This is a genomic window from Filomicrobium insigne, assembly GCF_900104305.1.
GTDB lineage: Bacteria > Pseudomonadota > Alphaproteobacteria > Rhizobiales > Hyphomicrobiaceae > Filomicrobium > Filomicrobium insigne.
In genome coordinates this window covers 724,576-837,472 of the sequence record NZ_FNJC01000001.1, presented here as the reverse complement: position 1 = coordinate 837,472, position 112,897 = coordinate 724,576, and the positions used below count along the sequence as shown (strand labels likewise).

The window sequence follows — 112,897 nt, the reverse complement described above, 5'->3', positions numbered from 1 at the left end:
CTTCAGCTTCCGCCGCCATCGTCGGACTATAAATTTGTTTGTCTGCTAGCGTGCGTTTGCGCTCGGCTATGGCTCTGGCCATCTGCAGCTCAGCTTCGGATTGAGCAATTTGGCTTAACGTCTCAAGGAGCTCTCGGCTCGCCAGCGTGGCGAGTGCATCCCCTTTCTTGACGTACTGTCCTGGAAGAACGTGGTTTTGAACGACAGTTCCTGAGAACGGCGCTGTTGCTGCAATGTGCTGGTTCATGGCCGACACGATGGTGGCCGGCAGCAGCGCAAGTGCCTCGCTTGTCGCCGGCTTAGTTTCGGCAAGCTTAATTTCGAGGTTCTCGACCTGCTTCGGGCTAACGGCGATACTCTGCTCTCCAGCAGCAAACGCCGGGCCTAAAGCCAGTATTGAAGTGACCGTGGAACAAAGCAGCGCGCGCAGCATTTGCGGAGCCTCCTGAGGCGAACGAAAACCAATCTCGGGGAAGCGCATGCCATGCGAACCTGAAAGCCACCTGAATTGCGCATTTCCTGCGACGTCGGTGTTCAGCTCATTTTCAGCTTGGCGACCTATAAGCACCGGCAAACCAAGGAACTGGCATGCGGATTTTCCTGATTGAGGACGACCAAGAGATCTCCGAGCGACTGGTCTCAGGCCTCGAAGCGCTTGGATATGTCGTCGACCACGCTGACAACGGTCCCGACGCCTATGTGATCGGCAAGGACGAAAACTTTGACGCAGTAATCCTCGATCTTGGTCTTCCCGGAATGGAGGGTCTTGAGGTCTTGCGTCGCTGGCGCGCGGATGGGGTCCAGCTGCCCGTCCTTGTGTTGACGGCCAGGGGGATGTGGTCAGAGAAGGTTGAAGGCCTGAACGCCGGGGCCGACGATTACATCACCAAGCCTTTCCATATCCCAGAAGTCGATGCGCGATTGAAGGCGCTCATCAGGCGGAATTCCGGGCTTGCTACACCTGTCTTTACGAACGGAAACGTTTCTCTCGATACCGCCAACGGACGCGTCACCCTTGATGGCAAGCCAGTGGATATGACGGCGCGAGAATTGCGAATGCTCAACTATTTCATGCACCGGCTCGGGCGCATCATACCGCAGGCCGAACTGACCGAACATCTCTACACGCTGGATGAAAGCCGGGAGTCAAACACGATCGAGGTTTATGTCAGCCGGCTGCGGCGTAAGCTCGGAGCAGACATCATCAAAACCGTTCGTGGCATGGGTTACAGAATGGACGAGCGTAAATGATGTCGCTGAAAAACAGGCTGATCGGCGCTGCTGTCTTATGGATTGTCGTAGGTATGCTTTCCGCCGGTTTCGCACTCTCGGCAATTTTCCGCGAGCATGTCACCCAGCAATTCTACGATGAGCTTTATGTTCATCTCGACGAACTGCAGCGGCTTGTTAATGTCGGTAAGGGCGGACAGGCGAAAGTCGAGCGTCAGCTGAGCGACCCGCGCTATGATGTGGACAGCTCGGGGTTTTACTGGGAAGTGCAGCGTAACGATCACGTGCTTGCTCGCTCGGAATCGCTGAAGGGTGGAATTTTAAAAACACCAGTCGACGACGCTGCTGATGCCGGGGTCCACACCCACGAAATTGATGGCCCGACAGGCAGCTTGATTGTCGCAGAGCGTTCCAAATGGACCGCTCCCGATGGTCCACCCGTCCGGTACATCATCGGCACGGATCGGCGCCACCTAGAAACGGTGCTGGCGAGTTTCAACAACATGCTCATATTAGCGTTGGGCCTCCTAGGTCTGACAATGGCGCTGGCCGCCGCGGTGCTGATTACTTTTGCCATGCGGCCCTTTGCCGGAATGCGCGAAGCTTTGATGCGCGTTCGATCCGGTCAGGAAAAACGCCTTTCTGGGCAGTTCCCGCCTGAAGTTCAGCCCCTGGCTGATGATCTCAACACATTGCTGGCGTCAAGCTCGGACTTGATCCAGCGTGCGCGCACCCAGGCCGGGAACCTAGCGCACGGATTGAAAACGCCGCTCGCAATATTGACCGATGAAGCGCACAAAATTGCGGAGCAGGGCCTGGAACAATCCTCCAAGACGATTTTTGAGCAATGCAGCAGGATGCAGACGCAGATCAACTTCCAGATCACCCGCGCCCGCGCTGTCGCCATGCGCGCGGTCCCAGGCACAGTCGCTTCGGTTGCCAAGGCCGCGAGCGAGGTAACAAGTGCACTTTCACGCCTTTACCGGGATCGCATGCTCAATATCGACAATGATATTGCGGACCCTGCGAAGGTCGCGTGCGACCCTCAGGATCTGAACGAAATGCTCGCCAACCTCGTCGATAATGCGTGTAAGCACGCTAAGGAAAAGGTCAGAATCTCTGTGGCTCCGGGCTCACCTTCGGACCTGTTGCAGATCATCGTCGAGGATGATGGTCCAGGGCTTCCCCCGGAGGCCTATGACATTGTTTTCGACATCGGACAAAGATGGGATAGCCAGAAACCCGGCGGCGGACTGGGGCTTGCGATCGTGCGCGATCTTGCTCGGCTCTACGGCGGCGATATCAGCTTGCACCCCTCGAAGTTGGGTGGCCTTGCTGCGATCCTTGAACTCCCGCGGCTGCAGGATGCGTGCTAGGGCACAACCTATATCAGTTTAGACATCCGTGAGACCATCGTAGCAGATCGCGGGCCTACGGCTAACGCCGGTTCATTTCTACGGCCCGCGAGGCGATCGTATGTCTGTCATGCGGATTTTGAGGGATTGTCTAGCTGCCTTTCGCGGCGGCTTCCAGTGTAGCGATGTCGATCTTTTTCATCTTGAGCATCGCCTCCATCGCACGCTTGTTAGCCTCGGTATCATCGCTGCTTAGAAGCTCAATGAGCCGTCGGGGCACCACCTGCCAGGATAAGCCGAACCGGTCTTTGCACCACCCGCACATGCTTTCGCTGCCGCCATCGGCGGTAAGCGCACCCCAGTAGCGGTCAACTTCTGCTTGGTCTTCGCAGTCGATCGAGAACGATACGGCTTCCGTAAATTTGAATGCGGGGCCACCGTTGATACCGACGAAGCGTTGCCCGTTTAACGTGAAGTCGACGGTGATCACGTCAGCCTTCTTCACGGAGGGATTGTCGGCTGGTGAGTGAAGGACCTTCTCGATCCTGCTATTGGGAAAAAGGCGGGTGTAGAATTCGGCGGCCTCTTCGGCATTATTGTCGAACCAGAGGTTGGGCGTGATCGATTTCATGATGAATACGTTCCGCTTGTGAGTTTGTAGGATGGGCTCAGCCCGAGCCCGGCGATGCCAGAAGAGTTACTCGTCGAATTTGAGATCTTCCGCACGGAGGATTTCATCCAACTTGGGAAGGGCGGTTGGTCCGATGCCATGGAGTTTGGCGATGTCCGCGCGGCTCCACCTTGCAAGATCGTGGGGCTTAAAAATACCGTTGTTGATCAACGCCCGCTGCGCCGGCTTCGAGAGAGCGAGAAAAGATCGGCTTAGCCGGGAGTAATCAAAGTGAGCGCTCTTCTCCTTGTCACAGGGCTCCATGATCACAACTCCTTCGCATCCGTTGAACGCTCTCACGGTTTTGCCCTCGCCGAGCCGAAGTCAGTGCGCCAGTCAAAGCTGCTCACGTCGAATAATTGTCAGATGAGATACCGGCGCTACTGAGTGATTTCGGGTTCGACAAGGTTTGCCAGCTTTTGGAGACATTCCTGCCAGCCGAGATAACAACCCTCGACCGGGATCGTGTCTGGGAGCCCCTCCTGTACGACAGTCATTTCCGTGCCGACCGATACGGCGCTGAGCGTGACAGTGACTTTCATCTCGCCGGGCAAATTGGGATCGTCGAATTTGTCCGTGTAGACCAGCCGCTCATTTGGGATGAGTTCGAGATAATCGCCGCCGAAGGAATGGCTCTCACCAGTCGTGAAGTTCCGGAACGACATTCTGTGGCTGCCACCCACCTTGGCGTCCAATGCATGGACGGTACAGGTGAACCCAAAGGGTGGGAGCCAACTGGCGATCGCATCCGGTTCAAGAAACGCCCGATAGACCTTTTCTGGCTTGGCAGCGATGACGCGATGCAAGCGGACGGTGTTAGGCATGACAACTCTCCTGCCGTTTCGAGTTCAAGATGTACGTTTGGATGTGTCTGATCTGAACAGGAGTTCCAGATACCGGCGAAGATGGCCGATGCTGTCGGCGGCGACTGCTGCTCCGCCCTTTGCTTTGGCGAGGACGAACGACCCCTGGATCACCGCCTGCATGTGCAGAGCGAGGCTTTCAGTGGTCCAATCGCCGCGGACGCCATATTTCTTCATCGCTTCACCGATGTCGGCTTCGAGCGTCTTGGCATGGCCGCTGATATTGCGCGCGCAAGCCTCTACGATGTCCGGACGCGTCTGATAGGCTTCCTGAGTGATCATGCCGGCGAAGCAGGTGAAATCTGGCAGATCTCCAGCGAGAAGTTCCTTGCGGAAATCGACATAGGCGAGCAGGCGGTCGAGCGGATCGGCGTGGTCGTGATATTTCGCCTGCGCGAAAAGTCCGCCGGTCATTGCGTCCCAATGGGCAACCGCGGCGAGCGCCAGGTCATCTTTGCTTTTGAAGTGATGGAAGAAGCTGCCCTTGGTGACACCGGCTTCGGCGCAGATGTCTTCGATCCTGGTCGCCGTATAGCCCTTCGAGCGCACGATCTTCAGCGTCGCATTGAGAAGCTTGGTTCTTGAATCTTGTTGGGCCATTTCCGTTACCATACCAACTGATCGGTTTGTGTATACCTACTAGTTGGTATGGAGTCAAGGAAGGGTTAGCGCTGAGTTAGAATACTGAGATGGTCTGACGGATTTATCGTAGATGTCCCGCCCGACCCAAACGCGACGGTATTTAACATGGTGGTCTTGTGGTGCGAGGTATCCAATGAGTTTGTCAGCGCGGCGAAGTGCCGGTAACCCGCCCCGCTATAAAGCGGACAATTCTAGGCGCCGCGTAATGCGGATACCTTCCAGAAATGCTTCATCGTGACTGACAACCAGAAGCGCGCCGTCGTAGGCGCGCAAGCCTGCTTCGACAGATTCGATGGAGTCGATATCGAGATGGTTTGTCGGCTCATCGAGAATGAGAAGTGACGGCGGCTGGGGGGCGCCAAGAACGCAGGCGAGACCAGCGCGGAGTATTTGTCCGCCACTGAGGTTCGCGACAGCCTGAAGTGCTGCATCCGCGCGAAATCGAAAACGAGCAAGTACGGCGCGGCAGATGTTCTCATCGGTGCCGGGATTGAGGCGCAGAAAGTTGTCCCGGATCGACATCGAAGGGTCGAGGAGACTCACGCGCTGATCGAGCATTGCGAAATCGGTCGTGACGTTCACGGCGCCGCGCCACGGTTGCAACTGCCCCGTCACCATTGCGAGGAACGTCGATTTGCCCGAACCGTTCGGTCCAGTGATGGCGATGCGTTCCGGTCCAACGACTGCGTATGTCATATCCTGAAGGACAGGCCGGTCAGTATCGTAGCGGGCATCAGCAGATACGATCTCCAACACCGTCTTATTGGCAGGCAGATGCGTCGGAGCAATGTCAACCGAAAGAGGTTGGAGGATTTCGATCTGCTTGCGGGCAGATGCTGCAGCGTCCATGGCCTCAGCGCGCTTGTCCTCAGCCAGCCGGGCATTGCGGCCGCTCGTACTCTCGCTTCTGTCCTGCAATCGGCCCAGAATGATCCGGGGCATTCCGCCCTTGGCCGCGGTCTTTCGCCCAACACCGTCCTTGCGTGCTTTTCGCTCCGCTATCGTTTGAGTCCTGCGTGCAATGTCCGACAGACGGTTTTCAGCGTCGTCAAGTTCACGGTGCGCCGCCGCAAGCTCTCGGGCTTTACGCGCGCGGTACTGACTCCAGTTGCCCCCGTAGCGTTTTGCGCCCAGCGAGGTGAGCTCGACAATCGCGTCCATCGTTTCAAGCAGTTCACGATCATGGCTGATGACAATGGCACCCACACGCCAAGTTGAAAGAAAGGCCAAGACCGCCTCGCGGCCATCACGATCAAGGTTGTTGGTCGGTTCATCCAAGAGCAGAAAGTCCGGTTCGGCGAAAAGAAGTGCGGCAAGGCCCACGCGGGTGCGTTGTCCGCCAGAGAGAGTTGATAACGGCGTATCGAGAGAAGCAACGAGGTCGACGCGGTCGAGAGCGGACGCAACGCGCACCTCTAACGTCCAATCAGCATCTTCGAGCTCTTCGATGGTCGCCCCACCGGCCTCAGCACGTCGAAGAAGCGCAAGCGCATCCCGAATGCCGAAGAGGTCAGCAACTGTTTCGGTTGCGCACACCTGTACCGTCTGACGCAAAATGCCAAACGTGCCATTGATCACGAGGTTGCCTGACTGAGGCGAGAGCAGACCGGCGATGATCCGGAATAGGGTCGTCTTTCCGATGCCGTTCCGGCCAACAAGCCCGGTACGCTCGGGACCGAAGCTCAATGTGAGGTCGGAAAAAAGCGGAGAGTTATCCGGCGTGGACCAGGAAAGATTGGAAAGAGTGATTGATGCAGGCATGGTTATGAATTTCCCCGACGACAGAGCGAATTGGCATTGCTGTCGGGTTGAAATCCATTGCTACACACATCCTGTTTGACGTTGGTTAGGAGCCCCGTGAAAGTAAGCGAGCCGCTGCAGCTATTCAAGAGCGGGGGGATCATCGATAGGAGAACTGCACGACTACTCCTGATCCTTTGAGTTTGCGGCAGATGCACACCTCGCCTCGCTCGCGCCATACGATTCCTCCTTGAGGATACGGCCAAGCCTTGGCAAGACATCCCTGGATTAGATGGAGATTCGAATGTCCGACGGTTGGCGAGAGTCAGCACCGGCGTGGATTACGAGTATGGGCGATCGCGGCGACTTCAGCCGTGAGTTTGTACTTGATGGACCAATGATTGAAAGGGTTCGGGAAAGGAACTTCCAAAGTGCGTTGGATGTCGGATGTGGAGAGGGACGCTTTTGTAGAATGTTGCGGGCCCACGGAATAAAAGTCGTGGGTATCGACCCCACAGAAGCCTTGGTGGAGGCGGCTTGGCAACGTGATCCGCAGGGCGATTATCGCATCGGCCGTGCCGAGGCACTCGCATTTCCGAACAATACATTCGATCTCGTTATTAGCTATCTGACGTTGATTGACATTCCCGACGTGGCTAAAGCGATAGCCGAGATGGGGCGCGTGCTTAGGCCGGGCGGAACGCTTTTGATAGCCAACCTCACCAGTTTCAGCACCGCGGGTAAGAATGGTGGGTGGTCGCGAGATTCCAACGGCGAGCTCCAATTCTGCATCGATCATTATTTGGAAGAACGCGCTGAATGGGTTGAGTTGCGTGACATCCGCATCCGGAATTGGCATCGGCCTATGAGCAGCTATATGCGGCTTCTGCTCGCCGAGGGCTTGATCCTACGCGCATTCGAAGAGCCAGCCCCCGTGGGGGGCGATCCGGAAATAGCCGATCGCTGTCGACGTGTTCCCTGGTTCGTTGTTATGGAATGGGAGAAACCCAAAGCCTAACGCCGCGCCGGCGCAAGTGATATGTCTCGCACCTTTCTCCAGCGGTCAGCGTGGCTCCCCGTTGCTAGCAGCTCTGTGGCCGCGTCGACCTTGGTAGGATTGACTTCGCAGGATGTCACCTCGATAGTCTGGCCTACTGTTTTGCGGAAGAGATCGGGTTTATCCCGGCGCCGAAGGAGCAACCGCCCCGGAAACTCTCAGGCACCAAGGACCGCAAGGCTTCTAAAACTCTGGAAAGCGATCGGGTACAATCCGGTCCACCGACGAGGAAAAGCACCCTAGGGTTACGGTGCTAAATCTTTCAGGTCTTATGACAGAGGGGGCTCGCATCAGCGCACTGCCGTGCGTGTCAACGAGCCTATGGAGCCTCTGCCTTGAGCGCCACAACCCCAACTACATCAAGCGCCCCCCTGAAGAGAACGCCGCTGTACGAGCTTCATTTGGAGCACGGTGCACGCATGGTGCCGTTCGCTGGCTACGAGATGCCTGTCCAGTTCGCGTTGGGTGTCCTCAAGGAACACCTTCACACGCGCGCGGCAGCAGGATTGTTCGATGTCTCGCACATGGGACAAATCGTTTTGCGACCGAAGTCCGGTGACGTTGCCGATGCGGCACGGGCACTGGAGAGGCTGGTGCCTGTCGATATCTTGGGGCTGGCGCCAGGTCGGCAGCGTTACGCGTTCTTCACCAACGCGAACGGCGGCATCATTGATGATATGATGGTCGCCAATCGTGGTGATCATCTGTTGTTGGTGGTGAATGCGGCCAGCAAGGAAGCCGATGAGGCGCTTTTAAGGGCGGAGCTCTCCGACGATTGCGACATCGAGCGCCTTGATCGCGCGCTGATGGCGCTGCAAGGGCCAAGGGCTGAAGCCATACTGACACGGCTTGCACCCGATTGCGCCGGGATGCGCTTCATGGACGTACGTGAGGTCCAGATCAACGGCGCGGCCTGCATTGTTACGCGCTCGGGTTACACCGGAGAAGATGGCTTCGAAATTTCGACACCGATCGAGGCAGCACGGCCGATTGCGGAAGCGTTGCTTGGGGAACCTGACGTAGAACCGATCGGATTAGGCGCGCGCGACTCGTTGCGGCTTGAGGCGGGCATGTGCCTTTGCGGCTCCGATATCGATACGGAGACTACGCCGGTTGAGGCCGATCTTGTCTGGGCGATCCAAAAATCCCGCCGAATTGGCGGTGTGCGCGCGGGAGGGTATCCCGGCGCCGATACGATCTTGGAGCAACTTGAAAAGGGTACAGAGCGCCGTCGTGTTGGACTACGTCCGGAAGGCCGCGCACCCGTGCGTACCGGTGCTCCGCTGTTCGAGAGTCTAGAGGCGTCTGAGTCAATTGGCCTTGTCACATCCGGCGGATTTGGCCCGAGCGTTGATGCCCCCATTGCCATGGGATATCTGCCAGGCTCGTTCGGCACGCCCGGCACAAAAGTGTTCGCGGAAGTCCGGGGGAAGCGGCTCCCGGTAAACGTAACCGAACTTCCATTCATAGTACCTCGTTACAAACGTAGCTGATCCGTTTCTGCGCCAGGAGGATGCCCTAATGAAATTCACAGAAGACCACGAGTGGCTGAAGCTCGAAGGTGATGTCGCGACCGTCGGAATTACGGAGCACGCTACAACCCAGCTGGGAGATTTGGTCTTTGTTCAGCTGCCGGAAATCGGAACAAAGCTTGCCAAGGGCGACGACGTTGCCGTCGTCGAATCCGTCAAGGCTGCGTCAGATGTCTACGCGCCTCTCGACGGTGAAATCGTCGAGGTCAACGAAGCCGTCGCAAACGATCCGTCGATCGTGAGCTCAGATCCGCAAAACGCAGGTTGGCTTTTCAAGTTGAAACTCGCCGACATGAACGCACTAGAAAGCCTCATGGACGAGGCAGCCTATAAGGCACTCGTCGGCTAACGGGATATTCCATGACCGCTTCCAAAAGTTACGAGCCCTACGATTTTGCCAATCGCCGGCACATCGGCCCCTCCCCCGAAGAGATGGAGGAGATGCTGAAAGTTGTCGGGGTGAAAAGCCTTGATCAGCTGATCGAAGAGACCGTTCCGAAAGGCATTCGTCAAGCCGAACCCCTCGATTTCGGTAAGCCTCTCTCTGAGCGAGGTGCGTTGGATCGTATGCGCGAGACGGCCGACAAAAATCAGGTGCTGACCTCGCTCATAGGCCAGGGATACCACGGCACGATCATGCCGCCCGCGATACAGCGCAACATCCTGGAAAATCCCGCTTGGTACACCGCCTACACGCCCTATCAGCCGGAGATAAGCCAGGGGCGCCTCGAGGCGCTGCTGAACTTCCAAACGATGGTCTCCGATCTCACGGGGCTAGACGTTGCCAACGCGTCTCTTCTTGACGAGGCCACCGCTGCAGCGGAGGCGATGGCACTCGCGCATCGCATCACGAAGTCGAAGGCGTCGAGCTTTTTCGTCGACGAGGAATGCTTGCCTCAGACCATCGCCGTGTTGAAGACAAGGGCCGAGCCATTGGGCTGGCAGATCATAGTTGGCAATCCGTTCGAGGATCTCGAGCCAACCGAAGTCTTCGGCGCATTGTTTCAGTACCCCGGTGTCTGCGGAGCTTTTCACGACTTCTCCGCCGTCATCGAACGATTGCATGAAGCTAAAGCCCTGGCAGCCGTAGCGGCTGATCCACTGGCGCTCACACTTCTAAAACCTCCGGGCGAGATGGGCGCGGACATTGTTGTCGGCTCCATGCAGCGCTTCGGCATGCCGATGGGATATGGCGGACCGCACGCGGCTTACATTGCAGTCAAGGACGCCTACAAACGTTCTTTACCCGGCCGTCTCGTTGGGGTTTCAGTCGATGCGCGCGGAAATCGCGCTTATCGCTTGTCTTTACAGACGCGCGAACAGCACATCCGCCGTGAAAGCGCGACGTCGAACATCTGCACGGCACAGGTTCTGCCAGCCGTGATTGCGTCGATGTACGCGGTGTTTCATGGTCCGAAGGGATTGAAGGGAATTGCCGAGCGTGTGCATCGTAAAGCAGCCCGATTGGCTGACGGCTTGGAGTCGTTGGGCTTCAAGATCGCGCCTGAAGCCTACTTCGACACGATAACCGTCGAGGTCGGACCCTATCAGGGTCTTATCATGAAGAACGCCGTTGATAACGGCGTGAACGTGAGAAAGGTCGGGCAGGATCGCATTGGCATCACCATCGATGAGCGGACGCGCCCGGAAACGCTCGAAGCGGTTTGGCGTGCATTCGGTGGCTACGATCTGGCCTACACTGATGCGTATCCCGAGTACCGCCTGCCGAAGGATCTCATTCGTCAGTCTGATTATCTCACGCACCCCGTCTTCCACATGAACCGGGCAGAAAGCGAAATGACGCGCTACATGCGTCGCCTCGCCGATCGTGACCTTGCGTTGGATCGGGCGATGATTCCATTGGGCTCATGCACCATGAAGCTCAATGCGACCGCAGAGATGCTGCCGATAACATGGCCCGAGTTTGCGGAGGTCCATCCCTTCGCGCCCTCGGATCAGGCACTTGGATATGCGGAATTGCTCGAGGACCTGTCCGATAAGCTGTGTCAGATTACGGGCTACGATGCCTTCTCGCTTCAACCCAATTCGGGTGCTCAAGGCGAGTATGCCGGTCTACTGACGATCCGTGCCTATCATAAGAGCCGCGGCGAGGGGCATAGGAACATCTGCCTTATCCCGGCATCAGCGCACGGCACCAATCCGGCATCGGCTTCGATGTGTGGCTTTAAAGTTGTCGTCGTTGCAACGGATGCCAAAGGAAACATCGATCTTGCCGACTTCCGCGCCAAGGCAGAGGCGAACTCAAAAAACCTCGCTGTCGCGATGATCACCTATCCGTCGACGCACGGGGTGTTCGAGGAAACGGTTAAGGATATCTGCGCCATCACGCACGAGCACGGCGGACAAGTCTATTTGGATGGCGCCAACCTGAATGCGCTTGTCGGACTTGCACGGCCGGGGGATATTGGATCGGACGTTAGTCACCTCAATCTGCACAAAACGTTCTGTATTCCCCACGGAGGAGGGGGCCCAGGCATGGGGCCGATTGGCGTCAAAGCGCACCTGGCACCATTTTTGCCGGGCCATCCCGAAACCGGTGGCAACGCCATGACCGTATCGGCGGCGCCCTACGGATCGACGTCAATCCTGCCGATTTCGTGGAGCTATTGTCTGATGATGGGCGGCGCGGGCCTCACGCAGGCGACACGCGTGGCGATTCTCAGCGCGAACTATATCGCGAAACGTCTCGAAGGTGCTTTCCGTATTCTTTATACGGGCGGGCAGGGACGCGTTGCCCACGAGTGCATTATTGATACGCGCCCGCTTGCCGAAAGCGCTGGAGTGACAGTCGACGACATCGCCAAGCGGCTCATCGATTGCGGCTTCCATCCCCCGACCATGAGTTGGCCCGTCGCCGGAACACTTATGGTCGAGCCGACCGAGTCAGAAACGAAAGCAGAGCTCGACAGGTTCTGCGATGCGATGCTCGCCATTCGTGAAGAGGTGCGTGCGATCGAAGATGGCAAGGCAGACAAGCAGAACAACGCTTTGAAAAATGCGCCACACACCGTCGAGGACCTTATCGGTACGTGGGATAGGCCGTATTCGCGTGAAGCAGCCTGCTTCCCAACAGGGGCGTTCCGCGTCGACAAATACTGGCCATCGGTGAACCGGGTCGACAACGTCTACGGAGATCGTCATCTCATGTGCGCGTGTCCGCCAATCGAAACCTATGTAAAGGCTGAGGTCGGCGAGTAAAATCGAGAGCTAAAGCACCGTCAGCGTTGTGGGACGTTGGCGGTGCTCTTTCTGCGCGGTCATGCGTTCACACGATCTGATCGAGAATTTTCTTCATCTCATCGAAAGAGAAGGCGCGAAGCGTTTCTGAGCGAACATTGCCGCGCGATGTCACGCTGAGCGAAAGAGCGGTCACCGACTCGTCGTCGGGGGCTTCGCAAATGGCGACGACGTCATGAGACCCTAAGGTCCAGTACATATCTAAAACGGACGCGCCGACCTTTGAGGCCATCTTCTTGAAGGCTTCAGCGCGTTGCACCGTTTCTTTAACGTCCTTGATGCCTTTGTCTGTAAAGTTCGCAAGCACAACATATTTGGCCATCGGAAACTCCATCACTTGGTCCCCGGCCCGTCTTGCCTCTTTTGCTTCCGCGCGCTTAGGCGGAACATCTCTGCACAATATCATATGGCTTGGCGCGCAGCGTATATTTTCGAGCTGATTTCAAATGAGCCCTCTACTCATCAGTTCCGTGCCAAGGACCACGAGGCCAAGAAGGAACCATCGGCGAAACGCCGCTGCGCTGATCCTTTGGCGGATCAATTGCCCGGTCCACATGCCAACGAGCGCTGGAGCAATGGTGAGCGTTGACATACCCAGATCCGACACTTGCAAAGCACCTTGCAAACCTAACCCGATTGCGAGCGCGATGGTTGATACGGTGAAGGAGAGGCCCAGCGCTTGCACCAGGTCATCCCGTTTCAGGTCGAGACCCTGAAGGTAAGGCACGGCAGGAATGACGAAGACACCCGTACCGCCTGTGACGACACCCGTCGTCAGGCCAATAAGCGGAGAAAGCCATTTTTCTGAAGCATCTGGCACACGGAGCTGGCGAGCGATCAAGCTATAGAGCGCGTAAATCACCAGCGCCGCACCGAGTGCGGCGCTGGTGACCGCCATATCGCCGCTGGCAATAAAGGACGCCCCTGACACGGTCCCGACCACGATCCCAGCCATCATAAACTTGAGTCGATTGAGGAGGGCCCAGAAGCTCGGTCCCATCAAAAGTTGCCAAACGTTGGTGACAGCCGACGGCACGATCAGGAGCGAAGCTGCCGCGACGGGCGGCATGAAAGCGCCGAGGATTCCCATCGCGACGGTTGGAAGCCCCATGCCGGTGACACCCTTGACGAGACCGGCAAGGAAGAACGTAAGGGCGATGGGGCTGAAGAGCGAGGTCGAGAATTCTGCCATGCCTCATCTGGACGGTCCCGATGACGTCAGGCAATGCGGATGATCCAGAGACAGACTTAGGCTGTGCCGAAGGCTGCAGGTCTTGTAATATGCGCCGTATGCGCTTCGACCTTACAGACCTCCGCTTGTTTCTTACGGTTATCGAAGCCGGCAGCATCACCCACGGTGCTGCCGGGGCGAACTTGTCGTTGCCCTCCGCGAGCGAGCGTCTACGCGGCATGGAAGAGGCAAGCGGTGTAATGCTCCTTGAACGGGGACGACGAGGCGTGACGCCGACGGAAGCCGGAGAGGCGCTTGCTCACCATGCCCGTTTGATCCTGCGCCAAGTCGATCATATGCAAGGCGAGCTTGGAGAATTTTCCAAGGGTGCAAAAGCGACGATCCGGCTCCTGGCCAATACCGCGGCGATTGCTGAATTCTTGCCGGAGAGGCTTGGGCCTTGGCTAGCAGCGCATCCTCGGATTGATGTGGATCTGAGGGAGCGACAGAGTTCGGACATCGTTCAGGCTGTGACCGGGGGGCTGGCGGAGCTAGGCATCGTTTCCGATGCTGTCGATCCCGGCGTTTTACAACTTGAGCCTTTTGCGATTGATCGTCTGGTGATTGTCGCACCGCGAGGTCATCCATTGACTGCGTTCAAGCGCGTCGCATTTTCCAGTGTGCTCAAATACAAGTTTGTAGGCCTGTCAGCCGATAGCGCTCTGCAAGCTCATATCGAGCTTCAAGTCGCGCGCATGGCACAGAAACTGAAGTTTCGTGTCCGTGTCCGAACGTTCGAAGGCATGTGCCGAATGGTGTCGGACGATGTCGGATTAGCGATCATGCCGGAAGCAGCCGCCCGACGATGCCGCCGAGCACTGGGCATCGTGGCGATCCGTCTGGAGGACGCCTGGGCGACTCGACAGTTGTCGTTATGTTTTCGCTCGGAAATGGAGCTGACACCTGTGGCGCGAGCTCTTATGAGACATCTTGGAACTGGGAACCGGGCGTGAGCAGGAGCGGAGCAAAGCTACAAATGCGCGCCCGTCGCACCGTTTGAGCCGTTTACGTCATTGGCCATGGCAAGTCTCTGTGCCGTACTCTCAATGCAGGTGGGATAAACACCAGCGAGTACGAGGTCAAAATGGCGCTTGAGAGCATCATTGCAGCCGCATGATAAGGATGCCAAACGTTCAGCGTCCCGAATGCAAACGCTGCCGCGTCGTGTTTCAAGAAGTCCACTAGCCCTGAGCGACTGCATGACGCGGCTCACGTAGCTCCGCCCAACTCCGAGCATGCCTGCGAGCTGCTCCTGGGTAAGAGGAACCTGGTGGTCTCCAGTGCGGTCAATAGCAGCGAGCAGCCACTTCACCGTTCGTTGCTCAATGGAATGAGCAGCATTGCACGCGACTGATTGGAAGACCTGGGCCAAGAGACAATCAGCATATCTCGCAAACAAGTAGCGAAGCGTCAGTGACCTTGCCTTTGCGTATTCCAGATCACCGATGGATATACGCAGGAACGGTCCTGGAAATTGTACGATTGCGCGAGCATAAGCGGGCAGCCGGCCCTGACTTACTATTCCGCCAACGGCGCCCTCTCGCCCGATCAAGGCTGTTTCGACAGCGCGGCCATCATCCATGACGATGACAAAAGAGGCCAACGCCGGACCACAAGGGAAATAGGCATACTGCACGGGGTCGCCAGGCTCGGCTAGTATCGCGCCGGTTTCTCCATGCATTTCCTGAAGAAAAGGCTCTAAAAGCATAAGGTCATCACGCTTCAAAGAGCGCAAAAGATTATTTCGAATGGCGTAGGGTTCAGAAGCCCCCGTCGTTACAGAATGATCCACACGGATACCCCGCTTAGCAATTAACAACGCGGGCTAAACGCCGATCCCCCCCAAAGTGTTCACAAGTGGACAGACAAACTACTGAAGCTCTGTTTACAGTGCCGCGATTACGCGCCGCTAGACGAGGAATTTAGGGGTCGATAACGAGCCAGTGTCGCAACGCGCAAGCTTGTGCACGGACCGCTGAAATAAAGCGGGCAACACGATCACAAGGGATCGACGGGCATTCGCGCTATCTCGTTCGCGAGAGCCCCTCGGCCGTGCCCCACAAACGGAGCGAACGCGGCGATGTTCGATGGGCGCTCCAATTCAAGCGAAAGACTGCTTTCGCCAGATAAGGTTATTGAATGACAGCACCCTTGCGTACTGATGCAGCGCCAATCCCAACTGGTGTTCCAGGTCTCGATGAAATTTTAGTGGGCGGTTATGCCACGAACAGGGCACATCTCATTGAGGGACGGCCGGGTTCCGGCAAAACGACGTTAGGCCTTCAGTTTCTATTGGAGGGACGGGAGCTCGGTGAGACCTGCCTCTACATCACACTTTCAGAAAGCCGTCGGGAACTCCTATCTGTAGCGTCTCGTCATGGCTGGTCGCTCGATGGCATCGAGATATTCGAACTCGTTCCTCCGGAGTTGAGCTTCGATCCGAAACAGCAGCAAAGTCTCGTCTATTCCTCCGACCTTGAGCTAGGTGAAACAGTCCGCATGGCGATGGCGGAAATCGAACGAGTAAAACCCACGCGCGTTGTTTTCGATTCACTTTCCGAAATACGACTACTGTCTCAAGGCTCATTGCGGTATCGGCGGCAGGTGCTCGCCCTGAAGAGCTACTTCCTGCTGAACGATGCCACTGTCCTTATGCTTGACGACCTCACGTCGGATCATGATGACCTCAACCTGCATTCTATAAGTCACGCAGTAATACGTCTTGATCAGGTCGTACCGGCTTACGGTTCTGAGCGGCGCAGGGTTACCGTTACGAAGATGCGCGGAACGGCCTTCCGCGGTGGCTACCACGACCTGATCATTGAACGTGGCGGTCTACGGATATTCCCGCGTCTCAAGGCTGCTCATCATCATCGAAACTTCGAACTTGATGTGATCCCAAGCGGCGTTGCTGGTTTGGACAAAATACTTGGGGGCGGCCTGACTCGCGGTACGAGCACGCTGATTGTGGGCCCCTCCGGTGCGGGAAAATCCACCTTAGCCCTAAGCCACCTGTGGGAATCATTGCAGCGTGGCGAGCCCGCTTTGATCATCAGTTTCGATGAGACCACAGGAATTCTACTGCAAAGGGCTAAGGGCGTTGGATACGACCTTAGCCCCCACATTGACACTGGCCGATTGAAGATTGAGCAGATTGATCCAGCCGATGTCTCGCCGGGAGAGTTTTCCGGCCGCGTAAGAGCGGCGGTTGAGGAACGCGGTACACGCCTCGTCGTGATTGACAGCTTGACGGGCTACTTGAACGCGATGCCGGAGCAGCCGTTCGTTGTTCTGCAGATGCACGAGCTGCTGACATACCTGAATCAGCAGGGTGTCGTTACAATCCTAATTCTCTCGCAGCACGGCATGGTCGGACAAATGGTGTCACCGGTGGACCTCACGTACTTGAGCGACTCTGTAGTGATGCTGCGGTTCTTTGAAGCGAATGGTCGCATTCGGCGGGCCTTGTCGGTGTTGAAAAGGCGGACCGGATCTCACGAAGATACGATCAGGGAATTTAGGATCGATCATCGGGGCTTGCGCGTTGGTCTGCCTCTGGAAAAATTCCGGGGTGTGCTGACGGGCGTGCCGACGTTCGATGGCGAATCCGCCACGCTCCTTGATGATCGTGAGGTGGAATACAATGGAGAGCTATGACGCGCCTGTGCTGCTACTTGCCCCGACCGGGCGAGACGGTTCAGTCGCGTCAGCTATCCTACGTGAAGTTGCCATTGAATCCGAAGTGTGCTCCGAACTTAGTGATCTTGTCGCAAAGCTGGACGGGGCCTCTTGCGCGGTCGTCACGGAGGAGGCGCTTTTAAACGCTGATCGCGCAGCACTTGCGGATTGGATAGTGCGTCAGTCGGCATGGTCGGACCTCCCTTTCGTTCTACTTACCTTTCGTGGGGATACACCGGTCGAGCATCTCATTGAGTTGCTGGGAAACGTGACGGTGCTGGAGCGTCCGTTCCACCCGACTGTTTTAGTCAACGCCGTCAAATCGGCGGTGCGAGCACGTCACCGGCAACGCGAAGTCGAAGCGCATTTGCAAGAACGCGAACAGACACACGAACGCCAGGAACTGCTAATTCGCGAATTGCATCATCGGGTCAAGAATACTCTCGCCACGGTGCAGGGATTGCTCGGAGCAACGGCCCGCACTGCGCGATCCATTGATGATTTTCATCATTCCTTCGTTGAGCGGATCGTCTCGCTTGGCCGCACGCACAATCTGCTGACCGAAGACTATTGGCAGACGGCGTCGCTAATCGAACTTCTGAGGAACGAATTAGGCCACTATGATAATGCTGCAAAGCAACGGATCGTACTTGACGGTCCCCAGGTGGAACTATCAGCTGACCTCGCCGTGCCGATCGGTATGGCTGTGCATGAGCTAACGACAAATGCTGCAAAGTACGGCGCTTTATCTGCGCCTGATGGAAGCATAGAGGTTCTGTGGAGGGTCGCAAACGTCAACCCGGGGCGCAAACTCTCGATTAGTTGGACCGAACGCGGGGGGCCACCGGTCAAGCAACCACGTCGCAAAGGCTTCGGGTCAACGCTGCTACATCGGGTTCTTGCTGCACAGTGCGGTGCGGAGATTGAGATCGCCTACGAGCGAGAAGGACTTCATTGCCGGATGAATATTCCTCTGACCGAGAAATCCAGATCCGCGGAACCAACGCTGCACCCCGCGGCATGAAGTGCTTCCGCTTCGGCAATCGCCTCTAACTTTCCCAGATTTCGTACTTGGAATTCCTTAAACTTGCGCATAGTATGTTCCCATGTTTGGGAGCTTAACTATGGCATGACGATAGTGGGTGCATCAGTTTTGACGGACTACGCGGATAAGAATCCGCGAGCGAGGCCGGCATTGCGCGCGCTCAATGTTCTGCTGCAGCAAGCAGTGTGGACGAACCCTGATGGTCTTGCCCGTGAATGCGGTGCTCTCGTCGGTGCCGATGAAGGCACTCAGACAGTTCTGGAGTTGCGTGATGCAGGCTGTCGCGTCGTGCTCAACATCAACTATCAGCTCGGCGTGGTTCGCATCACGTCTGTTTCGGCGATGAAGGAGACTCGAAAGAGATGACGAAGTCCGCGATTCAAACCATCAGGCCGATTAAATCTGAAGCAGACCATCGCGCCGCTCTCGCTGAAATTGACCGGCTCTTTGACGCTCCGGCCGGCTCGGAGGACGGAGACCGTCTTGAAGTGCTCTGTGTTCTTGTCGCCGATTACGAGCGTAAATCGTATCCCGTAGAGCCGCCCGATCCGATTGAGTTTTTGACATTCGCGATGCAGGCTCAGGGGCGCACGCAGGCGGACTTGGCGCAAGTCCTGGGCTCCCGCTCTCGGGCCTCCGAAATCCTGAACCGGCGTCGACACCTTTCTGCGGAGATGATCGCGAAACTCTCCAAGGCGTGGAACATGCCGACCAAACCGCTTTCAGCACCCTATGCGATCGCGGGAGGCATGAAGCGAACGGTTGTCCGCGGTGTGGCGGCCCTTGGGCTTGTCCTCATGCTCGGTGCCTTCACCGTTGGCGGTGTTTTCTGGAGTTACGGTCGACAGCTGCCAAGCACAGCGGATATTGCCAATTACACGCCGCCGAATATCGTGCGTTACGATGATAGCGGTCGGTTGGCTGAGTACCGTCGCTTCATCCCGCTGACATCGATCCCGAAACACGTCGTAAAGGCGTTCCTCGCCGCTGAAGATCAGGACTATTATGGCCACTCCGGCTTCAGTGTGTCCGCGATTGTTCGCGCCACCTTCCAGAACGTCGGAGATTTGGGAAGTGGCCGCAAGCCCTCCGGTGCCGCCACGATCACACAGCAGCTCGCCAAAAATATTCTGCTTACGGGGCAGCCCCCATCGATCTCGCGCAAAGTGAAGGAAATCATCCTTGCTAGCCGTATCGAGGATGCGTTGGATAAAGACCGGATACTGGAACTCTACCTCAACCAGATCTACTTCGGCGGTCATGCTTATGGGATCGCTGCGGCTGCCGAGCAGTATTTTGGCAAGGACCCCGCTGGTCTTACTGTCGCGGAAGCGGCCTATCTCGCCGCCCTTCCAAAGGCACCGAACAACTACCGGCTCGATGTCCCAACCAATCATGAGCGCGCGAAGGAACGCCGCGATTGGGTCCTCGATCGTATGGCCGAAGACGGACTGATAACGGTATCGGCGGCGCACTTTGCACGAGCGGAACCGTTGATCGGAAACTAACGCGAGAGCACAGACGCGGAATTGCAATGGGAAGCGCTAGCCGCTTCCCATGTGAACAATCCAAAGGCTATTTCAAAGTAAGCGGTAAGCCGGCTGCCATAAGGATAACGTTGTCAGCAATCTCTGCGACGCGTTGATTGAGCAGCCCCTGCGCATCTCGAAACTCTCGAGCGAGCTTATTGTCCGGCACGATACCGAGCCCGACTTCGTTGGAAACGATGACCAGCGTTCCACGAGCTTCTTTAATCGCAGCCAACAGGGCGTCGCTCTCCCATTCCACCGAGCGACCTGCCAGCATGACGTTGCTGAGCCAGAGCGTAAGGCAATCAACAAGCAGTGCGCCATCATCCTCGCAGTTGTCGCGAACAGCTTGCGCTAAGTCGAGCGGCTCTTCCACGGTCGCCCAACGATCATCCCGACGCTCTTTATGAGCCTCGAGACGCTCCCGCATCTCGTCGTCGAAGGCTTGGGCCGTTGCAACATAGATCCACGGCGGGGGAAGAGCCATCACGAGGCTTTCCGCTTTTTTGCTTTTGCCGGATCGCGCGCCGCCAAGCACAAGCGTGATGTGGTTGTTAGGTTCTGAAGGCATCTTTTCGAATTCGTCGGTGAAGTTCAGTGCGCCCAATATCAGGACCGGAGTGTGCGCGGCAACCGCTTAAGCACGAGCGGTGCGGTGCGCGAAAGAAGTTTCCCGATCGCGCTGCCATGTTTCAACGCCGTCCCGCGTCGCCTGGTACACGGCTGCGCCAACCGCTTCACCGAGGGCAGTGTGCAGGCCCGCGAATTGTGCGACCGTACCGTTTGTTGGTGCTGCGACGACAATGCAGTCGGTCCCCGTTCCCGTTAAGGTGACGCCATCGCGCTGAACATCGGCCTCAAGTATCGCAGTCGTGCGCGCCTGCGTCACAACGGACATTGTTTCGAGGAAAGCCCCCTCTGAAAGCGGCCGCGACACATGCAGAAGCGTATTGATCGTGCCAGCCAACGGCACAGGGGTGGAAATACGTCAGCCGACGCGTTCGCCGTTTGAAAGTCCCGCTGTTGTGAGACAGGTGGCGGCATCGTCCTCGATGATCGATTGTGAGACGTGATGACGGCGAATATCGCGAGAGGTCACTAGCGTGACTGCGTCTGACAGATTGGCCTCTACCATGCGTCGGGAAATGTACGAGGCGGCGTCGGTATCTTGCGGCAGATCCGTGTTACACACCTCTATCCAGGCAACGCACTGCGCCACCCGTGCGCCCGGGTGCGTGAGAGACCAGCTCAGCATGCGTTGAGGTTCGAAGAACTTCGCCACCAGAAACGGGCGAAGGCAACTCACCGAAAAAGGAAGTGTCACAGGAATGGGCCTCAGGGCAGTGAAATTAATGTGTTGCTTTCGAGCACGCGGCTGCGCTTGACAAGCGGTCAAGGACATTCAACCTGCACCGCCAATTTCCAAGATCAAAGGGTAAAGAGTGAAAAGCGACGATTGGACAACCCTCTCCTGTCCCCTCCCTTCTCAAGAACATGCCGCAGCAGCCGAGAACCGCCAGAATTCATTGACGAAACCTCCCGGCTCGCTTGGCATTCTTGAGCGGCTTGCAGTGCGGCTTGCCGCGCTTCAGGAGACTGAGCGCCCGAAGGTCGACGACGCGCGCATCATTCTGTTTGCGGGCGATCATGGCATAACTCTGCACGGCGTCTCAGCCTATCCTTCGGCCGTAACGGTTCAGATGCTTCACAACTTCGCAACAGGCGGCGCGGCGATATCCGTTCTTGCGCGTGAACTCAGAGCGCCTCTTGAGGTCGTCGATGTCGGAACGCTGGCAACAACGGAGATCCCCGGTGTTGTGAGAGACAAGCAATGCGCTGGAACGCGGGACTTCTCGACCGAGCCCGCAATGACGATCGAGGAAGCCCAGTTCGCAATGGCAGCGGGGCGGAGAGCCGTGCAGCGTGCAGCCGTTGGCGCCGATCTACTCATCCTGGGCGAGATGGGCATAGGCAATACGACGTCGGCAGCCGCTGTCGCTTCTGCGCTTCTTTCAAAGTCCCCGGATGATCTCGTGGGGCGTGGCACCGGCCTCGACAATAAGGGCGTCGAGCACAAGGCACGCATGATCAACGCCGCGTTGAAGCTGCATGGACTAGGAGGGACGGAAAAATCTCCGCTCGAAACTCTGGCGTGTGTCGGTGGTTTGGAAATTGCGGCTCTGACGGGTGCGATTATCAGCTCCGCTCAATCGCGTGTCCCGGTTCTGATCGATGGCTTTATCGTTTCCGTCGCAGCGCTTCTGGCTGTGCGGATCAATCCATCGTGCAAGGAGTGGCTCGTTTATTCGCATCGCTCCTATGAACAGGGTCATCAGCAGGTTCTCGAAGCGTTAGATGCCGAACCGCTACTCGATCTGAAGCTGCGGCTCGGGGAGGGCTCTGGCGCTGCTTTGGCGCTCCCTATCGTGAAACTTGTCTGTGCCCTGCACGCCGGCATGGCAACGTTTGACGAAGCGAACGTGTCGGGGCGTGGCTGATGCGCCAGATCGATCTGCTCCGTCACGGCGAAACAGAAAGAAAAGGGGTGCTGCTGGGCCGCACCGACGCAGTCTTGTCGGAACTGGGTTGGCAGCAGTTCGAGAAGCAGACCAGAAATCGTGAGTACTGTATAATCCTGACATCGCCACTGAAACGTGCCCGCGAACCGGCCGAACAGCTTGCGAACGCGCGCAACGTGCAGACACGCCGCGATAAAGACTGGGCGGAACTCGATTTTGGCGCATGGGATGGGAAGCCGGTCGCGGAGCTCCGGAAGGATGCTGAGATCGCACAGGCGTTAGATGCCTTTTATCGTGATCCAAACGCCTCGGGGCCGCCTGGTGGAGAAAACTGGACGACGCTGAGCGATCGCATCGCTCTTGCACTTGGCAGACTTCTGGAGGCGCCAGACGAGGGCAACGCGCTCATCGTCACCCATGCCGGGCCAATGCGCGCGGCTCTCTCCCTCGCTTGCGATATTCCCCTAGATCGTGTTTGGGCACTTAAGATTGACTACGGGACCCGCATCACCTTGCGCTTCGGCCGTGTAGACGGGAAATTTTGGGGCGAGATTATCGAGATCGTGCAGCCATGAATTTGCAGACATTCGGCTACGCCCTTCAATTTCTGACGAGACTTCCAGCGCCGCAAACCGCGGAATTCAATCCGGCGGATCTATCCCGTTCGGCAGGGTGGTTTGCCGTGGTTGGGGCAATTATCGGGGCCATTGTCGCCGCAGGCTTTTGGGCGGGATATTTCATTTCACCCTGGCTTGGGGCGCTCGTAGCGCTCGTGCTGTGGGTATGGGTGACAGGCGGTCTGCATATTGACGGGCTCGGCGATGTGGCCGATGCGCTGGGCGCGGCGCATCGTTCTCCTGAGCGTTTTCTGGAAGTGCTGCGCGATCCCCATGTCGGATCCTTTGGCGTCATAGCAATCGTTTTGCTGCTCATCGCTAAGTTGGTGCTTTTGGCTCAACTTTCCGAAGGATGGCACACGCTGGCGGCGCTCGTCCTTGTTCCTGCGTGGGCGCGATGGGGCACACAAGTGTGGAGCCTCTACGTGCCGCCTCTGGCAAGCGGATCAGGAGAGCGCTTCTCTTGGCAGATCAACCGACCCGTTGTCGTTGTCCAAGGGGGCATCTTGGCGCTTTTGAGCGTCTGGCTGGCTCCCGCATTGTTGGCGGCCCTGCTCATCATCCCGTTGATCGCCGTCTATTGGCGCGTCCGTCTAAGGGGCATCACGGGCGATTGTCTCGGTGCGAGCGTCGAAGTGACGGAGACGCTCTTGCTGTTGGCAGTTGTCGTGGCTGCCGTCATCCTCGCAGGCTAGATGTTGGTGCCAATCGCGCGAAGCGCCTGCTCCAGCCGCCGCCAAGATTCTTCCGGTCCCGGCAAGCCAAAGCGCAGCCACGTTGGCGCGTAGGAGAACTGGCGCACAAGGATGCCGTGCTGCGCCAATGTGTCGGCCACTTGCGCCGCACGCGAATGCGTGGCGAGGCGAAAGAGAGGCGTTCCGCCGATAACCGAGCAGCCACCGCAGGTTTCCAGAAGTGCATCGAGCCTGCGCTGAGCGTTCTGCAGCCGCGTCACGGCTTTCTCGCGCCACGCGATATCGGCAAGGGCTGCTGCGCCGATCGACAAAGCCGGACCGGATACCGCCCACGGTCCAAAATAATCGCGCAGCTGTGAAGCAAGGTCTTCGTGCGTAATCGCAAATCCGAGGCGCAATCCGGCAAGCCCATACATCTTGCCGAAGGAGCGAAGTACGATCGTTGCGGGCGGAAGATCAGGAATAAGACTTACGTCTGGCGCCATGACATCGGCGAACGCCTCGTCGACCACAAGCAGCCCATCTCGGGACTGCAGCTCGGCGGCCACCCCCCGCAATCGTTCTGTAGGTATGACTTGGCCGGTAGGATTGTTGGGATTGACGACGATGGCCACGCGGGCACTCGCGATGGTCGTCAGGTCGGGAACTTCAACAACGTAATGGCCCTCGTGCCGCCAAGCCTTGGCGTGCTCACTGTAAGTCGGACTGAGAATAGCGATCTGCGAGCGAGCAATAAGCCGTGGCAGAATCTGTATGAGGGCTTGCGTGCCTGAGGCCGGGACGACCATGTCCTGGTTCTGCGCGCCATAGCTCCGGGCAGCAGCTTCGCGCAACGCCAACTCATGAGAGCGCTGCGGCAATCGCGACCATATCTCCGGGGTCAACGGTGGAATCGAATAAGGAAAAGGATTAATACCCGTCGACAGGTCAATCCACGGCTCTGGCGCGGAAGGAAAACGTTGACGCGCCGCGTCGAGGTTTCCGCCGTGCAATAGATGTTCCGGCTGCGTCGCCATCGTGGTAGCACCTGTCGGCTGTGCCAAGCTATTGAACTGCAAACCCGTGTACGCTCCTCTCACGCTGATCGCATTGTTATTCGAAGCAGCCTGCGGCTACCCGCAAAGGCTGTATCGCGCGTTGGGGCACCCTGTCAGTTGGATCGGCCGACTGATAACATGGTGCGAGAGCGCCTGGAATGGGACGCAATATTCATTCGAACAAAGGCGCTTCAACGGGATAATGGCACTCGTTGTGTGCCTATCAGCAACATTGATTGCGAGCCTCGCATGTGTGCTCATTGCTGACCGGCTTTTACCGCATCCCTTAAATGTCGTCATTGTCGGTATCGTCGCCAGTGCCTTTATCGCGCAACGCAGCCTGTATCAGCACGTCGAAGCTGTTGCCGATGCGCTCGAAAGTGAGGGCATAGAATCCGGCCGCAGAGCTGTTGCGATGATTGTTGGACGCGATCCGACGTCGCTTGATGAGCATGCCGTCAGTCGAGCCGCCATTGAGAGCCTGTCTGAGAATTTTTCCGATGGCATTGTTGCCCCGACCTTCTGGCTCCTTATCGCCGGGCTGCCTGGGGTAGCTGCATACAAGACCATCAATACCGCTGACAGCATGATCGGACATAAGAGCGATCGCTACTTGGCGTTCGGTTGGGCCGCAGCCCGTCTGGACGACATTGTCAACTTACCAGCATCGCGTTTGTCCGGCTTGCTGATCGCCGCTGCTGCGTTTCTTCTTCCGCAGATGAACGGACGCGATGCGTTACAGGCAATCGCCCGCGATGCGGGCCAGCACCGATCGCCGAACGCGGGCTGGCCTGAAGCGGCAATGGCCGGTGCGCTCGGCCTCAAACTTGCGGGACCGAGGATATATGATGGCCTGACAGTCCCTGATCATTGGATGGGACAGGGACGTGCTGAGGCCAACGCGGTCGATATCCGGCGCGCATTGCAAGTCTATCGCATCGCGTGCGTGATACAGGCCGTTGCTATTGCGGTTCTCGCGATTGCTATGAACGTCTGGATTTAGCTAGAACGGGTTGATGTAGTTCATGATCGCCGTCATCCGAAGCATCACGCGTCGTATCACATGCGTGGGCTTGAGACGCTCAGTGAAGATTGCCGCATCGCCAGCGGTGCCTGCCGGCAAGCGTTGTGCTGACTTCGCATCATCAAGTTTAATCAGCACGACGAAGGGATCAGAAAATACCTTCGGGGGGGCAATGGCTTGCCCCGATATTTGGGTCTGACCAGAAGCGATCGCCTGGAGTACAGATTCCACGCGACCTTTAAAGATCTTCCCTGGAAAGAACTTGAAGGTCGCTTCGACGCGCTGCCCAGGTTCAACGAACCGCGCACTGATTTGTTTGATCTCTACGCCGATGAGCGTCTCAGATGTATCGATAAACGCCATCGCGGGAGAGAGCGGTAGGGATGCGACGCGCGCCCCTTTACGAAGCGCGATATTCGTCACGTAGCCATTGGCGGGCGCGCGGACGACCGTCTTATCGAGGTTCCATTTCGCCGCTTCGAGTTGTGCCCGGAGCTGTTTGACTTCAGCCTCACGCTGCTGGACATCGAACAGCCTTCCGGTATCCCGGCTATGCAGCTCGGCCATTTGTTCGTAACGGAGCTGAGCAAACTTGAGTTGTGCATCGAGTGAGTCGACCTGCGTCTGAAACGGGACAGGATCGATGCGAAAAAGGACGTCGTTGGCCTTTAGCGGAACATTGGCCTCGACGGGAACTTCGATAACTTCTCCGGCTACGTCTGGTACAATTGGAACCGAATGCCGTCTGACGAGAAGCGGGCCCGAGGGTGCGGCCCAGCCCATAGGAATGAAGAGGAGAATATTGAGCAGGACAAATACGAGGATCGGAGAAAGTTTCCAGAACAGATTGAACGGAATGATCTTGATCTTGACCAGTATGAAAAGAATGAGAAGGTAGACGAGAACGAGAAATATGATCATCGAGCAGCCTCCCGCTTATAGGGTGCGGGGGCGTCGACAAAGGCCCAGACGAGGGCGAGTGGCCAGAAAACAAAACCACAGATCAGAGTAACCCAACCCGCCACTGCGACACCTTCTGCCCACGGATGATTACGCTTCTTCGCGATATACCCCGGCGCCATTCCCAAAGCGACAAAGATAGCGATCAATGTGCTGAGTAAGATGATTAGAATGAAAATGGCGAATATATCAATGAAATGCATATATTCCCTCCGGAATTTCGAAGTAGGACGCTTCTTCTCTGACGAATATTGTCGGCGTCATATTCAAGACGCGTGGTGGTACGAGCTGCGCGAGATACTTGCGCAGCCCGTAAAGGGACGTCACCTTGCGCCCATATTCTCTTTCAGTTGAGCTTCGATTTTTGTGAGATTGAAGGATCCCGGTGTCTGGCTTGGGGGATAGTCCTTCATGGTCTGTAGGAATTTGGCGGCGAGACCTTGCAGCGGCACGAGAACGAATGCCCGGTCGAGGAACCAGTCATTGTATATGTTCGCGTTGTGCTGCGCGCGTTCGAATGGATCTCGGCGCAGATTGAACAGCAGCGGAACGCGAAGCTCCGTGAACGGCTCACGCCACACACCGAAGGCCTGCCCGCGGTTCTCCAAGAAAACGGTTTTCCACGCATCATACCGTATCGCGACTACTTGACCGTCGTCGTTGACGTACATGAACTCTTTGCGCGGAGACTCCTCGACCTCTCCGGAGAGGTATCCCAGCATGTCGTAGCCGTCGATGTAGTTCCTGTAGGAACGACCATTGAGTTCGACACCTTGTAAGAGCTTTTCTTTTATAACTGGATCCCCTGCCGCCGCAGCGAAGGTTGGGAGCCAGTCTTCATGCGAGACGATTCCGTTCAGAGTGACGCCGCTTGGAAATTTTCCGGGCCAACGTACGAACGCCGGCACCCGGTAAGCGCCTTCCCAGTTCGAATTCTTCTCACTTCGAAATATCGTAATCGCCGCATCAGGCCATGTATTGAAATGCGGTCCGTTGTCGGTCGAGTAGAACACGATCGTGTTGTCGGCCACGCCAAGTTCGTCGATCAGCTGCAATAGCTCACCAACGTGCCCATCGTGCTCGACCATGCCGTCATGGTATTCGTCGCCGTCGGGACCTGAAATTCCCCGATGCTCCTGCCTTACGTGTGTACGGAAGTGCATACGGGTTCCGTTCCACCATGTGCACCAAGGTTTGCCGTCGTTGTGCTGGCGTTGGATGAAGTCCTTAGCAGCGGCGACGGTCTCATCGTCGACGGTTTCCATGCGCTTTTTGTCGAGGGGCCCCGTGTCTTCTACCTTCTGCGTTCCATCCGGGTTTGCCCATGAATGGATCACTCCGCGTGGGCCGAACTTCTTCCGGAATTCAGGGTCTTTCGGATAGTCCTCGTTCTCTGGCTCCTCCTCGGCGTTGAGGTGATAGAGGTTGCCGAAGAATTCGTCGAAGCCGTGCATAGTTGGCAGGTGTTCGTCGCGGTCACCTTGATGGTTCTTGCCGAACTGGCCGGTGGAGTACCCGAGGCTCTTCAAAACGTTGGCGAAGGTGACATCCGTTTTCTGCCAACCTTCCTTTGCGCCAGGTAAGCCAACTTTCGTCATTCCAGTACGCACCGGCACGTTGCCGCCGATGAAAGCGGCGCGACCAGCTGTACAACTCTGCTGCCCGTAATAGTCGGTGAAGCTAACGCCTTCCTTGGCGATCCGGTCGATGTTGGGAGTCGTGTAGCCCATCATGCCGCGATTGTTGTGGCTGATGTTCCACATGCCGATGTCGTCACCCCAAATAATAAGAATATTCGGCTTGCTATCGTCTGCGGTAGGAGCGGATTCCGGCGCGGCTTGCGCTTTTGCGTCTTGTTGCGACCCGTTCACTGCTGCCAACGCAATGAGCGAAGCTCCCGTCAGCAAGACATTCCTGCGGTTAGGGGTGAATGAATCAGTTGCCGCTTGATTATCGTGGTTCTCAACGTCTTGCATTGTGAAATCCTCACTATGTCATTGGCTCTCATCCCCTCGTTCCCCGTTCCAGTTTGCTCCTGTTATCTCTAGAGGCGCCTTCGCGCTAAAAGACCGCTGCTTCGCGATCAAAGTTCGGGCCTGAAAAGTTTAGTCATTTGCCTGAAAGGTCGAAGCCTTTCAGATCTTCTATTGTCGCTTCATCGCAGCCATCGCTGCCGCTTTGTGCTGCTCCTCTGCGCTTTGGGTCGACTTTCCTGAGACATCGACGGTGACTTTGAAAATGTTGCCGGTGAATGCGAAGGGCGGCGTATAGAGCTCGGAAACGGGAGATCCCGGATTGCGGCCCACCGAGAGGCCGCCGCCAAGGCCAATAAGGAGCGGAATGGTGACAGGTAACTCGCCTTGGCCGATGAGTGTCTCGTTGGCGAAAAGGCGGCCTTTTCCCGGGGTACCTTTGCCGTGTGCAAGGTCTGGTTTGCCTGTCGGCTCGAATTCGTAACGGAGCGTGAGTTTACCGGTCGGAATGCTTTCGGTTGACGCAATGTCGAATTCTTCCGCACTGACATAATTGTGGACGTAGTGAAGTTTTCCGTCCTTCACGAACAGCGTGTATCCACCGGTATTGCCGCCATGGCAGATGAGCACACCTTCAGCGCCTTCGGAGGGAACGTCCACGTCGGCACTAATAGTGTGCGCACGGTTTAGGACCTTGACGGCGACGTTTTCGGGCACGCTTTGCGTGCCAGGGTAATAGACGTAGGTATCGCGTTCTTTTGTGAGTTGCGGTCGCGGATCTGCAAAACGTGCAGTGCCTCGGCTGTCGAGCGGAAGCACATCATACCGGCCCGCCTCGACGTACCAAAGGGCAATCATCTCGATGAGTTTGGCGCGATGTGTTTCAGCAAGATTGTTCGTCTCTGCCGGATCTTCGGTGAGATTATAAAGTTCCCAGCCCTTGGCATCCAATTCCCGTAGCTTGTCTTCGGTAAGCGTCAGTTCGCCAAAAGACGCCTTGGCCTCCGCAAATGAGTCTCCGGGGAACGGACAGACCGCGCGCCAGCCGTCATGGTAGATAGCGCGGTGAGCGAACATCTCGAAATATTGCGTGTCGTGCTTCGATGCTGCTGCAGCGTCGTTAAACGTATGCGCGAAGCTCACCCCTTCGATTGGGGATTGTGTGACGCCGCGGATGTCTTTTGGAGGCGAGATCTCCAAGGCTTCCAAAACCGTAGGCACCATGTCGATCGCATGTGCAAACTGCGTGCGCACTCCCCCTTTGGGTTCGATGCCTTTTGGCCAGTGCACGAGGAATGCATCTGAGACGCCGCCGCGAAAAGTCTCACGCTTCCATCGCTTGAACGGCGTGTCGCCGGCAAAGGTCCAACCCCAAGCGTAGTGATTGAAATATTTGGGACCGCCGAGTTCGTCGAGCGCCTGCAAATTCTGCTGCAGATCGTCGGGCACGTTATTAAAAAACTTGTTCTCGTTGACTGAGCCGTGGGGCCCGCCTTCGGCGCTCGCACCGTTGTCAGAGATAAGCATGATCAGCGTGTTATCGAGTTCGCCCATCTGCTCTAGAAAGTCTACGAGACGGCCGATATGGTGATCCGTGTGTTCAAGGAAACCCGCGAACACCTCCATCATGCGTGCGTATAGTTTGCGCTCGTCAGCGGGAAGCTGCCCCCAGTCCTGAACATCGGGATCGTGACGGGACAACACCGTGTTCTGCGGAATGACGCCAAGTTCCTTTTGCTTGGCGAAAACCTTCTCTCGATAGGCATCCCAGCCGTCGTCGAACTTTCCTTTGTACTTGTCGGCCCACTCCTTCGGCACCTGATGTGGCGCGTGCTGAGCACCGGTCGCGAGGTAAAGGAAGAATGGTTTCTCGGGGGCGAGTTGCTTGGTATCCGCGATAAATCCTATGGCCTTGTCCACGAGGTCGGGCGTGAGGCTTCGGGTGTCTTAGGTGGTTCGACTTGCCGGTTGTCGTAGACGAGATCTGGATAGTACTGGCTCGTATCACCACTCAGAAAGCCATAGTAGCGTTCGAAGCCACGACCCAGTGGCCATCGATTGTAAGGTCCGGCGGCACTGATCTGCTCAGCAGGCGTCAGGTGCCATTTGCCGACTGCAAATGTGCTGTAGCCTTGCCCGACGAGCATCTCAGAAAGAAAGCCGTTCTCGAAGGGAATGAGCCCATTGGACCCTGGGTATCCCGTCGAACCCTCAGTAATGCACGCCATGGCATTGGAGTGATGGTTGCGACCTGTCAGGATGCACGACCGAGTGGGAGAGCACAGCGCTGTCGTGTGCATGTTTGTGTAAAGCAGGCCACCCTCTGCGAGCCTGTTGATGTTCGGCGTATTGATCGGCGATCCGTAACAACCGAGTTGGCCAAAGCCGGTATCATCTAGGACGATAAAAAGAACGTTGGGAGAGCCGGGCTTGGCAACGATGGGCGCCGGCCACGCGGGCTGTGACTCATCGATCGTGCGCCCTATACGGCCCGGGAAGGTGGTTCCTGGAGGGTATTCCTTCAACTCGGCATAACCGGCGTTGGGGAATGCAGTCGTCGCGACGGCAGACGCTGCGATAAGGGAACCGCCCAATAGGAGACCGCGCCTGTTTATGCCGGTAGTTTGTAAAGGGTCTCGGTTTTCGGAACTTGCGGGGTGAGAGCGCTTTTGGGTAACCATCTTAAATAACCTCCGAGTTTCTATTCCTCACCCTTTTCCCCAACGTCCTTAGTCCCCTTGATCGCGGATCACGCAGCGAAATCCGACGTGACTCGTCGACGTGTCGACGGGCTCCGGATGGCGTGCCGCAGGCCGGTAGCGGCGACAATAATTTGGCGCACAAAGATGCGAGCCTCCTTTGAGAACTTTCCGAGGAATTTTGATGTGTGGCTGGCACGGATCGAAGCTTTGATCGCGTGAAGGGCCGCGCGGATTTTCAGGAATGCAGCAAGCCTTTGGCGCGTCTTCTGGATGTTTTGGGGCAAACCAATCGGTGGTCCACTCCCAAACGTTTCCAATCATGTCGTACAGGCCATATCCATTTGGTGGGTACGATTTGACGGGAGACGTGCGCTCATAGCCATCAAGTTTAAGGTTCTCGTGCGGAAATTCCCCTTGCCAGGTATTGGCCATCTGCCGCCCAGAGGGATTGAGCTCATCGCCCCAGGCAAACTCAGCGCCATCCAGGCCGCCGCGTGCCGCGAACTCCCATTCCGCTTCCGTGGGGAGCATTTTTCCCACCCACGCGGCGTAAGCTTCCGCATCCTGATAGGCCACGTGCACGACGGGATGGTCATTCCGGCCGTTGATCCAACTTCCTCGTCCGTAGGGATGGCGCCAATCGGCTCCGAACCTGAATTCCCACCATTGCCCCCAGTCTCGCAGATCGACGCGTTCGCGCGGGGGGCGGAATACGAGGGAACCAGGCTTGAGCATGTGAGGAAGGGCACCTGGATAGTCTTCGGCCTTCGGGGCCTTTTCAGCAAACGTGACGTAGTTTGTGGCTTCGACGAACTTTCGGAATTGGCGATTCGTAACCGGGGATTCATCTATCCAGAATGCATCAACGGTAACGCGGTGGACCGGTGCCTCTTCGGGATAGTGGTCGTTTGATCCCATAGCGAAGGTGCCGCCGGGGACGAGCTTCATGCCTGCGGTGCGCGATCTGTTCAGTGTTGGATTTTGAACCGAAATTCCGCTGCCACGAGTTGCCACTGTCATGATGGTAACTCCGCGCAATCGGAGAAATGCTCGCGTGGCTCAAATCGCCTGCGCGTAATGAAATAGAGTTTTCGAAATTGACCGAAATTAAATGTATCGGCCAGACGGCATGACCACCAAAACACACGCATTTCCCGTTCTCCAGACTCAACTGGATAGGGTAGCTGCCAGGTCCCGTCTGCTTTATCGCAATGCATGAATTATCAGGCGTAAGGCAGTGGAAGTCAATGAACTTTCTGTCGTCCGAATAAGGCTCAGACTGGAAATGATTGGAGATTAATTCGGTTAAATATGCGGTGGATATTGCCAAGGAGGCACAATAAAAAGATTAAATTTGGGGTATTATGTTTCTCACTGTTCGGTGGCGGATGGCTGCTTTTGTGTGCGTGCAGATTATTTGAGTAAACGTCTTAAGGACTCAGTTTTTCCTTCCTTGGCCAATACGTGGCCTGCGGGAAGTGAACGTCTGTAAGCTTGCAAGTTTTAACGCGATCAATCGAACTGCGCGCATTGGGCCACAACGCCGAATAAGATTCGGGGAGCAAAAGTTAATGCGAAGGGGAGCGCTATCTCTGGCCGTACTGGGGCTGGGAATAACGGCCGCATGCCAGGATGTTTTGGCCGCAGAGAATGCTACGGGCTTTTACCTCCTCGGCAGCAAGACGGCGATGGCGGGGTTCGTTCCTCCGCCCGGTACGTATATGATCGACATGAACTATCTTTACTCTGGCGACGCCAGCGGGGCGGCAGCCCGTGGTATCGCCCTTAGAGAGACAGGCGCGCTTCTCGCCGCTCAAGCAGACGTGACGGTTGACGCCAACGCCTATATTAACTTGCCCGTCGCTCTTTGGATTGCACCTGAAAAGGTATTTGGCGGCAACGTCGGCTTCGGCATTATGGCCCCCGTCGGCCACAAATCTGTGGACGTTGGAATCGACGCTTTTGCTCAAGTGACACTTCCGAACGGCACCGTCATTAATGCCAATCGCAGTTTGGAGATTGACGACAGCACGACGAAATTTGGAGACCCGGTTCTCAACGCGCTGATCGGCTGGCATGAAGGCAACTGGCATTGGACCGTGGGAGCGCTCCTTAACGTCCCGATTGGGCCGTGGGAGAGTGACAGCATATCCAACATATCATTCAATCGCTGGGGGCTAGATACGACCGGTGCTATAACGTGGCTCGATCCCAAGCTGGGCCACGAAGTGTCTGTTGCCGCCGGCTTCACGTTTAATGGCGAAAACCCAGATACCGACTATAAAACGGGTACGGAATTTCATGTTGAGTGGGCTTTAATCCAACACTTTTCAAAGACATTTACTTTTGGGCTTGCTGGATATCATTACCAGCAATTAACCGGCGATAGTGGTTCGGGGGCCAGGTTTGGTCCGTTTGAAGGCAGGGTCACAGCACTTGGCCCCATCCTCACGTATAGCTTCACCGTCGGAAAAATTCCTGTCAGCACGCAAGTCGAGTGGTTGCACGAATTTGACGCAAAAAACCGATTGGAAGGAAACATGGGCATGATCAATATATCCATGCCGCTATCGGTTCCCCGCGGGCAATAGTTGCGCCGCGCGCGAGACGGCGGGCGATCTCCCATCCCCCCCAAGGGCCCGCCGTCCCGTGATGCTACCATATTGGACGAATTAGATGTCGAACGCGTCTCCGTCGTCCCAGTCATATTCCGAATCATAATCGGCATCCTGGATCGCGTCGTCGGCGGCCATCTTGTTATCGTGTTCGTTATTGCTCCCAGTCGTTGGCGTGCTGGCTTCTGCAGGCTTGCCGAACAGGCCTCCACTGTCACTGCTGCCGCCAAAAAGGCCTCGGATGCTATCAGCCAGAAGCATGCCGCCGGCCACGCCACCCGCGGTCGAGAGGGCGTTGCTCAAAAAGCTTCCCGATGACCAGCCGGAGCTTTGACGTCGCGCATCATCTGAGCCCGCGCGAACGCGATCAGCGTCAATAGATTGGCGTCTCCCCGCGGTGGGTACTGAGCCACCGTCAAGGGGTGGGGCGGTTCCGAGAAAGCTGCGCGAACTGGCTTCGGCCGTTGCTTGAACGCGCGCGTTTTCGAGTTGCTTAATGCGCTCATCGGCACGTTTCAGCGCTTCCTCCTGGACGAGGACGCTCTGGACCAGAACATAAGCGGCGTTGGGGTTGCGAGCTATTTCGTCGCGTATCAACTGCTCCGCTTCACGGTCGTTTTCCTGGGGCGACGTCGCGGCGATACGATCGAAAAGACCCAAGATGAGATCACGCTCTTCGGCTTTCATTGGTAAACCTCCCAAAATTCACAGATCACATGTGGGGAGCCTAGGGTTCAAGGCAAGTGCCGCCGTGGAAGTGCTCGTTCGTCTGCACCGCGCTGCGCGATGACTTCACGAAAAAGTATAGGCAACTTTTGCCCGTGGTCCACGTTTGCTCGTTGCCGCGGCCATGAGCCGTGGCATGTAGCATCTTCGATATTTCGAGGTTTCCCATGAAAACGTTGTTCGCGTCTGCAGCGCTCGCTCTGCTGGTCGCCGTTGGCACGCCTATCGCATTGTCAGGTCATGCCCACGCCGCGAGCGGTACAGACTCTAAGTCATCGTCTGCAACGAGCCCGACCAAGAACGGTTCAAAGACTGCAATGGTCAAAAAGGAGCGCAGTGAGGCTTCCATTACTTGCTCAAAGAAAGCAGACGCTAAAGGCCTGCATGGCAAAGCGCGTCAGGATTTCCGCAGAGACTGCATGAAACAGCATCCAACATCGACCCAGTGAGCTGCCGCGTGACGGTTCGTGGCAAGCTGCGAGCCGTTACGCTTTGTTTGTTGCAGTGAGCCGATAGCCGAGACCTCGAAGTGTCTCGATCGTAAAGGCGGGATGGTCAACCTTCCGCCTGAGGCGATGAACATATGTTTCGATGGATTGTGGGCCGGCATCTTCATTCAGCGAAAATACACGCGCTGCAATTTGATCCTTGCTGACGACATTTCCTCGAGCTCTCATGAGGACGTGAAGAACGCTGCGTTCGCGCGGCGTAAGATTGAGCGGTACTCCGTCCACGGATACGTCACCCTGCGTGATATCAATGCGAAGCGGACCAAATTCAGAAGACTCTCTTCCATTGGATAGATCTGGCGCGCGCGCAGATGCCTGTTGAATTCGAATGCGCAATTCATCGGGACGCACAGGGCGTAGAATAAAGTCATCAGCACCCTTCTCTATGGCAGCCACAACGATCTGGATCGTTTCATTGCTTCCGCAGATGAGAACCTGGGTTTTAGGAGAGCGTGCGCGTAAGTCCGGAAGTTTGTCTATGGCTTCTGGAGAGACGGCATCGACATCCCAGATTGTGAGATCGTACTTGTTGGCTTCCAGAGCATCCGCGGCACAGGCGATAGAGCCAACGGAATCGACAGAGACAACCATCGTCTTCAGTAACGCAGCTGTTTGGAAAGCCAGCGGACCGAAATCCTGAATATGAAGAATACGCATCGCTGAGAGTGATTGTCCGCATCATGACTATGTTAGGGAAGCGCGAAGGGCAGCAGAAGGCCGCGCCGTTTAGGACGTCGCTACAAGCACTTATGAAACACTTTTGTGTATCTTTCTTGAAACTCCGTTGTGTTTTGTTTGCCACGTAACTGACAGCGAATTGCGAGCTTCGAAAACTATGGTCCCCCTCGAGGTCGCGCCGACGTGTCTTTAGCGGCGCTTCGTCGGACGCGGCGGTTTCCGTCGGGAATGAAGTCTTCACTCTGGGGGATATGATGAGTTTTCGTGTATTTGGCGCGGCGCTGTTGCTGAGCACCGCTGCTGTAACGTCGAATGCGTTCGCTGCCGATTTGGGCGGTGACTGCTGCGCAGATCTTGAAGAGCGTGTTTCTGAGCTTGAAGCTACGACCGCACGCAAGGGCAACCGCAAGGTCAGCCTCGAGATCTACGGCCAAGTCAATACGGCCGTGATGTTCTGGGACAACGGTAAGGAAAGCAACGCCTACGTTGTCGACAACGACATTTCTTCGACGCGCTTTGGCTTCAAGGGTAAAGCGAAGATCTCGCCGGATTGGTCTGCTGGCTTCAAGATTGAAATCGAGACGCAGCTTGCAGCTTCTAACGAAGTTGATGAAAACAACGACGACGGCCCACAGCAGATCAACCTGCGTAAAGCCGAATGGTATCTGAAATCGAAGACATACGGTCAGGTAACCGTCGGTCAGGGCAGCTTCGCTTCTGACGGCGCTTCGCACGTAGACCTCTCCGGCACGAACGTCATCGCTCAGTTCGACGACCTCAAGTTCGGCGAAAAGATCGACCCGCGCTCGATCATGTCGGCCGGCGGTCAGGGCGATTACGACGACTACACACGTGGCGGCAGCTACGAATACAACCGCGGCAATCGCGTACGCTATGATACGCCGACCATTGGTGGCTTTGTTGCGTCGGCAGCCTGGGGCGAAGATGATGCTTGGGACGTCGCCCTGCGCTACGCTACGGAAGCAGGAGCGTTCAAGTTTGCTGCTGCTGTTGCGTATGGCCAGTTCACGGACGGCACGGGTAGCCTCAGCAACGACAACGTTTGCGAATCTCCTGCGCAAGGCGGCGAGTGTCAGGAAGCAGAGATCGTAACCGGTTCGGCATCTCTTATTCACACGCCAACCGGCTTGTTCGTCACTGCCGGCGCTGCGCGTCGTGAGTTCGACAACATCGAAACTTTGGGTGCTGCCAACGAAGAGAACACCTGGTGGGGTGTCCGCGCTGGTATCTCGCAGAAGTTCTTCTCGCTCGGTAAGACAGCGCTCTATGGCGAATACCAGATGCACGAGAACGACAACTTCCGCGGCACGCTCGGCCTGACGTCGGAAGCTGAAATCATCGGCGCAGGTATCGTGCAGAAGATCGATGCGGCGGCAATGGAACTCTACCTCGGCTACCGTCACGTCGAAGTTGACGACAATGATCCCGCCAACTCGTTCGATGATCTTGACGTCGTGACGGCTGGTGCACGCATCAAGTTCTAAGATCAGGGTTCTAGGCAACTACTTGGTTCCCCCGAGCCATACTGAAGCCTAGTGGGAAAGCTGGTCCGGTAATGCGGACTAGCTTTTCCTTCGTTTCTGCAGGAGAAAAACTCTCCGCTTGCCGCAGACAGAAAGTGCGTCTTGTGACGGCAAGAGAGAGGCTTCTTGTTCTCCGTCAATCGACGAGTGCGACAAATTCCTGTCGGAGAAGTGAATTGTCTCGGAAACAGCCGAGCATCCGGCTGGTGATCAAGTCTGAGTCCGGCTTGTGTACTCCCCGCGTTGTCATGCAATGATGCGTCGCCTTGATAATGACGCCGACGCCTCGGGGTTGAAGGACCTCGCTGATCGTATTGGCGATCTGCACCGTCATTCTTTCCTGAATCTGCAGACGCCGCGCGTAGGCGTCTACGACTCTCGCGAGCTTGCTGATGCCAACGACGCGGCCTTCGGGCACATAGGCTACCCAAGCTTTGCCGACGATCGGAGCCAAATGGTGTTCGCAGTGGCTCTCAAACCGTATGCCACGCAACACAATCATTTCATCGTATCCATCTATTTCTTTGAACGTTTTTTGCAGGATCTGTCCCGGATCCTGAGAGTAGCCTGCGAAGTACTGCTCGAACGCACGCGCCAGACGTGCAGGGGTTTCGATCAGGCCGGGCCGATCAGGATCATCACCAGCCCAGCGAATAATGGCTCGAAACGCCGTTTCGGCCGCGGCTCTCTCAGTTTCGCGTGAGGTTGGCAATCGAGAACAGTCGGCAAAAGGGTGCACCAGTGCATCCACGATTATGCTCCTGATTTTAAGGGGTTTCTGACTAGTTGGCCGAGACGTGAATCGAGCCAGTCATGTTGGGGTGATAGGCGCAGAAATAGTCGAATGTGCCTGGTTGATCGAATTGAACCCGCCCGACGTGCCCAACACCTAGGATGACATCCCAACCGCCATTGTTTGCAGTGGCGGTATGCTCAATGAAGTCGTCATTGGCCCACTCGACTGTGTCGCCAACCTGAACGCTGATTTCGGCAGGTTGAAAGGCAAGGTTGCTGATTTTGACTTGGACGAGCTGGCCTGCGAGCGCCATTCCGGCGCCCGCGATTTGCAGCAGAATGACTACTGCCCAACCATGTATGATGACCCGCATCCTAGACCTGCTAATTGAGCTTATCGGCGAGCTGCTCAGCATGATGTTTATGGCCCAAGAAAACCTTGAGCCCCGTCCGTAGCAGGCTCTTGAGTTCAGCATTGCTGGCGGAGGGAATGAGTGTCGTTTCGAGCGCGCCGTTGACCGTTCCGTGGAACGTGACCTCGTTATCGACGTAAGCTCTGTCGAAGGCTGCGCCTGAAAGTTTTGAGAGTTCGGCCCGCTTCTGTTCAGCTTGCTTGACGAGGCTTTTGCTCGTCTCGTTGTCTTCAGGTGTAACGTTGAGCTTCTTGACCAGCGCCAAGGCTTTTTCGTTCACAGCCGTATGATCGCGCACCATGTTGTCGGCGAAAGCGCGCACGGATTCATTCTTGGATTTTTTTAAAGCCAGCTTTGCAGCCTTCACATCGATATCGCCTGCGACGTAGGCGATATGGGCGATCTGGGCATCAGACGGCTTGTCTGCAGCAGAAGCGGATACCGTTGCCGTTGCCATCAGGATGGCGGCGGCCACGCCGCCCGATAGAGACGCATGCATCTTATAATGACCTCCGTGTTGTCGGGCCGCGAACGGCCACTCCTTCTTCACACTGAATTGGATGTCAGCGCGCAGCGGAGGTTCCCAACAATCAGGAGGTAAGATTTAGTTTCGCGACGACCCTCTCCATGACACGCTCACAGCGCTTGCCGGCGAAGGGAAAGATGTCACTGAAAAGCGGACCGATATGATCGGCGAGAGCCGCTTTGAGCATTCTCCTGGCGCGATGCAAACGGGTTTTCACCGTTTCAGGCCGGAGTCCCAAAAACTCGGCAGTTTCTTCTATGCTCATATCCTCAATAACACGAGCAACGAGAACGGAACGAAAATCGACCGGCAGCGTATCGACAGCGCGCTCCAGCAATACGCAAAGCTCCCTTTGGGCTGTGATACGTTCGGGGTCAGCGGGATTCGTTCCAGAGTGCGGGAACGGAAGGACTTGCGCGATCGGGCCGCGTGATTGGGTGACGTCGGCGACAGTAGGCGTGGTCCGACGTCGTAGCCGCTGCAAAGCTTCATTGAGAACGATCCGTGTGAGCCAAGTGGCAAGGCTCGAATCTCCTCGGAAATTGGCGAGCCGGGAGAATGCGCGTAGATAGCTTTCCAGCAGGACATCCTCAGCCTCGCCATCATCGCCCACGATGCTTCTTGCAACTCGGTAAAGACGACGGTTGTTAGCTTGAATTATTGCGCGAACGGCAGCCTCATCCTTCTGCACGGCGCGTTGGATGAGTTCAGATTCCGTAGATCCGTCGTACGTCTCAACTTGCGTCAGAGCCACCCTGAAACCTCCGGTATATTCGAATGGATATAAATGATTGGATGCAAACGGTTTGGATAGGTTCCCGCTTGGACAGCAAATTCGCAATCGTATGATCATCGGCCGCGTGTTCAAGCTGGATGCAAAGCATGTGCGAGTTGACGACAATGAAATGTCGCGCACTCGCTTTTTGCGCTTTTTACCGCTGCTCGCGACGGCACACTTTAAAAACTAGAGTTTTTGCGCGGCAAGAGACGCGCTGAATTGAATTGTTTTGCGGAGACATTTTTCAGTCCGCGTGTTCTGAGCGCAGATTCCGTGTTAGAACAGCTGTATTGTGAACAGCGAGCCCAGATTGCCCATATTTTTCTATGGAAAATGGGAGCAGGATTGCAATCCGCGCCGCGCAGGAAGAAAACACCTCCGCAAGAGACAATTAATTAGGTGAATAGGCAGCCCAATCTCATTGCCAGTGAAAGACGGAAGGATCGTCATGCATCGCTTAGTGGTGGGTTTTGTCGTTTGTTCAATGGTCTCACTCGTATCCGCATCGGCTGAAGAGCCAGGAGATGCCAAAGCCGGACTACAGTATGTGAGAGCGAATTGCGCCGAGTGCCACGAGGTCGAGCGGCATAGCAAGATTGTTCCTGATTTTGAGGCGCCGGGCTTCCTGGAAATTGCGAATATGTCAGGTATGACAGGTCGCGCTTTGGTTGTGGCATTGCAGACGTCGCATAAAAAGATGCCCAACTTTGTATTGCCCGAGAAGGACCGTAATGACGTGGTCGCTTATATCATGAGCCTTCGGTCTTCACGGCCTTGAGCGCTATCAGCAAAGAGAATATCAGCAACCCACGCGGGTATCAGAACATCTTATGAGAGCCAAAAGGCTTACTCGTTTGATATAAACACGAAAATGGGCAATCCTGAACGTGAGGCCGGGCAGGTGAGCCCTGTCGGGAGGCTGGCGCCGGGGGAGATCTTATAGGGGGTCGGCCTCCCCTTCATCACAGTCTGGGAAAGAGAGCTTCCGGATGAATCCGGAAGCTTTTTTTATTCTGCAGCGACGGGATTCTCTTCCGCTGTTTTTTTGCGTTGCGCAGCTTTGCCCAGCCACCGGCAGACGACATAGAAGACTGGTGTGAAAATCAGGCCAAACACGGTTACGCCGATCATTCCGGAGAAGACGGCCGTACCGAGCGCCTGCCGGAGCTCCGCACCGGCACCGGTGGCCCACACCAACGGAACCACACCGAGGATGAACGCGAGCGAGGTCATGACGATCGGACGCATGCGCAGTCGTGCCGCTTCCTTCGCGGCCGTAAAGCGATCTTCGCCTCGTTGTTCCAGCTGAGCGGCGAATTCGACGATGAGAATCGCGTTCTTGGCCGCCAGACCGATCAACACGATAAAACCGACCTGAGTGAGAATGTTGTTGTCCTGCCCACGCATGACGACACCTACGATCGAGGCGATAAGACTCATGGGCACGATAAGGATGACGGCGAGCGGAAGTGTCAGGCTCTCGAACTGAGCGGCCAACACAAGGAAGACAAACACAACGCCAAGCGCGAACGCGAATACGGCAGTGTCACCGGCCTTGATCTGCTGGTAGGCGAGATCCGTCCATTCATAGCTGAAGCCCGGAGGTAGCGTTTCGGCCGCTAGTTTCGCCATGATGTCGAGCGCTTGCCCTTGCGAATACCCCGGAGCCGCCGATCCATCGAGCTCCGCCGCTGGGAACAGATTATATCGCGGCACACGTGACGGCCCCGAGATGTCGGAAACGGTGGTGAAAGACCCCAGCGGAACGGTGTCGCCCCTGTCGTTACGCACACGGATCTTCAAAACGTCCTCGGGGCTGAGGCGGTACGAGCTGTCGGCTTGTGCCGTCACGCGGAAGGTGCGACCGAGAAGGTTGAAGTCATTGACGTACGCCGAGCCCAGATAGGCCTGAAGCGAGCTGAAAACGTCAGAGACGTTGACGCCGAGTAGTTGCGCCTTGGTCCGGTCGATATTGAGATAAAGTTGCGGTGTCGATGTCTCGAACAAAGAGAACACTTGCTGCAGACCGGGTGTCTGTGCAGCTTTGACCATCATGTTCCCAACGACTCCTTGGAGCGCAGCAGGCCCGTTCCCACCACGATCCTGGATCATCATGCGGAAGCCACCCGCATTACCGATACCGCGCACAGGCGGCGGCTGCACCACAAGAACCATGGCTTCTTGAATGACCGAGAACTTCTGAAATAGTGCCGCTTGGATTGCTGCTGCCGATTTGTTTGGATCCTTAGCGCGTTCTTCAAACGGTTCTAAGGTAACGAATACGGCCCCAGCGTTGGAGGCGTTCGTGCGCGTCGCGCCGGAGAAGCCAACGATGTTCACCGCATGCGCCACGCCAGGCACCTCGAGGGCAAGTTCGGCAGCCCTCCGGTTGACGGCGTCCGTACGTGCCAGCGAGGCTGCTGGCGGCAACTGGGTGACGGTGATCAGATAGCCAGCATCGACCTGTGGAATGAAGCCCACAGGCGCCTGTCGGAATTCGTTGAGGCCGAACGCGATCACACCCGCGTAAACGATCAGCATGAGAGCCGATATCCGTACAAACCGGCCGACCATCCACGCATAACCCGACGACAGCTTGTCGAAGCTCCAGTTGAACAGGCGGAAGAATGCATGCACCGGCCACATAAAGAATGGCGGCCGCGCATTATGCGCGTGCGGCTTCAAAAGCATCGCGCAAAGGGCAGGCGATAGCGTTAGAGAGACGACCAGGGAGATGATCGTCGCGCCCGCAATGGTCAGCGCGAACTGTCGGTAGAATTGCCCAGAGATACCTGTGATGAAGGCGGATGGCACAAACACGGCCGAGAGCACGAGCGCAATAGCAACAAGCGCTGTGCCGACTTCATCCATGGTTTTATGGGAGGCTTCGCGCGGGCTCATGCCTGCGGCCATATTGCGTTCAACGTTCTCGACCACGACGATGGCGTCATCGACGACGATGCCGATGGCCAGAACCAGACCGAACAGCGACAGGTTATTCAGCGAGAAGCCGAACAGATCCATGAAAAAGAACGTGCCGATCAGCGAGATTGGGATAGCCACAATCGGGATGATGGCAGCCCGCCAAGTCTGCAGGAACAGCACCACGACGAGCACAACGAGGATCACCGCTTCGATGATCGTCATGACGACGGCGTCGACGGACTGCTGAATGAATTCGGTCGGGTTATAGATGATGGTGTGTTTCAGGCCGGGCGGAAAACTTTTCGCCAACTCGTCCATCGTCGCGATGAGCGTTTCAGATGTCTCGAGCGCGTTTGAGCCAGGCCGCTGGAAAATACCGAGACCGACTGCCGGATCAGAATCGAGATACGAGTTCACGCCGTAGTCGAGCGCCGCCAGTTCAACGCGGGCGACATCCTTCACGCGCACAACCGCGTCTTCACTCTGCTTGACGACAATATTTCCGAATGCCTCGGGGTCCGCGAGACGGCCGAGCGTCTGCACCGAGATCTGGAAGGCTTGTTGCTCTTTGATCGGCGGCTGGTTCAGGACACCCGCCGCGACCTGCACGTTCTGCCGTTGCAATGCCGAAATCACGTCGCCGGCCGTCAGCGCCAAAGTCTGAAGACGGTCAGGGTCAAGCCAGACGCGCATCGAGTAGTCGCGGCCGCCGAAGACCACAACGGACCCGACGCCTTGAATGCGGCTCAGCACATCGGTAATGCTGATGCTCGCATAATTAGAGATGAAGAGACCATCACGCGACTGATCAGGTGAGTAGAGGTGGATCACCATCATCAAGTCGGGCGACGCCTTGTTGACGGTCACGCCAATGTTTCGCACGTCGGAAGGAAGACGTGGAGTCGCCGTGGCTACACGGTTTTGCACTTGAACCTGAGCCGTATCTAGATCCGTGCCTAGATCGAACGTCACAGAGATCGTGAACTTGCCGTCGGCCGTCGAGTTTGACGACACGTACAGCATGTGTTCGACGCCATTGATCTGCTGCTCAAGAGGCGCGACGACCGTCGAGGCCACCACTTCTGCACTGGCACCGGGATACTGACCAGTCACGGTAATGACCGGCGGCGCGATTTCTGGATATTGTGCGATGGGCAGACGCCCGACCGAAACAGCACCAAGAATGATGAAAACAATCGAAACGACCGATGCAAAGATCGGTCGTTCGATGAAGAAGTGTGAAAGCCGCATGCGAAGCGCCTGTTAGTTTACGGTTGCGTCCTGTGCGGAGGCAGAAGCTTGCGATGCCTCTTGCGGTGTAACCTTGGAGCCTGGGCGTACACGCATCAGCCCTTTGACGATGATCCGATCTTCGGGGGACAGGCCCTCTGTAATCACTCTCATGTCGTCGATCAGCGCGCCAAGCTTCACGTACTTGGGATGTGCGACATTCTCCTTGTCGACCGCCATGACGTATTTGCGGACTTGCTCCGTACCGATAGAGGTATCCGGCACCAGCAAAGCTTCCGCAGGTTCACGCGCTGCCAATTCAATGCGGCCGAACATGCCTGGCGTCAGTTTGCCATCGGGATTGGGAAAGTCTGCGCGGGCCCGGATAGTGCCAGACGAGCGTTCAATGACATTGTCCACGAAGTTCATCGTGCCTTCGTGTGTATAGTTGTCTTCGTCGATCAGCTTAAGCCGCACGCTGAAGTTTAATTCGCGGCTCTTCGGATCAGAGCCCTTTTCCGCGTGCCGCAGATAGCGAAGATACGACGCCTCATCGAGCGTGAATTCGAAGCGGATCGGATCAACTGACGCGATCGTGGCCAGCAGCGTCGTATTGCCGGACGTACCGCCACTGACGAGATTGCCAACGGACACCCGCCGGTCACCGATACGACCGGAAACCGGGGATTTCAGGTTGGTGAATTCGAGGTCCAGTTCCGCTTGACGAATAGCGGCTTTCTGCGCCACCACGGTTGCTTCCGCGGCACGCTCGCCTTGGATCCGCTCGTCCAGCGTCTGCTGCGTAATCGTCGTTCCTTCCACGAGTCTCTTGGCGCGCTTCAGGTTGGACTTTGCGAATTCCAGATTGGCCTCCGCCTGCACTAACGACGCGCGTTGCTGATCAAGAACCGCTTGGAAGGTTCGCGGATCGATGGTGAACAGTGGATCGCCCTTCCGGACAATCTGCCCGTCCTCGAAATGGATAGCGTCCAGATAGCCGGAGACCCGCGCACGGATTTCGACAAAATCGACAGCCACAAACCGCCCGACATACTCGTCGTGATCGGCGACGAGCTTCTTGAGAGGCTTAGAGACGGTCACCTGAGGCGGCGGTGGCGGAGACGACTTCCCTTGCGCTTTCAGCCCACTGTCACCGCATGCTGCGAGAAGGGAACCGAGAGCTGAGAATGCGACGAGGACGCGCCCCAAGTTTCCAACCGACATGGGATTCTCCAGAAACAAAAAAATTCGATCACTAAATTTAGCGCGTTCCCCGGCAGCTCCAGCGACAGCTATTTGTTGCAGTGCGAGAAAACGGGGTGTCTAAGACGAAGGACTCATGTTAAGCGGTACTGACTAGTAACACCTGCTGCGGCAGGTTACTTAACCGTAACATTTTCAAGATGCAATAGGTCTAGAGCTGAACATTTCGAGATCGAGTGCCGAAGCCACACGTCCACCTCCGCGGGAACGGATCATCTTGGCTGTCCGTGACCTATTTTACCGACTAGGCATTAATGCCGTCAGCGTCGATGCGATCGTGGAAGCGGCTGAAACGAATAAAATGACGTTTTACAGGCACTTCAAGTCGAAGGACCACGTCATCGCAGAGTATCTGAGAAGCCTTTCAAGCGAAGGCGACGCCGTGTGGGACGCCTTGGCGACGGAATATGCTGATGATGCGAATAAGCAGCTGGAAGGTTGGCTGGCGTACGTTGAACAAATCGTGAGCAGCATGGATGAACGCGGCTGCGCGCTGGCCAATGCCGCCGTTGAGTTGCCGCCAGTTCACGAGGGGCGTTCCATTATCGAGGCTTATAAAGCCCGCAAACGCGATCACCTCGTTAATCTGTTCAGACAGGCCGGGTATTCAGCGCCAGAGGTTTTGGCCGACGAGGTGTTTTTGGTGTTTGAGGGGGCCCGGATCAACATTCAGTGTGGCGGTCGCGGTGGTCCGGCAACGCGCGTCGTGGCGACGCTGCGAGCTTTGCTCGCAAGCGCGCCGCGCACCACCATCACGACTTCCGGCGTGGCACCACCATCATCGAAGTGAAGATCTGAAGCACATCTCCGTGTTGATTGCGCGTTTCCGTGCGGATTGAGATCCAACCGCGATCCGGGCGCGATTTCGAGGGGCGCACATCAACAACTTCGCCATGGGCTGTAAGAACGTCGCCGGCGCGCGTCGGTCTTGGCCATTTGACGTTCGCTTCCGATCCGATCATGCCCCCTGCGAGAGGAATTCCGCTTTCGACAAGAAGACGCATTGTGATCGCCGCCGTATGCCACCCGCTTGCCGCCAGCCCTTTGAACAACGAATCTTGCGCGGCGTCTGGATCGACGTGAAACGGCTGCGGATCAAATTGCTTGGCGAACGAGATGATCTGAGCTTCATCTAATGAGTGAGAACCCGTTGAGAATTTCTGGCCGACAGAAATGTCCTCGAAATAAAGGCGGTGGTCTTGATCCAAGATTGCGAACTCCCGTGTCACACGTCGTCAGAAGAACGGCGTGCCTGATATGCGGGGCAATATCTAGGACCTGAGAGATGGCGCCAAAACCCCGACATTTGCCGCATGCCCGCACACCGTAATAGCAAGGTGTGTACGAAGTAACGCATGGCAATGCATAGCTCACATGCGTAAGGGGATAGCAAAGGATATTGCCGGTTCGCCAAGCAACGGGCCGAGCGCTTAATAAGACCTGTGTGTGCGAGGAGAGGAACTGATCATGCGCATTTTGATCGTTGGAGCGGGCGCTGTCGGCGGCTACTTCGGAGGCAAATTGCTCGAAGCGGGGCGCGACGTCACGTTTCTGGTGCGCCCCGGACGTGCTGCCGCTTTGAAGGAAACAGGTCTGAACATTAGGAGCCCGCTAGGCGATGCTGCGTTGGGTGTGCCGCCGATGGTGCAGTCGCAAGAGCTGAACGAGCCGTTCGATCTCATCATTTTGAGCTGCAAGGCTTATGACCTCGAATCCGCCATTTCTGGGTTCTCAGCCGGTGTCGGCCCGCAAACAGCGATCCTCCCGTTGCTCAATGGAATGCGGCACATTTCGGTTTTGCAGGAACGTTTCGGTCAGGGTGCCGTCCTCGGTGGTCAGTGCGTGATTTCGACGACGCTCGATGAAGTCGGAACCATCCATCATCTCAATACCAAGAACCATCTCACCTTCGGCGAAGTCGACGGCAATACGACGAAACGCGTTGAAGAGATCACTGCCACGCTCCGCGATGCGGGCTTCGCTGTTCGTGCCAGCAGCAAGATCATGCTGGAGATGTGGGAGAAGTGGGTGATCCTGGCTTCACTTGCCGGCAGCACATGCCTAATGCGCGCCTCGGTGGGTGAAATCAACGCGGCGCCGGGCGGTGCAGAGTTTGCACTAAGCCTTGTTGAGGAATGCCGTAGTGTCGCGAAGGCGGCGGGCTACGAACCACGCCCAGCGGCGTTAGAGGCTACGCGCTCTCTCGTTACAGAGAAGGGCTCGCCGATGACAGCATCCATGTTCCGCGACATCGAGCATGGATCGCGCATCGAAGCCGATCAGATCATAGGCGACTTGTTGGCGCGCGCTGATGCCGCGGGTCTCGATAGCCCGGTTCTGCGCGTCATCTATTGCCATCTCAAAGCCTACGAGGCACGACACGGATACTAGATAGCCGCGTGGATCGGCATGGCATCTAGCAATCAGATCGCCAAGGCACGTTGTGTGCGGCAGAAGGCCGATCCGGACGACATCATTCGGATCATGATGAAACGAGCAAAGGGAACGCAATAATGATCAACTCAACGATGACGCTGGGCTCGTCCGCTCTCCGTCGCGGGGCTTTCGCCGTCGCGCTAGTCGCTGGCCTGGCGTTCTCAGGATCAACGTTTGCAGACGATCTGTCTTCTATGATCAAAGCCGGAAACTCGAAGTGGGACGCGGCCTTTAATAGCGGAGACGCCGCGGCCGTCGCGAAGCTTTACGCCGAAGACGCTCAGGTGCTTCCCCCCGGACAATCCCCAGTCAACGGCGCGGAAGGAATTGAAAAGTTCTTCGCGGGCGTCATTGGTGGGGGCTATACCGATCACAAAATTGAAACGCTTAAAGTGACTGAGTCGGGAAACTTGCGTGTTCAAACTGGCCGTTGGCAGGCGATGGGCCCGGCTGACGAAGGTGGCAAGCGCAAAGCCGCTGAGGGCTCTATCGTAACGGTTCACGAAAAACAGAACGACGGAACGTGGAAGATGCAGGTCCATATTTTCAACTAACAGGGCCCGCAATAGCCGATCATAAGAGACGTCGCATAAGCGTCTCTCCATCGAACAAGATACGCGCTCGCAAGTCGGGCGCGTATTTTCTTTTCCGTCAATCTAAAATGGAAACAGCGTTGTCGGCACCTCAAATGTGCGGAACCCGTGCGAAACCTTTGCCGACAATTGGCCCGGTGGGTTTGCCGGTTGGAGATCCACCTTCAGGCTCAATGGTGATCTCATAGAGCTGATCTGCTTTTGGTTCGGGAAGCGCTGGCCCCTTCAGAACAACGTCTCCCAGACGGTTCAGCAGTCCCATTGAAACGGGGCCAGTGTCCTTATCTGGAAGCGTCCAGACCTCAAGCGTTTTGCCGGACGGGATGTCTATCGGCCCGAGGGGCAGGATGCGGATACGCTGATTATCTAACGCTTCGACAATGGAAACTGGTTGCGCTTTTGAGTCGAGCAATACGACAATCAGCTTCGGCTGCATGGGTGCCATGAATTGCCATGCGGCGACCGCGATCAAACACGCAGCGACACCTGCGGCCGCGAAACCTTTCCAGAATGATGACCGCGATTGACGCGACAGAGCGGAGACCTCAGCTGGCTTCCGTCGCGCCCGGGCCTCTTTGAGCCCCACGACGTTGTCCTCTCCGCTATCGATCGTCTGAACAATTCGGTCCCAGAGCGACGGGGACACGGATGCTTCGGGAGCCGCGAGATCAAGTTCGAGAAAACGCATTCGTGCGGCCGCGACTGCAGCGCGAACGGTAGGGTCGGTCGCTATGCGCGCCTCGAATTCACGCCGCTCGCCGTCGTCCATCACACCGAGGACGAATTCGCCCGCGAGAACATCGATATCGTATGATCCATTGGCTGAATTGGTCATGACATGCAGTCCTTCAGCGCCGTCAGCCCGCGCCTTACCCACGACTTTGCTGTGCCGAGAGGCACACCAAGGACGCCGGCTATTTCGCCGTGAGAACATCCCGCGACGTAAGATAAAAGCACGCTATCGCGCTTTTCTTGCTCCATTCCCTCAAGGCAGCGCCGCAATCGGCTGCTTGAGTCCAGCTGCACGAAAGCGTCGTCAATGACGGCGCTCCGGTCCGTGAAGGCAGCAAGCGTAGCGGGGTCCATCAGGTCAATCCGGCCGCCGTCGCGGACAGCATTGAGCGCCCGATTGCGAACAATCGTATAGATCCAGCCACGTGCCGATCCGAGTTCGGGATCGAAGCTTCCCGCTTTCGTCCAAATCTGTACGAAAGCGTCGTGCACGATATCCTCGGCCAGCTCTTGGCGGCGCACGATGCGTTGCGCCACGCTCACGAGACGAGCCGCCTCCACGTCATAGAGCCGTTTCAACGCCTCTCGGTCACCCCTGGAACAGGCGTCGAGAGCTTCGACGTAATCGAACATTCCTTACGCCTTCTCGCGCTTCAATTCCTAAGAGCTGATCTCGGTATGACTACGCCGAGACATGCAGTTTGGATGCAATCTCTCACCGAAGCAAAATTATTGGTAGTGTCTCGAGACACTACCAAATTATTTTACAGCCCCTGCATCCAAGCGGACTCCCTGGCGTGTTCCACATATGCCGGCGGCGAATTCGCATATCCCCCTTGCGAAAAGTGGCACCGTCCATCGCCTGCCGGCACCGCGCAATTTTTGGAATCACCAGGGAGTTACAACATGAAGTTTGCGAAAGCTTTGTTTGCCGCAAGTCTAAGCGTTGCCGTGACAGCGACGGCGGCACACGCCCAGATGGCTGTCGGTCTCGTCGGGGATAATACCCTTGTTATGATTGACGGGAGCAAGCCGGCGGCCACCAAAACCATGAAAGTGGAAGGTGTCGGGAAGCTTCTGGGTATCGATGTGCGGCCATCGAACAAAATGCTTTACGCCATCAATTCGGATGGCGATGTGCTCACGATCGATACGGAGACCGGCAAGGCGACCAAAGGTGCAAAGCTTTCAGCCATGATCCCGGAGGGCACAGAAGCGATCGTCGACTTCAACCCCAAGGCCGACAAATTGCGTTTCATGGGCACCGATGGAACGAACCTCCGGGCGGATGTCGAAACCGGCAAGACCGTCAAAGACGGCAGCTTGGCATTCGAGTCCGATGATATGCATGCCGGCGAGAAGCCTGCCATCGTCGCTGCCGCTTACACGAACTCCCACGGTAAGCCGGAAGCGACCAAGATGTACGACATCGATGCGACGATTGTAGCCCTTATTCAGCAGACTAAGCCAAACGATGGCACGCTGAAAGCTATCGGCAAGCTCGGCATCGACGCCGCGAAAACATACGCGTTCGACGTCCATACCACGGCGGACGGCACAAACACCGCTTGGCTGGTTGCCGACAACACGCTTTATACGGTTGCGCTCGATAGCGGTAAGGCCACCAAGGTCGGTGAAATCTCAGGTGTAGACGGCGCAATTCGCGACGTCACCGTTCTCCCAGCATCATAAGAGGTGCAGCGGGGCTGCCGTCGGCGAGTGGACAAACCTCCGGCCTCCCACCGCCGGCGGCAGGCAACCCGACCAAAACGTCATGCGTCAAGCTTCGCAACCATGCGCGCCAGGATGGCGATCTGCTCCTCTTGCGTTTTCAGGAGCTCTTTGAGCTGAGCCGTCCGGATATCATCGAGTTTCTCGTGTAGCCCCGTGATTTCAAGTTCGGCTTTGAGGTTGACCTCGTAGTCGTTGGCTGCGGCCAGCCGATCTTTCGCCGCTTGCCTGTTCTGAGACATCATGATGATCGGCGCCTGCAAAGCTGCGAGCATCGAAAGAAGCAGATTCAGAAAAATGTAGGGGTAAGGATCGAAGGCGTGTGACCCGAGGGCCAGCGTGTTTCCAAACGTCCAGAACGCTAAGAAGACTAGGCTGATAATGATAAAAAGCCACGAGCCCCCGAATTCCGCTACTTGATCCGCGAGACGCTGTCCAAATGTGCGCGTATCGCCGAACTCCCTGTTGATGTTCTTGGTGATGTGGACGCGCTCGGCAATTCTGCGAATGACGCGGCGATCGCGTTCATCAAGGTCATCAAACCCAGTCTTCATGAGCCTCTGGGCTAACTCTCGTACATGAGCGTCCACGCCACATCCTCCAGTCTTCTGAACTTATAAGCTCAGCAAGAATTGCGATGGTCCATGGAAGCAGATCCCTTGGCATCAGGTAAGATCCCCCGACGCAAACCTTGGGACTCACGTTCCAAGGAACAGCACCCCTAGCTGCGCCGCGGTCGCGGGATGTCGACGGGAAGAAACTCCACGCCTGATTGCTGAACCGGCTGCGGGTAGTATTTCATCAGCTCCATGATCTCGATCGGCATGCCGACTTTCACAGGCAAACCAAGGGCGCTGGCTTCGCGCGCCGTCAGCGCGTAGTCGTGCGTCCAATGACCGCCAGCCAGCTTGTCGGCGAGCGCTTCCGCTGACGCGTGATCAAGACGTGGCGTAAGCAATTCGACAGCACCCTGTTTGACCTGGGCGATCGCCTTCTCACTGACCTCGGCAAGGACCAGCGTGAGGTCCATGACACGCGCGACGGGCTTCATATCGCGCGCCTTCACGATACCTGCAGCCGGCAATCCGAAGATTTGCGGATCGATCGGGCCGAGCATCGAGAACTCGCCCATCACGATTTCATCGGCGGCCAACGCGATCAGCGTTCCGCCGGACATAGCGTAAACAGGGACATAGACGGTAACCTTTGCCGGGTGCGCTTCAACAGCTCGCGCAATTTGCATGGCCGCGAGGACAAGACCACCGGGGGTATGCAGCACCAGATCAATCGGAACGTCATCGGGCGTTTCCATGATGGCGGCGATGATGGTCTGCGCGTCTTCCAAATCGATGTGTCGGGAAACGGAAACGCCGAAGAAGCTTCGCTTCTCTTGGCGGTGGATCATCGTGATGACCCGCGTGCCGCGCTCTTTCTCGATAGCACGTATGGCCTGCGCTCGCTTCTGGGTCAGCCATGCTGCCATGAGCAGAGGCTGCAGAACCATGACTGCTAGAAAGACCCAGAACAGAGAGGACAGGTCAAAGTTCATGGTAGACCTCGGAAGATGCGGAAGCGTACCCGCGCGTAGCAATGAGAGCGAAGTATATTCTACCAGATCAGAGCGTCAGCGCCTCGGCAACGTAGAGATGTCGGATATCGGCATTTCTCAGCGACATAGTAAAATTCCCGTTGAGTGGAGGAGCGGCCTGCAATCCTGCGATCGTTTGAAGGTCCTAAAACGACAAAGAGGAGGCTGGGCGCTCGACGGACATCCCTAAGGATCTGAGGTCGATGGCCCAGCCTCCTCCAAGAAGAGAAAGGCTAAGAGATGCCTTTAGTGAACCTGGCGAGGTGTGCCGTGAGACGCCAAGCCAGAGAACCGTGAGGCGAGCCACTTACCTGACTGTTTGAAGAGCCGGCGTACCTCGACGGAACGCTCCCGGCGAGCCCAACGAACGAGTGCGTCGATCTGCTGAGCGGTGGGAGGATCATCCAATTTGATTTCAGAATATTTGCTCATGGTTTTCACCCCTTAGTTCGTGTTGGCCGTAACATAGGGAGTGTCCTTCGCAAGCGCGAACAAAAAGATCGCCTATGCGAACGCGGTGAAACACGGCTATTCCGATATTCTATTTGATTTCAAAGCATTGGGAATGCTGCGATGCAAAATCACCCGGGGTGCTATGCGGTCATCGCATAACCGAAGGACGTTTAATGACAATCACAGTTCCCCAAAAAGAAAACGGCCGGCGAAATCACCGGCCGCAAACATGGGAATGTCGTCTGAGTAACCTCGCTCGCCCACTCCTCAATACTGGCGTGGAACGGTGGGAATGATAAGTCCTACCCAGACAGGAGCTATTTTAGAAGCGTTCCCGTCGCGCAGTTTCTTTGCGCGATGGACGAAGATCGATAAGGGTGAGGCAGACCGCAGCAAACGCGCCGGTCAGCAACGCGCCGATGATGGCGATAAATGTGCTCGTGATCATTTCCTAAAGTCCCTGCGTAACCTGAGACTTTAAATGTGTGAGCAACCAGAAAGTTCCACCCCGTATAACGGATCTGTGAAACGAGCTAACGGCCGCACGCCAAATGATCGAGGTCGCTAAGCCTGCTTGAAACGGCCTCTGCACTCCGCGCCATACTCCCACCGACGAGAATAAGGCATGGTTGCGAAGTGTCGAACTCAGCAAGACGTTCCGGAAGTTCGTGGATCGCGCAGTGCACGGAGCGTTGCCGTGGCGTCGTTGCCGCCGTGATTGCAACCGCGGTGGTTTGCGGGCTGAGGCCTGCGCCAATCAAGTGCGGTAGAATTTCACCGAACTTGCGAGCTCCCATGTAGAAGACGTTTGTGACGGATGGATCCGCAAACGTTGCCCAATCATGATCGGGAACTGAGCCCGCCTGAGAATGTCCGGTGGCGAATTGCACGCGTCCCGTGTGGGCGCGATCGGTGAGAGGCATCTGAAGTGCCGCGGCGGCACCGAGCGCAGCGGTGATACCCGGCACCACCTCGACCGAAACACCAGCCCTGCGGCACGCGTCGAGTTCTTCCGCAGCCCGCCCGAAGACCATCGGATCTCCGCCCTTGAGGCGCACGACCTGCTTGCCGCTCTGGGCCAGACGAACCATCAGCGCATTGATATCCTGCTGGCTGCAATGATCTCCACCGCCAGCTTTGCCGACCAGCATGCGCCGTGCTTCACGACGAGCGAGTTCCAGAATTTCTGGGCTGACGAGCCGGTCGTAAAGGATGATGTCCGCCGACTGAAGGGCTCGCATGCCCTTAAGGGTCAGAAGCTCCGGATCTCCCGGGCCCGCACCAACAAGAGTAACGAGTCCGCGGCGAGTCGGCGGGCTCTTTGCCAGGAGTTCTTCAACCTCGCCAGTGCCCGGCGCGGCGCGCGCTGTTAAGGCAGTGACTGCGAAACGCTGCCACAACGCGCGCCGTGCCGCCCCCATCGGCAAGCGCGACTTTATGTGCTCGCGCAAGCCGCGGCCTGCTTCGGCCCACGCCCCGAGACAAGGATGAAGCAATGCCTCGATCTTAGTCCGGATAGCCTGAGCTAGAACTGGCGCTGTGCCGTCCGTGCCGATGGCAATCGTCACGGGGGCACGATTGACGATGGTCCCGAAGCTGAAATCGGAAAGGTGCGGGGCGTCGATGATGTTGACTGGGACACCCTGTGCGCGGGCAGCTGCCACGAAGGCCTTCGCCTCTGCGCCTTCCAGGCTGCCGATAGCGATCTTTGATCGCACAAGGTCGGCCGGACACCATTCGCGGCGAACGACGACGACGCTTCCCGCAGGGGGCTTTGCAGCCATTGCATTGAGTTCCTCGCACGGCGCAGGGGCATACACCTCTACATCAGCACCGGCAGCCGCCAACATTTCCGCCTTCCATACTGCGGCCTCACCCTCACCGGCGACGATGGCGCGCGCGCCGCTTAAAGACATGAAAACAGGCAGGGCAGCCAGTGGCGTCAGCCGCGAGGGGCGAGTCGATTTCGGAGGGACGTGGGACATCGGTTTACTCCGCAGCGTCTAAAGACACGGAGGTCGCGTCGGAGAGAAGGCGGCGCAGCTCGGGGACGCAGGAGCCACAGTTGGTACCCGCACGCAAAGCGCATCCAATATCTTCGACCGAATTGCAGCCCGAGCGAATTGCTTCGCGGATACGGTGCGCGCCAACTTGGAAGCAGACACAAATGATATCTCCCTCGTCAGCCAAACCCTCGATGGGACGGCCCGCGAGTACGGAGCGTCGGTCGTTAGCCGTCAAGTCTGTACGTTCGAAGATGGACGCCAACCAGGCCAGCGACGGCAATTCCGGCTTGGAGGCAAAGTAGGCGACGGCTTCGAGGCGGCCGCTGTTCAAGGTGGCAACACGGAAAAGATTCGAGGAAGGATCTTCGAAGCTGACCTGCTCGCCGTCTGGCATAAATGTCTTCGACCAGGCGCCCCAATCTGTTGGACCTTCGCGAAGAGCGATATGGGTGGTCCAGCCAAAAGATGTCGCGCTGCGAGCCCAGTAAGCCAAATCATCAATTTGCGGAACGACACGCGACAGGACGACGCCGTAGTACGCCACCCCGAGTGGTGAAATCCGAGCCGGCGTTGCCTTGGCTTCCGGTTGCCCTGAGACGGGGTCAGTAAATGGATGCACCAAGGCTCCGATCCGTCCGGCCGAACTGTTCTGCCCGGACCAGTGAATGGGTGCGAAGATCGACCCAGGCGCTTGCCCCTCGTTGATAAGGGTGCGTAACACAGCCTTGCCCGAAGCAGTTTCGACTTCGGCAAGCTGACCTTGGACGAGCCCCATGGTTTCCGCGTCGCTCGGATGAACTTCTACGAACGGTTCGCTGATATGGCTCCAGAGACGCGGTGATAGCCCGGTCCGTGTCATCGTATGCCACTGATCGCGGACACGACCCGTGTTGAGTACGAAGGGCCACGCTTCGTTCACCTCTGCGGCAAGCTTGGGCATGCGGACTGTAACGAACCGCGCACGGCCGTTGGGGGTTGCAAACCCACCTTCGCCGAACAGCCGCTCCGTTCCCGATGCTCCCGGTTGAGAAATGGGCCATTGGACGGGCGCAAGCTGGTCGTAAGAGGCTGGAGAAAGGTCGGTCAGGACACCGAGGTCAAACGGGCGCGTGCCACCGTTTTCAAAATGCGATAGCGAGGCGTGCTCGCGGAAGATGTCGGAGACGGACTCGAACGCGAAGTAGCGTTCGTAGCCTAATCTTTTCGCGACTTCGGAAAGTATCCACCAATCCGGTCGGGCCTCTCCAGCCAAAGGAAGAAATTTGCGCTGCCGCGAAATGCGCCGTTCAGAGTTGGTAACGGTGCCATCTTTTTCACCCCAGGCGGCGGCGGGGAGCCGCACACCCGCTTCAGCAGCGGTGTCATTGCTGACAACATTTTCGGACACGACAAAGAGCTCGAGCTTGCACAAAGCCGCGCGGACGTAATCGGCTTGCGGAAGGCTGACCGCAGGGTTTGTCCCCATCACCCACAGTGCCTTGATGCGCCCGTCCGCGATCGCATCAAACATCTGCACGGCCTTGAGGCCTTCGTCGGTGATCAGATTTGGCGCCTGCCAAAAGCGTGAGACGCGTGAGCGATCAGCGGGGCTGAACCCCATGTGAGCAGCAAGCATGTTCGCAAGGCCGCCGACCTCGCGTCCGCCCATCGCATTAGGCTGCCCCGTTAATGACAACGGCCCGGAACCGATCTTACCAATACGACCTGTCGCGAGATGGCAATTGATGATCGCGTTGACCTTGTCGGTGCCCTGCGCAGATTGGTTGACGCCTTGGCTGTAGCAGCTCACGACCTTCGGGGCTTCGCTCCACCACGAGAAAAACGTCTCGATATCGATACCGTTGAGCCCCGTTTCGATCGCGATGGAGGCGATGCTGCCGGCCTGCCCTCGCGCTTCTGCGAGCGCTTCTGGAAATCCATCAGTGTGGTCGCCGATGAATCGCCAGTCGACGAGACCTTTATCAGCCAAGTGCACGAGCAGACCATTCCACAGAACAGAGTCTTTGCCGGGCTCGATGGGAAGATGCAGGTCTGCGCCTTCGCAAGTCGCCGTACGTCGTGGATCTATGACGACGACACGGACACCACGCTCGGCACGCGCCACCTGAATGCGTTGATAGAGAATTGGGTGGCACCAAGCCGCGTTTGAGCCCACGAGGACAATGAGGTCGGCAAGTTCCAGGTCGTCGTAGCACTGCGGAACGATGTCGGCGCCAAAAGCACGTTTGTGCCCGGCCACGGATGATGACATGCACAAGCGGGAATTCGTGTCGACGTGCGGCGTGCCGATAAAACCCTTCGCCAGCTTGTTGGCGACGTAATAGTCCTCTGTCAGCAATTGACCGGATAGATAGAATGCGATCGAGCCCGGCCCATGTTCTTCCTTGATGTCAGAAATCCTGGACGAGACATGGTCGAGCGCTGCATCCCATGTAACCCTTTGCCCGTCGATCTCGGGATGAAGCAGACGGGTCTCCAGCGCCAGCGTCTCACCCAACGCAGAGCCTTTGGAGCACAATCGGCCGAAGTTTGCCGGATGCTCGGTGTCTCCCGCGATGGTCGCCCCGCCATTGCCGTCCGGTGTCGCAATAACCCCACATCCAACCCCGCAGTAGGGACAGGTCGTGCGCACCGCTTTGCCAGTCTCGGTGTTCTCCATCAGTAGACATCCGCCTGATAGCGGCCAGTGGCCTTCAGATTGACGACGAATTCCTTGGCTTCTTCTGCTGACTTTCCGCCCTGGCTGCCAGCGATGTCGATGAGGGCGGTCTCGACGTCTTTAGCCATGCGCTTAGCGTCGCCGCACACATAGAAGTGGGCGCCCTCTCCCAGCCACGCCCACACCTCCGCCGCGTTCTCCCGCATGCGGTCTTGAACGTAGACCTTCTCGGTCCCGTCGCGAGACCAAGCCGTTGACAGTTTTGAGAGGACTCTGGTCGCGAGGAATGCATCGAGTTCATCACGATAGAAAAACTCGGAAGCTTCGTGCTGATGTCCGAAAAAGAGCCAGGAACGGCCGGGTGCTTTACTCGCGTGGCGATGCCAGAGAAACGAACGGAACGGCGCAATGCCCGTGCCGGGACCGACCATGATAACGGGAACGTTCGGATCCTCTGGAAGCCCGAAGCCATGCGTCTTCTGCACATAGACTTTGAGCGGTGTACCGGGTGCGATCCGGTCGGCCAGAAAAGTTGAAGCAACGCCGACGCGCTGTCGTCCGTCGATCTCATAACGAACCGTATCGACTGTCAGGTGAAGTTCGCCGGGCGTAGCCAGTGGAGAAGACGAGATGGAATAAAGGCGCGGATGTAATGGCTCCAAGCATTCCAGAAACGCTTCCGGATCTGGATGCATAGGGCCTAGGGATTCAACGGCTTTGAGGACGTCAAACGTGGCGGCATCGCCGTCAGGATCATCCCCTTTCGCGAGCGCTTTCGCCTTGCGGCGCCGGTCGCCTCCGACCATGTAGCTCGCCAACTCAAAGAGCATGTCTGGCGCGGTGCCGAGATCATAGTCTTCAATGAGGCTCTGCCGCAGTGTCTTATCGCCGATGGGAAAATCAGCGGGGGCATTCATTGCCGCTAGAACCGCATCGGCAAGCGCCGGATCATTCGTCGCGTAGACGCCAAAGCTGTCACCCGGCTCGTACGCGATGCCAGAATCCGTAAGATCGAAGACAACGTGGCGGGTATCTTTCGTCGAGGTCGCGCCCGTAATGCAACGAGTGCCCCTGAAGATTGCGGTGACGGGAGCTTCGCGGGAATATCCGGGCACGAGATCGACAGCCGGTGCCGTGGTCACCGCAACATCGAATTTAGGTTCCGAAATTGGGGCTGCTGGCGCCTCTTCCATGAGACGCTTCAACATGCGGCTGGTTTCTTTGCCGCCGGGTACACAGAGATTGAGACGCGCTTCTTCGCCGACCGCAACCTTTTCAGCGTAGCTCTCGCAAAGATAGCCGCACTGGCCACAGTCCTGCTGTGCCATTGCTGCGTAAAGTTTACGTCGTAGCGGCCGTCCATCGGCAAGTGTCATCCGCTCGTCGATCGCCATGGAAGGGTCGTGCCACGGATCGGCGCCATCATCGCCGTCGCCAGCAGCCGGCGTCGGGCCTCCAGGTAGTCCGCCCTCGAATTGAACGGCCGCAGCCCCCGCTGCATCAAGTGAAAGCAGGCCGGCAAAGAAGCCATTGAGCCACGCGCGCTGATCTGGATTGAATGGAGCCGTTTCCGGTATCACCGGAACTTGGCCGGGCTGGTACGCGTCGGTGCGCTCCTGAATGCTCATGATAGGCCTCCGGCGGCTTCCGCCATCGTCTTCAGGGTGTCGATCTCGTGACGGCGGGAGAACTCAGCGAAGCTTTCTTGCGTGCCCGCGCGGTTGGCCATGTAAGCCGCGAGAATGCGCCCGACGGTCTCTGGACAGTCAGCGATGCGAACCTCATTGAAAAGCTCACGCGCGATGGCCGCGTCGGCACCAAATCCGCCGCCGACCAGTATGTGGAATCCCTCTTCTGTGTCGTCACTATCGGGAATTGGAACGCGGCACGCGATAAGCCCGATGTCGCCGATGTAATGCTGGGCGCAGGAGTGGTGGCAGCCCGTCAAATGAATGTTGATGGGTTGATCGAGAGAGAGCCTCGGCTCCACCCAATCGGCAATCGCTAACGCAGTGTCCTTGGTATTGGACGCGGCGAACTTGCAACCTGTGTTCCCCGTGCAGGCGACCAAGCCCGCGCGGATGCTCGACGCCTTTGATGTCAGCCCGATAGACTGCAGCTGAGCTTCGACCTCCTCTGCCCGATCTGCCGAAACACCAGAGATCAGGAGGTTCTGCCAAACGGTGAGACGAATATCGCCATCCCCGAACTCGCGGGAAATATCAGCCAGAGTCCGCATTTGATCACAAGAGAGACGGCCGACCGGCAGCGCCACGCCGATCCACACGAGACCGGGTTGGCTTTGCGGGTGAACACCAATGTGTGCCTGCCGATCCTGGCCGTTGGGCTGGCTGACTTCATCGTCCGTAAAGCGTTGCAAAGGGCTGCCAAGCTGTTCTTCGACAGCGGTGAGGAATTTGTCGAACCCCCATTCGTCGAGCACGTATTTCATTCGCGCTTTTTGCCGGTTGGTACGATCGCCATTGGCGATGAAGACACGTACGATGGCATCGGCAACTGCGACCGCATCAGACGGCTTGACGAAGACTCCGGTAGGCCGGGCGAAATCACGATGCCCGGTTATGCCGCCAAGCCCCAGGCGAAACCACACGCCGCCTTCCGTCTCGGTGTTACCTTTGACCCTAATAGCGGTGAACGAAATGTCGTTTGTATCTTCAAGCACCGGAACGGCGCCACCACCGTCAAACGCAACGTTGAACTTTCTCGGCAACCCGTAGAGCGAGCGATCGTTGAGGATGTGGTGGTGCCACGCTTTCGCGTAAGGCCGTGAATCGATCAGTTCCTGCGGATCGATTCCGGCGGTCGGTGAGCCAGTCACGTTACGAATGTTATCGGCACCGGAGCCCTTCGGCGTCAGCCCGATTTCGGCCAGTCCCTCGATGAGCGGCGGGCCGTTCTCCGCGGCGATCTCCCTAATCTGCAAATTGGCGCGTGTCGTAACGTGCGTATAGCCGCCGCCGAAACGCTCAGCGAGATCGGCCACCGCAGAGAATTGCCAGTGGTTGAGAATGCCATTGGGAATGCGCATCCGGCACATGAACGAGTCCTGTGCAGGCGCCACATAGTAGAGGCCGTGAAAGCGCCAACGGAAATTGTCGACACCCTTTGGAAATGCGCCGCCAAGGGCCTCCCGCTTCAAGCGTTTGTAGGCATCGAAGGGATGCTCGTCGCGCTTCGCCTTCTCTTCATTGACGAGCTTTTTGCCATCGCGTTCGAAGCGCGCCATGGCTTCGAGGTGCTCGGCGTCCGGCCCACTCGCAGCGCCTCCCCCGCCAACTCCTGCCAGGGGCTTCAAGCCCGCTGCGGCACGCGAGGTTTGAATCCCTGAGACAAAGCCTTCCAGATACCGTTTCTGTTCGTCGCTGAAATCTTGAGCGCTCATCACGCAGCCTCCGCATAGGCACGGCCAAACGCGAGCGAATCCCGGAACGCCGTTATGTCCGCGCCGGATCGAATGAGGTCGAGATACCAAAGTGCATCCGTCGTATCGCCGACGAGCACGGCACCAACTAACTGGCCTTCGCGAACGCAAAGCTTGCGATACGTCTCAAGCCCTGCATCGCGCGTGACCAAAACCTCGGCGTCATCGCTAGAGAAATTGCCGACGGAAAAAACGGGAACACCGGAAACCTTCAGGTTCGCTGCCGGAACGGAGCCGCCATAGGCAGAGGTGCGCCCCGCGAAACAATCGGCAAGAACCTTTGCCTGTTCGTAGGCCGGTTCGACCAACCCGTGACAGATGCCGCGATACTCAGCGCATTCGCCGATCGCAAAGATGTTCGGTGCGGTTGTCTGAAGGCCCTCATCGACGATGATGCCACGGCCAATGACAAGTCCAGCGCTCACAGCCAATTTCGTATTGGCCTGAACGCCCACTGCCATGACCACGAGACCGCAGTCGATCTTCTGCCCGTCGCTCAGGATGACGCTTTCGACGCGTGTCTCGCCGAGTATTTCTTTTGTCTGAGCACCGAGAATGACGCGAATGCCCTTCGCTTCCAGCGCACCTTTCAAATAGAGAGCACCTTCCGGATCAAGCTGACGTTCCATCAACCGGTCCATGATGTGGACCAGGGTCACTGGAATACCTGCGCGCGCCAGACCATAGGCGGCTTCGATGCCGAGTAACCCGCCTCCGATGACAACCGCAGGCTGACCGATTTGGGCAAACTGGCTCATCGCGTCGACATCAGCCGTCGTGCGGAACGTGAGCACGCCGTCGAGCGTGTCCCCCGGCAGTGTCAGTCGGATTGGGTTGGATCCCGTCGCAAGTACGCAGGCATCGAAATAAATCTCCATGCCGCCATCGGCATTCTCGACGATGATTGACCGATTATACGTATCAAGCACCGTGACTGGCGCGCCGGTGAGCAGCGTCACGCCATGGGCCGCGTACCAATCGGCAGGCTTCAGCGATACGTCCTCTAAGCCGATCTCGCCCGCGAGCAGCGGAGAAAGTAAGACCCGATTGTAGGCAGGCTGAGGTTCTGCGCCAATCACTGTGATATCGAACTGGCCTGGTGCAGCTGCGACCAGCTCTTCGACAAACCTCAAGCCGGCCATTCCGTTTCCGACGACAGCAATTCGCTTTCTCACGCGGCATCCTCCAAAGACTTGTCGGGTTTGGATTTGCCCTGAGCGTCGGGTGCCGGTGTCGCACCGTGTTCGAATTCTTCAAGAAAGTTGAGGATGGATTCGCGGTACTCGTAGTAGCGCGGATGCCGGAGCAACTCCTGGCGCGTGCGCGGGCGTGGGATATCGATCTCGACCATCCGGCCGATGGTGGCGTGCGGCCCATTCGTCATCATGATGACGCGGTCGGCCAGCAAAATGGCCTCATCGACATCATGCGTCACGCAGATTGCCGTCACTTGCGTGCGCTTCCACACGTCCATCAGGACTTCCTGAAGCTCCCAGCGAGTCAGGCTGTCCAGCATGCCGAAGGGCTCATCAAGCAACAGGAGCTTGGGCGACAGAGAAAAGGCCCGCGCAATACCGACGCGTTGCCGCATACCGTTCGACATGTCCGCGGCACGCTTGTCCATGGCATCGCCGAGGCCGACACGGGTCAGGTAGTAGTCGACGATATCGGCGCGTTCGTTCTTTCTGGCATGCGGATAAACACGATCGACGCCGAGAGCGACATTCTCGCGTGCCGTTAGCCAGGGCATCAGTGAGGGCGCCTGAAACACAACGGCACGGTCCGGCCCGGCTCCCGTCACCTCCTGGCCATCGAGAACAATGCCGCCCGACGTTATGCTGTTGAGCCCCGCAGTCATCGACAGAACAGTTGATTTCCCGCAACCCGAGTGGCCGATGAGCGAAATGAATTCGCCCTTGCGCATAATCAGGTTGAAATCTTCAACCACGGTCAGAGGCCCCTTGAGCGTGGGATAAACTTTGCGCAGTTCGAAGAATTCGAGGTAGCGGTCGGGCGCCCGCGGCTTGGCGGCGTCGCGATAAGCTTTTGGCAGCGTCTTCATCCAGGAGATGGGCGCAATAGCCGGCAACTTGTCCTGCCCGACGCCGCGACCTTGAGAACCGCGATTGATCCCGGACGCAATCAGCGTCTTGGTGATATCGGCACGCAATTTTTTGTAGGTCGTGTCATGGTTGAGCGCGGTCCGGTTGCGCGGTCTTTCGAGATCGACCTCCAACGATGGCCCGAGCGTAGCGCCCGGACCAGGCGTGAGCGGAATAACTCGATCGGCGAGAAGCAGCGCTTCATCGACGTCATTTGTAATCAGCACGACGGTTTTCTTCTCGTGCCGCCAGATCTGCTCAATCTCATTCTGAAGCTTGGCGCGGGTGAGCGCATCAAGGGCAGAAAGCGGCTCGTCGAGAAGCAGGATTTCCGGGCTCATGGCGAGAGCCCGCGCGACCGAAACACGCTGACGCATGCCGCCTGAAAGCTCTTCCGGACGCCGGTCGCGGGCATGCGATAGACCAACCATCGCGATCGCTTTCGTGACGCGTTCCGCGCGCTCTTCCTTGCCTTCGCTGGAGAACACAGCGTTGACAGCGAGTTCGATGTTTCCTTCGACCGTTAGCCACGGCATCAACGAGTAGCTTTGGAACACGACCCCGCGTTCGGGACCGGGACCCGTGATCGCTTTGCCCTTCAGGGTGACCGTTCCTGTGTCAGGCGTGACCAACCCAGCAATAGCTGAAAGCAGCGTGGTTTTACCCGAGCCTGAGAACCCCAGGATCGCAATAAACTCGCCTTCTTCCACCTCGAGATTGATGTCGGTTAGGACGTTGCTTCGTGCCGCGCCCGTACCGTAGCTCTTCGATACGCCCTTGAGTTCGAGAAATGCCATGTTCAAAGTCTCCGGCGGATCAGCGCGTTGCCTGATAGGTGGTGAGCGACTGCAGCGCCAGCATGATGCGGTCGAGCAGGAAGCCGATGAGCCCGATCGTGAATACGGCCACCATGATCTTCGCCAGCGACGAGGAAGACCCGTTCTGGAATTCGTCCCAGACGAACTTCCCAAGCCCCGGGTTTTGCGCCAGCATTTCAGCTGCGATCAGCACCATCCAGCCCACGCCAAGCGACAGCCGGAGGCCCGTGAAGATAAGCGGCAGAGCTGACGGAAGGACGAGCTTGCGCACGGTCGTGAACCAGCTGAGGTTCAAGACGCGCCCTACGTTCATGAGGTCCTTGTCGATGGACGCGACGCCGACAGCCGTATTGATCAGCGTCGGCCACAGCGAACACAGCGTCACCGTAATCGCAGAGATCAAGAAGGATTTTGCAAACCAGGGGTCGTCGCTGACGTAGACGGCGGACACGATCATGGTGACGATAGGCAGCCAAGCCAGCGGAGAGACGGGCTTGAAGATCTGAATGAGCGGATTGAAAGCCGCATTCATCGTCGGCGAAAGGCCGCAGACAATGCCGAGGGGAACTGCAACGACCGTCGCGATCAGAAATCCAAGGAACACGGTCTGCAGTGACGTCGAGATCTGGTCAACGTAGGTCGGCGCGCCGGTATAGGTGCGGTACTTCACGCTGTCCGGCTGGCCCTGTGCGATCCACTTGGCGTTCCGCTCATCCTGTCGTTGATAGAACGCAGCTTCTTTCTCTCGTGCACGATAGTGATCGGCAAGAAGGTTGCCGGCTTGCTCCCAGACCTGCGCCGGGCCGGGAACGGCACCAAGGGACGTTTTGACCTGTGGTGCTAGGTAAGCCCATGCGGAGAGGAATATGATGATCGCCGTTAAAGGAACGCCTAGCATTCGCCACAGCGCTGCGAGTTCCGTTTTCGGATTTTCACCAGCCATCATCTTCAGGATGGGAGTGATCCACCCAAGAGCGAGAAGGTTTAGGATTCTATCGGTACGGGCGATACGCTGAGCGATCCGTGCTTTGCGCTCAGCCCTGGCGGCGTCGGTTTGTTCAGAACCGGAAAAATCGGCCGCAATGCTCATAATGATACCTCTCTGTGTCAGCCCTCATCGCGGCCGTTCCCGGCCGTGGCGTCACTGGGTTGCGACCTTGTTGCCGGTTACGGTTTCCTTGCTTTTCAAACCGATCGGCAGGCTGTCGATGTATGCGTTGGGTTTCTTGCCATCGAAGGGGATGCCGTCGATGAACTCGGTCTGGGGAGGCCGATAGCCGTCGGTGTCGAAGGGGAAGTCCGCTTTCTTCGCCAATCCGTCAGCAACGAGCATCTCCGCGGCTTTGAGGTAGATATCTGGCCGGTAGACGCTCTTGGCCGTGGTGTCGTACCACTCGTCTGACTTGGCATCGGCGATCTGGCCCCATCGCCGCATCTGCGTGAGATACCAAACGGCGTCCGAGTAGTAGGGATAGGTCGCGAAATAACGGAAGAAGACGTTGAAGTCGGGGACATCGCGCTTGTCACCCTTCTCGTACTCAAAGGTGCCGGTCATGGAGTTGGCGATGACTTCGGCGTCCGCTCCGACGTATTCGGAACGTGCCAGGATTTCGACGGCCTCCTGTCGGTTGGCGTTGTTGTTCTCATCGAGCCACTGTCCGGCGCGGATCAGCGCTTTGGTGATGGCCAGCGTCGTATTGGGGTATTTGTCGGCGAATTCCTTGGTGATGCCGAACACCTTTTCGGGATTATCTTTCCAGATCTCGTAGTCCGTGATCACGGGGACGCCGATACCCTTGAACACGGCTTGCTGGTTCCAGGGCTCACCCACGCAGTAACCGTTGATCGTTCCAGCTTCGAGCGTGGCTGGCATCTGCGGCGGAGGTGTCACCGACAGCAGAACATCAGCCATGATCTGACCGGAAACGTTGTCCTTCGAGTAGTAGCCGGGATTCAGTCCGCCCGAGGCGAGCCAATAGCGAAGCTCGTAGTTATGCGTCGAGACGGGAAACACCATGCCCATCTTGAAGGGCTTTCCTTCTGCCTTGAATTTGTCGACGACCTTCTTCAGTGCCGAGGCCTGGATTGGGTGCTCAGGTTTGCCGTCGGCGCCTGTCGGAATATGGGGCTTCATCATCTCCCAGACTTCGTTGGAGACGGTGATGCCGTTACCGTTCAGATCCATTGAAAACGGTGTAATGACGTGGGCCTTGGTGCCGAAGCCGATGGTTGCGGCTAGCGGTTGACCGGCAAGCATGTGCGCGCCATCGAGTTCACCCGTGATGACGCGATCGAGCAGAACTTTCCAGTTGGCCTGCGGTTCAAGCGTTACGAACAGACCCTCGTCTTCGAAGAAGCCTTTTTCCTTGGCAATCGCCAGCGGGGCCATGTCTGTGAGCTTGATGAAGCCGAACTTCAGTTCGTCCTTCTCGACATCGAGCATCTCCGCCTTCGAACTCGTCGCGGAAATGATGCTCCAGGTCAGCGCGGCCATAAGCAGTAAGCCCGACCCGATAAGCAACAGGGGAAAGTGAGAGACACGTGTCGCTCTGGCGCAGCCCGCGATTTTGGTCATTCCATCGTCCCTTCAGTTCCTGCGGATCAGCGAGCCGTTGAAGACATTCGGCCGACGACCGCAGACAAAAAAAGCGCCGCATCAAAGTGGGGATCCGGATGATCCGGAACCTTCCTCTGGTGGCGGCGCTGCCTCCTGCGAACCTTCATTGGACCGCAATGTCTACGTGAGGAGACGCTCCTTCACGCTTTCGCGAAAGGACATTACAAAAGTTGTGCCAATGAGAGGTGTTGAAGGAATTTAAATAAAAACAATGTGTTGAGTGAAAGTGGCTGACCGGCAAAAGCGGTATCGATGCTGCCTTTTTGTGCATTGCAATGAGCGAATGACAAAATGATCGGCAACGGGTCGATGATCAGTGTGAAGCGTTGAGACCCTTGAAGCGGGTCAGGTCGATCGACGGCGATCGTATCTTTTGCTGCTCGAGATAGTTCAGCACATGAAGCGGATCGAAGTGGTCAGACCCGAAAAAGCTTTGACCGCGTTTGGCAGCTGAAGATGCTGTTTCGGTGACGGCGTAATCACCTTCACGCTTCATATTCTCATGAGGTACTGAGATGCCGAGGGCTGCTGCGGCTTTGCGATAATATTCGGGGCGATAGACTTCTTCGACCACGGCGTTGAGATCGAACGGTTCACGCACCTGCCCCCAGCGGATCATCTGCGACAGGATCCAAAGAGCGTGCGAGCGCCATGGGAAATTTGCGGCATGGCTGTGAAACAGAACAAGTTCCGGGTCTTTATTCACGGCCAGGCGTCCGCCGCGTTCGAGAGTTCCAGACAAGACGTTTCGAATAATGTCGCGCGTTGTTCCGACCCATTGCGGCTTTGACAAAATGTCCGCAGCTTGGTCACAGTTGCGGGGATCTTCCAGCCATTGACCGGCTTTGATTATGGCCTTGATGAGGGCGTCCAGGAGCTGCGGATTCTGCTCGGCCCATGCGGCGCGAACGCCGAGCACCTTTTCCGGACTGCGAGACCAGAGTTGGCTCTTCGTCGCGACAATGCGCCCGGCACCTTGCGAGACCGCGACACTGTTCCAAGGCTCGCCCGCGCAGAAACCATCGATACGGCCGCTGCGGAGGTTCTCAGCCGTCAGAGGCGGCGGGATGACAATCAGATTGACATCGTTATCGGGATCTATGCCGCCGGCGGCCAACCAGTATCGCATGTCGTAATTATGCGATGAAAACGGAAACACCATTCCAAGTGTCAAAGGAGCCATTCCGGACTTGGCGTGTGCGTCGACAACGCGCTTCAAGGCTTTAACGGCGTTCATCCCGCCGGCACGGGTCGCCTCTGGATCGGCGGCCAGCATTTCCTCGAATATTGCTGCTGAAACCGTAATGGCGTTGCCATTCAGATTGAGAGCCATCGGAACGATGATTGGCGCGGTGGTTCGTCCAAGCCCGAGAGCGGTAGCGATTGGCATCGGAGCCAGCATGTGTGCGCAGTCGTAGGCGCCGACGTCGATTTTGTCGCGGATGTTGGCCCAGGAAACCTCGCGATAAAGGCGTAGCTGAAATCCAAATTGCGCGTCGAACCCTTGTTCGGCAGCGATGACCAACGGTGCGCAATCGATCAGCGGAATAAAGCCTGCATGGATTTCGTTGCGTACGTGTTCGGGCATCGGCGCCTCTATTTGTCGTTCAGGAGGTTATAGGTGCTAATCAGGGCGGCCGCGACGTCGGCAATCCGGTTGCCTGTCGACATGGCTTGCCTCCGCAAAGCTGCGTAGGCGGCCTCTTCTTCGAGACCTCGCGTCTTCATCAAGATGCCTTTCGCTTTCTCGATGATCTTACGCTCCTTCAATGCGCTCCTCGTCTCCTCCAGCTCGGAGCGCAACCTGTCAAATGCGCGAAAGCGAGAAATTGTCGTCTCGAGAATTGGCCGGACGCGTTCTTTGCGTAAACCATCGACGATATAAGCGGACACGCCGGCATCGATCGCAGCGTCAATGGTTGGTCCATCGCTTTGGTCGACGAACATCGCTATTGGTCGCCGGACTAGCCGAGAGACCTGGAACATTTGCTCGAGAACGTCCCGGCTCGGATTTTCGAGGTCGATCAGCAGCACATCAGGGTCGAAAGAGTAGATCTTCTCCACGAGCCCATTCATGTCGGAGACGAGTTTGATCTCGTGCAGGCCTGCCTCACGCAGGCCTTCCTCGATGATTGCTCTGCGCAAAGGGTTCTCGTCGATGACGAGAATTTTCAGCTCGGTATCGTCACGAGATTGAGGCAAGTTGAATGCTCAAAGCGGTTCTGCTGCACGCGCGCGGCAATGTCGCTCGTGAAGCGCCGTGGCGCAAGACACTCGATGACAGATTTCGAGCGTTTGATAGGGCACTTCGAGAGCTGCCGTGTGCGTGAGGCCTCACAAAATAAAAGAACCGCCCGGACGACCAGGCGGTTCTCATCAAGATTCTGGTTTTTCAACCAGTGATCTCAAAACGCTTCGATATTGCTGACTGCAATTTTGCCAGTGCGGCTGTCAGGCTGGGTATCAAAGGCGACCTTCTGGCCTTCAACGAGAATACGGATGCCAGCGCGCTCCAAAGCTGTTGCATGGACGAATACGTCCTTGCTGCCATCATCGGGCTGAATGAATCCATAGCCCTTTTGATCATTATAAAATTTAACAGTACCGTTAGTCATGGTAGTTCCTTTGAAAGGCAAGTAAGAGAGCTGCTGCCACATGACTGCAAGCTCATTGCGTCGATTTTTTGGAAGGAGTTCGATCGCGCGCCGGGCTTCGCCACAGCGGAACGGCCCAATGGTCCGGCCAAAGTCTCGATATATACAGATAGACCGGATCGATTGAGAGCACAAGAGGGCCCATCGATAATAGTCACGGCCCTGCCACGGGACCGTCGCGGGGCAGCGGGAAAGCCGCATCCTCGTAGAGTGATTTGATCTCAGCGTAGCAGAGGCGAAGATCGCCAGCCTCCAGAAATGTACCGGTCGCAAAATCCGGCGACAGTTCTTCTACAGCATACTGGATGGCGGCCGCGGCCGAATCGAAGCGCCGGTAGATGACAGATGCATGCCGTGCGGCACCAATCCGGCTGGCGAATACTTCCGCAGGCTCTGTGTAATCAAAGGGGGTCATTGAAGATATATGGATATTCGAGGATGGAATTTCACCCCCATCTACCCGAATATCTTGTTTCAAAAGCTCGATAACTTGATCTACTTAGCTTCCTTACAGAAGCGCAAATTGACGCCGAACGAAATGATAAGGACAAGATGTTTGCGCTTAGGAAAGGTTATTTTCCTGTGCGACCCGCTCGAAGGGTTCCCCCGTACTTTTTATGCGGTACTGGGGCTGACCACCTACAGCGGGCAGCAACCTAATGATTTTATATTCTCGCGACGTGATCGCCATATTTGATCGTCCAGGTCTGAAGTTTACTGTCTGGCCGACCTTAAATTTGTGTTGTTGTCTCATTTTCGCGCTCCCAGTTCCTAGGAACATTCGCGCGAAAAAAACGCACAAACGTTCTTCTGATGTCCTGGTGATCACGGAGAAGGATCAGTCGTACGGATTTTCAACTTTTGTGAAAAACTGACCAATCTGGCGAGTAGCGAGGCGGCAATAGCGGAGCACCACGATATTGACTACGCAACTAGTACGCTCTTCGGCTCTATAGGTCCACACAATTAAATCTAACGTTGCGATGTCATAGGCGATTACGCGTATTCGACATCACTGCGAATTGCATAGACTCAGTGTCGGCGGCAGATCATGGTCAGGCCATCGCCGGTCAGTTGCAGTGCAGGCTCCGAGCGACTGAGAGTGGCTGAGTGCTCCCGCCTGTTATCCAAGGACGAGAGCAATGTGCCCATTTATCGAACGGCCCCCCGGATTTAGTTCTGAAACACTGGAAATGTTGGATCGCACGCTGAGTGCTATCTGGCACGAAAAGAAACAGCCTGACAAAAACACCAAATATCGCGTTGAACCTGGAATACTGACAGTTATGGACGAAATAAAAGTGATAAAACGTTGAATAGTAACACTTTAAAGCGGTTATTCGAAAACCGCTGTAGTGACGGCTGCAAAATGACAAGCAGTTCCAGCGAGGACAAATAAGTGCCAGATCGCGTTCTGGTAGGGTAGGCTATCCCAAAGATGAAAGACGACGCCGGCGGTATAAAGGATGCCACCGGCTCCCAGTAATATAAGCGTGGTTAGCGAAACGGAGTTAATCAACGGGTGTAAGATAAAGATGCCCGCCCATCCGAGAGCGACATACAAAACAACCGAGACGTTGTCCCAGTTAGATGTCATCACCAACTTCGCCGTCGCACCCGCAAGAGCCGCAATCCAGACGACCCCAAAAACACTGTAACCCCAGGCGCCCCCGATTTTGATAAGCGCGAAGGGCGTGTACGTCCCAGCAATCTTTACGAAAATTGCCGCCTGATCCAGACGCCTTAAGATCGACTTCCAACTCGGAATAGGGATCATGTGATAGGCGGCTGAGCATCCGAACATGCCCATCATCGCGAGGCCGTAAACGGCGACCGACACGGTGGTCGACGTATCCAGTGTCGGAATGGCGATGACCAGCATTACCGTGACCGCGATAAGTCCGGCTAGTACACCAACGACGTGGATGCAAGCATCGGCGAAGCGCTCGCCGGGTGTGTAATTCGGATACATAGCGCAAATATATACATGGCACGCGGCGATCTCCCAAGCGGTGTCGCACGCAATGGTTTCTTATCCGCCGCGGCATAAACCAAAGTGGCACCGCTTCGGTTTATGACTATACGCAGAGGCTTAGTAGGGTCACTTTCCCCTAGTTATATCTCTAGATCCGACCTACTGACGGGCAACTCGGAGAGGCCCCAAAACGTCTCCACCGGCTGTTAACCGCGATTGATGCTTGTCTCGCTGAAGTGCCACGACATCAGCGGCATAGTAAGGTAATTGAAAAGTTGCACTGTGTAGGGGGAGAGGCGACGGAACTGCTCCTGTGCACGCGTCGCCATCCGTCCAAACGAAAGACACGGTATGCAACATCCCGGCTTTTTCGAGCGCGCCGGCCCATTTTCATTGCGTTCCATCGCGGATTGTGTGGAGGCTGACCTGGCTAATCCAGGGGACGCAACGCGCATGATAAGTGATGTGCGTTCGCTGCAGGATGCCGGTCCCGACGATCTCACGTTTCTAGACAATCGCAAGTATGCATCGCAGTTGGCCTCGACAAAGGCCGCGGCATGCTTGGTCGTGTCGAGTGCTGCTGACCAAGTCCCAATTGGAACCGTGGCGTTCATAACCCGGGCGCCATATCGGTCCTTCGCAAAAGCGCTGGCGATGTTTTATCCGGGGTCTCTGCGGCCCAAGCGTGTGGCTCCGCCAGCGGAAGGTGTAGCAGGCTATGTGCATCCCACGGCCGCCCTTTGTAACGATGTCGAGATCGAACAGGGAGCCGTCGTTGGCGCCGGCGCATCGATCGGTGCCGGCACTACGATCGCCAGTGGGGCTGTCATTGGGGAACGCGTTAGAATCGGAAGCGATTGCCAGATCGGCGCGTGCGCCTCGATCGGCCATGCCATCATAGGCGATCGCGTTATCGTCCATCCGGGTGTTCGAATTGGTCAGGATGGATTTGGTTTTGCGATGAGCGCCCAGGGGCACATCAAGGTTCCGCAGATTGGTTGTGTCGTTATTGGTGATGATGTCGAGATCGGCGCCAATACAACGATCGACCGAGGCTCACTAATGAATACGGTAATTGGTGAGGGGACGAAGATCGATAATCTCGTGCAGATCGGTCATAACGTCGTCATAGGCCGTCATTGCGTTATCGTGGCGCAATCCGGCATTGCCGGTTCGGCACAGTTGGGTGACTTCGTCGTAATGGGCGGACATTCTGGTGTGGTCGGGCACGTCAAGATTGGCGACGGCGCGCAGATCGCTGGCATGGCACATGTTAAGGACAACGTCCCCCCCGGCGCACGCATGGGCGGTACACCGGCGCGGCCTTTCAAGGAATGGGCACGCGAAATCGCCGCCATCAGGCGCCTGTCGCAGAAGGGTTTCAAACCGGAGGAAAAGTAACCTTCCCCACGGGTCCGCGAAAACCAAAGGTTATTCAACGCGACTACGGATGCCATATTTCGAAGTTCAAATATCTTTATTGTGACATAAAGTTTCGGTGCCGCTCTGGTGCCAACATCTGCTGGTGGGTAGGGGAGGGGGCTTGCACGGTTGCCCTACAAATTGAATGTCGAAGGACGAGATTGCTCCCAATAGGCCAGCATTGTTGTCGTTGGTCCTTGCTCTCAGTCTGACCATATGGTGCGGTCTGGTCCCATTCGCCGTCGCTGCACCGGAGCCCACCAGTCCAGTACCGCCCCAACCTGTGCCCGCAACGGAAGTCCGGCAACTTCCAGACGGTGAAATCACTTACCCAACCCCTGAAACATTCTCTGAAGCAGTCGAAGCCCTGCTCAGAAAGGAAGAGGGCGTACCCTTACCTGTACGCCAGCGCAAAGATGCGCTCCTAGCCTATTATGTGACTGAAGCTGCAGCTCCAATTTGGTGGCGCAATCCTGCGATGCGGGCCGACCTGATTAATGCGATGCGTCACGCTGAGGACGAGGGGTTGGGTGTTTCCGACTACCCCATAGAACCGCTCCAGCAATTACCGCAGAGGGATCGCTTTACGTTCGCTGTCGCAGCTGATCTCACCCATGCAGCGAGCATTGAGCTCTACTATTCCGCGTTCTTCTTGAAGTTTGCGTCCGACATCAAAGTTGGCCGCTTCTTGCCGACGAAAGTAGATTCAAAACTCTATTGGCAGAGCAAATCTATTGACCGGGTTGCCGCCCTGCGCCGGATAGCCGAACTCGGCAGCATGCAGAAGTTCATCGAAGTCTGGCAGCCCCAGGTACCCGGATATGCTGGATTGAAGCGCGCGCTGAAACACTATCGCGAGATTGAGAAGGCTGGGGGATGGCCGTTCGTTCAGCATGGAGAGGTGCTGAAACCCGGAATGACCGCTCCTCAAGTCACGGTACTGCGCGCGCGTCTCGGCGCCGTAGATCCGGCGGTGACAGCCGCCCCGCCCGGCGCAGAAACCCTTTACGACGACGCTTTACTGGCAGCGGTAAAGCGGTTCCAGGCGACGCACGGCCTCGACCCTGACGGGATTGTGGGCAAGCAGACGTTGTTTCAGCTCAACATCCCTGTTGAACAGCGCATCCGTCAGATAAAGCTGTCGATGGAGCGGTGGCGTTGGATGCCCGAAAATCTCGGCGACCACTATGTGATGGTCAACATTGCCGGATACGAATTAGTCCACATACGCAACGGTCAAAAGCAGGATCGGATGCGGGTCGTCGTTGGCAAACCTTATCATCAGACGCCGGTCTTCAGTGAGCGAATGACCTACGTCGAAATCAATCCATACTGGAATGTACCGCACTCAATCGCGGTGAATGAGGAACTCCCCAAATTACAAAGTCAGCCCGCCGCCGTTGCCGGCAAAGGCTTCGAAGTCATGGTCGGGGACACACCTACAAGCGTCATGTCCATTGATTGGAAGAAGTATAGCGCCAGCAATTTTCCTTTTCGCTTGAGGCAAAAGCCGGGCAACGGAAATGCGTTGGGGCGCGTCAAATTCATGTTTCCCAACCAGTTCAACGTCTACATGCATGACACCCCGGCGCGGGGGCTCTTTTCCTCGGCCGACCGTGCGCGCAGCCATGGATGCATACGGCTCGCGCGTCCTTTGGATATGGCAGAGCAAGTCCTCGCTCAGGCGCCAGGGTGGAGCCGCCAAAAAATCGACGAAGTCGTTGCCAAACAGGACCGCACCGTCGTCAGTCTAAAGCAGCCACTGGATGTCCACATCACGTACTCGACGGCATGGCGCGATGAGGATGGGGCAGTTCATTTCAGGCCGGACATCTACCAGCGCGACGCTAAGCTCCACCTCGCCCTGTTTGGAAAACCATCGCCGTATTGAGGCATGCCATCAGGCTTCGGCGAAAACCGCAAAGGCGCTGGCGTCGTTGAAACCCGCGTCGACGACGCGCACGACACCTCGCCCACCGCCACGTTTCTCGACGCGGATTTGCACAGCGATACGGTCAACCATCGCGGCGACGTGCGTGATCACACCGACCTTCCGGCCATGACCTTGCAACGTTTCCAAAGCATCGATGGCCATGTCGAGCGTTTCTGCATCGAGCGCTCCAAAGCCTTCATCGATGAAAAGCGTATCGACGAACGATTGCCGTCCTTCAAGCCCTGACAGAGCGAGCGCGAGGCCAAGCGAAACAAGAAAGCGCTCACCGCCTGACAGCGAACGCAGCGAGCGAACTTCATCACCCATATCGCGATCAATCACATGGAGCGCGAGATCCGATGTGGTGGCGCGCGCCAGCTGATACCGCGGGTTGAGCTCACTGATCTGTACATTGGCCAGCTGCACGAGCTGATCGAGCGTCACCCCCTGCGCGAAGCGACGGAATTTGTTGCCGTCGGCGGATCCGATTGCATCATCGACGCGCCGCCAGATCTCCAATTCCTCGCGTGCAGCTTCCAGCTGGCGACCAATATCTGCTGCATTGGCGCGCGCTTGGTTATCTTGCTTAAGCTCAGCCTGTATGGCTGCGACGCGGTTGCGGATGTCTTCGATTTCAGCGTTGAGCGTTGTCACAGCTTCTGTGAGTGCAAAAAGGTCCGTCTCTTCTTCCCGTTCGCCTTGGAGGCGCTCCACTTCCTGGCGGCGATGGGTAAGCGCAATCGTTGCTTCGGTGAGTTTGGTTTGGAGGGCATTGATCTGGCTGCGCAAAAGCTCGCGTTCCTCCTGTGAGATGGCGAGTAAGGCATAGATTTCGTCCCGATTCATAGCGGCGACGGAAATGGCGTTGGCGAAGACCTCCTGTGCCGTCGCGAAGTCTTGCACGGATGCATCAATAGCCCTGAGCGCTCCGTCCAGAAGAGCCTTACTGAGCTCAAGCTTCTTGTCTGCTTCTGAATGTGCTGCCTGAGCCGCCGAGAGAGCCACTTGCGCTTCTTTCGCAGCTTGGGTGAAACGTGCCCGATGCGTGTCGGTGGCTTCTCCGCCAAGCATCGACGCGCGCGCTGTCTTGGCTTCTTGGAGCCGCTGTTCACGTTGTGATTGCGCAAGCAGCGAGGAGCCGAGAGACGCCTTGGCCTTCTCCCATCCTAGGTGGATTTCCCTTTGCGACATCTCAAGCTTCTGCTGCTCAGCGTCAAGAGATGCGCGCGCATCCCGGAGCTTGGCGTATGAGGTCGCAAGGTCTGCGACGTGCTGCTGTGCAGCTAAGGAATCGCGGTCGAGATCGTCTAGCGCCAAGCCGGCAGTGCTAAGATAGGGAGTGAGTTCCCGAGCGATTGACGCGAGTTGTTCGGCCAGACTTGCAAGTTGCGTTTCCAGCTGTCCGCACTTTGCCCGAACGCTGGCCTTAGCATCTCTGTCTTTCTGGATTTGAGCGGCAACTCTTTCTGAATCTTCTGAGATCTCATCAAGCGTTTTCTGCAAAGCATCAGCCTCACCGCGCAAAGAAACCGCCTGCGCGAGGGGCTCTCGTAGACCGCGTTGGATGGCTTCAGCATCAGCTTTCAAACCGTCGAGCGCCGATGCCGCCTTTGCATCGATTCCGGGACCGATTGGAAGCGGCAGGTTCTCGGCCACGCAAAACTGGCTCAGTTGAGGAGCCAGCGCTTCGAACTTGTTCTGCGCGTCTAAGCATCTGGCCGTTGCGTCTTCACCACGTCGCGCTGCGACCTCACACTGAGCGCGCGCGCGCTCCTCCGCGCCTTGCCAGGTGGTTATATCTTTGGCTGTCGCGGCGATGGCTTGATCGAGCTCAGCACGCCGCGCACGCATCTGAGCCACCATCTCACCTTCGGGATGACCGGGTTCGGAATAGGGGTGGTCCAGGCCGCCACAAACGGGACAGGGCTGCCCGGTAATGAGGGCGCTCCGCAAGGCCACTGCGTGCTGCGATTGGGTTTTCTCGGCCAACTCGAACAGGCCGCTGACTTCGCTGCGCCGGGCCAGCCAGTCGGCATGTTGTGCTTGCGCCTCCCGGATCATGTCAGAGGCTTCTGCGAGCGCCTTTTCTTGCGCCAACCGCAGCACGTCCGCCTCAGAAACCGTCGCCGCCGCATCGCTGTGTTGGCGCGCGATTTCTCTGGCTTGCCGGAGAAGTTCGAGTCCATCGCGCAGCCGCGCATCGTGTTCGGAGAGAGACGTCTCATCGATCTGGGACAGAGCCTCGCGCAGCTCATTCAATTGAGCGGAAATCTGGCTGCGTCGGCTGGCGTATGCCGCGACTTCCTCCTCCGCCGCCGCAATCAAGGGCTGCAGGCGCGCATCTTCCTCTGTAGCCGAAAACAGCTCTTTTTTTGCAACGGCTTCCCGCCACCGGAGTTCGGCGCGGTCATCAATACGTGACGTGATATCTTCCAGCCGGTCCGCCAGCAACGCATGGGTCGAACGCGTCTCCAGCTCATTCAGCGTCTGCGCAAGTTGCTCGTTGAGCCCTGAACGCTGAACCTCGATCTTCTCGTGATCCCAAGCGCAGGCATCGGCCTGCCGTTGGGCCTGCGCGACCGCCGCCTGCGCAGCTTCAAGCTCGCTTGCAGCGTTAGCGATTTGGCTATCAGCTTGCTCGGCTTCACGCCAAAGAGGTGTGAATTTTTCGACGTCTGCATCAGCCTTTGTGGAGGCTTCGGACGCCTCTTTGAGTGCGCGCGCAGCAGATGCTGCATTTTGCTCAGATTGCCGTACCGCCACTTCGCAAAGTTCGGCGTGACGCCGAGCCTCGGCCAACTTGCGTTCGGACAACCGCTCCGCTTCGGCCTTAGCTCGCAATGGTTCGGCCGCATCGAGGCGTTCGAGCCGCGCAATATCGTCCCGGGCTTCGTCCAAACGCTGTTTCGCTGCGGCAAGTCCGGTTTCGGCGTTGTGCGCTTGTGCGCGCGCATCCTTCAGCCGCTCAGCGTGCTTTAGACGCTCGGTGAGGTCCTTCAGTTGGACACTTTGGCTCTCGCTTAAAGCGCTACGTTCCGCGAGTTCGCTTTCCAGCTTTGTGCGTACGTCCTCTTCCATCAAGCCGATGTCGGCACGTCTTTGTTCGAGAGCCTTCGTTTCGTTGGCCCTTTCTTTCGTGCCGGAGTTCACCTGTTCCGAGATTCGCCCGTAAATCTCGGTCCCGGTAATTTTCTCGAGAAGCTCCGCGCGCTCGTTTTCGGCAGCGAGCAGGAACGCGTCGAACTCACCCTGCGCAAGCAGAACCGTGCGCCGGAACTGCGCAAACGTGAGTTCGGTACACGCCTCGACGGCTTGGGAAACGTCCTTCTGCCCCGTCGCAATCGAGCTGCCGTCTTCGAGGGAATCAAGCCTGCGTTCGGCGTTCTGCAGATTGCCATCCGCTTTTCCACGTGCGCGTCGGACTTCCCATCGCGCGCGGTATTGCTTGCCATCCTGTCCAAGAAAATCGACCTCGGCATAACCTTGGGCGGCGCCGCGACGGAGGATCGCGCGTGCATCTTTCGCGGTTATGTCTCTGCCGCTGGGATCTCTGACGGACTCGAGTTTGTCGATCGAGACACGCGGAAACTGCCCATAGAGCGCCAGACACAGCGCATCGAGGATCGTCGATTTGCCGGCCCCGGTATCACCGGTGATCGCAAAGAGACCTGCGCTCGCGAGTGGCTCTGCCCTAAGGTCAATCTCGAATTCGTCTGCAAGGCTGGCGAGGTTCGCGCCGCGGATGGCCAGAATACGCATGGTTCAAACCTCCGCATTCGCATTGGCGAGCGCACGATGGAAGACATCGCGATGGGACGCGTCGGGCTCTCCTCCGTGGGTCCGCTGAAACGCAGTGACAAACAAATCTTCAGGAGCCCGTTCTGAAAGGCGCACGATGGGGCCGCTCGCAACAGTGTCCATCGGGGCGTCAGGACGCGGGCTGACCTTGAGATCGACGAGCCGCACAGGAAAGCTCTCGGCAACCCGATCTGCTTCAGCGCGGAAACCAGCGCTCAAACCTTCGTGGTTCAGCCGCACATGCACGAACGGACGTTGATTGATGGGAAGGTCCGGGTCCAGATCAAGGGCCTTAAAATGATCGCCGAGGTCGTCGAGCCGGATGTCTCCCTTTTCCGGCAAGCGCAAAAACGGAACGGGGCGCGTCAGTTCAATATGCTCGATTGACGTCACACCGCGATCACCGAGCGTCAAAAGCGTAACGCCGTGGCGATAGGGTTGCTCGGTGGCAGAAAGCGGAATGAGCGAGCCACTGTAGCGCACGCGATCGCCTTTGAAGGTTTGCGGCTTATGCAAATGCCCGAGCGCGACATAACAGGCATCCGCCGGAAATATATCTGGGGCTACGGCATGCTGTCCGCCGACCAGAATGCGTCGTTCCGCGCCTTCGGATTCGGTGCCACCCGCCACATGAAGATGCCCGGTCATAACCAGGGGCAATCCGCGCGTTATCGGCCGCGCCGCATCCATCAAGTCTTCATAGAGAGCCTGGGTCGCACGTGCGATGGACGAACCGTCTTCCTCTTTTTGGCGAGGTAACGTCGGAAGACATGCCGGCGTCGGATAGGAGACGGCGAGCACATGCGCCGCGATCTCGCCGGTCGTCGAAGGTAGCGGTACCACATGCCGCGCGATGTCAATCTGCCCGTTGATGCGTCGAACGTTGCCGACAACGTGCACGCCAATCCCGCCAAGGAGGACGCGCGGTGCTTCCAATCGGCCTGCCGCATCGTGATTTCCTGCGGTCACGACGATGCGCAGGCTCGGCCGTGCTTGATGTAACTTAACGAGGGTCTCATAAAACAGCCGCTGCGCCTCTCCAGAAGGGTTCTGACTATCGAACACGTCGCCGGCGATGATCAGCGCATCGACCTCACGTTCGGTGACGATCCCGACAAGCTCGTCGAGCACGGCGCGATGCTCATGATCGCGTGCATACCCTCGCAGCGTCTGCCCGATGTGCCAGTCAGCTGTGTGAATGATCCGCATAAGCCCTCTTGAAGCTACGTCCGACGAAAGCCCCCGTCTCTGCAGCAAGCGATTCAAGGAGAGAACAAAACAGAAACATGACGAAAAATTGGCGCTAAATCAAGCCCCTCACTCCTGTTCTTCCCAACTGTCTTTGCCTAAGCCGATGATTTCAGGGTTCACACGAGCGCACGCCTCCTAAGGCGCAGATACACCAAGCTGATGCAACTATTCAGGAAGCCTACGCACAGGTTTTAATCCCAGTTCGGCCTAATCACGCGTATATGAGGCTGTGGAGTCGCAGCAACCTCAAGCGGCCGTGGCAATGAACATCCTGATCTTTACATTCGGATCTCGTGGAGATGTGCAGCCGTACGTGGCGTTGGGCACGGCTCTGCGTCGTGGCGGACACCAAGTTTGTTTGTCGACCGGCCAGGGTTTCGACGACATGATTGCCGCGCATGGCCTCACCGCAGCGCCATTGAGCATCAATTATCGCGAACTCATCGATACGCCTGAAGCGCAGGCGGCCTTTCGCTCGATGTCCGGAAAATTCCGCGCCATGCGGGCTTTCAAGGATGTCGTTTGCGAACAATTCCGGGAAATGTGGGAACTCTCGCGCGAAGTCCGTCCGGATGTCATCATCTACCATCCCAAGGGTTTCATCGCACAGGACATAGCAGCAGCGCTGGGCGCGGTCGCCATCCCCACAACCTTACAGCCCAGTTATGTGGCGACGAGCGAGTTTCCCAATCCGTTCCTGCCATTCACGAACCTTGGTGCGTTCGGTAACAAGCTCTCGCACCATTTTATCGAGCGGCTAACGTTTTGGGCGCAGCGCAATATGGAAGGCCGTTGGCGAAAGGAAATGCCGGCACGCGCCAACAGCACGAGCCGCGGCACATTCTTCGGCGGCCACGATCCGGAGGGCCGAACGGTCCCGCGGCTGCACGGGTATAGTTCTATAATCGTCAATCGCCCCAGGGATTGGACAGCCCGAGAACACATCACAGGCTATTGGTTTTTCGAACCCAATACGGACTGGGAGCCCGCGGAAGATCTGCACCGTTTTCTGGCGACCGGTCCACCGCCTGTCTATGTCGGCTTCGGCAGCATGCCGGCAGCGGATGCTCAATCCCAAACCGGTATGGTCATTGAAGCGCTCAGGCAGGCGGGCCAACGCGGCATACTCGCAACGGGGTGGGGTGGACTAAAGCCCTTGGCCGGCTCAGCCAACGACGTGCTTTTCCTCGATGTTGCCCCGCATGATTGGCTGTTCCAGCGCTGCGCGGCGGTCGTTCATCACGGCGGCGCCGGTACGACCCATGAGGGTTTGCGCTGGGGGCGCCCGACCGTCATCTGCCCGCTTGGTGTAGACCAGCCCTACTGGGGCCGCCGCGTGAATGCCTTGGGCGCAGGGCCGCCGCCTCTGCCGCAAAAGAGCTTGAATGTGGCCGATCTCTCCCGAGCCATCGGCGAGTCTCTGAAGCCCGGGACGGTCGCGCGCGCCGCAAAATTGGGTGAAGCCATCCGCGCCGAAGGAGGCGCGGATGCAGCAGCAGCCGTTGTGAACGGATTTGTTGTTGGGGCCGGTCGTCCCCATGCGAGTTAAGAGGGAGTTCAGATGGGGTGGATGGAAATCGCAAGCTTTGCGGTGGTTGCCGCCTTGCTCGTTATGTCTCCGGGACCCAACGGTCTCTTGATCGCTAAGACTGTCCCCTCTTCCGGACGCAGCGCCGGATTCGCTAACGTGGCGGGGTTCGTGGCGGCCTTCTATGTGCATGGGGCCCTGTCAATTCTCGGCATCTCCATAATTCTCGTACGCTCCGCCGAGGCCTTCTGGACCTTGAAGATGCTCGGAGCGGCCTATCTGATCTGGCTGGGCTTGAGAGCGCTGCGAGATGCCTGGCGCGGCCTGCCGCCGGTGCCTGTCACAGACGCCAGCAGAAGGCGCGCGATGTGGACTGCCTTTGCTGAAGGTTTTCTGACGAACGCGCTTAATCCTAAAGTTGCGATGTTCTATCTTGCGGCATTCCCGCAGTTCATTTCGGCGGCGAATGGGCTAACGCCGAGTTCGGTCGTGGACGTGACGCTTCTTCTGGTCACCATCCATGCCGCATTAAATGTTGTCTGGTTCTCTTCGATGATTGTGCTCTTTGCGCGTATGGCTGGGTTGGCACGTCGCGGCTCAATCCGCCGCTGGCTGAAGGCGGTCACTGGAGTGGTGTTCGTAGGCTTTGGAGTAAAGCTGGCGCTGTTGAGGACCTGACCCCACAAGCCTGCGAGAGCCGATAGCTTCGCTAAGCCTCACAATCGCGTATTCATGCGCCGTACACGGCTCGCCATTTGCCGCATCACGTAGAGCGAGAAGTGAGGATTGTTGCTCACCAGCTTTACGAATGCGTTCGTATCGATGACCGCGACTTCGGTAGCAGCCTTCGCGATGGCATCGGCGCTGCGGAGGGCGTGTTCAATTAAGGCCATCTCGCCGAATATGCCGTGCAGCCCAACGGTCTCCAGTACTGTTTGTCCAAGCGTGATGTCGACCTTCCCTTCGAGCACGACATACATTGCCTGTCCGGCCTCGCCTTCTTGAAAGATTTTCTCGCCCGCACGAAAGCGCTTGAGCGGGATAAGGAACTTTTCAAAAAATCCGAAATCGAATGGTACGTCGGTCATGCTACCCTCGTATGCCATTACCGAGTTGAGAATAGCGTCGGAACTGGTGAGTGTCTTCCGACTCCGTTACGAGTGCAGTCCCTACACTTAATCGGAAGCAGACGAGACGATTATGAGAGCTATCAAATACGTCGTTGCAGTAGTTGTGATGTTGACGGCTTCGCAAGCTTGGGCTGCTGAAGATGAGGACGTCACGAAAGGCAGGCAGCTGGCTGAGCGCCTGTGTTCCCGATGCCATGCTGTCGGACCTCAAGGAGATAGCCCCTTCGAACCGGCACCACCCTTCCGCGCGCTTGTAGAGAAATGGCCGGATACTGAAGTTCTGGCCGAGGCCCTGGCGGAAGGTATCAATGTCGGCCATCCTGCTATGCCGGAATTCGTGCTCCAGCCGCATGAGATTGGCGACCTTCTCAGCTATCTGGAAACGCTGAAGAAGTGATCTTCAGACTCATGCAGTCGGCGGAAAGATCAAAAAGAAGATGGCGAGCGTCAGAACGGACAAAAGCGTGCTGATGAGAATGACGGACGATGTCCGCGCCACGTAAATCCCGTAAGCTTGGGCCATCACGAAACTGCCAGACCCCGTCGGCAAAGCCGCCATCAGAACGGCGACGTTTGTCCAGAGCTGATCCATCGGGAAGAAGAAAAAGATCAGGGCTGCGGTGAGAACGGGCTGAAGCAGCAGCTTCATAGCCGTCATTGAAGACACTTCGCCGAGGCCCTCGCTCATCGGACGGCCCACAAGAAACAATCCGATAGAGAACAACGCACAAGGACCGGCTGCCGCGCCGAGGATGCGTGTGAAAGCTTCGACAGGCTCTGCCATGGCGACGCCGGTCGTGGCCCAGAGGCCGCCGAGAACCGGAGCCACGAACAGCGGATTTTTAAACAGTGCCACGAAGACGTCCCGGACGATCGCGCCTCTGTCGTCCTTCTGGCCGATTTCGATAAGCGTTGCCGCGATCCCAATGACAACCGCGGTATTGATGACCGTGGCGAGAATGGCGGGAAGGGCTGCGGCCTCGCCATAAGCCGTGATGGCGAGCGGTATCCCCATGTAGCCGGTGTTGCCATAAACGCAGTTCATTCCATGCATGCCGCCTTCAGCCAGACCGCGGCCGAAGAAAACGCGCGCAACCACAAGCGCGAGGGCCCAAATCAAGAGCAGCCCAATGATGTATGCGGCCAGGAAAGCGCCGTTGAACAGAACGGCGAGATCTACTTTCGCCATGGCGTGGAACAGGAACACCGGCAGCGCGACCCAGTAAACGAAGCGATTGAGCGCTTCGCTGCTATCGGGGCCAAGCAGCTTGAAATATCCGCTGAAATATCCGGCCGCGACAATGGCGAACACCGGAAATAGAACGTTGAGTATGGGTTCCATGAGGCGGGCGTAACCTCTGCGTTTGCGTCAATGGCAGGAAGGCTACCAGCCCGCCCCGATTGGCCGTACCCGTACTTTAGAGGATAAATTTTGAAAGGTCGGAATCTTTCGCGAGTTCCCCCACGTGCTTTTCAACGTAGCTCGCGTCAACCGTAACGGTTTCACCCGGTCGATCCGAAGCCTCGAAGGAAATGTTGTCCAGCACGCGCTCCATCACGGTTTGCAAACGCCGGGCCCCGATATTTTCCACGGACGAATTGACGGCCACCGCAGTGTCTGCCAGCGCGTCTATGGCGTCGTCGGTAAAGACGAGCGTCAAGTCCTCCGTCGCCATGAGCGCCACGTATTGCTTGATGAGGCTCGCCTCCGGCTCCGTGAGGATGCGCCGCATGTCGTCGCGGGTGAGGGCCGTCAACTCTACGCGGATAGGAAGACGTCCCTGCAACTCGGGCAACAGGTCAGAGGGCTTGGCGACGTGAAAAGCGCCTGACGCGATAAACAGGATATGGTCTGTCTTCACCGGACCATGCTTGGTTGCGACCGTCGTGCCTTCAATCAGTGGTAAGAGGTCGCGCTGTACGCCTTCGCGGCTGACATCCGCGCTTCCACGGCCGCCATCGCTGCGCGAGCAGATTTTATCGATCTCATCGAGAAACACGATCCCATTGTCCTCGACCGCTCGGATCGCTTCCTGCGTGATCTCCTCTGTATCGAGAAGACGATCGCTTTCCTCGGCGACAAGAATGTCATAGCTGTCCGCCACCATCACGCGCCGTTTCTTGGTGCGCCCTCCGAAGGCCTTGCCCAGCATGTCGCCGATATTTATGGCCCCGATCGAACTTCCAGGCTGACCCGGGATCTCGAACATCGGAAGGCCGCCTGAGGTGTCGGTCACTTCGATTTCGATTTCTTTGTCATTGAGTTCGTTGTTGCGCAGCCGCCGCCGAAAAGCTTCGCGAGTGGAGGATTGCGCACCTGGACCGACGAGGGCATCCAGCACGCGCTCTTCTGCCAACTTGTCAGCTTTTGCCCGCACTTCCTTGCGTTTGACTTCGCGCACCAAAGCGATGCCGACTTCGACCAGATCCCGGACTATGCTCTCTACGTCGCGGCCGACGTAGCCGACTTCTGTGAACTTGGTCGCTTCAACCTTCAGGAAGGGAGCGCCCGCGAGACGTGCCAAACGCCGAGAAATTTCGGTCTTACCCACGCCGGTTGGACCGATCATCAAGATATTCTTTGGCAGCACTTCGTCCTTTAACTCGCCGCTGAGCTGCTGACGCCGCCAGCGGTTCCGGAGTGCAATAGCGACAGCGCGTTTTGCATCGTTTTGCCCGACAATATAGCGATCGAGTTCAGAGACGATTTCGCGGGGAGAGAAGTTTGTCATCGCGTGGGATGTTACTCCTGAAAGGTGTGAGCCAGGCCGTCAGTGAGTTGAGGCCAGCTTTAATCCGATGATCGAAAAAACGAGCACGCCAAGCAGCGCCAGCCTTACCGTACCGGTTGGCTCGTCGTAAAAGGCTGCGCCGATCAATGCCGTTCCCGCTGCCCCGATGCCGGTCCACACCGCATACGCGGTGCCAAGCGGAATGGACTCGGTGCCCGAGATCGACCGTTGCAAAAGATAGAGACTTACGAGGCCGATGCCGATGAAGCCAAGTGTCGGCCACAACCGGGTCATTCCGTCAGTGTAGCGAAACAGAGTTGTTGCTACGATTTCACAGGCGCCCGCCGCCATTAGAAACAGCCAAGCCATGGCTTGTTTACTCCTCGTGTGAAGACGAATGCCTCTAAACGCTGGATTCGAGGCTCTCGACCACAACGTTGTCGTTTGTATAGACGCAGACCTCAGACGCGATCGCCATGCTTCGGCGGCATATGGTTTCTGCATCGAGCGGCTGATCCAGAAGCGCGCGCGCTGCGCACAACGCATAATGGCCGCCTGAGCCGATGCCCATCACATGCTTTTCCGGTTCAAGCACATCACCGGTTCCCGTGAGCACCAGAGTCGTTTCCTTATCGGCAACGATCATCATCGCCTCTAACCGCCGGAGATAGCGGTCGGTACGCCAATCCTTCGCGAGCTCCACGCACGCCCGCATAAGCTGGCCCGGATATTGCTCGAGTTTGGCTTCGAGACGTTCGAACAAGGTAAACGCGTCGGCGGTTGCACCGGCGAAACCGCCGATGACATCGCCTTTGCCAAGCCGCCGCACTTTGCGCGCGTTGGCCTTGATAATGGTCTGTCCAAGGCTGACCTGACCGTCGCCGGCGACGACGACTCGGCCATCCTTACGAACCGTAAGGATAGTTGTTGCATGCCACGACATGGTACTGGGGGGATCTTTCGGCTGATCGTTCATGAGAAGTTTAACGCGATTAGGGGAAACTGACGGGGAGTTTCAAGTGGCAGGCTAAGTAAGGCTGCCCCAGCATGTGGCCTAGAAGAGGTGGCCACAAGCTGATAAACGCTTCACAAACCCGATGCAATGAGCCGCTGAAGAGGGGCCTTTTCCGTGACTGCAAAGACCAGGCGCCAGGCGACAATCTCGCGCAATACTAAAGAAACCGAGATCACCGCGACCATTAACCTCGATGGTTCGGGGGCCTATGACATTGTGACAGGTATTGGTTTTCTCGATCACATGATCGAGCAACTCGCGCGGCATTCGCTGATCGATATCACCCTGCGCGCCAAGGGCGATCTTCACATCGACTACCACCACACCGCCGAAGACAGCGGTATCGTTCTAGGCCAGGCCTTTGCCGAAGCTCTGGGCGATAAGAAGGGCATCACCCGCTACGCCGACGTCCACCTGCCGATGGACGAGGCGTTGACCCGCGTTGCCGTCGACGTGTCTGGCCGTCCCTTTTTGGTTTGGAAGGTGAATTTCACCCGCGACAAGCTCGGCGAGATGGACACCGAGCTCTTCCGCGAGTGGTTCCAGGCGTTTGCGCAGAACGCAGGCATCACATGCCACGTTGAGAACCTTTACGGCGATAATAACCATCATATCGCCGAGACCTGTTACAAAGGGCTGGCGCGGGCTTTGCGGCAGGCAATCACTCTTGATCCGCGCCAGGAAGGCCGCGTCCCCTCAACGAAGGGAACGCTGACCGCATGATTCTATCGTTGTGGCGTTTGGGAGAGTCTTCGCGCGTGTTGGCTTTCACCGTACACGAACCGCCCAATCCCCCCGCCGCCTCCATCGAGCGGGCGGAACGGCTGGTGTTCACCAAAGACGGTTTCAGTTTTGCTGCGCTACTCCTCGGCCCGATCTGGCTCCTTTTGAACCGTATGTGGATCGTTTTGGCGATTTATGTCGTCATTGCTTTCGGGATCGGTGCGGTGCTGGAATTGCTCAAGGTCCCTCACATCTGGGCAACTTTGACCGGCTTGGCTTTGAACTTCCTCATTGCGTTGGAAGGGGATTCGCTGCGGCGTTGGACGTTGGAGCGGCGTGGCTGGCAACTCGTCGGCACCGTCGTCGGCCGCACAACCGCCGAATGCGAGCGTCGTTTCTTTGAGAACTGGCTTCCGGCACAATCGGCGCAGCGCGTGCAGCCCACATCGGTCGGGAGCGTTCCTGCGATGGCGCCTCTCTCGCCTGCGGCACACGATCTGGGTGCAGCCGCTGTCGAACCACCGCCGCTCCCCATGATGGTGCCCCCGCAGCAAGACGATAGCCAGGACCGCCGTTGGCGGCTGTTCGGCCGTAGAAACTGATCCACAGAATGCAAAACGCTGTCATTATCGACTATGGGTCCGGCAACCTGCACTCTGCCGGGAAGGCCCTGGAACGTGCCGCGCGCGAAAGCGGATCGGAGTTCCGTGTGCAAGTCACGGCCAAACCCGACGACGTCGCCGCTGCAGACCGTATCGTCCTGCCCGGTGTGGGGGCCTTCGCTGATTGCGTGAAGGGCCTCATCGCCGTTCCGGGTATGCGCGAAGCGCTCGAAAAGGCCGTTATTTCAGAGGGTAAGCCCTTCCTCGGCATCTGCGTTGGTATGCAGTTGCTCGCAACGCGCGGTCAGGAGTTCGGCGTGACGGAAGGCTTCGGCTGGATTCCGGGAGAGGTCCGCGCGTTGGAGCCGTCAGACCCCGCGCTCAAGATTCCGCATATGGGCTGGAATACGCTGAACGTGCTGCGCCCGCACCCGCTGCTGAAAGATATCGAAACGGGCCCGAACGGTTTGCACGCCTATTTCGTGCACTCCTATCATCTGGTCCCGGAGCGGCCTGATGATGTGGTTGCCGAGACCGACTACGGGGGGCCGGTCACGGCTATTGTTGGCAGGGACAATATCGTCGGCACGCAATTCCATCCGGAAAAGAGCCAGACGCTGGGCCTGAAATTGCTGGCCAACTTCCTCAGCTGGCGGCCCTGAAATCAGCGAGCGTTTCCTCGGCACCGCCAAAACCTTCGACGATCGCGTCAGCCTCTGCATCACGCTGCGAGAAGGCGACCACATTGGCGCCGGTCCCTTCGGCTGTCACTGCAGCAGCGGCGCCACGGCGGCGAAACCAGCGGATCGAGGTGTTGGTCAGCACGGCGGGATCTTCAACCGCTTGGATCAGAAGGCCGTCTTCGTCGCCGAGCAGCCAGCTCAACCGAGCTTCGATGTCTTCCTGCGAATCGTCCGTCGTCAAATACCAGATCTGTTCCAGTGGACGCGCCCACCGCACACCGAGACCCATGATGATTTCAGCGAGAGCGTGCTTCTTGGCGTTCGGATTGGCGAGGTCGTAGGAGATCAGATAAGTGCGCATCGCGGGCTTCCTTCGGGGGCGGGGGTTGGGCATTTACGCGATACTGAGAGATGTTCCGTGTTCGAAGAACGTAAAAAGAACATCTCATGAATCGCGGACCTCGTCCAGAGAAAGTTCAGGATTTGTTCTCAACGTTCTCAAGCACGCTGAGAGGCACGCAGTCACTCAAACAAACCCAGCTGCGCGGGATGGTTGTTCGAACGCGGAATGGACCGGTGATTGCCGAAGTCGACGCGGTCGATGAGTTCGGGATAGCGCTCTGCGAAGACCTTGCGCGCCCGCTCGCGGCTGGCCGGAAAGCGCCTCCCCTCCCAGATCTCGTAAAGCCGTCGCGGGTCGCAGTCATAGCGGCGCAGAATATCCACGCGCCGAACTCTCAGCCAGCGCGCAATCCAGATGTCGACAGCATCGGCTTCGCTAAGCGGCCCCTTAGGGGCTAGCGGGAACGAACTGACGCGAGACTCAAGCAGGGTGGACATGACTCGAACTTGCGGATGAACGAAAGACTGGTAAGAAGCGCTCGGAGTTGCTGACTTCGATCATGAATAAAGAAGAACAAAATAGCAATTCAATGACGGACGCTGCATATCGTGGCGCCAACTCAAGACACTCCAATCTCCCGAATAGCGAAGGCGAATCCCGGTGATCCTGTTTCCTGCCATCGACCTGAAAGACGGCCAATGCGTGCGGCTCAAGCTTGGCGAAATGGACGACGCGACCGTCTTCAATGACGATCCCGCGGCGCAAGCCCGCAGCTTCCAGGATCAGGGGTTTGAGTGGCTGCATATCGTCGATCTGAACGGCGCCTTCGCGGGCAAGCCGGTCAACGCACCCGCAGTCGACGCCATCCTGGCCGCTTTGACCATCCCGGCCCAGCTCGGTGGCGGTATTCGCGATATGGCCACCATCGAGGCCTGGCTGGAAAAGGGGATCAAGCGAGTGATCCTCGGAACGATTGCGGTGCGCAATCCCGACCTGGTCCGCGAAGCGTGTCGCGCGTTCCCGGGCCGCATCGCCGTAGGGATCGACGCCAAGGGCGGCAAGGTCGCCGTTGAAGGCTGGGCGGAGACGTCAGAATTGACCGCCATCGAATTGGCATCCCGCTTTGAAGATGCCGGTGTGGCGGCGATCATCTACACCGACATCGAACGCGACGGCGTGCTGAAGGGCCTCAACCTGCCCGCGACGGCCGAGCTTGCCCGTTCCACGACGATCCCCGTAATCGCGTCCGGCGGTCTGGCGTCCATTGAAGATGTGCGGGCCCTGCTCCAGCCGGAATACGCCATCCTTGCCGGCGCCATCACCGGCCGCGCTCTCTACGACGGCCGCATCGACCCGGCCGAAGCCTTGGCGCTTCTGAAGGCGGCGTGATCTAGAACGCCGGGCGGCGCGCACAATGAGCTGGAGGCTGATTGTTAAGTGCAATCGCATTAGACATCTGCCCGCGGACTGGCCGATCCGTGTCGCATCAATGAAGCGAAGAGGTTGGGGCAGAGTGATTTTTCAGTATTCAGCAGAAGTGTTCGCCGATGCATACGAAGGTGTTCGTTGTGCTCGGCTGGCCGTGGAGACTTATTTAGACAAAGCCATTGCTACTTCATCCAGTCTCTCGGGCCTGCCGGTAACAATACGCTATGTACCGATCGCCATGCCTGAAATCACGCGAGGGCGTTATCCCGAGCGCTCGAAGTTGCGCAAGAAGGAACGTCTGTATGACTGCGCGCCTCAGCTCGACTATGATGTCTTTGTTCGAGGGACCTTTGAACAGCAGCTTCGAGAGTACCTGCGGGGCTTTGCGTTGTCGGTGCCGTACTTGGCCGATCTCGGCGCTACCCAAGAGCAGATCGAAGAGTTTGAGGCGATCCTAGCGGATGCGGTTGAGCGCATCATCGCCGAAAGGCCAGAGCAAACGCGGCACTAACGGTCCTCGCTGGTTAGAAATTCGAGCCAACCCCGGCAAGGCAGCGCTGATCAGGCGACAACCACCTCCCGAAATCGTAAAGAATGACGCCGCCGCGGCGCTGACGCCAAGGCAAGCCGTCGCGGCATCCGTCTTCATCTCTCCTGGGGCACCCATGTCCAGCATTGCCATTCCGGCCAGCGTTGCGCCGATCCTGCTCCTGACAATCTCCAATATCTTCATGACGTTCGCCTGGTACGGCCACCTCAACTATAAGAGCTGGCCGCTGTGGCTCGTCGTGATTGCGAGCTGGGGCATAGCGTTTTTCGAATATTGCTTCGCAGTGCCCGCCAACCGGATTGGTCACGAAGTCTATTCGGCCGCTGAATTGAAGACGATCCAGGAAGTCATCACGCTCACCGTTTTCGCGGGCTTCTCGATCTGGTTTTTGAAAGAGCCGCTGACCATCAACCATGCCGTCGGCTTTGGTCTCATTATCGCTGGCGCCTTTTTTGTGTTCCACGGCCCGATCCGTTGAGGTATGCCCAGCTCCATGACCTTGAAAACGCGCATTATCCCTTGCCTGGACGTTCATGCTGGCCGTGTCGTCAAAGGCGTCAATTTCGTCGATCTCATCGATGCGGGCGATCCTGTCGAAGCCGCAGCTGCTTATGACGAGGCGGGCGCCGATGAGCTTTGCTTTCTCGACATCACCGCAAGCCACGAGAACCGCGACACGATTTTCGACATTGTCGAGCGTACGGCTGAGCGCTGCTTCATGCCGCTGACCGTCGGCGGCGGCGTGCGCACCGTGGAGGACATCCGCCGTTTGTTGGAAGCCGGTGCTGACAAAGTTTCGATTAACACCGCCGCCGTGACGAACCGCCAGTTCGTCAAAGAGGGGTCCGAAAAGTTCGGCGCGCAGTGCATCGTCGTCGCGATTGATGCTAAGAAGGTCAGCGGCCCCGACGAGTCCCCGCGCTGGCAAATTTTCACTCACGGAGGCCGTAAACCCACCGGCATCGATGCCATCGTCTTTGCCCGCGAAGTGGTCGATCTGGGCGCCGGCGAAATCCTTCTGACCTCCATGGACCGCGACGGCACTAAGGCGGGATTCGACATCGGCCTGACCCGCGCGGTGGCCGATGCTGTCAGCGTGCCGGTGATTGCTTCCGGCGGCGTAGGCACCTTGGAGCATCTGGTGGAGGGCGTGCGCGACGGACACGCGAGCGCCGTGCTTGCAGCTTCGATTTTCCACTTCGGAACATATTCCGTCGGCGAAGCGAAGCGTCACATGGCCGATGCCGGCCTCGCCATGCGCCTCGACGGGATTTGAACGCTCTCCACGTCATCCCGGCATTTATTGCCGGGATCCAACGTGCAGCTAAGCACGGCCTCTTGGGGCCCCAACCGAGTGCCGCGCTGCGCATTCTGGGATCCAATACGCGCGTTGTGAGTTGACACAACGCGGGGGCACATCGCGTGCAATCAACCTAGCTTAAGAGCCGTGTTCGATCACAGGATTGTCATCGAAAGGAAATGCGTGTTTGCCGAGAATCCGTGCACTGCGTCAGGATGCAGCACGGCAAAAACACAATCTGATTAGGTTACTTGGTATAGGAAAGCTCGCGCTCGGAATTAACGAATTGAGTGCAGTAAAAATTAGTTCAAGCGAGGCAACAAATGATCAGAAAGCTATCCATCGCCCTCAGCGCATGCTGCGCCGTTGCTGCGACGGTCGCCACAGTTTCTCCGGCCGCGGTCGCCAGCGAGCCCACCTTTGACGATCGGCGCGAAATTGCATGCTCGATTATCGCGAAGCACGATCGCGATCGCGACGGACGGCTGAACATTTTTGAAGCCAAGCGCGCGGGCAAGAAAGCTTTCAAGACCCTCGACACCAACGGTAACTGGACGCTTCAGTATCCGGAAGTGGGTAATCGCATCAGCCCGGCTGCCTTCGATCGTTACGATCGCATCAAGATTCGCGGCATGGACCGGATCGAGTGGACCCGACTTGTCAAAGCGCGTTTCCGCGCCGCGAGCCAGGATCGCCGTACGGTAACTTGTGATGATCTGCTGATGAGCCGCGAAGGCCGCGATCTCTTAGCCGTCATCTGGTACTAAGAATTTGCGTCCGAACGGACTGACGAACCATCAACGCCGGCTCAACCGAGCCGGCGTTTTTCGTTTTCTGCCCCAGCGGGGAGTACGAGCCGAATAAAGACCTAGGGAGCCGGTGTCTTATCCTCAAAGAGACACAGATCGCTGATGGGGCAGCGCCAGCATTCCGGCTTGCGAGCCTTGCAGAGATAGCGCCCATGCAGGATCAGCCAATGATGGGCTGCGACGCCGTATTCCTTAGGCACAACGCGCAACAGGTCGTCTTCGACAGCCAGAGGCGTCGTCCCGGCCGATAACCCGATGCGGCGCGCGACGCGATAGACGTGGGTGTCAACCGCCATGGTCGCAGCCCCGAAAGCGACGTTCATCACGACATTGGCCGTCTTGCGCCCCACGCCAGGGAGTGTCTCCAGTGCATCGCGGTCCTGCGGCACCTCGCCGCCGAATTCGTCAATCAACTTCTGGCTAAGAGCGATGACGTTTCGGGCTTTGTTGCGATAAAGTCCGATGGTTTTGATCGCTTCACGCACCCGGTCCTCTCCCAGAGCCAACATTTTCTCTGGCGTATCGGCGATCTTGAACAGGCTACGCGTGGCTTTGTTGACGCCAGCATCCGTGGCCTGTGCGGAAAGCACGACAGCGACCAGAAGCGTGAAGGGATTGGAATGCTCCAGCTCACCTTTTGGCTCGGGGGTAATCTCGTGAAAACGTTCAAAGACTTGTTTGATGGCGTCCGGCGACAGAAGTTTTACGCTGCTCTTCGAGCGCTTCGCGCTTTTGCCAGCCTTGCGGGAACTTTTACGTTCCGCTTGGGCTTTCTGCGTTACGGCCCGTCGGGGAGCGGGCTTGGCATCGCCCGGCATATCGGCTTTCATAGGGACTCCTGGGGCAGGTCCTTGAGGATGAGCGCTTAGGCGCGGATGAGACACTGATGACCGAAGCAGCATCGAAAAAGCAAGAGCCGGGGACGTTCAAAGCTGTGCTCTTCCCCTATCGGTCGCTTAGCCCGACCGGTTTCCTTATATTGATGACGCTGATCGGGATTACGAGTTTTTCGTTAGGTTTAGTCTTCGCCTTCATGGGGGCGTGGCCCGTTGTCGGCTTTTTCGGCCTCGACGCCTTGTTGATCTACTTCGCTTTCAAACTCAACTATCGCGCCGGCCGAGAATACGAGATGGTTGACCTAGATCCGCGTCAGCTTGTGCTGACACGTGTCGACCCCAAAGGACGCCGTGAGATCTTTGACTTCAATACCTACTGGGTCCGAGTCAACCTTCTTGAGGAACATGACGGCCGTACAAGCCTGTCATTGTCCTCCCACGGCAACGAGATCGTCTTCGGCAGTTTCCTGACAGACGATGAACGCAAGGATTTCGCCGTCGCATTACATGATGCCTTGTTGACGGCACGCACTGTGCGTCCGGCGTGAGCGACGGTTCCTCTTGTTTATTTCGCGTTATCTGAGCGGGTCTTCGCTGTGAGGACCCGGGCCACACGGAAGCCTGTGTGGTCATTGCGCGTGGACGCCTTGAGGCGATTCCGGCTTGATGAGCGAAGTGACCGCGGAACATCTGGCCATCCCCCCCCACGGACGACCTTCGGACTTTGCCGGTCCCCGGCGAAGGCGGACCCGTCGCCAGGCGCATCGCTGTAGGTATCCGTCCAGGTATCCTGCACCCATTCCGCGACGTTGCCATGCATGTCGAAAAGGCCGAAACGGTTGTCGTCGAATTGGCCAACTTCAACAGTCTTGCCCGCGCACCCCCAATGGTCGAATGAGCAGTGAGCGGCCTTGCGGCCTAGATAGGAGCCCGTTGCATAAGTCGTTGTCGTGCCGGCCCTGCAGCAGTATTCCCATTCGGCCTCGGTAAGCAGCCGGTACGTGTGTCCCGTTTCTTCGCTAAGCCACTCGACATAAGACTGCGCATCCATCCAAGACACGTTGATCACGGGTCGCCGTCCGCGTCCCCAACGTTTGTCCGACGGCTGATGCAAAACGCCGCCCGCATCGTAGGCCGCATCCCATTCCTCGAAGGTGATGGGATAGAGGCCAACAGCCAGCGCCCGCGGAATGACAACGCGATGTTCGGGCAGCTCTGACGGGTGCGCCTTTTCTTCTCCTGAGCCCATCGTGAACGTGCCACCCGGCACGATAACAAGCTCTGGCGCGATATCGCTGTCCCGGAAGACGTGCCCGATTTTGAGGAGTTCCGTTTTGACGCCGTCGTCGACAGTCACATCGACCTGCGCCAAACCTTCGGAGCGCAGCTTGATGTCCTGCGCATCACCTTCCGCTCGTGCTTTGGTCTGACGGTGAACCTGCTTTTGACCCTCGTCGAGTTCCTGTAGTCGCCCGTGAGCAATGGACGAGTACCGCCCGTGCGGCCAAACTGCGAGGAAGCGCTGATAGGCTTCAACGCTGTCACGCTGGCTCGCCCAAAGCCAATTCGAATGCTCGCGAGCCTCTGACGACAATTGGTGCGCCCGATCACGCGCTAGCTCTCCATAGTAGCCAGGGAAGTGCTCAGCAAATCTTGTAAGCAGCGCGATGTCGCGGGTGTTGCGCAGCCGTTCCCATTCTGCTGCACCGAGTGCCAATGCAAGTTGCCCGGCCATTTCACCGATATTGTTGATGCTGAGCTGAGTGCCTGCTGGAAGCGTCGGTCCGATCGGTGCGTGCGCCGGTACGGATATAGGCGCGGGCGCCGGAGTGTCAGCAGGCCGTTCGCTGCTCACAGGGGCGGTCGCCGTCTTCACCCTCTCAGGGGAACGGGGTGACGCGGTGTCCTGGGCTTGCCGTTGCGGCTGCGAGGAAGGCTGCGGCGTCGGCGTGACGCGCGTCGCTGCAGGCGTTACGCGTAGCTTTGCCGCGACCGCGTGCCCTCCAACGGTGACGGACGGCCGATTACTATCGCTACGTGCAACGGGCGCTGAAGCCCGAGGGCCTTCGCCCAGGGAAGACATATAAAACGGACCCGGGAGATCGGAATGCATCCAGGGACGTTGCGCGCCGCTCGTTGCTGCAAAGACCCGATCCTGGACGTGCGTGAAAACGTCGGTGATCTCGCCTTCGTCGTCCGCGAGGCTCTCAAGCAGTGCGCTTGTGAACGGACTATGTTTGCCGGGCGTGTCATATGCAAGCTCGCCCGGGCTGGCGGCGAACGCCACAAACGCGCCCTGCGGAGCTTTGATGTAGGCAAGTCCCGAGCCGCTACGCCCACCAGACCGATAGTCCGTATTGAGCGATCGAGTTGCGCTACGTTGAAAAGGGTTTTCCTGACAGGCGTCAATGAGTGCGACGGAGACACCGGCGCGATCGACCATGCCCTCAAGGATGTTACCGAGGAAGAACGAACGCCGATGCACATGATCTTCAAATTCAATCCGTGCATCCACGGGAAGCAAATAGTTTTGCCCCCAAATATTGGTGCCATGACCCGCAAAGTAGAAAAGGGCCGCGGCGCAGCCCTCCATCTTAACGCGAAAGGCATCCAGAGCGTCTTCCATGGCGCCACGGTTCAGATTTTGCCGGACACTGACGTCCCAGCCCATGCGCTTTAGCGCGCGGCTGACCTCGACGGCATCATTGGCGGCATTGGCGAGAGGCGCCGTGCGCTGATACTCCGAATTTCCGATCACGAGCGCGCAACGCTTTCCGCCTCGGGCCGCTTGCGAACCTGCCATCGCCATACCATCCGTCTGTTTGTGTAATTCCCACTCTGATGACAACTCAAACTGCGATTCGTAATTCTGCGAAAGACGGCGACCTGGACAAGTCCACATGCCTGAAATTGGTGTGGGTTAAATTGGCTGAGATCATCTGCGTCCATTTGATGTCTCCGCCGGTTCGCCAAAAGATGAGTGGGTTTGGCTACGCTTGTCTTTGCCCTTTGTCCGCAAACGCGGCATTGTCCGACGCGGCGTAATCTAGCCGGTGGTCGCCGGCCCCACGCAAAGGGAGACAGAAACGCACATGCGGTTGGTTCGCTTTGGCGCACCGGGCGCCGAAAAGCCTGGTATTCTTGACGATGAGGGACGTATCCGCGATCTGAGTGGCCACACCGCGGATTTCGCCAGGGACGGGTTATCCCCCGAACGTTTGGCGCATATTGCCGGATTGGACCGCCAGAGCCTGCCGATGGCTCCTGATGACGCACGGATTGGTCCGCCGGTCGGCGATGTCCGCAATTTCATCGGTATTGGTCTGAACTACGCCGACCATGCGGCCGAAGCAGGCTTGCACATTCCTAGCGAGCCCGTGGTCTTCAACAAGTTGGCCAACTGCATTATCGGTCCCAACGACGAGGTTATGCAGCCTCGCAATGTGCAGAAGATGGATTGGGAGGTCGAACTCGCCTTTGTCATTGGACAGCGTGCCCGTTACGTCGAGAAGGCGGATGCGATGCGGTATATCGCCGGTTTCTGCATCTGCAATGACGTCTCCGAGCGCCACTTTCAGCTCGAGCGCTCCGGTCAATGGGCGAAAGGCAAGTGCTGCGAGACATTTGGCCCCCTCGGGCCGTGGTTGGTAACCCCGGACGAAGTCGACGTGGCGAATCTCGGCCTTTGGCTCGATGTCAACGGCGAGCGCCGTCAGACCGGCTCAACCGCAACGATGATCTTCGACGTGCCCTACATGCTCTCGTACGTCACACAATTCATGGTGCTGGAGGCGGGGGACGTCGTCACGACCGGAACGCCGCCAGGCGTTGCGCTGGGCATGAAAGAGCCGAAGTGGCTACAAGCAGGTGACGTTATTCGCCTTGGGATCGATGGCCTCGGAGAACAATGCCAGAGAGTCGTGCCCTTCAAGCTGTGATGTCGAGACAGCAGACGGCCCGCCCCGGAGATGCAACGGGGGCGGGCCGATAAACGCGCCGGTCTCGGGCCCTTGGGGTCATAGGGCTGGGCACCTGCGCACGACCATTGTCGGCACTGCCGGCGCGTTTGAGTGCTTCCGGAAAAGTGGGCACCGGTCTTCCGATAGGAAGCACGGTCAACAGAGCCCCTAGTAGGACTGCTGCCGTTTGGCCTTATGCTGCTCGTAACGCATTGTCTTTCGCGTTTTGCTCCATTCATCGCCATCAAGATTGCTGGCCGCCTCCGAATTTTGCGCTTCGAGTTGGTTGAGCGTACCGACGATCGAAGCGGAAGCTGCCCCTGGGCCGCTACCGTATTGCGCGCGCGACTTTGCGAGGTAAGCCGCGTTGTCCTGTAGCAACTTACGAGCGGCCTTCACGCCACCTTTGTCGCGTAATTCCACCGCTCGTTCGGAGGTCTCCGTTGCGATCTGAGCCGCGACCTGACTCATGACAGCTTTATCGATGCTGTCTTCCTGCGCTTTTTGATCGGTCGAAAAGCTGACGCTGACATCGACCTTCGCATCGCGTCGCGAACCGGCATCGAGATCGATATAATTCACCGAGACCTGCGCAACATCGTCCGGTTCTGCACGCGTATTGGCGTCGGCCTCCAGTTCAACCACGAGATAGCGTTCGTGACCGCCTGTCAGTTGATTGAGTTTGAGCTTGATACGATTGCCTTCGATATCGGCGGTTCTGCCGAGAATACGTCTGGGACGGAAGCCCTTACGGCATTCGATAATGATTTCGATATCCTGTGCGGCAATGGACAGCGCATCGCCAAATTCGGAGTTGAAGATCTTCACGAGGTCGCTCGGCGTTTCAGCAAATGCGTGGTTGCCGTCGCTCGCCAGCGCGAGCCTTTGCATCAGGTCCTCATTGTAGCCGAGGCCCAATCCGATCGTCGTTACGGAAATCCCTTTGCCGCCGAGCTTCTGGCCAAGCTTTGCAAGTTCGCCTGGGCTCGACGGACCGACGTTGGCCTGCCCGTCGGACATCAGGATCACGCGATTGATACGTCGCTCGGAAAGCTCTTTTTCAACTTGGCGGCCGCCTTCGACGACACCGGCAAAAAGCGCTGTCGTCCCGTCTGCACGCAATCGGTTTACAGCCTGCTGCAAGTCTTGATGTGAGGTCAGCCGTTCGGCAGCTTGCAAAATATCGACGTTATGATTGTAGGCGATGAGGGCCACAATATCGTCCCTGCCCAAACGGCTCAGCGCCATTTCCGTCGCCTCTTTGGCAGCCTCGAGGCGCTTACCACGCATTGATCCCGACCGATCGAGCACAAGCGCGACGTTGACCGGGGTGCGTGACTCTCGGACCTCCGTTTCGACGGGCTTTAAGCTGAGCCGCAAATAAACTTTGCCGCCCTGGGTGGGCAGCACCGATTGACCGAGATCCGCCGTAACGTTGACTTCTGCGGCGAAAGCAGGCGTCCGGATCGCCAAAAACAATCCAATGAAAAGGGCGAAAAGGCTAAGCCCCAGGACCAGGGCTGCTGCTTTCGCAGCCGCCTGAAAAGTGTCCAGTACGGACATGTCGGACGTCTCCTCGCTGATAATTAAAACAATCACGACAAGATGCCGCATCGTTTCGGCGGAAACGGGCAGGGCATTGGGCAAAACCTGGATCAATGGCGGCAGGAAAAAGTTCGCGCGCATCTGTGACCTTGGAGGCACACGAATTGTCGGCACACACAGGAACGAAAATGGGTCTGAGAACCAGGAGACCGTCGCACCGGCTTGTATGAAAGTCTCTCGGCGATCATAGTGACGCCGCTCTCACAAATCGTGGAGTCCATTCAGAGTCCCGCGAACTCAGAAAAGAAAGTCACGAGGAAATTTGCCCGGTGCAGATCAGTATGACGCTTGGCAGCGCTATCGCTTTGCTCGGGGCCATGATTGTTCTTGCGGTTGTTCCGAGCGTGAGCGTCCTGACGGTAACCGCGCGGGCGGCGTCGGCCGGTTTTCTTCACGGTGTCTTCGTCACGCTCGGCATCGTTGCGGGTGACGTAATCTACATCATGTTGGCGATCTTCGGCCTTGCGCTTCTCACCGAAACGCTGGGAAGCGCTGCCTATCTGATCAAATATGTCGGCGGCGCATATGTGCTCTGGTTGGGTATCAGCCTATGGCGTTCGACGGGACGCGTCACGGGCGAAAGGCACGAGGACGGATCCTCGCTTCTGTCGAGCTTTATGAGTGGCCTGCTTCTCACGTTGGCCGACCAAAAGGTCGTGCTCTTCTACCTAGGCTTTCTTCCGGCTTTTCTGAATCTCTCGAAAATAACGGGTGTCGATCTGGCGATCATCATCGCCATCACAGTCGTTTCTGTGGGAGGAGTGAAGCTCGGCTACGCATATTTGGCGGACCGTGCCGGATTGCTTTTGGGAGCTGGGGCAAGCGGGCTCCTGAACAAGGCCGCAGCCGGTATCATGATCGCCGCCGGCGTCTACCTAATCCTCAAGCCGTAGCAATAAAAACCTCCTAGCGCTCGTCCACGCTGATCAGAGCTTCCTCGACCATTTGCCACGCCTCGACTTCGCTGAGATCGAGATCCGCCATGACCTGCTGAACGTCGCGCAAGCGATCGAGAAGCTCTTGCTCGTCGACGGTCAAGCCATTGGCATAAGCGGTTTCCAATTCGGCGATGATGTAGGAGATGAGGCCGGTTTCTGGGAACAGCATGAGGATCGGGAAAAGTTCGTTCACGTCCCGGTCAGCACGATCGAGAATATCAGCGCGTTGGCCGTTTCCGTCGATCTCGCTGCGGAGACGGGAATATTCTTCACTCAGCGCCAAATTATGCTGGTTCTGGTATTCACCCATCAACTCGTGCAGCCGCTGGTTACGATCGGCATTACGCTTGAGCGCTTTCCAAGCGTCGATCGCCGCCTCGCGCACGCCTTCTGTTCCCAGACGTTCTTTGATGACGACATCCGTCAGGCCGAGCGCCTTTAGCAGCCGGCTCTCATAGTACGAGCGCAATTTCTCGGCTTGTTCAGGCGATAGGTCATCACTCTCTGCGGATTTCTTGTCGCGCGCATTATCGGCATACGTCAGATATGTCGGGAGATCCTGCGGCACACTTGCCGGGGCGGCGTTCAGCACGCCGCCTTCCCGCACTTCATCCTTGCCTCCTATCAGCAGCGGATGACCACTTTGCCAAGTTGCCGTAATGGGGTTCGCAGATGAGATTTTGGCGATCGTCTTGTAGAGGTCCTTGTGAACGTAATAGCGGTCGCGTTCGCCCGAACGGACATCTTGCATCACGTAGCGCAAGGTCGCTGCAGCGTTGAGCGCCCGCCGCACGATGGGGTGATGCGAGGGGCTAATTTCTTTAAAGAGCACTTCGGAGGAAAAGCCGTCATGTTCGTTTATCGGTTGAAGGTTGTGCAACACGATTGCCGCGTGATCACCAACATGAGGCTGCAACGCAACCGTGACCAGCTGCTTAAGCTCCGCTAGACGCCGATGCTCTTCGCTACTTTCATACTGCTTGCGTGCCACGATCGACAGGAACTCGAAGAGTTCCGGACGCACCAGATAACGGCGCGGTTCCATCGGATCTTGTGCCACCGCCCCGATTGTCGCCCCGGCGTTCAGAACTTTGCGAACGCTGGCCCTGTCACCTGTCTCATTGTCCGAGAGTATGACTTCTTGCGTAAACCCATCGACGGGCGTGATTGGCTGCATGGCCTCAATCACCGCATGCGCCGTCTCATAGGCATCGGGTGCGAGTGCATTTTCAATGATCGCCTCAAGCTGCTTGGCCGAACGTGGCTTGTAGCTCGGCACATCCTGCAAAGGTGAGCGCAGCGCATTGGCACCAAACAACCCGGTCATCAGAACCAGGAGATCGATCGCGATCGCATTGGCAAGCGCCAGATAGGCCAGCCGGTTGCCGTCCTGGAACGCATTCCAGCTCACGACGAAGTTGTGCGCTTTGTCGTCCCGGTTGAGTTCGGCGAAATTGATCCGCTTGCGCAATTGATCGGTGGTTTCGCTGGGCAGCCTGGAATCCGCGAGACAGCCGCGAGCGAAGTCGAACAACTGATCCGTTGTCGAATGCCGTTCGAGCTTTTCGCCGCCAACGCAGTTCTGCGCGAAGACCTTGGCGCCAGCGTTGAGGGTAAACAGTGCGGAAGCGGCATCCGTTGCCCGTTTGGGATCGCAGTCGACCGTTCGAATGCTTTCGCGTGTGGCTGGCGTGGCCGCCATGGCACCGAGCAACTGCGCACATTGCTGCTGAAGATCAGTGAGACGTTCCACAGTCGGCTGGCGGCGGAAGGCAGCCTTGGCGCGCTCAAATGCAGGAAGTACGTGCGCTGGGTCGACATTCAGCGCGGACTCTTCCACGCCGGTTGTGCGTTCGGCCGCGGAGATGCGTCGTTCCGCGGTGGCTGCTTCCCCCTTGAGTTGTGCAAGGGTGCCTTCGATTTGCGACAGCTCCGACTTGATAGAAGCGATGCGTTTATCGATCTCGCTGACGCGCTTTTGGGGGCCGCGCAGGCGTTCGTTGGCCACCTGCAGCTCGGCAGCGACGCGGTCAAGCGCGGCTTTCTCGGCACGCCACATCTGACCGCGACCGGCTTTGCCAGAGCCTTCTACGCCCTTCTCTTCAGCGAGGACCTTGGCCCGCTGCTCATCCATACGCCGCTCGATTTCCGAGACGACTTGCTGCTGTTCAATCACAGCCGTCATGGCGCCGGGACGTTCCGCTTGCAGCTGTGAGAGCTCCTCATTCAGCTGAACGTTCTTGCCTTGCAGTCCGGCTTGTTGGCTTTCCGCCGAGGCGCGACGCTCCTGCTGTTCGGCTATGGTGCGGCGGCGCGCTTCCATTTGTTCGACGAAGTAAGCTTCGATGGCAGATTGCGAGCCCTGGGCTTTTCCGGCGAGCTCGTCGAGCTGGTTCTCATAAGCGCCCCAGCCCTCGGATCGAAAGAGCGTTTCAGTTTCGGTTTGCTGCCGCGCAGAAAGCGTACGTCCGATATCGGCGACAATTCCGGCAACCTGATTCTGCGCCCGCAGCACGGATGCGCGCGTCCGTTCCTCTTGCGGAAAGATCGCGGTGAACCGCGAGTCGAAGGCGAAGAAGACAGAGGTCCCCATGCAGGCCAGAAACATGACCCAAAGAACGGCGTTTCGGACGATCACCTTCGCGCCCTGGAAGTAGGGTCGAACGAGATCGCCCTGCAGGATCGCAAGAAGCAGGATGAGCGCCAACCCGACGCCCGCGAACAAGATATGGTTGGTGGTGAGGGGGAGGCCGCCGGTTGACGCCAGCGCGATGACACCGCCGACAATGCCGAAGCCAGCAAGCATACCCACGATGACGCCAGTGAGACCGTAGACCCGGTTCCGCGAGCGGCTATGCATACCTGTTGCAAACGATTCACCGATCAGCCAGGCGGCAATCAGCATAACGCCCTGTATGCCGAAGGTGATCAAGCCGGACAGAAGCGGTTCGCGCGTGAAATTGCGCATGCCGTCCCACGTTGTCCAGCCAGAGGCCATAGACAAAGCGAACGCGGCTAAACCAAGCAGCGCCAGCCGCCAATTGGAAAGGATGTTGGCTTCGAGCGCGGCCCACATGCGCTTCCAGAAACCCTGCGTAAGCCAAAAAAGCAGAAAGGCGCTCATCAGAGCGAGCAGCGTCGGCCAAGCCGGGCCGATCGCATCTTTCAGCGGCTGCAACCACCCGGTGATTACGTCTGGGCTCAGATTTTCCATCACCAAATCCGTTTCAGCTCGTCCCCGCTTGCTGACACGGCTTTATCCGGAAGCAGTGTCGGGCGATAGGGATGCTGCGCTCCGATCCGCTGAGAGCCGCGTACACAAACAAATCAATTTGGGGATATTTGCTGCCGATCCTGGCGATAAAGCGACGAATGCGGCGGCAATGGACCGGCGCCGGGGCCTAATTTTGAATAATTGTTCGCGGACCCATCCACACGTGCCCCGACTTTATGCCGAGAGCCTGTCGCTCAAATTGCTTCGAACAAAGCGGCCACGCCGATCCCGCCGATCGCACCTAGCGCCGCAATTCCCAAATTTGGTTTTTTATCGTCGCGTTGACGCACCATGCGGGTGAACAACCGTACGACGAGAACAGCACCAGCTGCCGCCAAGGGATTTCCCCGCACGATCGCTCCACCGTCCGGATTGACGAGATCATCTTCGAGGCCGAGTGAAGATGAAAAAGCGATCGCCTGCGCAGCAGAGTTTTCGTTCAGCTCAACGAGGCCGATGTCTTTCGAATTAAAACCTTCGAGGCGGCCATAGAGCTTCTTCATCGCCTCCATTGGCGCTCCGGCCTCATTCCCGTGGACGACCCCCTGCGAGACGCTCGCCACAAATCGTAAGGCCGGGGGCTTGCCGAGCTTCTGCCAGACCGCCTCGGATACGATTGCGACGATGGCGGCGCCGTCATGCATGGCGCTGGTGTTGCCCGGTGTAAGGGTACCTGTGGGCGGAAGAAACGGAGGAAGTGCAGTAAGTTCGTCCAGAGACGGATCAACGCCGGCGCTCTGGTCACGGGCCTCCTCAGCATTGCCACGCAACGGCACGATCTCTCCGACAAACGTCCGCTTGTCCTGTGCCGCGTTTGCCTTCAGGTGGGACCGCAGCGCCCATTGGTCCTGCTGATCGCGGCTGATGTTCAGGCGCTGGGACAAAACCTCGGACGCTTCAAAAAGCTGGGCGTCCTCCCCTGTTTCTTCGCTCGCGGCCTCCAAGCCAATAAAATGTGGCGTTTGATAAAGGCTCTTCGGCTTAGCGATGCGCCATGGAGCCGTGGAGATGGATTCGGCCCCTCCCGCGATCACGACCTCGGCTTCACCGGTTTCGATAGCACGGCAGCCTGCAACGATGGCATCGAGGCCGGAGGCGCACTGCCGGTCAACGGTAATGGCGGAAGCTGTCTCTGGTAGTCCGGCAGCTAGGCCAATGAGCCTTGCCGGATTTCCGCCCTGCATCGTGTTGCCGAGGATGACTTCGTCAACCGCCGCGGCCTCAAGTCCGCTATCTTCGAGCACCGCAGCAACGACCGGAGCCACGAGGGCCTCAATACGACGGGAGCGATGCAACCCGCCGACACGCCCCAACGCCGTACGTTTCGCTGAAATGATATAAGAATGTCCCGAGCTGGGCATATTGGCTAATGACCCGACCATCGCTATGTGAATTGAGAAAGAGCGACTTGCCTCTGCTGTAAAATGCGCGGGAGGCCGCCGAAGTGCGCTCATGAAAATAGAGGAAAGTTTACCAAAGTAAGGCGATGCGGAGGGATTACGGACTGTGCATAGTAGGCGCGGCCTGCATCAGGTAATAGATTTGAACTAAGTTTATTGTATTGTGCGGTTTGGGGCAGGAAACAGGCAATGAACCACATGACAAAATCGACTGAAAATTCAGTGGAGTTGACTTTAGAGCCGAACGAACTCGCTAGACTGAACAAGACGCTTGAGCATGCCCGCGAGGCGTTCGACTCAAAAAATCTACGTTTCACAGACCTCCGCGAACAGGTGTTTACGGAGATCGCCTCAACACGCGGGTCCATTGGCGCTTACGACATTCTCGAGCGACTGGCCCAGAAGGGGACCCGGCTCGCACCGATTTCCGTTTACCGGTCCATCGATGCCTTGATGGATGCGGGCGTGATCCACCGCCTTGAAAGCAAAAATGCTTACTTCGCTTGCCGTCGCCATGAGCATGGCGGTAAAGGTCGTCCGATCTTTTTAGCCTGCGAGAACTGCGGCACAGTTACCGAGGTTTCCGCCCAGCCAATTTTTGATGCGATAAAGGAATTGGCTGAAACTGCTGGCTTTGAACCGAAAGTAAAGTTTGTCGAAGTTTCGGGTCTTTGCAGCGAGTGTAAGTCCAACAAAGGGTGATGCTGGGCAGGGCGCGCCCCGATGCCGTTCGTTCAAACATCGCGCCCTCAGTCCGTCGAGCTAGCTCATGCATCAGCCATCGTCGTCTTGCGATGCGCATCACGATCATCCGCCGATCGTTCTTCGCCCCGACGCTCTGCTGAGCGCGGAAGGTTTATTCTATTCTCGCGGTAGCCGGACGATCCTTTCCGACGTCACGCTGGATATCGTTGCTGGCGAAGCTATCACGCTGATTGGTCCCAATGGCGCTGGCAAGACAACGCTCGTGCGTCTCCTGTTGGGTCTGGATAAGCCCGATCGCGGCAGCGTGAACCGCCGCCCCGGCCTTTCGGTCGGGTACGTGCCGCAACGTTTTGATATCGATAGGGCGCTCCCCATAACGGTTGGCCGCTTTTTGGAATTGGGGCTTGCTCCGCGCGTGCACTCTTCCGTCATCACGGAGGCTTTGTCCGAGGTAGGGGCAGACGGTCTGGCTCAGCGGCAGCTATCGTTATTGTCCGGCGGTGAGCTGCAACGCGTATTGCTCGCTCGCGGCCTGTTAAGAAACCCGCAGCTTCTGGTGCTCGATGAGCCCGTTCGTGGCGTCGACTACCTGGGTGAGGCGGAACTTTATGCGCTGATCGGCAAGCTGCGCGATGAACGTGGGTTCGCTGTCTTGATGGTCAGCCATGATTTGCACGTCGTGATGGGCTCCAGTGATCGAGTGCTCTGCCTTAATCGTCATATCTGCTGCTCAGGTGTGCCCACGACCGTTGCCCGGCATCCTGAGTACGAGCGATTGTTCGGGCGACGCCTTGCTCCGGCGTTTGCTGTTTACGAACATCACCACGATCACGCCCACGACTTGTCCGGACGCTCCATAGAACCTGCTTCGGATTCATCAGGTGGCGCAGCTGACACGCCCACGCCACACAAGGCGCACCCTCGCGATGAGGACGTCGCAAAGTGATTGAGCCGTTTCTACTAAACGCGTTTCTTGCCTCAGTCGGCCTTGCCGTTTTAGCGGCCCCTCTGGGGTGCTTGGTTGTGTGGAATCGCATGGCCTATTTCGGTGAGGCGATCGCACATGCCGGTCTCATGGGGGTCGCACTCTCCCTCGCATTTCAAGTTGATTTGACGCTCAGCGTGTTGCTGGTTGCGCTTGCTGCGGCAGTTTTCGTTCTGGCATTAAGTCGTCAGCGCGTTGTCCCGATCGATTCCGTTCTCGGACTTCTGCACCACGGCGCGTTGTCTCTCGGTATCATCGCGACAGGCGCACTCTCGGGACCTTCGGTCGATTTGCGCAGCTATCTCTTTGGAGACATTTATGCGGTGGTGCCGAGCGATCTGTACTGGCTGGCTGGAACAGCCGTCTTGGTGCTTGGCGCATTGGTCTGGTTATGGCAGCCCTTGTTGCGTATCGCGGTTCACGCCGAGCTCGCCGCTGCCGAGGGCGTTCCGCGTCAACGAATACGTGCGGCCTTCATAATCTTGATGGCGCTTGCCGTCGCGATGGCGATTAAGTTCGTCGGCATTCTGCTGGCGGTCGCTTTTCTAATCGTTCCAGCGGTCGCCGCCCGACCATTCGCGACAACTCCTGAACGAATGGTGGTCATTGCTTTAGCGATCGCGGTTGCGGCCGTTGTCGCGGGGCTATACGGATCGTGGACTTGGGACCTTCCCGGAGGTCCGTCCATTGTGCTGGCGATGGCTCTGGCTGCTGCGACTTCCTTGTTCTGGGTCGGCGCACGCGACAACGGTTGAAGCACCGCTTTGACTGCTGACGTTGACAATTGGCCGGGATTGCCGATTTGAGTACTGCGCCGAAGCTGAAGAAGGCTTTGCGCGAAGCGAAGTTTGGGCGCGAAGGATTTAACATGACGGCATCACGCCGCCTAAGTGCAGCTGTAAACATCGATGGTGTCATCGTCGGAGGCAACGCCCCCGTCGTCGTGCAATCGATGACGAATACGGATACGGCCGATATCGCTGCCACGGTCGCGCAGGTCGCTGCGTTAGCACGCGCCGGTTCTGAGCTCGTCCGGGTTACGGTCGACCGGGACGAAGCCGCCAAGGCTTTACCGCATATCCGCGACCAGCTGCGCGCACAGGGCTGCCAAGTCCCGCTGGTTGGTGACTTTCATTACAACGGTCATACGCTGCTTTCTGAAAATCCGGCGTGTGCCGAGGCGTTGGCAAAATACCGCATAAATCCCGGCAATGTTGGCTTTAAGGACAAGAAGGACCGTCAGTTCTCAGCCATCATCGAGTTGGCGCTGCGCTACGCCAAACCGGTCCGCATCGGCGTCAATTGGGGTTCTCTCGATCAGCAGCTTCTCACGCGTTTGATGGATGAGAACGCCAACAGTCCCACGCCGAAAGATGCGCGCGCGGTGATGCACGAGGCCATCGTGCAGTCTGCGCTGCTTTCAGCAGCCCGCGCCGAGGAACTCGGCATGAAGCCCGAACACATCGTGATCTCCGCGAAGGTGTCTGCTGTACAGGATCTCATCAGCGTCTACACGATGTTGGCTGAAAGGTGTCAATACGCTCTGCACGTTGGCCTCACGGAAGCCGGGATGGGTTCCAAAGGCATAGTCGCTTCGTCGGCCGCGATGGGTGTGCTGCTTCAAAGTGGAATCGGCGATACGATCCGCTTCTCATTGACACCGGAACCGGGCGGTGACCGCACGTTGGAGGTGCGCGCCGCACAAGAGTTATTGCAGACGATGGGTTTGCGATCGTTCGTGCCGATCGTTGCGGCCTGCCCCGGCTGTGGTCGTACGACGTCGACGGTGTTCCAGGAGTTGGCGCGCGATGTCCAGGATATGATCCGGGACCGCATGCCAGAGTGGAAGACCCGCTATCCCGGTGTCGAGACGTTGAACCTCGCCGTCATGGGCTGCATCGTGAATGGCCCTGGTGAATCCAAACACGCTGATATCGGCATTTCATTGCCCGGCACCGGCGAGCAGCCCTCCGCACCCGTCTTCATCGACGGCAAAAAGGCCCTGGTGTTGCGCGGTCCCAACATCGCGGAAGAGTTCAAAAATATCCTTGAAGACTATATCGAACGCCGCTTCGGCGCTGCGAACCGTAAAGCGGGCTAACGCCGGCCCGGCGAGCATACCTTGTACTCTTGGTGGCTAATTCGAAGCGCTATGGAGCGCAACGATCCCTCGTGATCTTCCGCGTGCGGAGCCCACTGTTTTGCCATCTAAAATTGCGTCCCTGTGGGCACACTCCCGTTGAAATCCAATAAATTGAAGTCGCCATTCAGAAGCGAATCAACAATTCATACACATGCTGCTTGAGCGACGCTGTAAGCGGCGCAACGGAGCTTTAGCGATCCTGGACGTTTAAGCAGGGCGAGCCATGCGAACCGCATCCCGATGATGCGCATCTGCCCAAACCTCGAATAAGGGATGAAACAGCATGTTGTTCTCAAGAAGCTCAGGCGAAGAAGCAAACCAATTTCACGCTGATGTGACGGAGGGGCACACGGGAGCCTCTGCACCAGAATCTCAATCGGCTGGTAAGGAGCAGACGTTGAACAGAATCGACAAGGGAAAGTCCACCAGTTCGGTGATCGACGAATGGCTTTCGATCACGGGCAATCTGCAGACCGACGGTGACGTACTCGTCAACGGCAAGATTCATGGCGATGTGCGCTGCAAACTTTTGATCGTCGGTCAACAGGCCGAGGTTGAAGGTCTCGTCGTTGCGGATGAAGTTGTCGTCCGTGGCGCTGCACGCGGGGTTATTCGCGCTAATCGCGTGCGCATCGAGAAATCCGCGCGTGTCGATAGCGAAGTATTCCATCGCGCCCTGTGCGTGGAAGAAGGAGCGGAGTTCGTTGGTATGTCGCGACGTTCTGACGACCCCGTTAACGAACTGGCGTCCACCGAAAGCCAATCCGCTGCTTTGCAGGAAGTCGCTGAGAAAATGAAGAAGTCGGGCTCCAAGCCTGCAGCTGCGAGCAAGAGCGGCACAGACAAGAGCGCTGCCGTCGCCTGATCCTCTCGCTCAAGCGAATAGAACTGCTTTCAGCCTGATAGAGAATGCAATGAGGCCAGCAAATGCGCTGGCCTTATTTTTTGGTCATGCCGTCGCGGCGACAAAAAAAGCCCCGGCTCGAGCCGGGGCTTTCAAGGTGGCAGTAGTAACTCTTAGCGACGGTCGCCGCGAACGTGCGCCGCGCGGGGTGCACGATTGAAAAGGCTTGCACGCGGAGCACGTTCCGTGCGCGTGAACAGCGGACGTGCGGGACGCTCAGCGCGAACATGCGAAACACGCTCTTCGCGAGGAGCAAGCTTGAACAGCGGATCGCGCGGCGGAAGCTTGAACATGTCACGCGTGAACAGCGGGCGGCGGACGCGCTCAGTGCGAACGTGCGAAACACGCTCAGCGCGAGGGGCGAGCTTGAACAGCGGATCGCGCGGCGGAAGCTTGAACATGTCACGCGTAAACAGCGGACGAGCTGCGCGCTCGGTGCGGACGTGCGCAACGCGTTCGCGCGAGTGAGAGAACATCTTGCAGATACGGCATTCGCGCGCACCGTCGCCACGCGAACCAGCCTGCGAAGCAGCGGGAATAGCCACAAGTGCGGCGGTCACGACGGCCGCACGAACGAAGGTCTTCAGCATCTATAGTTTCCTCTTTCCAGTCTCTGGCGCGGACCGGTTCTCAGCACACGCCGCTGCCACCATTTAACCGTTTTCAAGCCTGGCGGCATGGGTCGCCTTTGAGATTGGTTAGGTCGAAAGGTTAACGCCCGTGAAATAGCTGTATCGACGGGGAGGTACAACAAGCGAGCGAGCCCGAAAACAGGCTTTGGTGCGTATGCATGTCAATGGTCGCGGCTGGCAACGAATTCCGCGGCTGCAATGAGGGTTTCTGCCCGCTTACCAAACATTTTAAGCTCCGCTTTGGCCTGGTTAAGAGCCCTGGTGAGAGCCTCCCGCGCTGCGTCGATACCCATAAGGGAGACGAGCGTCGCCTTGCCGGCCTCTGTGTCTTTGGCAACAGCCTTGCCGACGCGCTCAGCGTCTCCTTCCGCATCCAGAAGGTCGTCTGCGATCTGGAACGCGACGCCCAGATGCTCCCCGAACTGGCGCAGGGCCGCACGTTCAGGGCCCGTATGGCCAGCCAGAACTGCGCCTGCCTCGCATGAAAATCGGATGAGTCGTCCGGTCTTCATTGCCTGCAGGTTCGTGACGTGATCGACGTTGGGTGACGCCGGGATAGAGAGCTTTTCAGATTCAAGGTCGATCGCTTGGCCGCCGACCATTCCAGCCGCGCCCGACGCAGCGGCGAGTTCGCGCGTCAACGTTATCGCGCTGAGCCCGTCGCAATTGCCGGATATAGCGGTATCTGCCAGAACCTGGAACGCAAGGGCCTGCAGAGCGTCCCCCGCTAAAATGGCCGTCCATTCGTCAAAAGCCGCCCACACAGTGGGTTTGCCTCGCCGGAGCTGATCATCGTCCATGGCTGGAAGATCGTCGTGTATCAGGCTGTAGCCATGAACAAGCTCGACAGCTACCGCGCACGCCAGCGTGCGTTCTGAAGGCACATCAAACAGGGCAGCGCTTTCGATGACAAGGAAGGGGCGCAGCCGTTTTCCGCCCCCGAGCATCCCGTGGCGCATCGCCGCGACTAGGCGTTCCGGTGCGCCAGTTCTATTAACGTCGTTGAGCAATTCCTCAAGTTTACTCTCGACCAATTGGCCGTTGTGGCGAAGCTTCTCTGCAAAATTCATGGAAGAGGTACTCTTGAGCTGTCGACGAGGGCGGGGGATAACCCAGGGGTGGGCAGGTCACCGGCCGCGCCCGACACAGACGGGAACCCAAAGCAGCCGAGTGTCAAGGCCGTATGCACGACCGAAAGCTGACAGTCTGCGTTGATCGCGCTGGCCCGGAGATGACGAACGAACCTGTAAAGGAAACGTCGACCTCCGAACAGCCGCCGATGCCGCATGAGGCCGCGCGCCGCGATATCCTGGCGCGTTTGGTGCTGGCAGCCACGGAAGTCGCACAGGTATCACCGGAGCGCGTTGCCGAAACAGATGGGTCCGATCCTGCGGTAAGCGGGGACAGGGGCCTTCCCTCAGCGAGGATATCCGAACCGGCCCGAGAACTGCTTCCATCAGTCCCCGCTGCTCCTCTGCCGTTGGGTAGACAGGGAGCAGACGAAGAACCGTGCGAGGTGGGAAGCGAGCCGCTGTCGCAAGGCCAGTCAGAAGGAGAGGCTGTATCGGAGCCCGAGCCGGTTCTCCCCGCGGAACCAGTTGAAAACACAGGAGAGGGACAAGTCCAGGAGGCGCCGGCTACCGAAGTCGATACTGCTCCAGTAAGCTCCGAACCTGTCCTTCCGGCCAGCGCCGCCAACGTCGAAACCGGCCCCGAACCGGCGGCAGAGATGAGTGCTCAGTTAGAGGCACAGGCACTCCAACGTTCGGCCGCGCCGATGAGCCGATCCTATTATGCAGGTCCGACCGCTGGCGCGATGGACGCACCAGTTTCGTCTCAACTGCAACGAGAGACACGCACCGAACCGACGAAACTTCGCAAGATTACGCGAATAATTGGTCGTTTGGCTCGGTATATGATGCTCGCACTGGTTGCATGGTATGTGGTGATGGTGGTCCTGGTCGCGGTGCTTGGCTTCGTCAATCCACCCACCTCCGCCCTAATGCTGATCCGCGCAGCGCAAGGCGTCGACATCGATCAGCGCTGGGTTCCGCTCAACAAAATTTCCCCCAAACTCGTGCATGCGGTGATCGTGTCGGAGGACGGGCGTTTCTGCCGCCATTGGGGCATCGACCCGAGAGAGATTCTGGCGGCCATTCGGCGTGCGAACGGTGGTACACCGCGTGGCGCCTCCACAATGACCATGCAACTTGCTAAGAACATGTTCCTGTGGCCGCAGCAGAGCTATGTCCGCAAAGCACTTGAAGTCCCGTTGACGCTGACGATCGATGCGCTGTGGTCGAAGGCGCGTATTGCCGAGATTTACCTGAATATTGTCGAATGGGGACCCGGCATATTCGGTGCCGAAGCAGCAGCGCGTCGTCATTTCGATAGGTCGGCAGAGAAACTCACAACCCGCCAGGCCGCACTCTTGGCGGTCTCGTTGCCAAGCCCGATCAGACGCAAGCCTGGCTCTCCGAGCCGCCTGATGAATAAAATGGCATCCACGATTATTGCTCGTATGCGCACCATGTCCAATGCGGATGCCTGCGTCACCGAAGCTCGGTAGTGTCGGGCAAAGGCCCCGAAGGGACTGGCGTTTCCGCGATTTTACGCGTATATAGCCCGGCAAATGATCGGGGGAAGTCGCCATGCTGAGCGGCCGCCCGCGTGAAAAGCTATAGACAATCAAGCCTGTTAGCGGTCTGGGGCACACCTCCGACGCCAGCGGGTCATATGCACTTTGGAGTCGAGAAATGGCAGTTCCAACAAAGAAAGTATCGCGGACGAAGCGCGGCACCCGCCGTTCGCACGATTCGCTCAGCGCCCCGACCTATGTTGAAGACAAGGAATCGGGTGAGCGTCGCCGTCCGCATCACATCGACCTGAAGAGCGGAAAATACCGTGGTCGTCAGATCTTGGCCCCCCAATCTGACGTCTGATAGATTGACGCTACGCAATTTCCCCATGATCGTCTGACCACTATCGAGTCGCGGCCGAGCTGATATGAGCTTGGCCAGGACGTTCTGCGGGGCATGGACCTGATTGCCACGTGAAACGTTCAGCTGTCATGTACTGATGCTATTCCAGCCTGCCTCGGGCTATCACGGGAGATGTAGTAGATGTCGATCCGGTCCCTGCCGCTAATCGTTTTCGCCTTTATT

Annotated in this window: 109 protein-coding genes, 1 pseudogene and 1 riboswitch (2 of these 111 running past the window's edge); of the genes and pseudogenes, 48 read left to right on the top strand and 62 right to left on the bottom strand. The window is 57.6% G+C overall.

Annotation, left to right across the window (positions count from 1 at the left end):
* Positions 1 to 433 carry the 5' end (the start) of an efflux RND transporter periplasmic adaptor subunit gene (locus BLS30_RS03825; protein ID WP_090227389.1) on the bottom strand. 623 nt of this gene lie to the left of the window's left edge, so 433 of the gene's 1,056 nt are visible here — the first part of the coding sequence; it begins with the start codon at positions 431 to 433; its stop codon lies off the left edge, out of view.
* Between the two features lie 155 nt (positions 434 to 588).
* Here BLS30_RS03825 and BLS30_RS03820 point away from each other — a divergent pair, with 155 nt between their 5' ends.
* Both BLS30_RS03820 and BLS30_RS03815 read left to right on the top strand, forming a co-directional pair.
* Positions 589 to 1,251 (top strand): response regulator transcription factor, encoded by a 663-nt coding sequence (locus BLS30_RS03820; protein WP_046477464.1) that lies wholly within the window; start codon positions 589 to 591, stop codon positions 1,249 to 1,251.
* Positions 1,248 to 2,606, top strand: a complete 1,359-nt coding sequence (locus tag BLS30_RS03815) for an ATP-binding protein (RefSeq protein WP_046477467.1) — start codon at positions 1,248 to 1,250, stop codon at positions 2,604 to 2,606. Before BLS30_RS03820 ends, BLS30_RS03815 begins: the two co-directional genes overlap by 4 nt.
* Positions 2,607 to 2,736: 130 nt before the next feature.
* Here the strand turns inward: BLS30_RS03815 and BLS30_RS03810 are convergent, their stop codons facing one another.
* The 5 genes from BLS30_RS03810 to BLS30_RS03790 form a co-directional block, all read right to left on the bottom strand.
* Positions 2,737 to 3,216: a VOC family protein gene (locus BLS30_RS03810; RefSeq protein WP_046477468.1), complete on the bottom strand. Its 480-nt coding sequence runs from the start codon at positions 3,214 to 3,216 to the stop codon at positions 2,737 to 2,739.
* A 66-nt stretch (positions 3,217 to 3,282) separates the two neighbouring features.
* Positions 3,283 to 3,519: a helix-hairpin-helix domain-containing protein gene (locus tag BLS30_RS03805; protein WP_046477469.1), complete on the bottom strand. Its 237-nt coding sequence runs from the start codon at positions 3,517 to 3,519 to the stop codon at positions 3,283 to 3,285.
* Between the two features lie 116 nt (positions 3,520 to 3,635).
* Positions 3,636 to 4,079, bottom strand: a complete 444-nt coding sequence (locus BLS30_RS03800) for an SRPBCC family protein (protein WP_090226694.1) — start codon at positions 4,077 to 4,079, stop codon at positions 3,636 to 3,638.
* 24 nt (positions 4,080 to 4,103) lie between these two features.
* Positions 4,104 to 4,718 (bottom strand): TetR/AcrR family transcriptional regulator, encoded by a 615-nt coding sequence (locus tag BLS30_RS03795; protein WP_046480071.1) that lies wholly within the window; start codon positions 4,716 to 4,718, stop codon positions 4,104 to 4,106.
* A gap of 216 nt (positions 4,719 to 4,934) precedes the next feature.
* Complete coding sequence (locus BLS30_RS03790; RefSeq protein ID WP_090226692.1) at positions 4,935 to 6,521, bottom strand: ABC-F family ATP-binding cassette domain-containing protein; 1,587 nt, start codon at positions 6,519 to 6,521, stop codon at positions 4,935 to 4,937.
* A 283-nt stretch (positions 6,522 to 6,804) separates the two neighbouring features.
* On the opposite strand from BLS30_RS03790, the gene BLS30_RS03785 reads away from it, so the two are divergent.
* The 4 genes from BLS30_RS03785 to gcvP all read left to right on the top strand — a co-directional run bounded on the left by BLS30_RS03785 (position 6,805) and on the right by gcvP (position 12,308).
* Entirely contained in the window at positions 6,805 to 7,518 is a 714-nt protein-coding gene (locus BLS30_RS03785) for a class I SAM-dependent methyltransferase (protein ID WP_342027532.1), read from the top strand.
* A gap of 134 nt (positions 7,519 to 7,652) precedes the next feature.
* Positions 7,653 to 7,742: riboswitch (glycine riboswitch) on the top strand.
* Between the two features lie 150 nt (positions 7,743 to 7,892).
* Complete coding sequence (gene gcvT / locus BLS30_RS03780; RefSeq protein ID WP_046477476.1) at positions 7,893 to 9,050, top strand: glycine cleavage system aminomethyltransferase GcvT; 1,158 nt, start codon at positions 7,893 to 7,895, stop codon at positions 9,048 to 9,050.
* 28 nt (positions 9,051 to 9,078) lie between these two features.
* Positions 9,079 to 9,438: a glycine cleavage system protein GcvH gene (gene gcvH / locus BLS30_RS03775; RefSeq protein ID WP_046477477.1), complete on the top strand. Its 360-nt coding sequence runs from the start codon at positions 9,079 to 9,081 to the stop codon at positions 9,436 to 9,438.
* 11 nt (positions 9,439 to 9,449) lie between these two features.
* A complete protein-coding gene (gene gcvP, locus BLS30_RS03770) occupies positions 9,450 to 12,308 on the top strand; it encodes an aminomethyl-transferring glycine dehydrogenase (protein WP_090226689.1) in 2,859 nt (952 codons plus the stop codon).
* A gap of 67 nt (positions 12,309 to 12,375) precedes the next feature.
* Here gcvP and BLS30_RS03765 read toward each other — a convergent pair whose 3' ends face one another.
* On the bottom strand, positions 12,376 to 12,669 hold the full coding sequence (locus BLS30_RS03765) for a GYD domain-containing protein (RefSeq protein ID WP_046480072.1): 294 nt from the start codon (positions 12,667 to 12,669) through the stop codon (positions 12,376 to 12,378).
* A 120-nt stretch (positions 12,670 to 12,789) separates the two neighbouring features.
* Positions 12,790 to 13,539: a sulfite exporter TauE/SafE family protein gene (locus BLS30_RS03760; RefSeq protein WP_090226687.1), complete on the bottom strand. Its 750-nt coding sequence runs from the start codon at positions 13,537 to 13,539 to the stop codon at positions 12,790 to 12,792.
* Between the two features lie 98 nt (positions 13,540 to 13,637).
* On the opposite strand from BLS30_RS03760, the gene BLS30_RS03755 reads away from it, so the two are divergent.
* Positions 13,638 to 14,531: a LysR family transcriptional regulator gene (locus tag BLS30_RS03755; RefSeq protein WP_090227386.1), complete on the top strand. Its 894-nt coding sequence runs from the start codon at positions 13,638 to 13,640 to the stop codon at positions 14,529 to 14,531.
* A gap of 17 nt (positions 14,532 to 14,548) precedes the next feature.
* On the opposite strand, the gene BLS30_RS03750 is transcribed toward BLS30_RS03755, so the two are convergent.
* Positions 14,549 to 15,370, bottom strand: coding sequence for a Crp/Fnr family transcriptional regulator (locus tag BLS30_RS03750; RefSeq protein WP_046477482.1), 822 nt, complete (start codon positions 15,368 to 15,370; stop codon positions 14,549 to 14,551).
* A gap of 347 nt (positions 15,371 to 15,717) precedes the next feature.
* On the opposite strand from BLS30_RS03750, the gene BLS30_RS03745 reads away from it, so the two are divergent.
* The 4 genes from BLS30_RS03745 (at position 15,718) to BLS30_RS03730 (ending at position 19,809) form a co-directional block, all read left to right on the top strand.
* On the top strand, positions 15,718 to 17,235 hold the full coding sequence (locus BLS30_RS03745) for an ATPase domain-containing protein (protein ID WP_046477483.1): 1,518 nt from the start codon (positions 15,718 to 15,720) through the stop codon (positions 17,233 to 17,235).
* Positions 17,222 to 18,280: a sensor histidine kinase gene (locus tag BLS30_RS03740; RefSeq protein WP_046477485.1), complete on the top strand. Its 1,059-nt coding sequence runs from the start codon at positions 17,222 to 17,224 to the stop codon at positions 18,278 to 18,280. The genes BLS30_RS03745 and BLS30_RS03740 overlap by 14 nt, the downstream gene beginning before the upstream one ends.
* A 105-nt stretch (positions 18,281 to 18,385) precedes the next feature.
* Positions 18,386 to 18,667, top strand: coding sequence for a hypothetical protein (locus tag BLS30_RS03735; protein ID WP_046477486.1), 282 nt, complete (start codon positions 18,386 to 18,388; stop codon positions 18,665 to 18,667).
* Positions 18,664 to 19,809, top strand: a complete 1,146-nt coding sequence (locus tag BLS30_RS03730; RefSeq protein ID WP_090226685.1) for a transglycosylase domain-containing protein — start codon at positions 18,664 to 18,666, stop codon at positions 19,807 to 19,809. Before BLS30_RS03735 ends, BLS30_RS03730 begins: the two co-directional genes overlap by 4 nt.
* A gap of 67 nt (positions 19,810 to 19,876) precedes the next feature.
* Here the strand turns inward: BLS30_RS03730 and cobU are convergent, their stop codons facing one another.
* Positions 19,877 to 20,401, bottom strand: a complete 525-nt coding sequence (gene cobU / locus BLS30_RS03725; RefSeq protein ID WP_090227384.1) for a bifunctional adenosylcobinamide kinase/adenosylcobinamide-phosphate guanylyltransferase — start codon at positions 20,399 to 20,401, stop codon at positions 19,877 to 19,879.
* A gap of 66 nt (positions 20,402 to 20,467) precedes the next feature.
* Positions 20,468 to 21,112 (bottom strand): annotated as a pseudogene (locus BLS30_RS03720) (adenosylcobinamide amidohydrolase).
* 160 nt (positions 21,113 to 21,272) lie between these two features.
* Here BLS30_RS03720 and cobT point away from each other — a divergent pair.
* The 3 genes from cobT to cobS are packed head-to-tail and all read left to right on the top strand — an operon-like array spanning position 21,273 to position 23,661.
* Positions 21,273 to 22,328, top strand: a complete 1,056-nt coding sequence (gene cobT, locus BLS30_RS03715; RefSeq protein WP_046477490.1) for a nicotinate-nucleotide--dimethylbenzimidazole phosphoribosyltransferase — start codon at positions 21,273 to 21,275, stop codon at positions 22,326 to 22,328.
* Entirely contained in the window at positions 22,328 to 22,924 is a 597-nt protein-coding gene (locus BLS30_RS03710) for a histidine phosphatase family protein (RefSeq protein ID WP_090226682.1), read from the top strand. The genes cobT and BLS30_RS03710 overlap by 1 nt, the downstream gene beginning before the upstream one ends.
* Positions 22,921 to 23,661 carry an adenosylcobinamide-GDP ribazoletransferase gene (gene cobS / locus BLS30_RS03705; RefSeq protein ID WP_046477495.1) on the top strand — a complete coding sequence of 247 codons (741 nt, stop codon included), beginning with the start codon at positions 22,921 to 22,923 and terminating at the stop codon, positions 23,659 to 23,661. Before BLS30_RS03710 ends, cobS begins: the two co-directional genes overlap by 4 nt.
* Here cobS and cobD read toward each other — a convergent pair.
* Positions 23,658 to 24,719 carry a threonine-phosphate decarboxylase CobD gene (gene cobD / locus BLS30_RS03700; protein WP_244512354.1) on the bottom strand — a complete coding sequence of 354 codons (1,062 nt, stop codon included), beginning with the start codon at positions 24,717 to 24,719 and terminating at the stop codon, positions 23,658 to 23,660. The genes cobS and cobD overlap by 4 nt on opposite strands.
* Before the next feature lie 4 nt (positions 24,720 to 24,723).
* Here cobD and cbiB point away from each other — a divergent pair, with 4 nt between their 5' ends.
* Positions 24,724 to 25,701 carry an adenosylcobinamide-phosphate synthase CbiB gene (gene cbiB, locus BLS30_RS03695; protein WP_090226680.1) on the top strand — a complete coding sequence of 326 codons (978 nt, stop codon included), beginning with the start codon at positions 24,724 to 24,726 and terminating at the stop codon, positions 25,699 to 25,701.
* Here the strand turns inward: cbiB and BLS30_RS03690 are convergent, their stop codons facing one another.
* The 6 genes from BLS30_RS03690 to BLS30_RS03670 form a co-directional block, all read right to left on the bottom strand.
* Positions 25,702 to 26,643 carry an HlyD family secretion protein gene (locus BLS30_RS03690; RefSeq protein ID WP_046477499.1) on the bottom strand — a complete coding sequence of 314 codons (942 nt, stop codon included), beginning with the start codon at positions 26,641 to 26,643 and terminating at the stop codon, positions 25,702 to 25,704.
* Positions 26,640 to 26,885: a DUF3302 domain-containing protein gene (locus tag BLS30_RS03685; RefSeq protein WP_046477501.1), complete on the bottom strand. Its 246-nt coding sequence runs from the start codon at positions 26,883 to 26,885 to the stop codon at positions 26,640 to 26,642. Before BLS30_RS03685 ends, BLS30_RS03690 begins: the two co-directional genes overlap by 4 nt.
* A 120-nt stretch (positions 26,886 to 27,005) precedes the next feature.
* On the bottom strand, positions 27,006 to 28,658 hold the full coding sequence (locus BLS30_RS03680; RefSeq protein ID WP_090226678.1) for an arylsulfatase: 1,653 nt from the start codon (positions 28,656 to 28,658) through the stop codon (positions 27,006 to 27,008).
* Positions 28,659 to 28,826: 168 nt separating this feature from the next.
* Complete coding sequence (locus BLS30_RS03675) at positions 28,827 to 30,575, bottom strand: sulfatase-like hydrolase/transferase (RefSeq protein ID WP_210183998.1); 1,749 nt, start codon at positions 30,573 to 30,575, stop codon at positions 28,827 to 28,829.
* A complete protein-coding gene (locus BLS30_RS18395) occupies positions 30,560 to 31,249 on the bottom strand; it encodes a sulfatase-like hydrolase/transferase (protein ID WP_210183997.1) in 690 nt (229 codons plus the stop codon). The genes BLS30_RS03675 and BLS30_RS18395 overlap by 16 nt, the downstream gene beginning before the upstream one ends.
* Positions 31,250 to 31,384: 135 nt before the next feature.
* Entirely contained in the window at positions 31,385 to 32,305 is a 921-nt protein-coding gene (locus BLS30_RS03670) for a formylglycine-generating enzyme family protein (RefSeq protein ID WP_210184013.1), read from the bottom strand.
* A gap of 623 nt (positions 32,306 to 32,928) precedes the next feature.
* Between BLS30_RS03670 and BLS30_RS03665 the strand changes: the two genes are divergently transcribed.
* Complete coding sequence (locus BLS30_RS03665; protein ID WP_046477505.1) at positions 32,929 to 33,948, top strand: SphA family protein; 1,020 nt, start codon at positions 32,929 to 32,931, stop codon at positions 33,946 to 33,948.
* An 81-nt stretch (positions 33,949 to 34,029) separates the two neighbouring features.
* Here BLS30_RS03665 and BLS30_RS03660 read toward each other — a convergent pair whose 3' ends face one another.
* Positions 34,030 to 34,659, bottom strand: coding sequence for a DUF2076 domain-containing protein (locus BLS30_RS03660; protein WP_046477507.1), 630 nt, complete (start codon positions 34,657 to 34,659; stop codon positions 34,030 to 34,032).
* Positions 34,660 to 34,865: 206 nt separating this feature from the next.
* Between BLS30_RS03660 and BLS30_RS03655 the strand changes: the two genes are divergently transcribed.
* Complete coding sequence (locus tag BLS30_RS03655; protein ID WP_046477509.1) at positions 34,866 to 35,147, top strand: PsiF family protein; 282 nt, start codon at positions 34,866 to 34,868, stop codon at positions 35,145 to 35,147.
* Between the two features lie 36 nt (positions 35,148 to 35,183).
* Here the strand turns inward: BLS30_RS03655 and BLS30_RS03650 are convergent, their stop codons facing one another.
* Positions 35,184 to 35,864 carry a response regulator transcription factor gene (locus BLS30_RS03650; RefSeq protein ID WP_046477510.1) on the bottom strand — a complete coding sequence of 227 codons (681 nt, stop codon included), beginning with the start codon at positions 35,862 to 35,864 and terminating at the stop codon, positions 35,184 to 35,186.
* Positions 35,865 to 36,139: 275 nt separating this feature from the next.
* On the opposite strand from BLS30_RS03650, the gene BLS30_RS03645 reads away from it, so the two are divergent.
* Positions 36,140 to 37,390: a porin gene (locus BLS30_RS03645; protein WP_139165284.1), complete on the top strand. Its 1,251-nt coding sequence runs from the start codon at positions 36,140 to 36,142 to the stop codon at positions 37,388 to 37,390.
* Between the two features lie 175 nt (positions 37,391 to 37,565).
* Here BLS30_RS03645 and folE read toward each other — a convergent pair whose 3' ends face one another.
* The 4 genes from folE to BLS30_RS03625 form a co-directional block, all read right to left on the bottom strand.
* Entirely contained in the window at positions 37,566 to 38,171 is a 606-nt protein-coding gene (gene folE, locus BLS30_RS03640; protein WP_425284146.1) for a GTP cyclohydrolase I FolE, read from the bottom strand.
* A gap of 40 nt (positions 38,172 to 38,211) precedes the next feature.
* Positions 38,212 to 38,538, bottom strand: a complete 327-nt coding sequence (locus BLS30_RS03635) for a cupredoxin domain-containing protein (RefSeq protein ID WP_046477513.1) — start codon at positions 38,536 to 38,538, stop codon at positions 38,212 to 38,214.
* A gap of 10 nt (positions 38,539 to 38,548) precedes the next feature.
* A complete protein-coding gene (locus BLS30_RS03630; RefSeq protein WP_425284145.1) occupies positions 38,549 to 39,034 on the bottom strand; it encodes a DUF4142 domain-containing protein in 486 nt (161 codons plus the stop codon).
* A 133-nt stretch (positions 39,035 to 39,167) separates the two neighbouring features.
* Complete coding sequence (locus tag BLS30_RS03625; RefSeq protein ID WP_244512353.1) at positions 39,168 to 39,857, bottom strand: RNA polymerase sigma factor; 690 nt, start codon at positions 39,855 to 39,857, stop codon at positions 39,168 to 39,170.
* Between the two features lie 37 nt (positions 39,858 to 39,894).
* Between BLS30_RS03625 and BLS30_RS18095 the strand changes: the two genes are divergently transcribed.
* Both BLS30_RS18095 and BLS30_RS03620 read left to right on the top strand, forming a co-directional pair.
* Complete coding sequence (locus BLS30_RS18095) at positions 39,895 to 40,071, top strand: hypothetical protein (RefSeq protein ID WP_162488587.1); 177 nt, start codon at positions 39,895 to 39,897, stop codon at positions 40,069 to 40,071.
* A 258-nt stretch (positions 40,072 to 40,329) separates the two neighbouring features.
* Positions 40,330 to 40,659: a c-type cytochrome gene (locus tag BLS30_RS03620; protein WP_244512352.1), complete on the top strand. Its 330-nt coding sequence runs from the start codon at positions 40,330 to 40,332 to the stop codon at positions 40,657 to 40,659.
* 230 nt (positions 40,660 to 40,889) lie between these two features.
* Here the strand turns inward: BLS30_RS03620 and BLS30_RS03615 are convergent, their stop codons facing one another.
* Together BLS30_RS03615 and BLS30_RS03610 are read right to left on the bottom strand one after the other, a co-directional pair.
* On the bottom strand, positions 40,890 to 44,057 hold the full coding sequence (locus BLS30_RS03615; RefSeq protein ID WP_090226658.1) for an efflux RND transporter permease subunit: 3,168 nt from the start codon (positions 44,055 to 44,057) through the stop codon (positions 40,890 to 40,892).
* A gap of 12 nt (positions 44,058 to 44,069) precedes the next feature.
* Positions 44,070 to 45,260, bottom strand: a complete 1,191-nt coding sequence (locus tag BLS30_RS03610; protein WP_090226655.1) for an efflux RND transporter periplasmic adaptor subunit — start codon at positions 45,258 to 45,260, stop codon at positions 44,070 to 44,072.
* Positions 45,261 to 45,516: 256 nt separating this feature from the next.
* Here BLS30_RS03610 and BLS30_RS03605 point away from each other — a divergent pair, with 256 nt between their 5' ends.
* The gene (locus tag BLS30_RS03605) at positions 45,517 to 46,089 is read left to right on the top strand and encodes a TetR/AcrR family transcriptional regulator (protein WP_244465030.1); all 573 of its coding nucleotides are present in this window, start codon (positions 45,517 to 45,519) and stop codon (positions 46,087 to 46,089) included.
* Here BLS30_RS03605 and BLS30_RS03600 read toward each other — a convergent pair.
* Entirely contained in the window at positions 46,052 to 46,507 is a 456-nt protein-coding gene (locus BLS30_RS03600) for a MaoC family dehydratase (RefSeq protein WP_244465031.1), read from the bottom strand. The two genes, BLS30_RS03605 and BLS30_RS03600, sit on opposite strands and share 38 nt — an antisense overlap.
* A gap of 259 nt (positions 46,508 to 46,766) precedes the next feature.
* On the opposite strand from BLS30_RS03600, the gene panE reads away from it, so the two are divergent.
* The gene (gene panE, locus BLS30_RS03595) at positions 46,767 to 47,690 is read left to right on the top strand and encodes a 2-dehydropantoate 2-reductase (RefSeq protein ID WP_090226649.1); all 924 of its coding nucleotides are present in this window, start codon (positions 46,767 to 46,769) and stop codon (positions 47,688 to 47,690) included.
* Between the two features lie 122 nt (positions 47,691 to 47,812).
* A complete protein-coding gene (locus BLS30_RS03590) occupies positions 47,813 to 48,289 on the top strand; it encodes a YybH family protein (protein WP_090226647.1) in 477 nt (158 codons plus the stop codon).
* A gap of 130 nt (positions 48,290 to 48,419) precedes the next feature.
* On the opposite strand, the gene BLS30_RS03585 is transcribed toward BLS30_RS03590, so the two are convergent.
* Positions 48,420 to 49,163, bottom strand: coding sequence for an anti-sigma factor (locus BLS30_RS03585; protein ID WP_170832402.1), 744 nt, complete (start codon positions 49,161 to 49,163; stop codon positions 48,420 to 48,422).
* The gene (locus tag BLS30_RS03580) at positions 49,160 to 49,693 is read right to left on the bottom strand and encodes a sigma-70 family RNA polymerase sigma factor (protein ID WP_090227377.1); all 534 of its coding nucleotides are present in this window, start codon (positions 49,691 to 49,693) and stop codon (positions 49,160 to 49,162) included. Before BLS30_RS03580 ends, BLS30_RS03585 begins: the two co-directional genes overlap by 4 nt.
* Positions 49,694 to 49,966: 273 nt before the next feature.
* Here BLS30_RS03580 and BLS30_RS03575 point away from each other — a divergent pair, with 273 nt between their 5' ends.
* Entirely contained in the window at positions 49,967 to 50,752 is a 786-nt protein-coding gene (locus tag BLS30_RS03575; protein ID WP_090227374.1) for a DUF4394 domain-containing protein, read from the top strand.
* An 80-nt stretch (positions 50,753 to 50,832) separates the two neighbouring features.
* Here BLS30_RS03575 and BLS30_RS03570 read toward each other — a convergent pair whose 3' ends face one another.
* The 17 genes from BLS30_RS03570 to trhA form a co-directional block, all read right to left on the bottom strand.
* A complete protein-coding gene (locus BLS30_RS03570) occupies positions 50,833 to 51,381 on the bottom strand; it encodes a DUF1003 domain-containing protein (protein ID WP_244512351.1) in 549 nt (182 codons plus the stop codon).
* A gap of 131 nt (positions 51,382 to 51,512) precedes the next feature.
* Positions 51,513 to 52,340, bottom strand: coding sequence for an SDH family Clp fold serine proteinase (locus BLS30_RS03565; RefSeq protein ID WP_046477532.1), 828 nt, complete (start codon positions 52,338 to 52,340; stop codon positions 51,513 to 51,515).
* Between the two features lie 285 nt (positions 52,341 to 52,625).
* Complete coding sequence (locus tag BLS30_RS03560) at positions 52,626 to 52,811, bottom strand: RSP_7527 family protein (protein ID WP_046477534.1); 186 nt, start codon at positions 52,809 to 52,811, stop codon at positions 52,626 to 52,628.
* A 343-nt stretch (positions 52,812 to 53,154) separates the two neighbouring features.
* On the bottom strand, positions 53,155 to 53,280 hold the full coding sequence (locus BLS30_RS18390) for a hypothetical protein (RefSeq protein WP_280140608.1): 126 nt from the start codon (positions 53,278 to 53,280) through the stop codon (positions 53,155 to 53,157).
* An 85-nt stretch (positions 53,281 to 53,365) separates the two neighbouring features.
* Entirely contained in the window at positions 53,366 to 54,817 is a 1,452-nt protein-coding gene (gene cysG / locus BLS30_RS03555) for a siroheme synthase CysG (RefSeq protein WP_090226639.1), read from the bottom strand.
* A 4-nt stretch (positions 54,818 to 54,821) separates the two neighbouring features.
* Complete coding sequence (locus BLS30_RS03550; protein ID WP_090226636.1) at positions 54,822 to 57,497, bottom strand: nitrate reductase; 2,676 nt, start codon at positions 57,495 to 57,497, stop codon at positions 54,822 to 54,824.
* The gene (locus BLS30_RS03545) at positions 57,497 to 59,125 is read right to left on the bottom strand and encodes a sulfite reductase subunit alpha (protein WP_090226633.1); all 1,629 of its coding nucleotides are present in this window, start codon (positions 59,123 to 59,125) and stop codon (positions 57,497 to 57,499) included. Before BLS30_RS03545 ends, BLS30_RS03550 begins: the two co-directional genes overlap by 1 nt.
* The gene (locus BLS30_RS03540; RefSeq protein ID WP_090226631.1) at positions 59,122 to 60,900 is read right to left on the bottom strand and encodes a NirA family protein; all 1,779 of its coding nucleotides are present in this window, start codon (positions 60,898 to 60,900) and stop codon (positions 59,122 to 59,124) included. Before BLS30_RS03540 ends, BLS30_RS03545 begins: the two co-directional genes overlap by 4 nt.
* Positions 60,900 to 62,114: an NAD(P)/FAD-dependent oxidoreductase gene (locus BLS30_RS03535; RefSeq protein WP_090226627.1), complete on the bottom strand. Its 1,215-nt coding sequence runs from the start codon at positions 62,112 to 62,114 to the stop codon at positions 60,900 to 60,902. Before BLS30_RS03535 ends, BLS30_RS03540 begins: the two co-directional genes overlap by 1 nt.
* Complete coding sequence (locus BLS30_RS03530; protein WP_090226624.1) at positions 62,111 to 63,838, bottom strand: ABC transporter ATP-binding protein; 1,728 nt, start codon at positions 63,836 to 63,838, stop codon at positions 62,111 to 62,113. The genes BLS30_RS03535 and BLS30_RS03530 overlap by 4 nt, the downstream gene beginning before the upstream one ends.
* A 19-nt stretch (positions 63,839 to 63,857) precedes the next feature.
* A complete protein-coding gene (locus BLS30_RS03525; RefSeq protein ID WP_090226621.1) occupies positions 63,858 to 64,949 on the bottom strand; it encodes an ABC transporter permease in 1,092 nt (363 codons plus the stop codon).
* Between the two features lie 51 nt (positions 64,950 to 65,000).
* Complete coding sequence (locus BLS30_RS03520) at positions 65,001 to 66,353, bottom strand: CmpA/NrtA family ABC transporter substrate-binding protein (RefSeq protein ID WP_090227372.1); 1,353 nt, start codon at positions 66,351 to 66,353, stop codon at positions 65,001 to 65,003.
* A gap of 436 nt (positions 66,354 to 66,789) precedes the next feature.
* A complete protein-coding gene (locus BLS30_RS03515) occupies positions 66,790 to 68,064 on the bottom strand; it encodes a CmpA/NrtA family ABC transporter substrate-binding protein (RefSeq protein ID WP_090226619.1) in 1,275 nt (424 codons plus the stop codon).
* An 8-nt stretch (positions 68,065 to 68,072) separates the two neighbouring features.
* The gene (locus BLS30_RS03510) at positions 68,073 to 68,678 is read right to left on the bottom strand and encodes an ANTAR domain-containing response regulator (protein WP_090226617.1); all 606 of its coding nucleotides are present in this window, start codon (positions 68,676 to 68,678) and stop codon (positions 68,073 to 68,075) included.
* Positions 68,679 to 68,881: 203 nt separating this feature from the next.
* On the bottom strand, positions 68,882 to 69,091 hold the full coding sequence (locus BLS30_RS03505; RefSeq protein ID WP_046480084.1) for a cold-shock protein: 210 nt from the start codon (positions 69,089 to 69,091) through the stop codon (positions 68,882 to 68,884).
* A gap of 193 nt (positions 69,092 to 69,284) precedes the next feature.
* Positions 69,285 to 69,545 (bottom strand): hypothetical protein, encoded by a 261-nt coding sequence (locus BLS30_RS03500; RefSeq protein ID WP_046477556.1) that lies wholly within the window; start codon positions 69,543 to 69,545, stop codon positions 69,285 to 69,287.
* A 921-nt stretch (positions 69,546 to 70,466) separates the two neighbouring features.
* Positions 70,467 to 71,102, bottom strand: coding sequence for a PAQR family membrane homeostasis protein TrhA (trhA, locus tag BLS30_RS03490; protein WP_046477564.1), 636 nt, complete (start codon positions 71,100 to 71,102; stop codon positions 70,467 to 70,469).
* Between the two features lie 354 nt (positions 71,103 to 71,456).
* On the opposite strand from trhA, the gene lpxD reads away from it, so the two are divergent.
* Together lpxD and BLS30_RS03480 are read left to right on the top strand one after the other, a co-directional pair.
* Positions 71,457 to 72,506 carry a UDP-3-O-(3-hydroxymyristoyl)glucosamine N-acyltransferase gene (gene lpxD / locus BLS30_RS03485; RefSeq protein WP_046477567.1) on the top strand — a complete coding sequence of 350 codons (1,050 nt, stop codon included), beginning with the start codon at positions 71,457 to 71,459 and terminating at the stop codon, positions 72,504 to 72,506.
* Positions 72,507 to 72,672: 166 nt separating this feature from the next.
* The gene (locus tag BLS30_RS03480; protein ID WP_090226613.1) at positions 72,673 to 74,418 is read left to right on the top strand and encodes a L,D-transpeptidase family protein; all 1,746 of its coding nucleotides are present in this window, start codon (positions 72,673 to 72,675) and stop codon (positions 74,416 to 74,418) included.
* A 9-nt stretch (positions 74,419 to 74,427) separates the two neighbouring features.
* Here the strand turns inward: BLS30_RS03480 and BLS30_RS03475 are convergent, their stop codons facing one another.
* Both BLS30_RS03475 and BLS30_RS03470 read right to left on the bottom strand, forming a co-directional pair.
* Positions 74,428 to 78,219, bottom strand: a complete 3,792-nt coding sequence (locus BLS30_RS03475) for an AAA family ATPase (protein ID WP_090226610.1) — start codon at positions 78,217 to 78,219, stop codon at positions 74,428 to 74,430.
* Positions 78,220 to 78,222: 3 nt separating this feature from the next.
* The gene (locus BLS30_RS03470) at positions 78,223 to 79,467 is read right to left on the bottom strand and encodes an exonuclease SbcCD subunit D (protein WP_090226608.1); all 1,245 of its coding nucleotides are present in this window, start codon (positions 79,465 to 79,467) and stop codon (positions 78,223 to 78,225) included.
* A gap of 304 nt (positions 79,468 to 79,771) precedes the next feature.
* Between BLS30_RS03470 and BLS30_RS03465 the strand changes: the two genes are divergently transcribed.
* Positions 79,772 to 81,058 (top strand): glycosyltransferase, encoded by a 1,287-nt coding sequence (locus BLS30_RS03465; RefSeq protein WP_046480086.1) that lies wholly within the window; start codon positions 79,772 to 79,774, stop codon positions 81,056 to 81,058.
* Between the two features lie 12 nt (positions 81,059 to 81,070).
* Positions 81,071 to 81,715, top strand: a complete 645-nt coding sequence (locus BLS30_RS03460) for a LysE family translocator (protein WP_090226605.1) — start codon at positions 81,071 to 81,073, stop codon at positions 81,713 to 81,715.
* A 38-nt stretch (positions 81,716 to 81,753) separates the two neighbouring features.
* Here the strand turns inward: BLS30_RS03460 and BLS30_RS03455 are convergent, their stop codons facing one another.
* Entirely contained in the window at positions 81,754 to 82,125 is a 372-nt protein-coding gene (locus tag BLS30_RS03455) for a Crp/Fnr family transcriptional regulator (protein ID WP_046477574.1), read from the bottom strand.
* Positions 82,126 to 82,237: 112 nt separating this feature from the next.
* Between BLS30_RS03455 and BLS30_RS03450 the strand changes: the two genes are divergently transcribed.
* Entirely contained in the window at positions 82,238 to 82,564 is a 327-nt protein-coding gene (locus tag BLS30_RS03450) for a c-type cytochrome (RefSeq protein WP_046477576.1), read from the top strand.
* A gap of 9 nt (positions 82,565 to 82,573) precedes the next feature.
* Here the strand turns inward: BLS30_RS03450 and BLS30_RS03445 are convergent, their stop codons facing one another.
* The 4 genes from BLS30_RS03445 to hslV form a co-directional block, all read right to left on the bottom strand.
* Entirely contained in the window at positions 82,574 to 83,509 is a 936-nt protein-coding gene (locus BLS30_RS03445) for an AEC family transporter (RefSeq protein WP_090226603.1), read from the bottom strand.
* Positions 83,510 to 83,585: 76 nt separating this feature from the next.
* Positions 83,586 to 84,899, bottom strand: a complete 1,314-nt coding sequence (gene hslU / locus BLS30_RS03440) for an ATP-dependent protease ATPase subunit HslU (protein ID WP_090226600.1) — start codon at positions 84,897 to 84,899, stop codon at positions 83,586 to 83,588.
* 39 nt (positions 84,900 to 84,938) lie between these two features.
* Entirely contained in the window at positions 84,939 to 85,268 is a 330-nt protein-coding gene (locus BLS30_RS03435; protein ID WP_046477581.1) for a DMT family transporter, read from the bottom strand.
* A 34-nt stretch (positions 85,269 to 85,302) separates the two neighbouring features.
* Positions 85,303 to 85,842: an ATP-dependent protease subunit HslV gene (gene hslV, locus BLS30_RS03430; RefSeq protein WP_090226597.1), complete on the bottom strand. Its 540-nt coding sequence runs from the start codon at positions 85,840 to 85,842 to the stop codon at positions 85,303 to 85,305.
* A 186-nt stretch (positions 85,843 to 86,028) separates the two neighbouring features.
* Here hslV and hisB point away from each other — a divergent pair, with 186 nt between their 5' ends.
* The 3 genes from hisB to hisH are packed head-to-tail and all read left to right on the top strand — an operon-like array spanning position 86,029 to position 87,901.
* Positions 86,029 to 86,637 carry an imidazoleglycerol-phosphate dehydratase HisB gene (gene hisB / locus BLS30_RS03425; RefSeq protein WP_090226594.1) on the top strand — a complete coding sequence of 203 codons (609 nt, stop codon included), beginning with the start codon at positions 86,029 to 86,031 and terminating at the stop codon, positions 86,635 to 86,637.
* Entirely contained in the window at positions 86,634 to 87,239 is a 606-nt protein-coding gene (locus BLS30_RS03420; protein ID WP_090226591.1) for a DUF2628 domain-containing protein, read from the top strand. The genes hisB and BLS30_RS03420 overlap by 4 nt, the downstream gene beginning before the upstream one ends.
* Positions 87,240 to 87,247: 8 nt before the next feature.
* A complete protein-coding gene (gene hisH, locus BLS30_RS03415; RefSeq protein ID WP_090226588.1) occupies positions 87,248 to 87,901 on the top strand; it encodes an imidazole glycerol phosphate synthase subunit HisH in 654 nt (217 codons plus the stop codon).
* On the opposite strand, the gene BLS30_RS03410 is transcribed toward hisH, so the two are convergent.
* Together BLS30_RS03410 and BLS30_RS03405 are read right to left on the bottom strand one after the other, a co-directional pair.
* On the bottom strand, positions 87,885 to 88,283 hold the full coding sequence (locus tag BLS30_RS03410) for a hypothetical protein (protein ID WP_052743759.1): 399 nt from the start codon (positions 88,281 to 88,283) through the stop codon (positions 87,885 to 87,887). The two genes, hisH and BLS30_RS03410, sit on opposite strands and share 17 nt — an antisense overlap.
* Before the next feature lie 161 nt (positions 88,284 to 88,444).
* The gene (locus BLS30_RS03405; protein ID WP_046477590.1) at positions 88,445 to 88,762 is read right to left on the bottom strand and encodes a hypothetical protein; all 318 of its coding nucleotides are present in this window, start codon (positions 88,760 to 88,762) and stop codon (positions 88,445 to 88,447) included.
* Positions 88,763 to 88,925: 163 nt separating this feature from the next.
* Between BLS30_RS03405 and hisA the strand changes: the two genes are divergently transcribed.
* The 5 genes from hisA (at position 88,926) to BLS30_RS03380 (ending at position 92,310) form a co-directional block, all read left to right on the top strand.
* Positions 88,926 to 89,654 (top strand): 1-(5-phosphoribosyl)-5-[(5-phosphoribosylamino)methylideneamino]imidazole-4-carboxamide isomerase, encoded by a 729-nt coding sequence (gene hisA, locus BLS30_RS03400; protein ID WP_090226585.1) that lies wholly within the window; start codon positions 88,926 to 88,928, stop codon positions 89,652 to 89,654.
* Between the two features lie 124 nt (positions 89,655 to 89,778).
* Positions 89,779 to 90,204, top strand: a complete 426-nt coding sequence (locus BLS30_RS03395; RefSeq protein WP_090226582.1) for a hypothetical protein — start codon at positions 89,779 to 89,781, stop codon at positions 90,202 to 90,204.
* Positions 90,205 to 90,358: 154 nt separating this feature from the next.
* Positions 90,359 to 90,721, top strand: a complete 363-nt coding sequence (locus BLS30_RS03390) for a DMT family protein (protein WP_170832401.1) — start codon at positions 90,359 to 90,361, stop codon at positions 90,719 to 90,721.
* A 15-nt stretch (positions 90,722 to 90,736) separates the two neighbouring features.
* Positions 90,737 to 91,519, top strand: a complete 783-nt coding sequence (gene hisF, locus BLS30_RS03385) for an imidazole glycerol phosphate synthase subunit HisF (protein WP_090226579.1) — start codon at positions 90,737 to 90,739, stop codon at positions 91,517 to 91,519.
* Positions 91,520 to 91,866: 347 nt separating this feature from the next.
* Positions 91,867 to 92,310 (top strand): penta-EF hand family protein, encoded by a 444-nt coding sequence (locus BLS30_RS03380; protein ID WP_046477599.1) that lies wholly within the window; start codon positions 91,867 to 91,869, stop codon positions 92,308 to 92,310.
* A 101-nt stretch (positions 92,311 to 92,411) separates the two neighbouring features.
* Here the strand turns inward: BLS30_RS03380 and nth are convergent, their stop codons facing one another.
* Positions 92,412 to 93,182 carry an endonuclease III gene (nth, locus tag BLS30_RS03375; RefSeq protein WP_046477601.1) on the bottom strand — a complete coding sequence of 257 codons (771 nt, stop codon included), beginning with the start codon at positions 93,180 to 93,182 and terminating at the stop codon, positions 92,412 to 92,414.
* Positions 93,183 to 93,238: 56 nt separating this feature from the next.
* Here nth and BLS30_RS03370 point away from each other — a divergent pair, with 56 nt between their 5' ends.
* Positions 93,239 to 93,736: a DUF2244 domain-containing protein gene (locus BLS30_RS03370; RefSeq protein ID WP_090226576.1), complete on the top strand. Its 498-nt coding sequence runs from the start codon at positions 93,239 to 93,241 to the stop codon at positions 93,734 to 93,736.
* A 17-nt stretch (positions 93,737 to 93,753) separates the two neighbouring features.
* On the opposite strand, the gene BLS30_RS03365 is transcribed toward BLS30_RS03370, so the two are convergent.
* Entirely contained in the window at positions 93,754 to 95,991 is a 2,238-nt protein-coding gene (locus BLS30_RS03365) for an SUMF1/EgtB/PvdO family nonheme iron enzyme (protein ID WP_170832400.1), read from the bottom strand.
* Between the two features lie 289 nt (positions 95,992 to 96,280).
* On the opposite strand from BLS30_RS03365, the gene BLS30_RS03360 reads away from it, so the two are divergent.
* Positions 96,281 to 97,126, top strand: coding sequence for a fumarylacetoacetate hydrolase family protein (locus BLS30_RS03360; RefSeq protein ID WP_090226571.1), 846 nt, complete (start codon positions 96,281 to 96,283; stop codon positions 97,124 to 97,126).
* Positions 97,127 to 97,315: 189 nt separating this feature from the next.
* On the opposite strand, the gene BLS30_RS03355 is transcribed toward BLS30_RS03360, so the two are convergent.
* On the bottom strand, positions 97,316 to 98,833 hold the full coding sequence (locus tag BLS30_RS03355; protein WP_090226568.1) for a vWA domain-containing protein: 1,518 nt from the start codon (positions 98,831 to 98,833) through the stop codon (positions 97,316 to 97,318).
* A 188-nt stretch (positions 98,834 to 99,021) separates the two neighbouring features.
* Here BLS30_RS03355 and BLS30_RS03350 point away from each other — a divergent pair, with 188 nt between their 5' ends.
* Complete coding sequence (locus BLS30_RS03350) at positions 99,022 to 99,645, top strand: LysE family translocator (protein ID WP_210183995.1); 624 nt, start codon at positions 99,022 to 99,024, stop codon at positions 99,643 to 99,645.
* Positions 99,646 to 99,658: 13 nt separating this feature from the next.
* On the opposite strand, the gene BLS30_RS03345 is transcribed toward BLS30_RS03350, so the two are convergent.
* Positions 99,659 to 102,904, bottom strand: coding sequence for a coiled-coil domain-containing protein (locus tag BLS30_RS03345; RefSeq protein WP_090226563.1), 3,246 nt, complete (start codon positions 102,902 to 102,904; stop codon positions 99,659 to 99,661).
* Positions 102,905 to 103,158: 254 nt separating this feature from the next.
* Positions 103,159 to 104,346: a thiolase family protein gene (locus BLS30_RS03340; protein ID WP_046477608.1), complete on the bottom strand. Its 1,188-nt coding sequence runs from the start codon at positions 104,344 to 104,346 to the stop codon at positions 103,159 to 103,161.
* A gap of 207 nt (positions 104,347 to 104,553) precedes the next feature.
* Here BLS30_RS03340 and BLS30_RS03335 point away from each other — a divergent pair, with 207 nt between their 5' ends.
* From BLS30_RS03335 to BLS30_RS03315, 5 genes are all read left to right on the top strand, one after another.
* On the top strand, positions 104,554 to 105,066 hold the full coding sequence (locus BLS30_RS03335; RefSeq protein WP_244466793.1) for a Fur family transcriptional regulator: 513 nt from the start codon (positions 104,554 to 104,556) through the stop codon (positions 105,064 to 105,066).
* Positions 105,067 to 105,133: 67 nt separating this feature from the next.
* Positions 105,134 to 106,015, top strand: coding sequence for an ATP-binding cassette domain-containing protein (locus tag BLS30_RS03330; protein WP_090226558.1), 882 nt, complete (start codon positions 105,134 to 105,136; stop codon positions 106,013 to 106,015).
* Positions 106,012 to 106,809, top strand: coding sequence for a metal ABC transporter permease (locus BLS30_RS03325; protein ID WP_046477610.1), 798 nt, complete (start codon positions 106,012 to 106,014; stop codon positions 106,807 to 106,809). Before BLS30_RS03330 ends, BLS30_RS03325 begins: the two co-directional genes overlap by 4 nt.
* Positions 106,810 to 106,922: 113 nt before the next feature.
* Positions 106,923 to 108,155 carry a flavodoxin-dependent (E)-4-hydroxy-3-methylbut-2-enyl-diphosphate synthase gene (gene ispG / locus BLS30_RS03320; protein WP_046480095.1) on the top strand — a complete coding sequence of 411 codons (1,233 nt, stop codon included), beginning with the start codon at positions 106,923 to 106,925 and terminating at the stop codon, positions 108,153 to 108,155.
* A gap of 325 nt (positions 108,156 to 108,480) precedes the next feature.
* Positions 108,481 to 109,062, top strand: coding sequence for a bactofilin family protein (locus BLS30_RS03315; RefSeq protein WP_090226554.1), 582 nt, complete (start codon positions 108,481 to 108,483; stop codon positions 109,060 to 109,062).
* A gap of 152 nt (positions 109,063 to 109,214) precedes the next feature.
* On the opposite strand, the gene BLS30_RS03310 is transcribed toward BLS30_RS03315, so the two are convergent.
* Entirely contained in the window at positions 109,215 to 109,691 is a 477-nt protein-coding gene (locus BLS30_RS03310; RefSeq protein WP_046477616.1) for a hypothetical protein, read from the bottom strand.
* Between the two features lie 203 nt (positions 109,692 to 109,894).
* On the bottom strand, positions 109,895 to 110,803 hold the full coding sequence (locus BLS30_RS03305) for a polyprenyl synthetase family protein (RefSeq protein WP_090226551.1): 909 nt from the start codon (positions 110,801 to 110,803) through the stop codon (positions 109,895 to 109,897).
* A 113-nt stretch (positions 110,804 to 110,916) separates the two neighbouring features.
* Here BLS30_RS03305 and mtgA point away from each other — a divergent pair, with 113 nt between their 5' ends.
* From mtgA to BLS30_RS03290, 3 genes are all read left to right on the top strand, one after another.
* Entirely contained in the window at positions 110,917 to 112,302 is a 1,386-nt protein-coding gene (gene mtgA / locus BLS30_RS03300; protein ID WP_090226549.1) for a monofunctional biosynthetic peptidoglycan transglycosylase, read from the top strand.
* A gap of 187 nt (positions 112,303 to 112,489) precedes the next feature.
* Positions 112,490 to 112,675 (top strand): 50S ribosomal protein L32, encoded by a 186-nt coding sequence (gene rpmF, locus BLS30_RS03295; RefSeq protein WP_046477624.1) that lies wholly within the window; start codon positions 112,490 to 112,492, stop codon positions 112,673 to 112,675.
* Positions 112,676 to 112,855: 180 nt separating this feature from the next.
* Positions 112,856 to 112,897: the start of a hypothetical protein gene (locus BLS30_RS03290; RefSeq protein ID WP_046477626.1), read on the top strand. It continues 384 nt past the right edge of the window; 42 of the gene's 426 nt are visible here — the first part of the coding sequence; the start codon lies at positions 112,856 to 112,858; the stop codon falls past the right edge of the window.

What these genes read in the sequence shown, in the direction of transcription:
- BLS30_RS03645 (WP_139165284.1), top strand. Translation starts at nt 36,140, where the DNA reads ATGAGTTTTCGTGTATTTGGCGCGGCGCTGTTGCTGAGCACCGCTGCT.
- hisF (WP_090226579.1), top strand. Translation starts at nt 90,737, where the DNA reads ATGACCTTGAAAACGCGCATTATCCCTTGCCTGGACGTTCATGCTGGC.
- BLS30_RS03580 (WP_090227377.1), bottom strand. Translation starts at nt 49,693, where the DNA reads ATGTTCGATTACGTCGAAGCTCTCGACGCCTGTTCCAGGGGTGACCGA.
- BLS30_RS03345 (WP_090226563.1), bottom strand. Translation starts at nt 102,904, where the DNA reads ATGGAAAATCTGAGCCCAGACGTAATCACCGGGTGGTTGCAGCCGCTG.
- BLS30_RS18390 (WP_280140608.1), bottom strand. Translation starts at nt 53,280, where the DNA reads ATGATCACGAGCACATTTATCGCCATCATCGGCGCGTTGCTGACCGGC.
- BLS30_RS03405 (WP_046477590.1), bottom strand. Translation starts at nt 88,762, where the DNA reads ATGTCCACCCTGCTTGAGTCTCGCGTCAGTTCGTTCCCGCTAGCCCCT.
- BLS30_RS03545 (WP_090226633.1), bottom strand. Translation starts at nt 59,125, where the DNA reads ATGAGCATTCAGGAGCGCACCGACGCGTACCAGCCCGGCCAAGTTCCG.
- BLS30_RS03310 (WP_046477616.1), bottom strand. Translation starts at nt 109,691, where the DNA reads ATGCTGAAGACCTTCGTTCGTGCGGCCGTCGTGACCGCCGCACTTGTG.
- BLS30_RS03380 (WP_046477599.1), top strand. Translation starts at nt 91,867, where the DNA reads ATGATCAGAAAGCTATCCATCGCCCTCAGCGCATGCTGCGCCGTTGCT.
- BLS30_RS03455 (WP_046477574.1), bottom strand. Translation starts at nt 82,125, where the DNA reads ATGACCGACGTACCATTCGATTTCGGATTTTTTGAAAAGTTCCTTATC.
- BLS30_RS03800 (WP_090226694.1), bottom strand. Translation starts at nt 4,079, where the DNA reads ATGCCTAACACCGTCCGCTTGCATCGCGTCATCGCTGCCAAGCCAGAA.
- BLS30_RS03795 (WP_046480071.1), bottom strand. Translation starts at nt 4,718, where the DNA reads ATGGCCCAACAAGATTCAAGAACCAAGCTTCTCAATGCGACGCTGAAG.
- BLS30_RS03660 (WP_046477507.1), bottom strand. Translation starts at nt 34,659, where the DNA reads ATGAAAGCCGAAGAGCGTGATCTCATCTTGGGTCTTTTCGATCGTATC.
- BLS30_RS03650 (WP_046477510.1), bottom strand. Translation starts at nt 35,864, where the DNA reads ATGCGTATTCTTCATATTCAGGATTTCGGTCCGCTGGCTTTCCAAACA.
- BLS30_RS03755 (WP_090227386.1), top strand. Translation starts at nt 13,638, where the DNA reads ATGCGCTTCGACCTTACAGACCTCCGCTTGTTTCTTACGGTTATCGAA.
- BLS30_RS03670 (WP_210184013.1), bottom strand. Translation starts at nt 32,305, where the DNA reads ATGAAGCTCGTCCCCGGCGGCACCTTCGCTATGGGATCAAACGACCAC.
- BLS30_RS03515 (WP_090226619.1), bottom strand. Translation starts at nt 68,064, where the DNA reads ATGCCCGAACACGTACGCAACGAAATCCATGCAGGCTTTATTCCGCTG.
- BLS30_RS03735 (WP_046477486.1), top strand. Translation starts at nt 18,386, where the DNA reads ATGACGATAGTGGGTGCATCAGTTTTGACGGACTACGCGGATAAGAAT.
- BLS30_RS03810 (WP_046477468.1), bottom strand. Translation starts at nt 3,216, where the DNA reads ATGAAATCGATCACGCCCAACCTCTGGTTCGACAATAATGCCGAAGAG.
- rpmF (WP_046477624.1), top strand. Translation starts at nt 112,490, where the DNA reads ATGGCAGTTCCAACAAAGAAAGTATCGCGGACGAAGCGCGGCACCCGC.
- BLS30_RS03730 (WP_090226685.1), top strand. Translation starts at nt 18,664, where the DNA reads ATGACGAAGTCCGCGATTCAAACCATCAGGCCGATTAAATCTGAAGCA.
- BLS30_RS03305 (WP_090226551.1), bottom strand. Translation starts at nt 110,803, where the DNA reads ATGAATTTTGCAGAGAAGCTTCGCCACAACGGCCAATTGGTCGAGAGT.
- BLS30_RS03685 (WP_046477501.1), bottom strand. Translation starts at nt 26,885, where the DNA reads ATGCATTTCATTGATATATTCGCCATTTTCATTCTAATCATCTTACTC.
- BLS30_RS03610 (WP_090226655.1), bottom strand. Translation starts at nt 45,260, where the DNA reads ATGTCGGTTGGAAACTTGGGGCGCGTCCTCGTCGCATTCTCAGCTCTC.
- BLS30_RS03370 (WP_090226576.1), top strand. Translation starts at nt 93,239, where the DNA reads ATGACCGAAGCAGCATCGAAAAAGCAAGAGCCGGGGACGTTCAAAGCT.
- BLS30_RS03680 (WP_090226678.1), bottom strand. Translation starts at nt 28,658, where the DNA reads ATGCAAGACGTTGAGAACCACGATAATCAAGCGGCAACTGATTCATTC.
- mtgA (WP_090226549.1), top strand. Translation starts at nt 110,917, where the DNA reads ATGCACGACCGAAAGCTGACAGTCTGCGTTGATCGCGCTGGCCCGGAG.
- BLS30_RS03665 (WP_046477505.1), top strand. Translation starts at nt 32,929, where the DNA reads ATGCGAAGGGGAGCGCTATCTCTGGCCGTACTGGGGCTGGGAATAACG.
- BLS30_RS03445 (WP_090226603.1), bottom strand. Translation starts at nt 83,509, where the DNA reads ATGGAACCCATACTCAACGTTCTATTTCCGGTGTTCGCCATTGTCGCG.
- BLS30_RS03790 (WP_090226692.1), bottom strand. Translation starts at nt 6,521, where the DNA reads ATGCCTGCATCAATCACTCTTTCCAATCTTTCCTGGTCCACGCCGGAT.
- BLS30_RS03465 (WP_046480086.1), top strand. Translation starts at nt 79,772, where the DNA reads ATGAACATCCTGATCTTTACATTCGGATCTCGTGGAGATGTGCAGCCG.
- BLS30_RS03365 (WP_170832400.1), bottom strand. Translation starts at nt 95,991, where the DNA reads ATGGCAGGTTCGCAAGCGGCCCGAGGCGGAAAGCGTTGCGCGCTCGTG.
- BLS30_RS03820 (WP_046477464.1), top strand. Translation starts at nt 589, where the DNA reads ATGCGGATTTTCCTGATTGAGGACGACCAAGAGATCTCCGAGCGACTG.
- BLS30_RS03450 (WP_046477576.1), top strand. Translation starts at nt 82,238, where the DNA reads ATGAGAGCTATCAAATACGTCGTTGCAGTAGTTGTGATGTTGACGGCT.
- BLS30_RS03390 (WP_170832401.1), top strand. Translation starts at nt 90,359, where the DNA reads ATGTCCAGCATTGCCATTCCGGCCAGCGTTGCGCCGATCCTGCTCCTG.
- BLS30_RS03470 (WP_090226608.1), bottom strand. Translation starts at nt 79,467, where the DNA reads ATGCGGATCATTCACACAGCTGACTGGCACATCGGGCAGACGCTGCGA.
- BLS30_RS03575 (WP_090227374.1), top strand. Translation starts at nt 49,967, where the DNA reads ATGAAGTTTGCGAAAGCTTTGTTTGCCGCAAGTCTAAGCGTTGCCGTG.
- BLS30_RS03505 (WP_046480084.1), bottom strand. Translation starts at nt 69,091, where the DNA reads ATGACTAACGGTACTGTTAAATTTTATAATGATCAAAAGGGCTATGGA.
- BLS30_RS03585 (WP_170832402.1), bottom strand. Translation starts at nt 49,163, where the DNA reads ATGACCAATTCAGCCAATGGATCATACGATATCGATGTTCTCGCGGGC.
- BLS30_RS03620 (WP_244512352.1), top strand. Translation starts at nt 40,330, where the DNA reads ATGCATCGCTTAGTGGTGGGTTTTGTCGTTTGTTCAATGGTCTCACTC.
- BLS30_RS03805 (WP_046477469.1), bottom strand. Translation starts at nt 3,519, where the DNA reads ATGGAGCCCTGTGACAAGGAGAAGAGCGCTCACTTTGATTACTCCCGG.
- BLS30_RS03530 (WP_090226624.1), bottom strand. Translation starts at nt 63,838, where the DNA reads ATGGCATTTCTCGAACTCAAGGGCGTATCGAAGAGCTACGGTACGGGC.
- gcvH (WP_046477477.1), top strand. Translation starts at nt 9,079, where the DNA reads ATGAAATTCACAGAAGACCACGAGTGGCTGAAGCTCGAAGGTGATGTC.
- BLS30_RS03785 (WP_342027532.1), top strand. Translation starts at nt 6,805, where the DNA reads ATGTCCGACGGTTGGCGAGAGTCAGCACCGGCGTGGATTACGAGTATG.
- BLS30_RS03565 (WP_046477532.1), bottom strand. Translation starts at nt 52,340, where the DNA reads ATGAACTTTGACCTGTCCTCTCTGTTCTGGGTCTTTCTAGCAGTCATG.
- ispG (WP_046480095.1), top strand. Translation starts at nt 106,923, where the DNA reads ATGACGGCATCACGCCGCCTAAGTGCAGCTGTAAACATCGATGGTGTC.
- BLS30_RS03315 (WP_090226554.1), top strand. Translation starts at nt 108,481, where the DNA reads ATGTTGTTCTCAAGAAGCTCAGGCGAAGAAGCAAACCAATTTCACGCT.
- BLS30_RS03475 (WP_090226610.1), bottom strand. Translation starts at nt 78,219, where the DNA reads ATGCGTATTCTGGCCATCCGCGGCGCGAACCTCGCCAGCCTTGCAGAC.
- BLS30_RS03690 (WP_046477499.1), bottom strand. Translation starts at nt 26,643, where the DNA reads ATGATCATATTTCTCGTTCTCGTCTACCTTCTCATTCTTTTCATACTG.
- BLS30_RS03615 (WP_090226658.1), bottom strand. Translation starts at nt 44,057, where the DNA reads ATGCGGCTTTCACACTTCTTCATCGAACGACCGATCTTTGCATCGGTC.
- cobS (WP_046477495.1), top strand. Translation starts at nt 22,921, where the DNA reads ATGAATTTGCAGACATTCGGCTACGCCCTTCAATTTCTGACGAGACTT.
- BLS30_RS03745 (WP_046477483.1), top strand. Translation starts at nt 15,718, where the DNA reads ATGACAGCACCCTTGCGTACTGATGCAGCGCCAATCCCAACTGGTGTT.
- BLS30_RS03420 (WP_090226591.1), top strand. Translation starts at nt 86,634, where the DNA reads ATGATTCTATCGTTGTGGCGTTTGGGAGAGTCTTCGCGCGTGTTGGCT.
- BLS30_RS03590 (WP_090226647.1), top strand. Translation starts at nt 47,813, where the DNA reads ATGATCAACTCAACGATGACGCTGGGCTCGTCCGCTCTCCGTCGCGGG.
- BLS30_RS03740 (WP_046477485.1), top strand. Translation starts at nt 17,222, where the DNA reads ATGGAGAGCTATGACGCGCCTGTGCTGCTACTTGCCCCGACCGGGCGA.
- BLS30_RS03550 (WP_090226636.1), bottom strand. Translation starts at nt 57,497, where the DNA reads ATGGAGAACACCGAGACTGGCAAAGCGGTGCGCACGACCTGTCCCTAC.
- BLS30_RS03435 (WP_046477581.1), bottom strand. Translation starts at nt 85,268, where the DNA reads ATGGCTTGGCTGTTTCTAATGGCGGCGGGCGCCTGTGAAATCGTAGCA.
- BLS30_RS03540 (WP_090226631.1), bottom strand. Translation starts at nt 60,900, where the DNA reads ATGAGCGCTCAAGATTTCAGCGACGAACAGAAACGGTATCTGGAAGGC.
- BLS30_RS03480 (WP_090226613.1), top strand. Translation starts at nt 72,673, where the DNA reads ATGTCGAAGGACGAGATTGCTCCCAATAGGCCAGCATTGTTGTCGTTG.
- hisH (WP_090226588.1), top strand. Translation starts at nt 87,248, where the DNA reads ATGCAAAACGCTGTCATTATCGACTATGGGTCCGGCAACCTGCACTCT.
- hslU (WP_090226600.1), bottom strand. Translation starts at nt 84,899, where the DNA reads ATGACAAACTTCTCTCCCCGCGAAATCGTCTCTGAACTCGATCGCTAT.
- BLS30_RS03340 (WP_046477608.1), bottom strand. Translation starts at nt 104,346, where the DNA reads ATGGTCGGGTCATTAGCCAATATGCCCAGCTCGGGACATTCTTATATC.
- nth (WP_046477601.1), bottom strand. Translation starts at nt 93,182, where the DNA reads ATGAAAGCCGATATGCCGGGCGATGCCAAGCCCGCTCCCCGACGGGCC.
- BLS30_RS03655 (WP_046477509.1), top strand. Translation starts at nt 34,866, where the DNA reads ATGAAAACGTTGTTCGCGTCTGCAGCGCTCGCTCTGCTGGTCGCCGTT.
- BLS30_RS03330 (WP_090226558.1), top strand. Translation starts at nt 105,134, where the DNA reads ATGCATCAGCCATCGTCGTCTTGCGATGCGCATCACGATCATCCGCCG.
- BLS30_RS03500 (WP_046477556.1), bottom strand. Translation starts at nt 69,545, where the DNA reads ATGACCCCCTTTGATTACACAGAGCCTGCGGAAGTATTCGCCAGCCGG.
- trhA (WP_046477564.1), bottom strand. Translation starts at nt 71,102, where the DNA reads ATGTATCCGAATTACACACCCGGCGAGCGCTTCGCCGATGCTTGCATC.
- BLS30_RS03335 (WP_244466793.1), top strand. Translation starts at nt 104,554, where the DNA reads ATGAACCACATGACAAAATCGACTGAAAATTCAGTGGAGTTGACTTTA.
- BLS30_RS03760 (WP_090226687.1), bottom strand. Translation starts at nt 13,539, where the DNA reads ATGGCAGAATTCTCGACCTCGCTCTTCAGCCCCATCGCCCTTACGTTC.
- BLS30_RS03765 (WP_046480072.1), bottom strand. Translation starts at nt 12,669, where the DNA reads ATGGCCAAATATGTTGTGCTTGCGAACTTTACAGACAAAGGCATCAAG.
- panE (WP_090226649.1), top strand. Translation starts at nt 46,767, where the DNA reads ATGCGCATTTTGATCGTTGGAGCGGGCGCTGTCGGCGGCTACTTCGGA.
- lpxD (WP_046477567.1), top strand. Translation starts at nt 71,457, where the DNA reads ATGCAACATCCCGGCTTTTTCGAGCGCGCCGGCCCATTTTCATTGCGT.
- BLS30_RS03525 (WP_090226621.1), bottom strand. Translation starts at nt 64,949, where the DNA reads ATGAGCATTGCGGCCGATTTTTCCGGTTCTGAACAAACCGACGCCGCC.
- BLS30_RS03355 (WP_090226568.1), bottom strand. Translation starts at nt 98,833, where the DNA reads ATGCGCGCGAACTTTTTCCTGCCGCCATTGATCCAGGTTTTGCCCAAT.
- BLS30_RS03460 (WP_090226605.1), top strand. Translation starts at nt 81,071, where the DNA reads ATGGGGTGGATGGAAATCGCAAGCTTTGCGGTGGTTGCCGCCTTGCTC.
- BLS30_RS03815 (WP_046477467.1), top strand. Translation starts at nt 1,248, where the DNA reads ATGATGTCGCTGAAAAACAGGCTGATCGGCGCTGCTGTCTTATGGATT.
- BLS30_RS03710 (WP_090226682.1), top strand. Translation starts at nt 22,328, where the DNA reads ATGCGCCAGATCGATCTGCTCCGTCACGGCGAAACAGAAAGAAAAGGG.
- BLS30_RS03520 (WP_090227372.1), bottom strand. Translation starts at nt 66,353, where the DNA reads ATGGCCGCGCTGACCTGGAGCATCATTTCCGCGACGAGTTCGAAGGCG.
- BLS30_RS03410 (WP_052743759.1), bottom strand. Translation starts at nt 88,283, where the DNA reads ATGCGCACTTATCTGATCTCCTACGACCTCGCCAATCCGAACGCCAAG.
- BLS30_RS03630 (WP_425284145.1), bottom strand. Translation starts at nt 39,034, where the DNA reads ATGGCAACGGCAACGGTATCCGCTTCTGCTGCAGACAAGCCGTCTGAT.
- BLS30_RS03635 (WP_046477513.1), bottom strand. Translation starts at nt 38,538, where the DNA reads ATGCGGGTCATCATACATGGTTGGGCAGTAGTCATTCTGCTGCAAATC.
- hslV (WP_090226597.1), bottom strand. Translation starts at nt 85,842, where the DNA reads ATGTCGTGGCATGCAACAACTATCCTTACGGTTCGTAAGGATGGCCGA.
- cobU (WP_090227384.1), bottom strand. Translation starts at nt 20,401, where the DNA reads ATGCCTTCAGAACCTAACAACCACATCACGCTTGTGCTTGGCGGCGCG.
- cysG (WP_090226639.1), bottom strand. Translation starts at nt 54,817, where the DNA reads ATGTCCCACGTCCCTCCGAAATCGACTCGCCCCTCGCGGCTGACGCCA.
- BLS30_RS03560 (WP_046477534.1), bottom strand. Translation starts at nt 52,811, where the DNA reads ATGAGCAAATATTCTGAAATCAAATTGGATGATCCTCCCACCGCTCAG.
- gcvP (WP_090226689.1), top strand. Translation starts at nt 9,450, where the DNA reads ATGACCGCTTCCAAAAGTTACGAGCCCTACGATTTTGCCAATCGCCGG.
- BLS30_RS03360 (WP_090226571.1), top strand. Translation starts at nt 96,281, where the DNA reads ATGCGGTTGGTTCGCTTTGGCGCACCGGGCGCCGAAAAGCCTGGTATT.